The following is a 112,401-nucleotide window of genomic DNA, read 5'->3' as shown; positions in this document are numbered from 1 at the left end:
ACCTGCAGGACGCGGTGCTGCGCGAGCTCGGTGTGACCTCCACGGGACTCGCGCACACCGTGCCCTCGACCGAGGACTTCGCGGCGGCCGTGCGGTGCGGGCTGGGGTGGGGCGCGCTGCCCCTCGCACAGCTGGGGGAGCGGGGTGACCTGGGGGAGCGGGGTGACCTGGTCGAGGTGGCGCCGGGCCACGACGTGGTGGTCCCGCTCTACTGGCAGCGGTGGCGGATCGAGTCGGCCGTCCTGGACCGCGTCACCGAGTGGGTGCGTGCCGCCGCCGGCTGACCTTCCCCTGCCCCGCACTGCCTGCCTGCCCCGCCCTGCCTGCCCTGCCGGCGCTTCCCTCCCCGGATCGTGAGGGTTTCGTCCACGGATGGTGGACGAGACGCTCACGATCGCCAGAGGGCGGCCTCGATGATCCGGGCCACGCCGTCCTCGTCGTTGGCGGCGCAGCGATGCGTGGCGGCCTCGACCGCTGCGGCATGGGCGTTGGCCACGGCAAAGCTGCGCCCGGCCCAGCCGAGCATCGGCACATCGTTGGGCATGTCACCAAAGGTCCAGACCTCGGCCGAGGCCACGCCGTGCTCGGCGCACCAGCGTTGCAGGGCAGTGGCCTTGGTCACGCCGAGGGCAGTCATCTCGGCCAGCCCCGGCGCGCCGGAGTAGGCCAGGTGGACGTCCCCACCCACCAGCTCGCTCGCCCGCGCGACGAACTCCTCGGGCCCGAGCCGGGGGTGGCGGGCGATGAGCTTGCCCGGCAGCTCGTCCTCGAGCAGGTCCTCCAGGGCCGCCACCCGGCGGGCGTCGTCGACCACCGTCCCGTCCGGCGCCCGCAGGTCGCGCAGCGCCGGCTCGATGCCGAGACCCGAGCGCCCCTCGACGCCGAAGCCGATGCCCGGCAAGGCTCCTCGCAGGCGTGACACCACGTCCAGGGTGACGGGCGCCGGGATGGTCCGCTCCTCCACGACGGCGTCGACGTGCGCGTCGTAGACGAAGGCGCCGTTGCTGCACAGCACCACGCCGTGCGCACCCACCTGCTCGCGAAAGGCCTTCATCCACCGCGGTGGTCGTGCCGTCACGACGATCACCGTGCAGCCCGCCGCCTCAGCGGCGGCGATCGCGGACGCGGTGCGCGACGACAGCGTGCCGTCGGATCGCAGCAGGGTCCCGTCGAAGTCGGTGGCGAAGACGCGCGGGCAGTCCGGCATGAGGGCCACTCTCCCACGCGCGGCCCTCACAGGGAGGCCACAGAGACGACCAACGACGGGCATAGGGCGCAGCGGTGGAGTGGGGGCATCACACCGAGGAACGCACGAGATCAAGGAGCACGCGATGGGATTCAGCGCACTGGGTCGATCGAGGCTGGTGGCCACGCCGGCCGTGGCGGCGATGATGCTCGTCGCCGCGCCGGCCGCCGCCCAGGCCTCCGGAGCAACGCCCGGCCACCGTGCCGTCGACCGTCAGGTCACGGTCACGACGCAGGTGCCGGAGACGGCGCTGTTTGGCGGAGGGACCACCCGCCGCTTCACGGGGAGCGTCTCGAGCCTCGACGACATCCGCCGGGTGGTGTCGTGAACGCCGCCCGCCGCACCGGGGTGCGGCGCATCCGCCAGGCCACCGCGTCGCTGGCCGCCCTCACGGCCGCGGTCGCGGCGGCCGCGATCGGCCTGACGACCATCCCCGACACCGCAGCGAGTGCAGCCGGGGTGGCCGGCGCGAGCGCCGCGTCCACGACGAGCACCTCGTCCAGCGCCACGGACGATGCGTCCACCTCGTCCACCTCCTCCAGCACGGGCACCACCAGCCAGACCGACGGCCTGACGGCGGCCCAGGGCGCGCCGGCGGCGCACTCCACCGGCAGCTGACGGCATACCTCCCCTCCATCACGAAAGGCCCTGCCATGCAGATGATCTCCGCTCCCCGCGGACCCGCCCTCGAGTGGGCCCTGTGGTCCACCACGATGCGCCTCGTCACCTCCGAGGAGCGCGCCCTGCCCGCGGCCAAGCGGCTCGTGGACCATGAGCTGCAGGCGGTCGAGCTGGCGGCCAGCAGGTTCCGGCGCGACTCCGAGGTGTCGCGGCTGGCCCGGGCCGGCGGGCGGCCGGTCCGCGTGAGCCCCACCCTGCTCGCCCTCGCCGAGGCCGCCGTGGCCGCCGCCGTGGTGACGGACGGCGCCTGCGACCCGACGGTCGGGACCGCGCTGGACCGGCTCGGCTACGGGCAGGACCTGGAGGGGGCGGGCCGGGTCGTGCCCCTCGCGCGCGGCACGCTCCGCCTCGTCGAGCGGCCGGCTCCCGGCTGGCGGCGGATCGGCATCGACCGCGCGGCCGGCACCCTCACGGTGCCCGCCGACGTCACGCTCGACCTCGGCGCCACCGCCAAGGCGTGGGCGGCGGACCGCTGCGCGCGGGTCGTGGCCGACCAGCTCGGCACCGGTGCCCTGGTCAGCCTCGGCGGCGACGTCGCCACGGCCGGCCCCGCCCCGACCGGCGGGTGGGCCGTGTCCGTCCAGGACCTCCCCGACGATCCCGCGGCCCTGGTCGCCCTGCCCTCCGGCTGGGCCCTCGCCACCTCCAGCACGCGCAAGCGCCGCTGGCGGGTCGAGGGCCGCGAGCTGCAGCACATCCTCGACCCCGCGACGTCCCTGCCCGTCGTCCCGCACTGGTCCTCGGCCACGGTGGCCGCTCGCAGCTGCGTCCTCGCCAACGCCTGGTCGACCGCGGCCCTCGTCGTGGGGCCGCACGCGCCGGGGCTCCTCGCACGCGCCCAGGTGCAGGCCCGGCTGCTGGGCCTGCGTGGCGACCTGACCTTTGTCGGGGGCTGGCCCTCTGCGGCCGAGGGTGTGACCGAGCGCCAGGCGGGTGAGGTCGCGCGAGCCGCGAGGGCCGCGTCGTGAACGAGGCTCTCTGGGTCCTCGGCCGGGCCACCGGCGTCAGCACGCTCGTGATGCTCACGGTCGCCACGGCCCTCGGGGTCGTCATGAGCGGCGGCTTCCGGCATCGCGAGCTGCCGCGCTTCGCCCTCGCCGAGATCCACCGCCGGGCATCGCTGCTCGCGACCGGGCTGCTCGTCGTGCACGTCCTGTCGCTGTGGCTGGACGCCGAGGCCCAGCTCGACGCCGTGGACCTGCTCGTGCCCTTCCTCAACGCCCGCAACCCCCTGTGGTGGGGGCTCGGCACGCTCGCCCTCGACCTGCTGCTCATCGTGGTCGTGAGCAGCCTGCTCCGCAAGCGACTGCCCCATGCCGTATGGCGGGGCCTGCACCTGCTCGCCTACGCGTCGTGGCCGTTCGCGGTCCTGCACTCCGTGGGCGGCGGCACCGACTCCGCCACGTGGTGGGTGCGGCTCACGGCCATCACCTGCTGCGCGGTGGTCGGCGGAGCCGTCGGCTACCGCCTCGTGCGCCGCTCGGGCTCCCGCCTCGTGCACCGCTCGGGCTCCCGCCTCGGGCGCACCCTCCCGCCCACCGGCCGCCCCGTGAGCGCCAAGTCCGCTCCCGCGGCCAACCCCGCCCCCGCGGCCGCCACCACTACCGCCACTGTCCAGGAGTACCCGTCATGAGCACCAGGTCTCGCGGTTCGCAGTCGATCCGCACCGCCACCGCGGTCCTCGCCGGCACCGGCGTGGGCGTCGCGGCCGCCGTCACCGGCATCGTCACCGCGCAGGGCAGCACTGCCGCCCCTCCCGACCAGGCCCAGCCGTCCCAGCAGCAGCTCCAGCGCCAGCAGCTCCAGCCCCAAGGTGGGCTGCAGCAGCTGCCCGGCATACCGGGTCAGTCGCAGGACCAGCAGGATCAGCAGGATCAGCAGGATCAGCAGGGCAGCCAGGGAGGCTGGACCCAGCAGGACCAGCTGGGAGGGCAGGGGATCGGACCCGGCCAGGGACCGGCGATGGGACGCAGCTCCGGCAGCTGACGCCCCCGCGTTTCCCCCAAGAACGCCGAGTGGCCACATCCCGAACGTCGGGATGTGGCCACTCGGCGTGTGGGAGGGGTTGTTCAGGCGTCGTGGCGGGTCGAGCCGTTGGCGTCAAAGCTGCCGCCGGCCGCGGGGTTGCCGATGTGCTCGTAGGGCGTGGCGGCGTGCCCCTGGACGTTCAGCCGGGAGTGGGTCCGCGAGTACATGAAGTAGATCGCGAAGCCCAGCGCCATCCAGATCAGGAAGCGGATCCAGGTGTCGAGCGGGAGGTTGAGCATGAGGTAGAGGGAGACCAGGGCGGCGAGCCAAGGCAGCACCGGGGAGCCGGGCACCTTGAAGGACCGCTGCAGGTCGGGGCGCCGCTTGCGCAGGATCGGCACCGCGACCGAGACGAGGACGAACGCCGACAGAGTGCCGATGTTGACCATCTCCTCGAGCTTGCCGATCGGGGTGAGGGAGGCCACGAGGGCGACCAGCGTGCCGACGATCAAGGTGATGCGCACCGGGGTGCCGGTCCTGGGGTGGGTGCGGCCCAGCCACGGCGGCAGCAGCCAGTCGCGGGACATGGCGAAGACGACGCGCGTCGCGCCGATCATCAGGGTCATGACGACGGTGAACAGGCCGGCGACGGCGCCCGCCGAGATGAGGGTGGACGCCCAGCCCTGGCCGACGCTCTCGAAGGCCGCGGCCAGTGCGGCCTTGGGGTTGATCTTGTCGTAGTGCACCATGCCCGTGATGACGAGCGAGACCGCGATGTAGAGGATCGTGCAGATGATCAGCGAGGCGATGATGCCGATCGGCAGGTCGCGCTGCGGGTTGCGGGCCTCCTCGGCCGTGGTCGCCACGACGTCGAAGCCGATGTAGGCGAAGAACACGAGCGAGGCGCCGGCGAGGATGCCTCCCCAGCCGTAGGTCGTCGGGTTGAGGCCGAAGATGGTCTGCAGCAGCGGGGCGTGCATGATGCCGGCGTTGGACGCGGCCGGGGCGATCGCGTCGGGGATGAACGGGGTGTAGTTCTCCGTCTGGATGAAGCGCATCCCGGCGACGATGACGAACAGCACCACGAAGAGCTTGAGGGCGACGAAGATCAGGTTGACCCGCATCGACTCCTTGATGCCGTAGGCGATCAGCGCGGTGATGACCGCGACCAGCAGGAACGCAGGCAGGTCGAAGGCGGCCCCCGGCGACACCGACGCGGGGAAGGTGATGCCGAGGTGGCCGAGGAACACGACGAAGTACTGCGACCAGCCCTGGGCGACGACGGAGGCGCCGAGCATCATCTCGAGCAGGAGGTCCCAGCCGATGATCCAGGCGACCAGCTCGCCGAGGGTCGCGTAGGAGAAGGTGTAGGCCGAGCCGGACACCGGGACCGTGGACGCGAACTCGGCGTAGCACAGCGCCGCGAGGCCGCAGGCGAACGCCGCGATGACGAACGAGATGACGATGGCCGGGCCGGCGTACTGGGCGGCGGCGCGACCGGTGAGGGTGAAGATGCCGGCCCCGATGATGACCCCGATGCCGAAGACCGTGAGGTCGACCGCCGTCAGGTTCTTCTTGAGCTGGTACTCCTCCTCGACGGTCTCGGCGATGGACGCCTCGATCGATTTGGTGCGGAACAGGCTCATCTGGTCAACTCCTCGGGGGTGGGGCGCGGCACGCTGGGTGTGGCCGTGAAGGCCACTGCGCGCCATAGCGTGCACCCGCACGAGGGCCGCTGGGAAGGGCGCCAGCGTGGACCGTGACCGGATCGTGCCGCCCACCGTCCGCATACTGGTCAGTATGCCGTCGTCGCCGGTGAGGGCCAGGTGCGCCGGCGCAGGAGGGTGTGTGCCGCCGCCCCCTCGCTACGGCGGCACACCGGTTGCCACCCCATCACGGCAAGGGCCGTATTGCAATGCCTTCGCAACAGGGAAATGATGGCGTCATGCACATCCCCGACGGGTTCCTCGACGCTCCCACGTCCATCGGCACCGGCCTGCTGGCGGTGGGCGCCACCGCCCTGTCACTGCGCCAGGCGCGTCGCGAGCTCGGCGAGACCGGCCCCGTGCTCGCGGGGCTGGTGGCCTGCTTCATCTTCGCCGTGCAGATGGTCAACTTCCCCGTGGGGGCGGGCACGAGCGGCCACCTGCTCGGGGGAGCGCTCGCCGCGGTGCTCGTGGGTCCCTGGACCGGGGTGCTCGTCATGACGACGGTCCTGATGGTCCAGGCGCTCGTCTTCGCCGACGGCGGGCTGACCGCCCTCGGCGCCAACGTCACCGTCATGGGCGTGGTCGGCGTCGTCGTCGGATCGCTGGTCGTGCGCGGCGTCCTCGCCGTGCTGCCGCGTCGCCCCGCCTCGGTCGTGCCGGCCGCGGCGCTGGGGGGCCTGCTGTCCGTCCCGGCGGCGGCCCTCGCCTTCGTCGTGCTGTATGCCGTCGGCGGCACCGCCCCCATCCCGCTCGGCACCCTCACGACCGCGATGCTCGGCTGGCACCTGGTCATCGGCGTCGGCGAGGCCGTGATCACGGCGGCCGTCGTGTCCGCCGTCGTCGCCTCGCGCCCCGACCTCGTGCACGTCGCCCGCCACCTCGTGCCGGACCTCCAGCTGGTGGACCGGGACGGGCACCGCACGACCGTGCGGGCCGACGCACCCGTGGGTCGCGGCCGGGCCCGGGTCACCCCGGGCTTCGCCGGCGGGCTCCTCGCCACGTCCCTGCTGGTCGGCGGCGGGCTCAGCCTCCTCGCGAGCAGCCACCCCGACGGCCTGGAGTACGTCGGTGAGCGCCTCGGCTTCGGCGCGTCCGCGATGGACTCGGCCGCGGCCTCGTCGCCGCTCGCGGACTACTCCCTCTCGTTGCTGGGTCACGGCGCCGTCGCCGCGATCGCCGCCGGCGTCATCGGCGTCCTGCTCACCCTGGCGGTGGGCGTGCTCCTCTCGTCCCTGGCGGCCAGGGCCACCAGGGGCTCCCGGTCGTCGCGCGCCGTGGAACCCCACGCCTCCGGGGAGGCGGGCGACCACCGGCGCAGGCCGGCGGAGGTCGGGGCGACCCGTCGCGATGGCTGACGCGCCAAGGCTGCTCACGGAGCGCCCGCTCCTGGGGCACGAGCACGGCCACCAGCACGGTGGCGGCGCCCCCGAGGAGGGGCTCGTCATACCCCGCGACAGCGTCGTCCACCACCTGCCGCCGCAGGTCAAGCTGGTCTGCCTGCTGGCGTTCATGGTCGCCGTGGTCGCGGTGCCGACCGGCGCCTGGGTCCTGCTGGGGCTGGACGCGCTGCTGCTCGTCGCCGTCGTGGCGGCCTCCCGGCTGCCGTGGTCGCACGTGCTGCGGCGGCTCGCGGTCGAGGCGCCGTTCGTGGTCTTCGCCCTGGTGACGCCCTTCGTGGCGACGGGCCCCCGCGTCGAGGTGCTCGGCCTGTCCGTGTCGCAGCCGGGCCTGGTGGCGGCCGGCACCATGCTCGCCAAGGCCACCCTGGGCGTCCTCGCGGCCGTGGTCCTCGCCTCGAGCACGGCCCCCCGCGAGCTCGTCGCCGGGCTCGAGCGGCTGCGCCTGCCGGCAGCGTTCGTGGCCATCCTGACGTTCATGGTGCGCTACCTCGGCGTCATCACGGCCGACCTGCACCGCATGCGGGTGGCCCGCGAGTCTCGCGGCTTCACCGGAGGGCGGGCCGGGCACCTCGCCGCCGTCGCCGGCGGGGCGGGGGCGTTGTTCGTGCGGTCCTACGAGCGCGGCGAGCGGGTCCACCAGGCGATGCTGGCGCGGGGCTACACCGGGCGGCTCCCGGCGGCAGCGTCGTCGCGCCCCGCGTCCGCGGCCGAGTGGCTGACCGGCGCGGCCCTGCCCCTCGCCGCCGCCGTACTCTTGGCCGGATGGCACCTGCTCCCGTGACCCGACCACCCGCGCTCGACGTGCAGCGACTGGCCTTCGCCTACCCGGACGGGCGGCAGGTGCTCTACGGCGTGGACCTGCAGGTCGAGGCGGCCGAGCGGGTAGCCGTCCTCGGCCCCAACGGCGCCGGCAAGACCACCCTGCTCCTGCACCTCAACGGCATCCTCGGCTCCGTCAGCGGAGGCACCGGCGCCGGCAGCGTCGCCGTGGGGGGCATCCCGCTGCGGCGCGACACCCTCGGCGACGTGCGACGACGGGTCGGCATCGTCTTTCAGGACCCCGACGACCAGCTCTTCATGCCCACGGTCGGCGACGACGTGGCCTTCGGCCCGCACAACCTCGGCCTGCGCGGCCCCGCCCTCGACGAGCGCGTCCGCCGGTCCCTGGACCTGGTCGGGATGGGGGACGTCATCGACCGCCCGCCCCACCACCTGTCCTTCGGCCAGCGCCGCCGTGTGGCCGTGGCCACCGTGCTCGCCATGGAGCCCGACGTCCTCGTCCTCGACGAGCCGTCCTCCAACCTCGACCCCGCGAGCCGTCGGGAGCTCGCCGACATCCTCACCTCGCTCGACGTCGCGATCCTGATGGTCACCCACGACCTGCCCTACGCCCTGCAGCTGTGCCCGCGCGCCGTGCTGCTCGACGAGGGCCGCATCGTGGCCGACGGGCGCACCCGTGACCTGCTGGCCGACGACGGGCTGATGCGGGCGCACCGCCTCGAGCTGCCCTACGGCTTCGACCCCCTGTCGGTGCCCGGCGCCTGAGCCTCCGGCATACGGGCCTCGGGCATACGGGCCTCCGGCATACGGGCCGTCGCCAGGACGCAGGAGGAGGCCTCCCGCCATCGCTCGTGACACCCCCGAAGGGCCACGAGCCCCCTGATCGCAGGTGGGAGGCCTCCACGAGTGACGCTACCAACCCCGGTGGGGCTCGACCCAGACGTGTGCCGCCACACGGCACAGCCCGGCACTCAGGGTGGTGAACGGTCGCACACCGCGACCGGGTGACGCAGCTCCCGCACGGCGACGGGGGGCGGTGGCAACCGGCGCGCAGCATGGCCATACAGTGAAGCCACCCACGGCGGAAGGCTCCACCCATGCAGATCGGTGTCCCCCTCGAGACGCTCCCCGGCGAGACCCGCGTCGCCGCCACCCCCACCAGCGTCGCTCAGCTCGTCCGGCTCGGCTACGAGATCGTCGTCGAGTCCGGGGCCGGCGCGGCCGCCAGCCTGCCGGACGCTGCGTATGCCGACGCCGGCGCCACCGTCGTCGACCGCGAGACGGCCTGGGCCGCCGACATGATCTACAAGGTCAACCCGCCCGGCGAGGACGAGCTCCCGCTCCTGCGGGAGGGCGCGACCCTCGTCAGCCTCGTGCAGCCCGCCCTGCGACCCGAGCTGGTCGAGCGACTCGCGGCGCACCGCCTGACGGTCCTCGCGACCGACGCCGTGCCCCGCATCTCGCGGGCGCAGTCGCTGGACGTGCTGAGCTCGATGGCCAACATCGCGGGCTACCGCGCGGTGGTGGAGGCGGCGCACGAGTTCGGGCGCTTCTTCACCGGCCAGGTCACGGCCGCCGGCAAGGTCCCGCCCGCGACCGTGCTCGTCGCCGGCGCCGGGGTGGCCGGGTTGGCCGCCATCGGCACCGCGGGCGCCCTCGGCGCCGTGGTCAAGGCCACCGACGCCCGCCCCGAGGTCGCCGAGCAGGTCGAGTCGATGGGCGCTCAGTTCCTCGCCGTCGACGTCGAGCAGGAGGTGTCGACCGACGGCTACGCGCACGGCACGTCCGCGGCCTACGACCAGGCCGCCGCGCGGATGTACGCCGAGAACGTCCCCCAGGCCGACATCGTCATCACCACCGCCCTGATCCCGGGCCGACCCGCACCCCGGCTCATCACCGCGGCGATGGTCGCCGCGATGCGTCCCGGCTCCGTCATCGTCGACATGGCAGCGGCCACCGGCGGCAACGTCGAGGGCAGCGTCCCCGACCAGCGCGTCGTCACCGACAACGGCGTCGTCATCCTCGGCTACACCGACCTGCCCGCCCGCCTGCCCGGCCAGGCCTCACAGCTCTACGCGACCAACCTCGTCAACCTCACCACGCTCATCACCCCCGGCAAGGACGGCCAGGTCGTCCTCGACCTGGAGGACGTCGTGCAACGCGGCATGACTGTGGTGCTGCAGGGCGAGACGCTCTGGCCCCCACCACCGATCCAGGTGTCGGCGGCGCCCCCACCGGACGCCGCGGCCACCAGCGGGTCCGCCGTGGGCGGGGGTGCGACGGGCGCGGGCGCGACGGCTGCGGGCGGGGGTGCGAGGACCGCGCGCCCCGGCCCTGGGGTGACCGGCGCCGAGCCGGCGACCCCGCACGGCGGCGGGCGGCCGGCATACGGCCGGGGTCTGCTGCTCTCGCTCGGGGTGGTCGCGTTCCTGCTGCTGGCCGCGTTCTCGCCGTCCGCGTTCCTCGGCCACTTCATGGTGTTCATGCTGGCGTGCGTGGTCGGCTACTACGTGATCGGCAACGTCCACCACGCCCTGCACACCCCGCTGATGTCGGTGACCAACGCCATCAGCGGCATCATCATCGTCGGCGCGCTCGCCCAGCTCGGGCGCGGGCACCTCGCCGTCGACGTCCTCGCGTTCGCCGCCGTCCTGGTCGCCAGCATCAACATCTTCGGCGGCTTCACGGTGACCCAGCGCATGCTCGCGATGTTCCGGAAGGGCTGACCGCCGATGACCGCCGCCCTGTCCTACGCCGCCCAGATCGTCGCCGGCCTGCTGTTCATCCTGGCCCTCGCCGGGCTGTCCAAGCACGAGTCCGCCCGCCGGGGCAACGCCTTCGGCATCGTCGGGATGGCCCTGGCGCTGCTGGCCACGATCGCCCTGGTCGTCACCCTCAACGGCCTCGACGCCCTGCTCCTGCTGCTCGTGGCCATGATCGTCGGCGGCGCCATCGGCGTGCACCGCGCCCAGCGCGTCGAGATGACCGGCATGCCCGAGCTGATCGCGCTGCTCCACAGCTTCGTCGGTCTGGCGGCGGTGCTCGTGGGCCTCAACTCGTGGATCGAGGTGACCTCGAGCGGCGCCGGGCACCTCGACGTGCTCGAACGCATCCACAACGGCGAGGTCTTCCTCGGCATCTTCATCGGCGCGGTGACGCTGACCGGCTCGATCGTGGCCTTCCTCAAGCTGTCGGGCAGGACGAGGTCGGCGCCGCTGATGCTCCCTCACCGCAACGTCGTCAACCTCGCGGCGCTGGTGGTGTCGCTCGGGCTGATGGTGTGGTTCGTGCCGACGGGCAGCGGGATCCCCCTGGTGCTGATGACTGTGATCGCGCTCGCGCTCGGTTGGCACCTCGTCGCCTCGATCGGCGGCGGCGACATGCCCGTGGTCGTGTCGATGCTCAACAGCTACAGCGGATGGGCCGCCGCCGCAGCGGGATTCATGCTGAGCAATGACCTGCTGATCATCACCGGCGCGCTGGTCGGCTCGTCCGGCGCCTACCTGTCGTACATCATGTGCAAGGCCATGAATCGGTCCTTCCTGTCCGTCATCGCCGGCGGCTTCGGCTCGGACGGCGCGGTGACGGGGGAGGCGCGCGACTACGGCGAGCACCGCGAGACCTCAGCCGAGGAGGTGGCCGCGCTGCTGACGGAGGCCCGCTCGGTGGTCATCACCCCGGGCTACGGTATGGCGGTCGCGCAGGCGCAGCACGGCGTCGCCGACCTGGCCGCGCGGCTGCGCGAGCGCGGGGTGCAGGTGCGCTTCGGCATCCACCCGGTCGCCGGACGCCTCCCCGGGCACATGAACGTCCTGCTCGCCGAGGCCAAGGTCCCCTACGACATCGTCCTCGAGATGGACGAGATCAACGACGACCTGGCGTCCACCGATGTCGTGCTCGTGATCGGTGCCAACGACACGGTCAACCCCGCCGCCCTCGACGACCCGTCCAGCCCCATCGCCGGGATGCCGGTGCTCGAGGTGTGGCACGCGCACGACGTGATCGTGTTCAAGCGATCGATGTCGACGGGCTATGCCGGCGTCCAGAACCCTCTGTTCTTCAAGGACAACACCCGCATGCTGTTCGGCGACGCCAGGGAGCGCGTCGACGACATCCGGGGCGCCCTCTGACCTCACGCCCAGCGAGATCGATGCAGCCTCCTGGTCAGGGACCCGCATCCTGCTGCCATGCCCCCGAGATGCGACGTCCCCGCCGAGATCCTCGCGCGCGCTGCGGACCGTTCCGGTGTCGTCTCCCGACGTGAGCTCCTGGCGGCGGGCCTGACCCCACGGTCGTGGCACGCATGACGCGAGCCTGGCGACGTCTTCTCCCGGGGGTCTACTGCCTGGACCTCAGGCCCGAGGCGCCGGAGGACAGCATCTCGTTCGCCCAGCGGGCCCAGGCCGGCGTGGTGCTCGCGGGTGGTGGCGCGGTGGTCGGGGGCATGGCGGCGGCCTGTCTGCTGGGGTTGGTGGACGACCCACCCGCCGTCATCGACATCGTCCTGCCTCGACGGCGTCGGCCGGCTCCACAGCCCGGCTATCGGTTCGTGCGGGTGCGACCCGGGGTGTACGCGACCCCACTCCCGCGTGACCTGCCCACGCTGAGGATCGAGGACGTGGTGCTCGACCTCGCGGCCGCAGCCCCCCGGGACAGAGCGATCGGTCTCGTGGCCACGGCCTGCCAACGGCGCCTGACGCATCCTTGCCGCCTCGCCGATCGTCTCGCCGCGCGGACCCGGCACCCTCGACGCGCGCTCCTGCAGGGGCTCCTGGCGGACGTGGCGTCTGGGTCGACAAGCTACCTCGAGGTCGGATATCTGCGACGGGTGGAGCGAGCCCACCGTCTGCCCGCGTCAGTTCGTCAGGTCGTCGTGCCTGCGACCGGGCACCGCAGCGACGGCGCCTATCCGGACTCGCGAGTGCTGCTCGAGCTCGACGGCACGGCCTTCCACTCAGGGGCCCAGCGCCTGAGGGATGCCGAGCTGGACGCCGCCCACCTCGTCGAGGGGTGGACGACGATCCGGATCACCTATCCGATGGTGTTCGACCAGGCGTGCGCGACCGCTCGACGCGTGATGGCCGTGCATCGTGCTCGCGGCGGCCAGGGTGCGCTTGGGCGGTGCCCCGAGTGTCCTCCTGCGGGACCGGTGCAGGTTGCTGGTCAGATCTGACACCGGACCTGCACCGATGAGGGCAGGACGAGGGGGTGTGGGTCAGGAGAGGGGGTCGCCGCCGCTGCGATAGATACTGGTGCCGCTGTCGGGGCCGCGCTCCGGCTGGTTGTCGTAGCGCTCCGCGAAGCGCTCCCAGCTGCTGAGGAGCTCGCGCGCCTCGGCGTCCTGTGAGACGCGGGCGTCCACCACCGGCAGGTCGGCGGTGTCATGGCCGTCGCGCGGGCCACGGCCGGGCGCGCCGCGGCCGGCCCAGCCACGTCCATCCCGACCCCGCTCGTCGCGACCGCCGGCCCCACGCCCGGCGTCCCGCCCCGCCGCGCGGGCACGCTCCGCGTCCCGGCCCTGCTGCCAGTCCTCGTCCCAGCGGTCGCGGTCGCGGCGGGTCGGGGGTGCCACGCGCTGCATCCGCATCGGCCCGGGCTCGACCTGCACGACGTCGCGATAGAGGTCGTCCTCGTCGCGTTCGTCGGGCCAGGCGTGGGCCTCGTCGACGTCCTCGTCGACCGCGGTCACGCGCTCGCGGTCCTCGACGGCAAAGATCTCGGCGCACAGCGCGCGGTAGTTGTGGTCCGGGTTGGGCACGAAGCGGATCTCCGACAGCGCCTGCTGCTGGCCCGCCGACTCCATGACGAAGGTCCCCCAGCCGAAGATCCGACCCGCGATGGAGCGGTGGTAGCTCATGTCGGTGACCTTGCTGAGCGGCATCATCGCGACCTTCCGCACGATGAAGCCGTAGGTCAGCATCAGGCGCTTGTTGGTCGCCACCACCCACTGCTGGCGCCACTCGAAGACCATCCACACGGCCCGGGCGACGGCGGCGAACCACACCCACCACAGGACGTTGACGACGCCCCCGAGGCCAGCCGACACGTGGGTGTCGACCACGATCACGAGCACCAGGATCGCGACAGCGGTCAGGACGGGCTCGGCCACCACGACAGGGTGCTGGTGGATGGCCACGACCAGCTGCTCACCGTCGAGGACATATCGCCTGCGCACCGACGGCGGCAGGTGCGGCTCCTGCGAGGCGTCCATCGCGGGGCCCTCGGGTCACCTGTTGAGCAGCGCGTCGAAGAACCGGCCGAGGGCCTGGACCGCCTGCACCAGGATCTCCCAGACCGTGAGGACGATGTCGGCGGCGCGGTCGGGGGAGACGATGATCGCGTAGATGAGGAACGCGATCAGCAGCCACAGGAAGAACTTCTTGACCTTGGGGTTCACGGTGCGTGGCTCCTAGCTCGGGGGTGGCGCGGGGCACGGATCAGCGCCCAGTGAAGCAGCGGGCGTGCCTGCGGGGCATGGTGGCTCGCCGCAACGAGGGTTGAGGTTGGATAACGGGCGGCCACGGCGCGATCACGGCGCGATCGTGCCCACGGCCCGGGCGGCCGCGCCGCCGGCATAGGCCGGGCCGGCGGCATACGGCCCGGTCAGACGACGCCGTAGAGCCGGTCGCCGGCGTCGCCGAGGCCGGGCACGATGTAGCCCTGGTCGTTGAGGTGGTCGTCGATGGCGCCGACCACGAGGGTGACCGGGATGCCGATGTCCTTGACCGCCTCGCGGACCGTCTCGATGCCCTCCGGCGCGGCGATCAGGCAGACGGCGGTGATGTCGTCGGCGCCCAGGTCGCGCAGGAACTCGAAGGCCATGACCAGCGTGTGACCGGTCGCGAGCATCGGGTCGATGACGTAGACCTGGCGGCCGTGCAGCGAGTCGGGCAGGCGGTTGGCGTAGGCGCTGACCTCGAGCGTCTCCTCGTCGCGCACCATGCCGAGGAAGCCGACCTCGGCGCTCGGCAGCAGCCGCACCATGCCCTCGAGCATGCCGAGGCCGGCGCGCAGGATGGGGACGATGACGGGCTTGGGGTTGGCGAGCTTGATGCCCGTGGTCGGGCCCACGGGGGTCTCGATGTCGAAGGCCTCGGTGCGGACCTCCCGCGTCGCTTCGTACGCCAGCAGCGTCACGAGCTCCTCGGCCAGCCGGCGGAAGGTCGGGCTGTCCGTGCGCTTGTCGCGCAGGTAGGTGAGCTTGTGGTTGATGAGCGGGTGGTCGGCCACGTGAACCTGCATGGGGGAAACTTATCCCGTGACCGATCCCAGCGTCCCACCGGCGTCCCGGCCCGAGCCCGACGACGGCTTCCCCGTCGACCCGCGGTGGGCCGGGTGGATGGGCGAGGCGCTGGCGCTGGCGGTCGGCTGCGGGGAGGACGTGCCGGTCGGGGCCTGCCTGTATGACGAGAGCGGCGCCCTGGTCGGGCGGGGCCGCAACGAGCGCGAGCTGCGGCACGACCCCACCGCCCACGCCGAGGTGGAGGCGTTGCGCGACGCCGCCGAGACGCGGGGCTCGTGGCGGCTCGACGGCTGCACCCTCGTGGTGACCCTGGAGCCGTGCGTCATGTGCGCCGGCGCGATCGCGGCGAGCCGGGTCTCGCGGGTCGTGATGGGGGCCTGGGACGCCAAGGCGGGGGCCGTCGGGTCCGTGTGGGACATGCTGCGCGACCCGCGCGTCCTGCACCAGGTCGAGGTGGTGGGCGGCGTGCGGGAGCAGGAGTGTTCGCGCGTTCTGACCGATTTCTTCGCGCGGCGCCGCTCCGTGTAAAGTCTCCGGCGGTGGCGTGTCCGAGCGGCCGAAGGAGTACGCCTCGAAAGCGTATGAGGGTTAACGCCCTCCGTGGGTTCAAATCCCACCGCCACCGCCACAGATCCTCACCAGGACTCCACGAGGCCCCCGACCAGCTGGTCGGGGGCCTCGTCCTGCGCGGGCGGATGGGTGGGCCGCCGGTGGGTCGGGCGGCGCGTCACCCGGCCTTGGGGAAGGCCTCCGTGTCGACGTCCGCCGCAGCGGCTGCGCCATGGCGTGGGCCGTGCGCTCGTCGGCGGTCATGGGGGGCAGGTCGGAGACGGTGCGGTGGCCCAGCTTGACCATGGTCTCGTTGATGCGCTCGAGCGCCCCGTGCGGGCGAGTCGACTCTGACACGTGGGGACCTCCGTCTCGTTGCCAGGAATCCTGGCAGGGAGCCCAACAGTGACAGAGGCCACGTCGCGGGGGCCAGACCCCTTCCGCCTGGCAGAAGTCCTGGCGCGGGCGGGAGGGTGCGTGGGGGCGCGGGGAGTCGGCTCAGGCGGTGGTCGGCGGGTGCTCGGGTGGGGGCTGGGGGGCGCAGGCGGTCATGAGCACCACCAGCGGGACGATCAAGATGGTGCCCGCCGGGGGGATCGAGGTGCCCGAGTCGTTGGTGAGGAAGCCGACGATCCAGCAGAGCACGATCGCGGTGAAGCCGATGCGCAGCAGGGGGATCTGGCGCTCGAGGAGGGTCAGTGGCCGCCCGAGCGAGGAGAGAGGACGGCGCGCGGCCCACGCGGCGAGGAGCAGCAGGACGGGCACCCCGAGGTTGAGCCACTGGGAGGTCAGCATGGCCCAGTTGTTGACCACGGTGCTGCGGACGACCGTGCTGAGGTCGCCGGTCTCGATCAAGGTGGCGAGGAAGTCGCCGATGTGGCTGCGCTCGTAGCGCGGCCGCAGCATGTCGAGGGTCGCCATGACGAGCGCGGTGACCGCGCTGAGCATCGCGATCAGGGTCACGCCGCGCCAGGTGGTGCGCCGTCCCGAGGCCTTGAGCGCGAGGTAGCCGAAGCCCCAGACCAGCGCCAGGGAGCCGCCGGCCTCGTCCCCCAGGGCGTAGTGCCCGTCGACGGCGACCGTGACGATCCCGATCGCGGCGATCACCCTGGCCGCGCGACTGGGATCGCGGCGAGCAAGGCGGCCGGTGAGCAGCGAGGCGGCGAGCAGCGCGCCGCTCGCGGTGAGGGCGAAGCCCACGTTGCCGAGGCCGTGCAGCCGTCCGCCGTACACGGGCTGCAGGCCCATCATGGTCATGAGCTGCAGGTGGCCGCCGAGGACCAGGTCGACGGCGAGGACGACGGCGGTCGTGGCGGCCAGGAAGCCGGCCGGGCCGGCGCGGTGCCCGCGCCACGGCCCACGCAGCGCCACGGTGGCGAGCACCGCCGTCCACGCCAGGACGCTGAGCGTGAGGCCGAGGGTCGGGCGTGCCCACTGCCACCAGGGGACCAGCCCGACGAGGAAGGTCGACACCGGCACGGCGGCCACGGCTGCGGAGGTGACGCGCAGGGCTCGACCGGCGGCGGAGCGCCGGATCGTCTGGCCCCGGCGACGGTCGCGCTGCAGCACGCAGAGGATGACGACGATCACGGCGAGCGAGACCAGGACATAGGTCGTGAAGAACGGGCGGACGAGGTGGTGCTGCACGTCCAGGGCGCGCGCGGTGCCGGCGAGCTGCTCCCGCACGCCCGCGCCGGAGCTCCCGGGGAGGACGACGGGGATGCGCCCCTCGTAGCTCGTGCTCGGCAGCGCCGAGACCCGCGAGGTCACGAGAGCCGTGAGGTCGGTTGTGCGTAGGAGGCCGGGCTGGCGCGAGGAGGCCGAGGTGAGCCGGCCCTCCGGGATGCCGGGGCCGCGCACCAGGACCGCGCGCAGCGACTCGGGCGCCTGGTCGTCGGCGTGCCCGGTGACGACGAGGGTCGCGTCGCGCGGGAGCCGGTCGACGACCTGCGCCAGCCCGTCGTCGTCGACGCCGTCGAAGGAGACGAAGGTGATGGGGCAACGCCGCAGGTCCGCCCGGCGGGGGTCGGACTGGTAGGCCGCCACGGTGCCGTCCTCGCGCACCGCCCCGATGGCCGCTCCCGCCCCGGCCGCGGCGATGCACTGGCCGTGCTCCTGCAGCTGCCTGCCGAGCAGGCCGAGCTCGGCGGGCACGGGCTGGGCCAGCATCTCGGCCCGCCAGCGGGCGTGGTCGGGGAACCGCGCGGGTCCGCCCAGCTCGGCGAGGCCACCCGTCGGCACCGGTCGGGGGATGGGCGGGCAGGGCACGACGGGTCCGCTCGCGGGGGCCTCGGGCGTGGCGTCGTCCAGCGAGACGCGGAAGCCGGACGACAGCGTGGCCCAGACCGAGCCGGAGCAGCTGTGCCCGGCGACGGCGTGGGTGGCGATGTTGCCGATGGCCGCCCCCTCGGCCAGGCGGTCGAGCGTGGGGGTGCGGCGCTCGTCGACGTCGGCCCAGCGCAGGGTGGGCAGGGACACGACTACCAGCGGGCCCGGCTGGGCCACGGGCTCGGTGCGGGGGCGGAGCAGGGGAGCCAGGACGGTGACGAGGACGATCACCAGGATCCCGAAGGCCGTCAGGCGGAGGAAGGACCTGCGTGACGGCATCGCTCCAGGATAGGTGACCCGCCGTGGGGGTGCGCCCGGGGCACGATCCTGTGGTGGGGTGGTGCCATGACGAGCGTCGAGGGTCTGAGCACGTATGTCGACGGCGGGGTCGCCCGCCTCGTCCTGGACCGTCCCGCCAAGCGCAACGCGATGAGTCTGGCCATGTGGCAGGGCCTTCCGCAGGTGCTGGGAGCGCTGGCCCGGGACCGGGCGGTGCGCGTCGTGGTGGTCGTCGGCGCCGGGGAGCACTTCTGCGCAGGGGCCGACATCGGTGACCTGCTGACGGGTCAGGACCCGGCCGACCCGATGGCGCCGGTGCGCGAGGCGGACCTCGCGGCCCAGCGTGCCCTGCTCGACTTCCCCAGGCCGACGGTCGCCGCGGTGCGTGGCAGCTGCATCGGGGGTGGGCTGGAGATCGCCGCGTCGTGCGACCTGAGGGTGGCCGAGGAGGGTGCCAGGTTCGGCGTGACGCCCGCCCGGCTCGGCGTGGCCTACGCGCCCCTCGGCATACGGACCCTCCTGGACCTGGTCGGGCCGGCGACCACCCGGCGGCTGCTGCTGACCGCCGGCCTGGTCGACGCGGTCGAGGCCCACCGGCTCGGTCTGGTCGACGTGCTGACCGGGCCGGGTGGGCTGGACGACGCCGTCGCGGGGCTGACCGACGAGCTGTGCAGCCGCTCGCAGCTGACCATCGCGGCCGTCAAGGAGACGGTGCGGCTGCTGCTCGACGGGGAGGACCCCGAGCCGGCGGCGCGGGCGCGCTACCGCGAGGCGATCACCTCCGGGGAGCTGGCGGAGGGGGTGCTGGCGTTCAGCGAGCGGCGGGACCCGCAGTTCCCCTGGAACGCCGCCGACGCGTGAGCGGTTGGCCTGGACGGGTGAGCGGGGTGTCGCCATCCGGGTGTCTTGCTCTGGACCATCTCGCATACGCAGAGTGAGGTGAACTAACGTTCAGTGATCTCGTGGGGCTGATCCAGGGCTCCCGATCCCCAGAAGGACACCCCATGCAGACCCGTGCTCGCGTCGGCGTCGCCCTCACCGCCCTCGCCGCCCTGCTCGCCGGGGTGGGCGCACCCTCCACCGCCCACGCCCAGACCGCTCCCGCCCCCGCCGCCTCCGCCGTCTCCATCCAGACCGCCCTCCCCGCGCCGGTCTCTGCGTGGTCGGCGCCCGCGTCCGACGGCTCCCGCCCGGGATGGTCGACCCGCAACGCCTCGGTGCTGCGCGCGCCCGCCGCGGTGGTGGCCCCCGCGCTGGCGTCCGGGGCCTCCCGCCTGCGCGTGGTGACCACGCGTGTCGTCGGCGGCCAGCCGGTCGTCAGCACCGCGACGGTCCCCGCGGCCCAGGCCGTGGCGACGGTGGACCGCGCCCAGGACGCCCCTGGCGCCGTGGCCGTCTCGGTCGACACCCGCGCCCAGGCGACGGGCTACAACGACCCCATCCGACCCCAGCAGTGGTCCCTCAGCCGGCTCGGGGGCGAGACCTTCCACGGACGGGTGAGCACGGCGGGCGTCACGGTCGCGGTCGTGGACACCGGCGTCGACGGGGGCCACCCCGACCTGCGCGGCGTCCTCGTGCCCGGCGCGCAGTTCCTCGAGCCCTCCGCCGGGGGGACCGGCGGCACCGGGGCCACCGACCCAAACGGCCACGGCACCCACGTCGCGGGGATCATCGCCGCGGTGGCCGACAACCGGGTCGGCGTCGCCGGCATGGCGCCGGGCACGCGGATCATGCCCGTGCGGGTGCTTGACGGCCACGGCGAGGGCTGGACCTCCGACATCGCGCGTGGCGTCATCCACGCGGCCAACCACGGCGCCACGGTCATCAACCTCTCCCTCGGCAGCGACCAGCCCGACGTGACCCTGGACAAGGCGGTGCAGTATGCCGTGGCCAAGGGCGTCGTCGTCGTCGCGGCCGGCGGCAACGAGCGGCTCGCCGGCAACCGGGCGTCCTACCCCGCCGCCTACGCCAACGTGATCGGGGTCGCCGCCACCACGAGCAGCAGCCGGGCGGCCGCCTACTCCAACACCGGTCGCTACATCGACGTGGCCGCCCCCGGCGACGGGATCGTGTCGACCTACCCGACGCGTCTCATCCGGTCGGGCTACGCCCGGATGAGCGGCACCTCCATGGCGACGCCCCTCGTCGCCGCGACCGTCGCAGGGCTGCGGGCGGCCCGCCCCTCGCTCACGGTGGCGCAGGTCCAGTCGCTGCTGGCCAGCACGGCCACGGACCTCGGCGTCCGGGGCCGGGACGACACCTATGGGGCCGGGCTGGTGGACGCCAACCGGGCGCTGTGCACCCTCAGGGTCTGTCCCGCGGTGCTCACCTGGTCCGGGGTGAGCTCCTGGACCCCGGCCGCCGGGACGCCCGCGACCGGCGTCGTCACCGCCCGCACCGCGACCGGCGACGTGCTTGCCGGCGCGCCCGTCCGGGTCTGCTACGCCCCGGCCCACCTCGGCCGCACCACCTGCTCCGACCGGCGCAGCGACGCCGCGGGCCGGGTGGCGACGACCTTCACCGCCCGCAGCATCACGGGCGTCTCGGTGAACTACCTCGGCACCTCGGCAGCCACCGCGTCCACGACCCACGTCACCTACCAGACGCGGTCTGCGGTCACCACCCGGACCGGGCCCCGCTCCCTCGCCGTGTCGGTGGCACCGCGCCAGGCCACCGTCCTGCTGGATCGCTACGACGCCTACCGCGGGACCTGGACGCAGGTGCGGTCCGCCACCACGTCGGTGGCTGGGGCGGCGGCCTTCACCCGGCTCCCCGCCGGGACCTACCGCCTCCGGACGCCCCGCTCCAGCACGCTCGCGGCGATCGTGACCGGTGCCGTGTCCGTGCGCTGACCTCCCGGCCGCAACCGCGCCGGTATGCCGGGGCCCGGTGCCCGCCGGGGCTGCGGCATACGGCCTGGTGCTGGCGAGCCGCGGGGGCTCAGAGCTCGCGCAGGGGCTCGCCGACCGGGGTCCCCGGCGCGTCGAGGTTGAGCACCCGGGCGTGCAGGTGGGGACGCTGCTGCAGGGCCGCGCGCAGCGCCCGGTGCAGGCCGTCCTCGAGGTAGAGGGTGCCCTGCCAGGCCACCACGTGCGCGAACAGGTCACCGTAGAAGGTGGAGTCCTCGGCCAGCAGCTGATGCAGGTCGAGGGTCGCCCTCGTGGTCACCAGCTGGTCAAGGCGCACGAGGCTGGGGGCGATGCCCGCCCAGTCCCGCGTCGTCACCCTGCCGTGCGCCGGGTAGGGACGGTCCTCCCCGATGGCCTTGAAGATCACGCTGCGTAGCCTAGTCGGACCCTCTGACCGTCGGGGGATCGTTGCGTACCGTCCCGGCGCGCAACGTCCGGGCGACCGCCCCCGGCCACCGCTATGGTCGGTCGCGTGACCGACACGACCTCCCAGCTCGACCAGATCCGCAGCGGCTACGCCTTCGACGGGCCGGCTCTCGACCTCGGCGCCGCCGTCGTCGACGGCACCGCTCACCCCGACGTGCCGGTGCGGCTGCCGCTGGCGGTGATGAACCGCCACGGCCTCGTCGCGGGCGCCACCGGCACCGGCAAGACCAAGACGCTGCAGCTCATGGCCGAGCAGCTGTCCGCGAGCGGCGTCCCCGTCTTTCTCGCCGACATCAAGGGCGACCTGTCCGGCCTCGCGTCGCCCGGCACCAGCAACGAGCGGCTCGCGGCACGGGCCGCAGACGTGGGCCAGACCTGGGAGGCGAGCGGCTTCCCGACCCAGCTGCTCACCCTCGGGGGCCTCGGCAAGGGTGCCCCGATCCGCTCGACGATCACGAGCTTCGGCCCCACCCTGCTGTCGAAGGTGCTGGGGCTCAACGACACCCAGGAGTCCAGCCTCGGGCTGATCTTTCACTACGCCGACACCAAGGGTCTCCTGCTCGACGACCTCAAGGACCTCCGGGAGGTGATCACCCACCTCACGAGCGACGAGGGCAAGGCTGAGCTCAAGAGCATCGGCGGCCTGTCCAAGGCCACCGCCGGCGTCATCCTGCGCGAGCTCGTGACCTTCGACAACCAGGGCGCGGCCGCCTTCTTCGGGATGCCGGAGTTCGACACGGCCGACCTGCTGCAGGTCGGGTCCGACGGTCGCGGCGTCGTGTCCTGCCTTGAGCTCCCGGCCGTGCAGGACCGCCCCGCGCTGTTCTCGACCTTCCTCATGTGGCTGCTCGCCGACCTGTTCCACGACCTGCCCGAGGTCGGTGACGTCGACCGGCCCAAGCTGGTGTTCTTCTTCGACGAGGCGCACCTGCTCTTCGACGACGCGTCGGACGCCTTCCTCGACGCGATCGAGCAGACCGTGCGCCTCATCCGCTCCAAGGGCGTCGGCGTGTTCTTCGTGACGCAGTCCCCCAAGGACGTCCCCGCCGGCGTGCTGGGGCAGCTCGGCAACCGCGTGCAGCACGCGCTGCGGGCCTTCACCCCAGATGACGCCAAGGCGCTCAAGGCGGCGGTCTCGACCTACCCGCGCTCGGGCTACGACCTGCAGTCGCTGCTGACCCAGCTCGGCACCGGCGAGGCGGTCGTCACCGTCCTGTCCGAGAGCGGCGCGCCCACGCCTGTGGCCTGGACCCGGATGCGGGCCCCGCAGTCGCTGATGGCGCCGACCCCGGACGCCGAGCTGGACCGCCTGGTGGCGGCGTCGCCGCTGACGGCGCGCTACGCCACGGCCGAGGACCGCGAGTCGGCGTACGAGAAGCTGACGGCTGCCCAGCTGGCGGCGACCCCGGAGCGCGCCCCGCAGACGCCCGCTCCCGCCCCTGCCCCTGCCCCCGACAAGGGCGCGAAGCCCGAGAAGGACGAGCCCGGCCTGGTCGAGCAGGTCGTGCAGTCCTCGGCGTTCAAGTCGATGCTGCGCTCGGCCGGGACGCAGATCGGGCGCGAGATCACGCGCTCGCTGTTCGGGACGGCCCGCCGCCGCCGCTGACCTACCCCCGGTAGTCACATCCGCCGGGCTTGGTTCGCCAGGCGGATGTTCCTACCGGGGGCCGTCACATTCGCCTGGGTTGGTTCGCCAGGCGGATGTTCCTACCGGGGGCGGGCACATCAGCCGGGCTTGGTTCGGCTCGGCCCCGGCCCATCCCGGCCCATCCCGCCCATCCCCGGTCGCCAACTGCGGCCGTATGGCGGCTCGGTCGCCGCCATACCGTGACGTTCCGTGGGGGCGAGCGTTCGACATACCGCCGGGTAGGCCCCTGACCAGGGGATCTCTGCTGCACGTGGATCCATGGTCGTCAGGGTCCTCACAGAATTCGTCGCAGCACGTAGATTCCCGGCACCCGTTGCTCGACGGGTCGACGGCCCCCACCCCGCCCCCGCGGAGATCCGTCGACGAACCCCTGGAGGATCCATGTCACGTGCGCGCACCGCCGCCGTCCTGACCGCACCCCTCGCCCTGGCGCTCGCCGCCGCCCTCGTGCCGGCCACCTCGTCTCGGGCGCCAAGACCGTCAATGGCGTGAGCTACAACAGCCCCACCTGCAACAACAAGCCCGTGGCGGGCGCGGGTCGGGACGCCGCCGCCAAGGTGTGGTACTCCACCCTCACCAACGAGCTGACCTCCCGCTCCGGCTACGCCGACGCCCGTGAGGGCGCGATCCGCCAGGCCAAGGCCATCTATGGCAAGGGCTCGGCGCAGTGCTCGTCGATCGCGGCGGCCTTCGACGGGATCGCGGTGCCGGCCGGGACGCAGACCTGCGGCAACTGAGCCGGTGAACGCCCGGCGACGAGGCGGTGACGCTCGATTGTGAGCGGGACCGCCCCATCCGGTACATTGCTCGGCGGAGGATTCGCATAGTGGCCTAGTGCGCACGATTGGAAATCGTGTTGGGATAAAACCCTCGGGGGTTCAAATCCCCCATCCTCCGCCAGTCGACAGGCCCCGCACCGTTCGTCGGTGCGGGGCCTCGTCGCGTGCTGGGAGGGCTCCCGGGCTCGCCTCAGGCCGTGGGCTCGAGCTCGGCGTAGGTGGTGGAGCGCTGCCTCAGCGGTCGCCCGATCCCATCGACGATCTCCCGCAGCTCGGCGACCGTCTTGGCCGACCCGTGCTCGGACCCCGCCATCCGGCTGATGGTCTCCTCCATCAGGGTGCCGCCGAGGTCATCGGCGCCGCCGCGGAGCATGAGCCGGGTCCCGTCGACGCCGAGCTTGACCCAGGAGGTCTGGACGTGGCGGATGCGACCGTGCAGCAGGAGGCGGGCGACGGCGTGCACGGCGCGGTTGTCCCGCATCGTCGGCCCGGGTCGCGCGACCCCCGCGAGGTAGACCGGCGCGTTGGTGTGCACGAACGGCAGCGGCACGAACTCCGTGAACCCACCGGTGCGGTCCTGGATCCCGGCGAGCGTGCGAAGGTGGCCGACCCAGTGCCGGGGGTGATCGACGTGGCCGTACATCATCGTCGACGAGCTGGGGATGCCGAGGGCGTGGGCGGTCTCGACGATCTCGATCCACTGAGCGCTGGGCAGCTTGCCCTTGGTGAGGACCCACCGCACGTCGTCGTCGAGGATCTCGGCGGCGGTGCCGGGGATTGAGTCCAGCCCGGCCTCGCGGACCTCCTCCAGCCAGGCCCGGGGTGAGACGCCGGCCTTGGCGGACGCCGTCGCGATCTCCATGGGGGAGAAGGCGTGCACGTGCAGCTGCGGCTGCACGTCCTTGATGGCCCGCACGATCCGCGCGTAGTCCCCGGGTCGCAGGTCGGGGCTGATGCCGCCCTGCAGGCACACCTCCGTGGCGCCCAGCGCCACGGCCTCCGTGGCGCGGGAGGCGATCTCGTCCAGGGACAGGGTGAAGGCGTCGGCGTCGGTCTTGCGCTGGGCGAACGCGCAGAACCGGCACCCGACGTAGCAGACGTTGGTGAAGTTGATGTTGCGGTTGACGACGTAGGTGACCTCGTCCCCGACGGTCTCCCGCCGCAGGTCGTCGGCCAGCCGGGTGACGGCCTCGAGGTCGTCACCGTCGCTGGTCAGCAGCGCCAGGTAGTCCTCGTCGGACAGCCCCGCGGGGTCCGCCTCGGCGCGCGCCAGCGCCTGCCTCGCGTCGGAGGGGGTGCGGACGTGCAGGCCGTATGCCGCGCCCGCGCCACCACCATCCGCGTCGCCCGGCGCGCCACTCTCCGCGGCAGCGGCGCTCGTCGTCGCCCGCTCGGCCACGGCCGCCCAGTCGCCGTACACCTCGTCGAAGTCGCCGCGACGGTCCTCGCTGCGGCCCGTCGTGTCGATGGACGCGTGCAGGTCGACCCGGCCGCGGCTCCGCGCCAGCCCGCTGGTGTCGAACCCGCCGTCCGGCTCCTGCCATGCCCGGCCCTCGGGTCGCGCGTCCTCGCGCGCCAGGCCCGTGCCGGGGTCGGCCAGCGCGGCGACGTGGTCGTGCAGGCGCGGGTCGATCCACGCCTCGTCCCGGGTCAGCGCCCCCTGCACGAAGCGGGGATGGGCGGTGAGGCGCTCGCGCAGCTCGAGCCCGGCGGCGGCGGTGGTGTCGCGCAGCAGCGCGATCTCGGGCCAGGGGCGCTCGGGGTTGACGTGGTCCGGCGTGACGGGGGAGACCCCGCCCCAGTCGTCCACGCCCGCGGCCAGCAGGCGGGCGCCGTCGTCGAGGTCGCTGAGGTTGGGCGGGGCCTGCACGCTCGTGCCCGGTCCGAGCAGGATGCGGGTGACGGCGATCGTGGCGAGGTACTCCTCGAGCCCCACGTCCTGGGCCCCGCGCATGGCGGTGTCGTCCTTGGCGCGGAAGTTCTGGACGATCACCTCCTGCACGTGGTGGTACTCCCGGGCGAGGCGGCGGATCGCGAGGATCGACGCGACGCGGTCGGCCGGCGTCTCGCCGATGCCGACGAGGATCCCGGTGGTGAAGGGCACCCCGACCCGTCCCGCGTCCTCCAGCACGCGCAGGCGCACGGCCGGGTCCTTGTCGGGCGAGCCGAAGTGCGGTCCGCCCGGCTCGGTCAGCGCCGTCGAGGTGGACTCCAGCATCATCCCCATCGACGGGGCGACCGGCTTGAGGCGCTGCAGGTCGGACCAGCTCATGACGCCGGGGTTGAGGTGGGGGAGCAGCCCGGTGTCCTCCAGCACCCGGATCGCAGCGGCCCGGACATAGGCCAGGGTGTCGTCATACCCCTTGCTGTCCAACCACTCTCGTGCGGCCGGCCAGCGGTCCTCGGGGCGGTCGCCGAGGGTGAAAAGCGCCTCCTTGCAGCCCTGCGCCGCGCCCTGACGGGCGATCTCGACCACCTCGTCGAGGGAGAGGAAGGGCGCCTGCACCCGGCCCGGCGTCGTCGCGAAGGTGCAGTAGTGGCACCGGTCCCGGCACAGCCTGCTCAGGGGCACGAAGACCTTGCGGGAGTACGTGACGACGCCGGGGCGCCCGGCCTGGACCATGGCGGCGTCGCGCACCCGGCTCGCCGCTACGCACAGCGACTCCAGGTCGGCGCCGCGAGCCCCGAGCAGCACCTCCGCCTCGGCCGGGTCCAGCGCCTTGCCGTCCCGCGCCCGCGCCAGCGCTCGTCGCATCGCGTTGCTGGACCTGCCGTCGTCCGTCATGCCCACCACGCTACGTCGGGGTGCCGACAGACCCCATCCCGTGTCCGGGGGAGCAGCGCTCGCGAGCCGGGACTGGTCCGGGATTGGTTGAGCGGGCGGGGGCTGGACTAGCATGAGGGTCGGCCCCCCGCGTGGTGGTACCTCTCCCAACTCCCCCAGGGCAGGAATGCAGCAAGGGCAAGAGAGCTCTTCCAGGTGCGCGGGGGGTCTTCGTCTGCTCTCCCCGCCTGCCGTCCCCCCCGCCTGCCGTCCCCCCCGGGTGCGGACCAGCGCGTATGCCGGTCCGGCCGCCCCAGGCCGGCGTGACGGCATACCCCTTGTCAGAGGCGACGACTAGGGTCGTGGCCGTGAGCACAGCCCTCTACCGCCGCTACCGCCCCGAGACGTTCGCCGACGTCATCGGGCAGGAGCACGTGACCGAGCCCCTAATGCAGGCCCTGCGATCGGGGAGAGCCAGCCACGCCTACCTGTTCAGCGGTCCGCGAGGCTGCGGCAAGACGACCTCCGCCCGCATCCTCGCCCGTTGCCTCAACTGCGAGCAGGGTCCGACCGACACCCCCTGCGGCACGTGCGAGTCGTGCGTGGCCCTGGCGCGCGGTGGCGCGGGGTCGGTGGACGTGATCGAGATCGACGCGGCGAGCCACGGTGGTGTCGACGACGCCCGTGACCTGCGGGAGAAGGCGTCCTACGGCCCGGCCCGGTCGCGCTACAAGGTCTACATCATCGACGAGGCGCACATGGTGACGCCGCAGGGCTTCAACGCGTTGCTCAAGATCGTCGAGGAGCCGCCCGAGCACGTGAAGTTCGTCTTCGCGACCACCGAGCCGGACAAGGTGATCGGCACGATCCGATCGCGGACCCACCACTACCCCTTCCGGCTCGTGCCGCCCGCCCGGCTGACGGAGTACCTGCAGGAGCTGTGCGACGCCGAGGGCGTGCAGGTGGCGCAGGGGGTGCTGTCCTTCGTCGTGCGCGCGGGTGGTGGCTCGGTGCGTGACTCGCTGTCCGTGCTCGACCAGCTCATGGCGGGGGCCGGCGAGGAGGGGCTGACCTACGAGCGGGCGGCGGCGCTGCTCGGCTTCACCGAGGTGGAGCTGCTCGACGCGACGGTGGACGCGCTGGCCGCCGCCGACGGTGCCGCGGTGTTTCGCCAGATCGACAAGGTCATCGAGTCGGGCCAGGACCCGCGCCGCTTCCTGGAGGACCTGCTCGAACGGCTGCGCGACCTGATCATCGTCCTCGCCACGGACGAGGGCGCCGCCGCGGTCCTGCGAGGGGTGCCCGAGGACCAGCTCGAGCGGATGCGCTCTCAGGCGGCCGGCTTCGGGGCCGGCGCCCTGTCCCGCGCGGCCGACGTCGTCAACACCGGCCTCACCGAGATGACGGGGGCCACCTCCCCCCGCCTGCAGCTCGAGCTCATCTGCGCCCGGCTGCTGCTGCCCGGGGCCGCCGGCGAGCAGGGGTATGCCGCCCGCATCGACCGGCTCGAGCGCCGCATGGAGCTCGGCGCAGGCCACCCCACGTCCGCCGGGCCGGTCGCCGACCTGCGCGAGGTTCCCGGTGCGCGCCAGGGTGGTCTCACCGGCGCCGACGCCGCGCGGGCCGCCGCACGGCGTCCCCCCGAGGCCCCCGAGGCGTCGGCGCCCGCGGAGGCAGCGGTGGCCGCCGCGTCCCCCCCGTCGTCCCCCTCACCGTCGTCCACCACCGCGTCGTCCACCACCGCGTCGTCCACCACCCCGTCCCCGTCCCCTGTGGCCGAGCGGGGGGAGGAGGTGCGCCAGCAGGTCGCGGCGGACGCCTCCAGGGTCAGCGACGTGCCGATGCCCGCGCCGGCTGCCTCGGGGGACGTGCCCCGCAGCGCCGGCGTCTCGGCGCAGGAGCGTGAGGCGCTGCAGCAGAAGCAGGTGCGGGAGAGCCGTCCTGCGGCGGCGCAGCCGCAGCGCCCCCCGCAGTCCCCCGGCGGGGTCGACGCCGACATGCTGCGGCGCGCCTGGCCCGACGTGCTGGCCGCCGTCTTCAAGGACAAGCGCGTGACCTGGACGATGCTGTCCGAGCACGCCCAGATCATGGAGTTCGACGGCCGTCGCGTCGTGCTCGGCATCAACAACCCCGGTGTCGCGCAACGGTTCGCGACGAGCAAGGTGCACGCCGAGGTCGTGCGTCAGGCGCTGATCGACGTGATCGGCGTCGACGCCCAGGTCGAGGGGGTGCCGCTCGCGTCCCACGCGGCCGGTGGCCACGGTGCCGTCCCGCCCACACGCCCGCCGGCAGCCCCGCGGCAGTCCGATCCGTCAACCCCAACAACCCCGTCAACGCCGCCCGCTCCGGGCGCGTCGGCCCCAGGCTCCGCCCCTGACCCGTCCGCGTCGATGCGGGAGGCCATGGGCATGGGGGGAGCGCCCTCCCGCAGCACCGACGACGGCTCCGGTGGCTGGGCCGCCGGCGCGCCGGCGCCCGACTGGGCGGCGCCCAGCCAGCCGACGACGCCGTCCACCGCAGCGGAGCCCCGCACGGACCGGTCGTCGGAGGGACAGACCTCTGCGCCGGCAGGGGAAGCCGACGCGGTGAGGCGCGGTCAGGCCGAGACCTCCGACGGGCCCGGCGCGGCGTCGCACGCCGCGGACGGCCCACGCGACGAGGACGAGCCCGTGGATCCCGAGTCGGTGCCCGTGGACGAGGCGTCGTTGTCGCCCTACCAGCGGGCGATGCGTCGAGCGGCGGCGCAGGAGGGGCGCCAGGCCCAGGGGCGCCAGGTTCGCCGGGTCTCCGACGACGACGTCAGCACCGATGACGAGAGCGTGGACGGAGGTGCCGCCGGGCCGGCGGTCATCGCCAGCATCCTCGGCGGCAAGGTCATCGAGGATCGGAGCCCCTGACGGTGCCCACCGAGGCGGTGGGACCGGCATACGGACGCGGGGCGCGCCAGGGGACCTACCGCCACGTCAAGGACCGCTAGGCTCGCCCCGCACGCCCGTTCCGTCGACTGCGAGGGTCCATGTTCTACCGACTCGTCCACTCGGTGCTCAAGCCGGTGACCCACGCGATCTATCGGCCGCGCATCGAGGGCATGGACAACGTCCCCCGGCGCGGGCCGGTGATCCTGGCGAGCAACCACCTGTCGTTCATCGACAGCTTCGTGATCCCGCTGGCGGCTCCGCGCCAGGTCGCCTTCCTCGCCAAGGCGGAGTACTTCACGGGCACGGGCGTCGTGGGCGCGATCCGTCGCGAGATGTTCGAGGCCGTCGGTGCCATCCCGGTCGACCGCGACTCCTCCCGCGCCGCGCAGCAGTCGCTCGAGGCGCAGCTGGAGGTCCTGCGTCGCGGCGGCGCCACCGGCATCTATCCGGAGGGCACCCGATCGCGCGACGGCCGGCTCTACAAGGGCAAGACGGGAGCGGCCTGGCTCGCGCTGCAGGCGGGCTGCCCGATCGTGCCGGTCGGTCTGATCGGCACGCCCGACATCCAACCCGTCGGCGCGCGCTGGCCCCGGATCGCCAAGGTCACCGTGAGGTTCGGCACCCCCATCGAGGTGGCCGGGCGCTTCGACGGCATCCCCGCCGCCAAGGCCCGCCGCCAGGTCACGGACGAGGTGATGGCCGCGATCCACGAGCTGACCGGCCAGGAGCTCGCGGGCACGACCAACGACCGCTCCGCCCAGGCCTGAGGCGTCCGCTCCGGCCGGCGTCCGTGAGCTGGGAGCACACGTATGTCGGCGGGTGCGGTCAGTCGTGCGGTCAGCGGGAGGCGTTGAGCTCGTCGCGCCACCGCAGCCACGGCTCCACGTGCTCCATCGGGTAGTCCGGCCCGCTCACACCCATCGTGAACGTCGTCGCGCCCATCTCGAGCAGCGGCGTGCCCTCCACCTCCGGTGCCTCCGGCTGCCGCGCGTCGCGCCCGCGGCCGCCGACGCCGACCGACATCTCGATCTCGGCGGGGTCCCGCCCGACCGCGGCGCAGTGGTCCCGCAGCACCGAGGCCTTGTGCCCAAGCTCCTCGCCCGTCGCGAAGGTGTGCCAGATGTCGGCGTGCTGCGCCACGATCCGCAGTGTCTTGCGCTCGCCACCGCCGCCGATCAGCACGGGGATGTCGCGCGTGGGCTGCGGGTTGAGCGCGGCCCACCGGGCCTTGATGCGCGGCATCGACGCGGCGAGGTCGTCCAGGCGAGAGCCGGCGGTGCCGAACTCGTAGCCGTACGCGTCGTAGTCGCGCTCGAACCACCCCGACCCGATGCCGAGGATCAGCCGGCCGCCGCTGATGTGGTCGACTGTGCGGGCCATGTCGGCGAGCAGGTCGGGGTTGCGATAGCTGTTGCACGTGACCAGGGGCGCCAGCTGCACCCGGGTCGTCTGCTCGGCCCACGCGGCGAGCAGCGTCCAGCACTCGAAGTGCGCGCCGTCCGGGTCGCCGTTCAGCGGATAGAAGTGGTCCCAGTTGTAGACGATGTCCACGCCCAGGTCCTCGGCCCGACTGACGGCGTCGCGGAGCTGGGCGTAGGTGGCGTGCTGCGGCTGGAGCTGGAGCCCGATGCGGATGGGGCGCGAGGCGGCGGCGGTCGTCATACCGTCCACCATCCCCGACCCACCGCCGTCGCACCAGTCGACGTCCGCCCTGACCCGGACGCCCGGCACGACGGGGTTTGTCGGCGCCAGGGCATAGGCTCGCGGTTGTGTATGAAGGCGCTGTCCAAGACCTGATCGACGAGCTCGGGAGACTTCCCGGGGTCGGTCCCAAGAGTGCGCAGCGCATCGCGTTCCACATCCTGCAGGCCGATCAGGCCGATGTGAGCCGGCTCGTGGAGGCGCTCAACCAGGTCAAGGCCAAGGTGCGGTTCTGCGTGGTGTGCGGCAACGTCGCCGAGGCCGAGCAGTGCCGCATCTGCCAGGACCCGCGGCGTGACCCGGGCCTGATCTGCGTGGTCGAGGAGCCCAAGGACGTCGTGGCCATCGAGCGGACGCGCGAGTTCCGGGGTCGCTACCACGTGCTCGGCGGCGCGATCAGCCCGATCGACGGCATCGGCCCGGACGACCTGCGCATCACCGAGCTGATGGCCCGGCTCGGCAGCACCGAGATCACCGAGATCATCATCGCCACGGACCCCAACCTCGAGGGCGAGGCCACCGCGAGCTATCTCGCGCGCCTCCTCGGGCCGCTGGGGCTGCGGGTGAGCCGCCTCGCGAGCGGGCTGCCGGTGGGTGGAGACTTGGAGTACGCAGACGAAGTCACGCTCGGGAGGGCGTTCGAGGGCAGGAGGATGCTCAATGTCTGACCGGACGATCGCGGACGACCTGGCTGCGGTGGAGAGCCAGACCGCTGAGGACGTGCGCGCCTTCTGCGACATCGTGACCGACGTGGCCCGGGGCGACGCCCCCGACTCGGCCATCCCGTTCCTGCTGCTGGGTCTGTCACAGGTGCTCCTGACGGGCGCGCGCCTCGGGGCCATCCAGGACGTCGTCCTGGACGAGAAGTTCGAGCCCGACCCTGGTCCGGACGTCGACACGGACCCGGTCCGCGAGGGCCTGGCCCGGTTGTTCGAGGGCCTGGACGAGTATGCCGACGTCGTCGACCCCGTCACCTCGGGGGAGCTCACGGCAGGCTCCCTGTCCAACGACCTGGCCTCCATCGTCGTCGACCTGGTCCACGGCCTGCAGCACCACGAGGCAGGGCGGCCGGTCGAGGCGTTGTGGTGGTGGCAGTTCTCCTACCTGTCCTCCTGGGGCGACCGCGCCGCGTCAGCGCTGCGCGTCCTGCAGTCCGTGCTGTCCCACATCCGCCTGGATGCCGACCAGGAGACCGTGGCCGAGGCGCAGTTCGAGGCGCTGCACACCTGAGTCAGCGGGCAAAGGTCCGCTCGAGGTGGGCGACCGCCGCCGCGACCCCGTCCTCGGTGCGCACCTGGTCGCCGAGCCTGCGGGCGGCCCCGGCGTACCCGGGTGTCAGAGCCGCTCGTATGCCGTCCGCCAGCCGCTGCGCGGTGAGCTCTCGCCGCGCGACGGGCGCCGGCCCGCACCCGAGCTCGTGGACCCGCCGCCCCCAGTAGGGCTGGTCGCCCATGTGCGGCACGACCACCTGGGGCACCCCCGCGCGGAACGCCGCCCCGGTCGTGCCTGCCCCGCCGTGCCCGACCACGGCCGCCATACGCGGAAAGAGCAGATCGTGAGCGGCCCCCTCGATGGTGAGGACACCGTCGCCGGTGACGTGCAGGTCGGCGTTGCCCCGCAGCACGACCGCACGGACCCCGGCGGCCCGGCAGGCGTCGGCCACGAGCCGCGAGCTCCCGCGAGGATCAGGTGAGCTCATCGACCCGAAGCCGACGTAGACCGGTGGCGGACCGGCCTCGACGAAGGCGAGCAGCGCGGGGTCGGGCTCGCCGGGGTGACCGGGGTGACCGGGGTCGCCGGGGCCGCCGGGGTCGCGGGGGTCGCCGGGGTGGGCGGGCAGCGTCCACCAGCCGGTGACCTGCACCGGCATGGGCCAGTCCGGCGCCGGCGGCACCACGTGCGGGCTGACGGCCAGGAGCGTCGGCGTGCTCCGGATGTCCTCGCGCAGCTGCAACGGGCCGGGTCGACGCACGCCGAGGCGACGACGCAGCTCGGCGGCGATCGGGGCGACGACGGGCTGGACGGCCGTGGAGGTCAGCGCCCCCAGCACCCGGTTGAGGGCGCTGTGGCGACGGGGGAGGGCGGCATACACGTAGGACGACCCGAGCGAGGTCTGCAGCGCAGGCGCGAACAGCGCGATGGCGTGACCGATCCCGGTGGCGCGGGCGAGGGCCCAGCCCGCCTCGAAGGTGAGCGTGCTCGAGATCAGCACGTCGTGGTCCGGCACGGCACGCAGCAGGGTGGTGGAGACGACGTCGGCGGCCAGGGTGCTGACCTCGCGCATCATCCGCAGCTCGCCGACGACGGTGCGAGACGTGCCGCCGAGCCAGCGGCGGCCGAGGTCGGTGCGGGACAGCTCGGCGACCGACACGCCGAAGTCCGTGTAGCCGAGGCCCTGCTCGCGGATCCACGCCTCGAAGTCCAGGGTCGCGGCGACGGTCACCTCGTGACCGGCCGCGCGCAGCCCCAGCCCGAGCGCGACGAAGGGCTGGACGTCCCCGCGAGATCCCCAGGCGAGCAGCAGGTAGCGCACCCGTCGAAACTACCCGAGGCATCTCGGGATGCGGCGTCGGCCAGGCGCGGCGGCGGTGCTCGCTAGGCTGGCCCCGCCCCATCCCCGTCCCCGTCCCGAGAGGCGAGCCCGTGAGCCTGGTGGTCATGAAGTTCGGCGGTTCGTCCGTCGCGGACGCCGACAGCGTCAAGCGTGTCGCACGCCGGATCGTCGAGACGAAGAAGGCCGGCAACGACGTCTGCGTCGTGGTGAGCGCCATGGGTGACAGCACCGACGAGCTCATCGACCTGGCGACGCAGATCAGCCCGCTGCCCCCCCTGCGCGAGATGGACATGCTCCTCACGGCGGGCGAGCGGATCTCGATGGCGGTCATGGCGATGGCGATCGCCAACCTCGGCTACACGGCTCAGTCCTTCACGGGCAGCCAGGCCGGCATCATCACCGACGAGCAGCACGGCAAGGCGCGCATCCTCGACGTCACCCCCGGCCGCATCCGCGCCGCCATGGACGTCGGCCACATCGCGATCGTCGCCGGCTTCCAGGGGGTCTCGCAGGAGACCAAGAACATCACGACCCTCGGCCGCGGTGGCTCGGACACCACCGCGGTGGCCTTGGCGGCGGCGCTCGAGGCGGACGTCTGCGAGATCTACACCGACGTCGACGGCGTCTTCACCGCCGATCCCCGCATCGTCCCCACGGCCCGCAAGCTCGACCGCGTCTCCAGCGAGGAGATGCTCGAGCTGGCCGCCAACGGCGCCAAGATCCTCATGCTGCGCTGCGTCGAGTACGCCCGCCGCTACAACCTCCCGATCCACGTGCGGTCGTCCTTCTCCCACAAGGAGGGCACCCTCGTCATGGACCACCCCGAAGGAGCAGACGTGGAAGCATCCCTGATCTCCGGAGTCGCGCACGACCGCAGCGAGGCCAAGATCACGATCGTGGGCGTGCCGGACAACCCGGGCAAGGCCGCCGAGATCTTCGAGGCGCTGTCTCAGGCCGGCGTCAACATCGACATGATCGTGCAGAACGTCTCGGCCGTGGAGACCGGCCTGACGGACATCTCCTTCACCCTCCCCAAGACGGACGGCCCGCAGGCGGCCCAGTTCCTCGGCCGGGTCCAGGAGCGCGTCGGTTTCCGGTCGCTGCAGTATGACGACCAGATCGGCAAGCTCTCGCTCGTCGGCGCGGGCATGAAGTCCAACCCCGGGGTGTCGGCGACCTTCTTCAAGGCGCTGGCGGACTCGGGCATCAACATCGAGATGATCTCGACCTCCGAGATCCGCATCTCGGTCGTCACCCGCGACGACCAGCTCGACGACGCGGTGCGCGCCGTGCACACGGCGTTCGGGCTGGACAGCGCGTCCGGCGAGGCCGTCGTCTATGGCGGCACCGGGCGCTGAGAAGGAGACTGACATGAGCACTGGAGTCAACCTCGGCGTCGTCGGCGCCACCGGGCAGGTCGGCACCGTCGTCCTGCGGATCCTCGAGGAGCGCGACTTCCCGGTCGCCTCCCTGCGGCTGTTCGCGTCCGCGCGCTCGGCGGGCAGGACCCTGACCTACCGTGGGCAGGAGATCACGATCGAGGACGCCGCGACGGCCGACCCCAGCGGGCTGGACATCGCGATCTTCTCCGCCGGCGCGACCACCTCCAAGGCGCAGGCGCCGCGGTTCGCCGAGGCCGGGGTCGTCGTGGTCGACAACTCCTCCGGCTGGCGCAAGGACCCCGAGGTCCCGCTGGTCGTCTCCGAGGTCAACCCGGGCGCGATCACGGATCGCCCCAAGGGGATCATCGCCAACCCCAACTGCACGACGATGGCCGCGATGCCCGTGCTCAAGCCCCTCGCCGACGAGGCCGGACTCGAGCGGCTGGTCGTCTCGAGCTACCAGGCCGTGTCCGGCTCGGGGCTGGCCGGGGTCGAGGAGCTCGCCGGGCAGGTCCGCCGCGGCACCGACGCGGGCGAGGGCGCCATCGAGGGGCTGACCCACGACGGGTCCGCGGTCGACCTCGGCGAGCCCGCCAAGTACGTCGCGCCCATCGCCTACAACGTGCTCCCCATGGCCGGCTCGATCGTCGACGACGGCTCCCTCGAGACCGACGAGGAGCAGAAGCTCCGCAACGAGTCCCGCAAGATCCTCGACCTGCCCGAGCTGCGCGTCTCCGGCACGTGCGTGCGCGTGCCGGTCTTCAGCGGGCACTCGCTGTCGATCAACGCGGAGTTCGCCCGCCCCCTCTCGGTCGAGCGGGCCACCGAGCTGTTGGCGTCCGCGCCGGGCGTCGAGCTGCGCGACGTGCCGACACCCCTCGAGGCGGCGGGCGCCGACCCGTCATACGTCGGGCGCATCCGTCAGGACCAGTCGGTCGACGGCGGCAAGGGGTTGGTGCTCTTCATCAGCAACGACAACCTGCGCAAGGGCGCGGGGCTCAACGCCGTGCAGATCGCCGAGCTCGTGGCCGACGAGCTGGGGCTGCGCCCCGCCTGACCCGCACCCACCAAAAACCCGCAAGATCGTGAGGGTTTCGTCCAAGCAAGGTGGACGAAACCCTCACGATCTTTGTGTGTGGGTGGCGGGTGAGGGAGCGGCTCAGGGCACGGTGGCGATGATCTCCAGCGCCCGCAGCCGGGCGTCGAGCCCCTGGGTGGCGTTGGTGACCATGAGCTCGTCGGCCTGGGCGTGGTCGCGGAACTCCGCGAGGTAGCGCGCCACCTCGGCCCCGTCCCCGACCGCCGTCCAGCGCATCATGTGCTGCACCTGCTGCCCGAACGCCGTGCCCATCGCCTCGTCCACCTGCTCCTCGGTGAGCTCGGTGCCCCGCCGGCCGGCCATGGTGCGCAGCCGCTGGCGGCGCACCAGGCGGGCCTGCTCCTCCGCCGTGGCGGTGTCGTCCGCCGCGATCACGTTGAGCGCGGCGATGACATAGGGCTCGGCGAGCTGCTCGGAGGGCTGGAAGCGGTCGCGATAGACCTGCACGGCCTGCTCGAGCGCGTCCGGGGCGAAGTGGCTGGCGAAGGAGTAGGGCAGTCCGAGGGCCGCGGCGAGCTGCGCGCCGAACAGCGACGACCCGAGGATGTAGAGCGGGACCTGCGTCCCCCAGCCCGGGTAGGCGTGGATGCCCGGCACGAGCGTGTCCTGCGACAGGTAACCCTGCAGCTCCTGCACGTCCTGGGGGAAGTGGTCGGAGGCGCGCGGGTCGCGGCGCAGCGCACGCAGCGTCTCCTGATCGGTGCCCGGGGCGCGGCCGAGCCCGAGGTCGATGCGCCCGGGGTGCAGCTCGGCGAGCGTCCCGAACTGCTCGGCGATGACCAGCGGGGAGTGGTTGGGGAGCATGACACCGCCGGCGCCGACGCGGATCGTCGAGGTCGCCGACGCGACGTGACCGATCAGCACCGAGGTCGCCGCGGACGCGATGGTCCGCATGTTGTGGTGCTCGGCAAACCAGATGCGCTCGAACCGCCCGGTCTCCTCGGCCTTCTGCGCGAGGGCGACGCTCTCGAGGAGCGCGTCGCGCGTGCTTTGGGCGGGGGCGACGAACGCCAGGTCAAGGATCGACAGGGGAGTGGCCATGTGGGGGACAACAGGGCCGCGGCGGCGGGGATTCCCGGCCGTCCGGCCCACGAGACCGTATGCCGACGCGCCCGCCGCCACCCGGGGTGGCGGCGACGCGCGCCGGCTCAGCGCACGACGGGCGGCCCCACGTAGCGCGCCGCCGGGCGGTAGATCTTGGTCGTGGCCGCCTGCTCGAGGATGTGGGCGGTCCACCCGACGACCCGGCTGACGGCGAAGGTGGGCGTGAACATCGAGCGGGGGATGCCGCAGCGCTCCATCACGACGCCCGCGTAGTACTCGACGTTGGCGTAGAGCTCGCGCCCCGGCTTGAGCTCGGCGAGGGTGTCCTCGACGACCTGCTCGACGGCCACCGCCAGCTCGACGAGGGGCCCGCCGAGGCGCTGCGCCTCGGCCTTGAGCATCTCGGCCCGGGGGTCGTGCGTGGTGTAGACGGCGTGCCCGAACCCCATGATCCGGTCCCCGGCCGCGACGCGCTCGCGCACCCACCCGGGTGCCCGGTCGATGCTGCCGATCTGGTCGAGCGCCTCGAGGGCGCGGTCGGGTGCGCCGCCGTGCAACGGCCCGGAGAACGCGCCGAGCGCCGCGCACAGCGCCGACCCCACGTCGGCCCCCGAGGACGCGACGACCCGGGCGGCGAAGGTCGAGTTGTTGAAGCCGTGGTCGACCGTCGCGACGAGGTAGCGGTTGATGGCGCGCTCCACCTCGGGCGCCGGGCGCTCGCCGGTGATCATCCACAGCCAGTCCGCGGCCGCCGACAGCGTGGGGTCGGGGTCGACGGCGGGGAGCCCGGCGCCCCGGCGGTGCAGCGCCGCGAGGATCGTCGGCGTGGCGGCGGCCAGGCGCAGTGCCTCGGCCCGGACGACGGTGGGCGGGGCGGCATACGTGGGCGGTGAGCCCGTGGCGAGGTGGGAGAGGACGGTGCGCAGCTGCGCGAGGGGCGCGGCCGGGGTGCCGGTCGAGGCCTCGCGGTCAACGAGGTCGAGGGTCGCGTCGTCGAGGACCCGCAGCGGGGCGAGCTCCTCGGCGAAGGCGCGGGCCTCGTCGGGGGTCGGCAGCGCGCCGGTGAGCAGCAGGTGCCAGACGTCCTCGAGGGAGCAGCGCTCGACGAGGTCCAGCGCCGAGTGCTCGCGGTAGTGGTAGAAGCCCTCGGAGCCGCGCACGTCGCCGACGGCCGTGTCGGCGACGACGAGGCCCTTGAGCCCCGGTGGGACGGCGAGGTCGCATGTGGTGGTCATGGGATCACGGTCGGCCTGCTATCAATGTGTTGTCAACGTTGATCGCGTGCATGGTTGACGGTGTCAACGTCGCCTGATCGCCGCTCGGAGGTCGTATGCCGAACCGCCCCGTCCCGCGCCCCGCCCGCACGCGCGTGCCCGACCGAGAGCTGCTCACCACGGCGCAGGTCGCCCGCCTGCTGGGCGTCAAGACGCAGACCGTCTACGCCTACGTGAGCCGGGGGCAGCTGAGCCCGACCCACCGCGACGGGCGGCGGGCGAGCTACTTCGCGCCGGAGGAGGTGGAGGCGCTACAGCGGCGGTCGGGGTCGCTCGGGCGGGGGACCGGGCTGGCGGAGTCCGTGCGCACCACCATCACCCGGCTCGAGGGTGACCGGCTCGCCTACCGGGGGCGCGACGCGACCGTGCTCGCCGAGACGGCGTCGGTGGAGGAGGTCGCGGGCCTGCTGTGGGGTGGCGACGAGCCCGTCTCGGTGGTCGTGGAGGAGGACGCCCTGGCCGACGTCCGCGCAGGGCTGGTGGCCCTGCCCGAGGGGGCCCGCCTCGTCGAGCGGCTGCGCCTGGCGGTGCTGCTGCTGACCGCGCGCGACGCGCGCCGGCACGACCTCGACCCGTCGGCCGTGCGCGAGCGGGCCGGGCGCCTGATCGCCACCGCCACCGCCGCGCTCCTGCCCCGCGAGGCGTGGGGATCGGCATACGAGCGGTCCGACCAGGCGACGAGGTGGACGGCGGTCGTCGGCGGCGACCCCAGGGACGCGTCGCTGGTGGACCTCGTGCGCCGGGCGCTCGTGCTGCTGACCGACCACGACATGGCCGCCTCGACGACGGCGGTGCGGGTGAGCGCGAGCGTGCGCGCCGACCTCGGGTCCTGCCTGCTGGCGGGGCTGAGCGCGATGGACAGCCCGCTGCACGGCTCGGCGGGGGTGCGGGCCCGGCTGCTGCTCGAGGCGGCGGTCGCCGACCCGGCGGGGACCCTCGGACGGGTCCTCGCCGACCCCGGCCAGGCCGCGGGCTTCGGCCACCGCGTCTATCGCGACAGCGACCCCCGGGCCGAGCAGCTGCTGGGACGGCTGCGGGCCGGCGGGCTGGGGGAGCTGGAGGGGCCCACGTCGCTGCTCGAGGAGGGGTTGTGGGATCGGCACGGTCTGTTCCCCAACAGCGACTGGGCGCTCGCGGTGCTGACCCACCGTCACGCCCTGGCAGGCGACGCCTCCGAGGCGGTGTTCGCGGGGGCGCGGCTCGTGGGCTGGGTGGCGCACACGTTGGAGGAGTATGCCGAGGAGCCGCTGCGCTTCCGCCTGATGGGGGTGTACCAGGGACCGCGGGACCCGGCCTGATGTGTCCGTTCATGCCCGTCAGGTCGCGTTCGCTCGTGGTGTCGCGTCCGGTGCTGATGCGCTTGTGCCTGAAAATCTGCGTTCGGGGGACTTTTGCTATTGACCGGGCAGAAGTGGGGGCGCTTTACTGGTCTCACGGATCCTCGCCGTTGAGGGTCACCTGGGAAAGGATCGGCCGTGGCTAGTACCACCGGTACCTCGGGCGGCGCAGAGCGCGTGTCGGCCCGCGTGCACGTCCAGAAGTTCGGAACCTTCCTGTCCAACATGGTCATGCCCAACATCGGCGCGTTCATCGCGTGGGGCCTGATCACCGCCCTGTTCATCGAGAAGGGGTGGCTCAACTCCGGCGGCACCGGGGGTCTCGCGGCCAACAGCTGGGTGGCCCAGATCGGCGGCTGGGGCGACTTCAAGGACGGCGGCATCGTCGGTCCGATGATCACCTACCTGCTGCCCCTGCTCATCGGCTACACCGGCGGCAAGAACATCTACGACGTCCGCGGCGGCGTCGTCGGCGCGATCGCCACGATGGGCGTCATCGCCGGCACCGACATCCCGATGTTCATGGGCGCCATGATCATGGGCCCGCTCGGTGGCTGGACGATGAAGAAGATCGACGCCATCTGGGACGGCAAGATCAGGCCCGGCTTCGAGATGCTGGTCAACAACTTCTCGGCCGGCATCTGGGGCATGATCCTGGCCCTCGCCGGCTTCTTCGCCATGGGCCCGGTGGTCGAGGCCTTCAGCAAGGCCGCGAGCCAGGTGGTGCAGTTCCTCGTCAACCACGGGCTGCTGCCGCTCACCTCGATCCTCATCGAGCCCGCCAAGATCCTCTTCCTCAACAACGCCATCAACCACGGCATCCTCACCCCCCTCGGCACCAACGAGGCCGTCGACAAGGGCAAGTCGATCCTCTTCCTGCTCGAGGCCAACCCCGGCCCCGGCCTCGGCCTGCTTCTCGCCTTCGCGATCTTCGGCAAGGGTCTGGCCAAGGGTTCGGCTCCCGGCGCCGCGATCATCCACTTCCTCGGTGGCATCCACGAGATCTACTTCCCGTACGTCCTCATGAAGCCGAAGCTCATCGCGGCCGTGATCCTCGGCGGCATGTCCGGCGTCTTCACCAACGTGCTCTTCGGCTCGGGCCTGCGCGCCCCCGCCGCACCCGGGTCCATCATCGCCGTGCTGCTCCAGACCGCGAACGACAGCTACGTCGGCGTCATCCTCTCGGTGATCGTCGCGACGGCCGTGACCTTCGCCGTCGCCTCCCTGCTGCTCAAGACCGACCGTGCCGACGACGAGGGCGACCTGGCCGCCGCCACCGCGCAGATGGAGGCCAACAAGGGCAAGAAGTCCTCGGTCGCCTCGTCCCTCACCGGCGCAGCCGCCGGCGCGGGCGTCGCCACCGAGGGCCACAGCGGCTCGATCCACAAGATCGTCTTCGCCTGCGACGCCGGCATGGGGTCGTCCGCCATGGGCGCCTCGGTCCTGCGCCGCAAGGTCAAGGCGGCCGGCCACGACGACGTCACCGTCGTCAACAAGGCCATCTCCACCCTGTCCGACGAGTGGGACCTCGTGGTCACCCACCAGGACCTCACCGACCGCGCCCGTCAGCGGACCGGTTCGGCCGTCCACGTGTCCGTGGACAACTTCATGAACAGCCCGCGGTACGACGAGATCGTCGATCTCCTTGGTCGCACCAACGGCTCCGAGACCCCCGCGGCCGTCGTCACCCCCACCACGGTGGCCGCGGGCTCCACCTCAGGTGCCCGGGACGGTCACACCGTCACCGGTCACGACGACGCCCCCCAGGGTGGCGTGCTGCACCGCGACGGCATCGAGCTGTCGGGCCGCGCCCGGACGCGTGACGAGGCCATCGAGGAAGCCGGTCGCCTCCTGGTCGTCCAGGGCGCGGTGGACGACGCCTACGTCGCGTCGATGCACGAGCGCGAGCGCTCCGTATCGACCTACATGGGCAACCTGCTCGCGATCCCGCACGGCACCAACGAGGCCAAGTCCTCCATCCGTCGCACGGCCCTGTCGTTCGTGCGCTACGCCGACCCGGTGGACTGGAACGGCAGCGAGGTGAAGTTCGCGGTCGGCATCGCCGGCGCCGGCGACGACCACCTCACGCTGCTCGCCTCGCTCGCCCAGGTGTTCCTCGACGAGCAGCAGGTGGCGCGCCTCGAGGCGGCGACGTCGCCGGAGGAGGTGCAGGAGATCCTCTCCACCGTCCAGGCGCAGGCCTGACACAGCCCCTGAGGACCCGACCGAGGGACGAGGGAGGCCCGCAGGGGGCGTCGTGGCCAGGCCCGGCCGACAGGCCTGACACAGCCCCTGAGGACCCGACCGAGGGACGAGGGAGGCCCGCAGGGGGCGTCGTGGCCTGGCCCGACGACCCGCCTGACACCTCGCAGGGAGGACATCACGACCCAGGTGGGGTCGACGCGGAATGACGCGATGACCCCACCTGCCCCAAACCCCACGAGGGGTCGCTGAGCCCGGAGGCCGGCGGCCCCTCGTGGTATGTCCGGGAGCGGGTCGGTCCCGGGCCGGGGGGAGGGTGGGCCGCCGCACGGTCACCGGCCGCGGCACAGCCGGATGAACGCGCCCAGCTGGAGCAGCTGCTCGGGGGTGTGGGGGGTGAGCTCGGTGAGCACGCTCGACCGCACCAGCACGGCGAGCCACTGGGCCCGCGAGATGGCGACGTTGAGCCGGTTGCGGTCCAGCAGGAAGTCGGCGCCGCGCGGCAGGTCGGCCAGCGCGGAGGCGGTCATCGACATGATGGCTACCGGCGCTTCCTGACCCTGGAAGAGGTCCACGGTCCCGACGGGCACGTCGCCGAGCCCGGCCCGGTCGAGCGCCTCGCGTAGCAGCGCCACCTGCGCGTTGTAGGGCGCCATGACCACGAAGTCGTCCTGACCCAGAGGCAGCTCGTCACCGTCAGGCGTCTCCCGCCAGGGCATGCCGAGCAGACCCTGGACGATGTCGACGACGGCGTCGGCCTCCTCCGGGGAGGCCACCGAGTTGTCGTGGTGCTCGACCGTGACGACGCGCAGCCCGGGCTCGACGCCGCTCAGCGACCGGCCCAGGGTGACGGACTCCTCGGAGCGCAGACGTCCGGCGTAGGCCAGGTGCGAGATGGGCTCGCACACCGCCGGGTGCATCCGCCACGTGCGCTCGAGGAAGTACCCGAGCTCGGCGGGGAGGGTGTCGTGCCCGGCCGAGAGCCACCCGAGGGCGGACTCGTCGACGGGCTCGGGGTGGATGCCCTGGGACACCTGCGGGAGCTGCTGGGGGTCGCCGAGCAGCAGGAGCCGGGAGGTGCAGCGGGCTACGGCGAGGGTGTTGGCCAGGGAGTACTGGCCGGCCTCGTCGATGACCAGGACGTCCAGCTCGCCGTCGTCGACCGCGTTGAGGTTGCAGAAGTCCCACATCGTGCCGCCGACCACGCAGCCCCGTGATGCGGCTCGGTGCTCGTCGAGGAATCCCCGCACGGCACGCGCGTCCTTGAGCGCCGTCCAGGAGGGGTCCTCGTGCTTGGTCTTGGGCTTGCAGACGTCATCCGCGGGGACGCCGACCTTGACGACCTTGTCGAGGACGTTCTCGACGACCGCGTGCGACTGGGCGACCACGCCCACCCGCCAGCCCAGCCGGACCAGGTTGGTGATGACGTGCGAGGCGACATAGGTCTTGCCGGTCCCGGGCGGTCCCTGCACCGCGAGGTAGGACCCGTCGAGCCCCGTGACGGCGGCCGTGATGGCGCCCACCGCGTCACCGTCCACCACGGGCGGCAGGCGGTCCAGCCCGCTGAGCCGGGGCGGCCGGCGGCGCAGGACCTCGATGCCGGGGTGGGGCGGGAGCGCCGCGACCCCCCCGGCCGCGTCCACCCGTGACGCCAGGGTCAGCAGGGCGTCCTGGATGGCCTTGACCATGGGGCCGGGTCCGACGGTCAGGGCCGCGGGCAGGTCGTCGTGCTCGTGGGCGCCCTTGGCGAGGCGCTCCTCGATGGTCAGGCGCAGCCGCCCGCCGGGCACCACCTCGGCCTCGGTGACCGCGAGGGTGCTGGTGGCTCCCATGGCCTCCGGGCTGGGCGCCTCGATGCTCACGGGGACGGGAGAGGGATAGACGAGGAAGCCGCCTCCCTCGCCCTTGCCGAAGGACATGCCCGGCTCGTGCCGACCCACCGCCGACAGCACCCGGCGGACGCTGCGCCTGCCGGGCGGCTTGCCCCAGTCCTCGACGACCTCGACGCGGTCCAGGACGACAGCGTCCCGCGAGGCGGGCCAGTCGTCGAGCGAGGACTGCAGCCGGTCGAAGTGCGCCCACCAGAAGGGCTTGCCCTCGCGCCGGTGGTAGTCGACGGATGCCGCCACCATGGCGACCGCCTGGTCGTCGGCGTCGCGCTGGTCGGCGGGGCCCGCCAGCGCGAGGAGCCGCTGCACGACCGCCGCGCCGGGGCCGGCGTCGTCCCCGGACGTCGGGTCCTCTCCCTCGGGCCCCGCGTCGATCGCAGACCCTGTGGGGGCGCTCTCGCTTGCGATGGCGGACTCGGTCAGCCGGTCGAGCAGCCAGTCGCGCAGCCGCAGCGTCGACACACAGTCGTACTCGTTGTAGTCCGCGATGGCCTGCAGCAGCCGGTCCGCCTCCTCGACGTCCCCTCGGGCGCGGGCCTCGGACCAGCGGTGGTACTCCACGATGGAGTCCCCGGCGGTCGTGACGTCGCCGCCGCGCAGGTCGTCGCCCATGTAGAGGGGCTCGAGCTTCTTGATGGAGTAGGACGGCTGCGAGACGCGCAGGGACCGCTTCACCACGCTGTAGAGGTCGACCAGGACGCCCTGCCTCAGCAGATCGTCGACGACCTGCTCACCGACGCCGTGGCGCCCGGCGAGGCGCAGCAGCGCCGACCGCTCGTAGGCGGCGTAGTGGTAGATGTGCAGCCCCGGGTGCCGGGCCCGGCGCTGCTCGACGTAGGCGAGGAAGTCGATCAGTGCCTGTCGCTCCTCGGCGCGGTCGTGCGCCCAGAACGGCCGGAAGGTGCCGTCGGTCTCGACCACGCCGAAGAGGTACTCCAGGCCCTGGTCCCCGGCCTCGTCGCCCGCCCACATCGGGTCGCCCTCGAAGTCGAAGAAGATGTCCCCCTCGTCGGGTGCGGGGATGGCCCGGAGCGCCTCGGGTGTGTGGACGTCGAACTGCACGGCACCCGTCGACCCGTCGGGCGGGCACTGGCGCACCTGCAGCCTCGCCTGGGCACGCAGCTTGTCGAAGGTCGTCCGCGCCATCCCCTCCACCGGCTCCTCGCACGCGGCGAGCTGGTCGATGGTGACGATCCCGGCGGCGCGCAGCCTTTTGCGCTGCACCGCGCGGACCCCGGCGACCAGCCACACGTCGCGGGCCGCCGCCACCTCGGCGGCGCACACGTCGCAGGACCCGCAGGCCGTGATGCCGGGGGCGCCCCAGGCGATCGGCTCGGTGGCGGCCAGCCGGGCGGTGACCAGCGCCACGAGGTGGGAGCGGCGCTCGGCATACACCGCCTCGAGCTCGGCCACCGGATAGGTGGGCGAAGAGCGGTCACCCAGCACGAGCGTCACCCGGTCAGTCGGGTCGATGCCGCCGCGACGGAGCTGGTCGGCGTAGGCCGCGAGCTGCAGCAGCGCGGTCACCTTGGCGTGCCGGGCGAGCTTGGTGTCGTGCACCTCGTAGGCGGGATGCTCCGGCGTCCAGGAGTCGGCGCGCACGAGGAAGTCGGCGAAGCCGAGGAGCTCGCCGTCGTAGAGGCACCCCTGGTAGACCACGGGCACGCCCTCCCGCATCGCGGCGAAGGTCGCCTCGCGGGCGGCCCACAGCGCGACGGGGGTGGGGCGGGGGTGCTCGATCCGGCGCACGCCCTGCTCGCCGTGCAGGGCGAGCCACCGCTCGAGCTCCACCTGCTCGTGCGCGTCCCCCAAGGTCGCGAGCTGGTCCATCATCGCGTCCGGCGCGGCCTCGCTCCGGGGCAGGCGCCCCAGCAGCACGTCCAGCCCGCGCAGCAGCCCGAGCTCGCACGTGGACGCGCGAGACAGGTCCGTGGCGCTGATCACGACGCGTTCGCCGATCTGGTGCATGTCGACCCCCTTGGTCCGTTGCGAGGAACGTAGCAACGACCACCGACACACCCCCTCGGGCATGAACGTGGACGTGTCGTCGTTGACCCGTAGACACCCAGAACGGAAAGGACTGCTCATGTCCCGCATCGCCGTCATCGGCGGCCACGGCAAGGTCGCCCTGCTCCTCGCCCCCCTCCTCGTCGCCGACGGCCACGAGGTCACCTCGATCATCCGCAACCCCGAGCACGCCCCCGATGTGGAGGCGACCGGTGCCACCGCGCGCGTCGCCGACGTCGAGCAGCTCGACACGGACGGCATCGCCGACGTGCTCCGCGGGCACGACGCGGTCGTCTGGTCCGCCGGCGCCGGCGGGGGAGCGCCCGAGCGGACGTATGCCGTCGACCGCGACGCCGCGATCCGCTCGATGGATGCCGCTGCGCAGGCCGGGGTCCGGCGATACGTGATGGTCAGCTATCACGGTGCCGGCCAGGACCACGGCGTCGACCCCGACGATGCCTTCTACGCCTACGCGCAGGCCAAGGCCGACGCCGACACCTATCTCAAGCGCACCGACCTCGCGTGGACGATCCTCGGCCCCAGCCGGCTGTCCCAGGACCCGGGCAGCGGTCGCATCGCGACCCCCGGCGTCGAGGACGCGGCCGCGTCGCGCGCCAACGTCGCCGCCGTCGTCGTGGCGACCCTGGACCGGCCCGACCTGGCCGGGCGGACCATCGAGTTCAACGACGGCGACACCCCCATCGCGGAGGCGCTGGCCGACCTCGGCTGAGACCGAGCGAGATCGAACGGGATCGAGGCTCAATCCCGCCCAAGCAGTGCAAAACGCCGAGTTCCTGCCCGATATCGGGCAGGAACTTGTCGTATGACGTCCCTCCGCCTCACGATCATCCTGTGCACGACCCCGACATCGTGGATCGCGTCGCCGCCTCGACCGGCCTCTGCCGCTCCGAGGCCGAGCGCGTCGTCGACGACGTCGTCGCCTGGCACCGGGAGAGCGTCGAGGACTACGTCCGCCGCCGCCACGCCCACCTCAAGACCTACGGCACCCGCAACGCCGAGGCGTTCGCCATCATCGCGGACGAGCTGCGATCGCGGGTCGTCGCGGCGCCCGAGCTGTCCGAGCGACAGCTGCGGCGCATCATCTACGGCTGACCAGGAGATCACCCATGTGCGGCATCGTCGGATACATCGGATCCCAGCCCGCGGCACCCCTTCTCGTCGAGGGGCTGCAGCGGCTGGAGTACCGCGGCTACGACTCGGCCGGCCTCGCCGTGCTCGGGCGGACGGGAACCACGGTGGTGCGCACCGTCGGTCGCGTCCGCGGGCTCGAGGCTGCGCTGCCCAAGCGGCTCGCCGGCAAGGTCGGCATCGGCCACACCCGGTGGGCGACCCACGGACCCGCGGCCGAGCGCAACGCCCACCCGCACCGCAGCGAGGACGGACGGATCTCGGTGGTGCACAACGGGATCATCGACAACGCCACCGCGCTGCGCGCCCAGCTCACCTCTGCCGGGGTGGAGCTCGCCAGCGACACCGACACCGAGGTCCTCGCCCACCTCGTCGCCCGCTCCGGCGCCGACACCCTCGAGGGCGCCGTGCTGGAGGCACTCGACCGCATCACCGGCACCTATGCGCTCGCCGTGGTCGACGAGCGACACCCGGACCGGATCGTGGTGGCCCGCAACGGCTCTCCGCTGATCATCGGCGTGGGGGACGGCGAGATGTTCCTGGCCTCGGACGTGGCAGCCCTGGTCCGTCATACGACCTCCGTGGTGCACCTCGACGACGGCGAGCTGGCGACCATCACCGCCACGGGCTTTGGCACGTTCACGGCCGACGGCGAGGACACCGGGCGCACGCCCGTCGAGATCGCCGTCGCCGCAGAGGATCTCGAGCTGACCGGGCACGAGCACTACATGCGCAAGGAGATGCTCGAGCAGCCCGACAGCGCCGAGGCCGTCATCCGTGGCCGGCTCGACGAGCGTTTCGGCACGGCCCGGCTCGACGGCCTCAACCTCGCCCCGCGCGAGCTGCGCGGGTTCCGGCGCGTCAAGATCCTCGGATGCGGATCCGCCTACTACGTGGGGCAGCTCGGCGCCCAGCTGCTCGAGGAGCTGGCCCGGGTGCCCGCCGACGCTGAGGCCGCCTCCGAGTTCCGCTACCGCAACCCCGTGATCGAGCCGGACACCCTCTACGTCGTCGTGTCGCAGAGCGGCGAGACCGCCGACACGGCCTTCGCCGTGCAGGAGGTCAAGCGCAAGGGCGGCCAGGTCGTGGCCCTCGTCAACGTCGTCGGCTCGACCATCGCCCGCGAGGTCGACGGTGGCATCTACCTGCACGCCGGACCCGAGATCGCGGTCGCCTCGACCAAGGCGCTCACCAACATGGCCATGGCCTTCGCGATGCTGGCGCTGCTCATCGGGCGCGTGCACGACCTGTCGGTCGCGGACGGCAAGCGAATCATCGACGGGCTCAAGGCGATCCCCGCACAGATCCGCGAGATCCTCGGCCAGGAGGGCGAGATCGCCGAGCTCGCCCGCGAGATCGCCGGCTCTCAGAGCGCGTTCTACATCGGGCGCGTGCGCGGCTTCCCGGTCGCGCGCGAGGGTGCGCAGAAGCTCAAGGAGGTCAGCTACATCCACGCCGAGGCCTACCAGACCTCCGAGCTCAAGCACGCCCCGCTGGCTCTGATCGACGAGTCCATGCCCACCGTCGCGATCATCCCCGACGACGACCTCACCGACCGCAACGTGGCCGCGGCCGAGCAGGTGCTGGCGCGCAAGGGCCCGCTCGTCGCCATCACCCACCCCGGAGTCGACCTGTCCCACCTCGGGATCCGCTCGATCGTCGTGCCTCGCAGCGAGCCCGAGCTCGACCCGATCCTGCTGACCATCCCCACGCAGCTCATCGCCTACCACGCGGCCCTCGCGCTCGGCCACGACATCGACAAGCCGCGCAACCTGGCCAAGTCCGTCACCGTCGAGTGACGGCGCAGGGGCGTCTTGGCCGGCAACCCCCGTCGCGAGCTCCATCCGCCGTCTGCGGTGGCGGCCCCGGTCTCGTGCTGCAGCCCGAGGCCGGCGCCAGCGAGCAAGACGGTGGACAGGGCGCCAGACGCCGCGTCGTGGACGCCCACCTCCGAGCGGCCCGGCGCGCCAGGTAGCGTCGCCGCATGAGCTCGACCTCCCTCCTGATCCACGACGTGCGCCCGGTCGGCCTCGACAGGCCCGCCGGCAGGGGGGCGTCGCTGTCGCGAGGCGAGCCGGTCGAGCCTGTTGACGTCTTGGTGATCGACGGGGTGATCCGCGAGGTCGGCCCACGCCTGACGGGTCGCGCGGGCCGAGGCGTCGACGTGCTCGACGCCGGCGGCCGCTTCGGCATACCGGGCCTGTGGGACCAGCACGTCCACCTCGACCAGTGGGCGCTGCAGCAGGTGCGGCTCGACACGTCCCTCGCGACCGGACCGGGCGATGTCGTCGAGCTGGTGCGCCGGCGCGTCGCGGAGCTCGGGACGGCCGACCGGACCAGCGTGGTCCAGGGATGGGGACACCGCTCCTCGACCTGGGCGGAGCCGCGGACCGCGGCGGCGCTCGACGAGGTGAGCGGCGATCACCCCGTCGTCCTCATCAGCGGTGACGCCCATCACGGGTGGATGAACTCCCGTGCGCTGCAACGCCTCGGCTTCCCGGCCGGGCCGGGCGCGGGGGTGGTGGAGGAGGGGCCGTGGTTCGCGGCGTACGGGCGGCTGGGGACGACCTTCGGGCCCGACCCGCACCTCGGCGACGGCCTACGCACCGTGCTCCGCTCGGCCGCCGAGCTCGGCGTCGTCGGCGTCGTGGACTTCGAGTTCGGCGGGGCGCTGGGGTCGTGGCCGGGCCGCGTGGCCGCGGGACTGGACACGCTGAGGGTGCGGGCATCGACCTACGAGGACGGCCTGGCCGACGTGCTCGCCCGCGGTCTGCGCACCGGCGACCCGCTCGACCGGACCGGGCTGGTCACCATGGGGCAGCTCAAGCTCATCTCCGACGGCTCGCTCAACACCCGTACGGCACACTGCTGCTCGCCCTACCTCGACGGGACGGGCCGCGGCGCGCAGAACTACTCGGGCGAGCAGCTCGTCGAGCTCCTCGGCCGGGCGGCGCGGGCCGGTGTGGAGTGTGCGGTGCACGCCATCGGGGACGCGGCGGTGCGGATCGCGCTCGACGCCTTCACGGCCACGGGGGCGCGCGGTGCGATCGAGCACGCCCAGCTCGTGCGCTGGGAGGACGTGGCCCGGCTCGCGGCGCTGGGTCTGCGCGCCAGCGTCCAGCCCGCGCACCTGCTCGACGACCGCGACGTCAGCGACGGCTGCTGGGCCGACCGGACGGACCGGTGCTTCGTGCTGCGGTCGATGCTCGACGCCGGCGTCGAGCTCGCGCTCGGCTCCGACGCGCCCGTGTCCCCGCTCGACCCCTGGCTCGCGATGGCGGCGGCCGTCCACCGCTCCGGCGACGACCGCGCGCCCTGGCACCCGGAGCAGGCCATCACGGTGCGCGAGGCGCTCGCGGCGTCGGTCGACGGCCAGCGGCTCGCGCCCGGCTCGCGCGGCGACGTCGTCCTGCTCGACGCGGATCCCGTTGCCCTGGTCGGGGACTCGCGCGAGCTTGCAGACGGGCTGCGGCGGATGCGCGCCGGCGCCACGGTCGTCGCCGGTCGCGTGGTCCACGGCGCCTGAGCCGTATGCCGTCCCGCCCCGCACCGCCCCGCGCCCGCTCGCTGCCCGCCACGCCCAGCCCCCGACCCCCGGCGTGCACAACTGCTGCACTATGGGAGCCGGTGAGAGCGAATTCCGTTGGGGCACAAAGATCGGATGACGATGGGGAGGGGCATGTGCAGCAGTTCGTGACGGGGATGCCCGAGACCGGGCCCTGTGGATGACGCCCGCGGTGTCCGATCGAGCGGGGTCATGCTGGCCCGATGCGCACCGTTGCCAAGACGATCGCCGAGCTGGGTCATGTCGCCACGTGGGCCGAGCTGCAGCCCCACGTCACGCGCCGCGCCGTCACGACCGCGGTGTCGCGGGGCGAGGTCGAGCGCCTGAGCCGCGACCGCTACGCCACACCCGGACTTCACGCCGCGCGCCGTGAGGCGGAGCGACACCACGGCGTCGTGTCTCACCTCAGCGCCGCGGTCCATCACGGGTTCAAGGTGCGCACCCCGCCAGCCCGTCCGCAGGTCACGGTGCCGCGCACGCACCACGTGACCAAGGCGGACGACGACTGCTGCGAGGTCAGGCTTCGGCGCCTGGGCCCCGGTGACCACGCGCAGGGAGTCACCACACCCCTGCGGACGGTCGTGGACTGCGCACGTGACCTGGCGTTCGAGGACGCGTTGTGCGTGGCGGACTCCGCCCTGCGCTCGACCCAGGTCACCGCGGACGACCTGATCGCCGTGGCACGGCGCGCGCGAGGCCCGCGCGCCCGCGCGCTGAGGCGCGTGGCGCAGCACGCCCACGGCGGCTCGTCTGGCCCGATGGAGACGGTGCTGCGGGTCATCGCCCTGGGGTGCGACCTCGACCTGTCCCCCCAGCTGCAGATCGCGGATCACGGGCTGTTCGCGGTGGTCGACCTGGGAGACCCCGCCCTGCGGCTGGCGGTGGAGGCCGACTCGTTCGCCTGGCACGGCGATCGCCGCGCGTTGGATCGTGACTGTCGCCGCTACGACGAGCTCGTGGTCTGGGGGTGGACGGTGCTGCGGTTCAGCTGGGAGCAGGTCATGCTCGACCGCGACTTCGTCGAGTGGTGCCTCACGCACGTCGGCCGCGGGCGGGACGGGATCGCCCCGCCCGTCCCGCCGCGACCCACGCCGCGCCGCCGCCCCGCGTAACCAGCTGCTGCACTCTGGACCTGGGCTCACGCGAATGCCGTTGTCGCACAACACCCGTTTGTCGCAACCGCCTCCTATGTGCAGCAGTTGTGCACGCGGGCCACCCGCCAGCGCACGGCCGGCGCGCCGCCCGCGTCGGTCAGGCGGCGTTGTCGGGGTTCTGCGCCCACAGGTCCGGGCCGAAGACCTCGTAGCCGATGTCCTCGGGCGCGACGCCCTTGTCGATCAGGGTGCGTCGCACGGCCTGCATGAACGGCAGCGGCCCGCACATGAACACCTTGGCGCCTGAGGGGATCTCGGCGTCGGACAGGTCCATCAGGCCGGGGCGGGCGGGGTGGATGGTGGGGGCGGAGTCGGCGTCCTCCTCGTACCAGAACTGCCCCACCACGTCGTGCATGGCCTCGGCCTGCCCACGCATCGAGGTGTAGAGCGCCTGGTGCGCGTGCGAGCGGTCGGCGTGGAACACGCGGACCGAGCGGTGCGGCTGGCGCTGGGACAGGTCCTCGAGGATCGCGGCCATGGGGGTGATCCCGATCCCGGCCGACACCAGCACCAGCGGCGCGTCGGACTCCTCGAGCACCACGTCACCGGCGGGCTGGGAGATGTCGAGCACGGTGCCGACGACCGCGTTGTCGGCGAGCCAGTTGCTGACCTGGCCGTCCGGCACGCCGTCCGCGCCGTGCACCCGCTTGATGGTGAGGCGGAAGGCCTCGCGACCGGGCACGCCGGAGATGGTGTACTGACGTGGCTGGCGCTCGCCGCCCGGCAGGTCCACGCCGACGGCGACGTACTGACCCGTGTGGTGGGCGGGGAGCTCGCCCTCGACGGGCTTGATCACCAGGGAGAAGGACTCGGCCGTCTCGTCGGTGCGGTCGACGACGGTGTACTGGCGCCAGGGGTGCTCGGGGTCGGTGCCGCCGAGGGCGTAGAGCTTGCCCTCCTCGGCGATCAGCTGGCAGGCGAACAGCCAGTAGACCTCGTCCCAGGCTGCGGCGATCTCGGGGGTGACGGCGTCGCCGAGGACGTCGCCGATGGCCCACATGAGGTGGTGCCCGACGATCGTGTACTCATAGCTCTTGATGCCGAGCGAGACGTGCTTGTGGGCGATGCGCTGCATGATCGGCCTGAAGTCCGGGGCGTCCGGGTCGATCAGGTTGACGGCATAGGCCACGACCGACGCGGCCAGCGCCTTGGGCTGCTCGCCGATGGCCTGGTTGGCCTTGTTGAACACGCGCATCAGCTCGGGGTGCGCCGCGAACATGTGCGGGTAGAAGCGGCGCGTGATCTCCTCGGCGTGCTCGGCGACGACGCCGGCCGTGGCCTTGACGGTCTCGGTGGACTGCGGTGACAGCATGTGGGGTTCTCCTCGGGCCCCGGCGTCAGGCCGGGGAGTAATTACGGGATTTAGAGGAACAATGGCAGCGTAGCCCCTCTGCTTGGCAGGTGCCGCTCGGAGTGGGATCGTTCTGTCATGCGTCTGCCTCGGCCTCCTTCTCCGGCAACGGACTTCGTATGACGCACGCCCTGGCCCCCCGACTCGTTCCGCTCGGCGGCCCGCGCACCATGACCGTCCGCCGCACGCTGCCCCACCGCGACCGGACCCTGGTGGGGCCGTGGTGCTTCGTCGACCACTACGGGCCGGACGACGTGGGGGTGACCGGCGGGATGCTGCTGCCGCCACACCCGCACATCGGCCTCGCGACGGTGAGCTGGTTGTTCGACGGCGAGCTCGAGCACCGCGACAGCCTCGGCACCGAGGTCGTCGTCCGCCCCGGCGAGCTCAACCTCATGACCGCCGGCGACGGGATCGCCCACTCAGAGGTCTCCACCGCCGCCACGACGACCCTGCGCGGCGCTCAGCTGTGGCTGGCCCTGCCCGACGGATCCCGGGGCGTGGCACCACGGTTCGAGCATCACGCGCCGGCGGCCGAGGAGGACGAGCACGGCACGCTACGCGTGGCGATCGGATCCATCGAGGGCGTCACCTCGCCCGTTCGCGTCGAGTCGCCCACGGTGGCAGCGGAGCTCGTCGTCCGTCCCGAGACGGAGCGCGTCGTGCGGCTGGACCCGGCATACGAGCACGCGGTCCTCGTCGACTGCGGAGCGGTGGTCGTGGACGGTCAGGTCGTCGCTCCCGGGAGCCTGCTGCTGCTCGACGCGGGACGTGCGAGCCTCCGCGCGCGGGCGGGCGCCCACGGTGCCCGCCTGCTGCTGATCGGCGGGGAGCCGCTCGACGAATCCCTCGTCATGTGGTGGAATTTCGTCGGGGGCAGCGACGAGGAGGTGCGAGCAGCGCGCGCCGACTGGATGACGGCGATCGGCGCGGACGACGATGGCGGCCGTCCTGAGCGGTTCGGTCCGGTGCCGGGATGGCCGGCCACGTCCGTCCTGCCCGCCCCCACCCTGCCGGCAGCGCCCATGCGCCCGCGCCCACCCCGGCGGTCATGAGCTCCACGAAGGACCCCTGGGACGGCCACCCGGACATCGTGCGCCTCCTCGGTGCGCCACCGTCCCGCTGGGCCGACGCGGTCGGGCGGGTGCTCGACCCGAGCTGGCAGACGCTCGTGCTCGCGCTGGTGGTCTCGTTGCGCCACAGCCCCGATGTCGCGAGCGGGCTGGGGTGGGCGGTGGCCGCCACCACCTTCTGCGTGGTCGTGCCGTATGCCGTCCTGGCCGCCCTCGTCGGTCGCGGGCACGTCACGGACCGTCAGGTGGTGATCCGTGAGCAGCGCCGGATCCCGCTTTTCGCGGCGCTCGCCTCGGTGGTCGTGGGGCTGGTGACGCTCGCCCTCGTCGGTGCGCCCCGCCCGCTGGTCGCCCTGGTCGCGACGGTCCTGGTGGGCCTGCTCGTCCTCGGCGGCGTGTCGCGGTGGCACAAGGCGTCCTTCCACGCCGCCGTGACCACCGTGTCCGTGGCGGTGCTCACGCGTGAGCTCGGCCCGGGGTTCCTGCTGGTGGGGGTCCCCGTGCTGGCGCTCGCCGCGTGGGCGCGGGTGCGCGCGGGGCGGCACAGCCGTGCGCAGGTGGTGGTGGGTCTGCTGGTCGGCATCCTGGTGACCGCCCTGATCGACCACACGGCGACCTGACCCGGCTCAGACCTCGTCGATCGAGGCGCCCTCGGTGACCAGCTGCTCCGCCCGCTTGTAGTCGTCGTCCGCCTCGTAGGTCAGCGCCCCGACGACGACCCCGTCCTGGGCATACCAGACGGTGAGCCCGCCCGGCCGCTCGACGACCCTGACCTCGTCGAAGCCGTCGCCCCACGCCACGTGCTTGAGGGTGCGGTCGCCGATCTCGGACCAGAAGCCGGGCACCGCGGTCCAGGACTCGTCTGCACCTGCGGCGTTGCGCCCCGCGATCTCGCCCATGGTCAGCGCGTCGCCCCAGTGCTCGACGTGCAGCGGACGGCCGGCAGCGGCGTTGTGGGCGCGGGTCACGTCGCCCGCCGCCCAGACGCCGTCGACCGAGGTGCGGAGCCGGTCGTCGACCACCACGCGCCCCTCGTGCGTCGAGATCCCCGTCCCCGCAAGGTAGTCCGTCGACGGGGCCACACCGAGCGCGGCGAGCACGAGGTCGGGGGAGCGCGTCGTGCCGTCGGACAGGTGCACCTCGCGCGGCGCCCGCACGCTCGTGACCTCCCCGCCGGTGACCAGCGCGACACCCTCCTCGGCCAGCCAGTCCGTGAGCAGCTGCGACGCCCGGTCACCGAGCCGCGCCACCTGCGGCGCCTGCTCGGTCGTGACGACCGTGACGTCGATGCCGCGCCGAGCCAGCGAGACGGCCGCCTCGCAGCCGATGAACCCCGACCCGATCACCACCGCCGAGTGCGCGTGGCTCGCCGCCTCCACCAGGCGCTCGGCGTCGGCGAGGCTGCGCAGCAGGTGCACGTCGGCGTCCGGCTCGGCGGTGGGCAGCGGCGTCGGGGTGGCCCCCGAGGCGAGCACCAGTGCGGCATACGGGATCTCACGGCCCCCGGCATGGACCACCCGGGCGTCGGGGTCGATGCGATTCACGCGGGTGCGGAGCTCGACGGTGATCCCGGCGAGCTCAGGGTCGGCGCCGTCGATGGCGACCGGCTCGGGTGCGAGCTCGCCGCGCAGGACGTCCTTGCTCAGCGGGGGACGCTGGTATGGCGGATGCTCGTCCGCCGTCAGGATCGTCACCGGCCCGGGGCCACCCGCATCGCTATAGGCCTGGGCGGCGCTCACCCCCGCAGGCCCCGATCCGACGACGACCAGTCCGTGGCTCATGGCGGCTCCGCTCCTCGGTGCGTGCGGTCGTGGTGCGCGATCTGCGTTCTCGGGCGCATACCCCGGAGCGCGTCCACCATGCCGTGCAAGTCCGGCGACAAAGCGGGCCCTCCGAGGAGGGCCGTTGAGCCAAGATCCCGACAGGGATCCGGCGGGGTGTGACCATGGTTCACGATCGGAGTCTGAGTTGCCGCCACTGATGCCATCGTCATTTCACATCAACCGAGCCCGTCTCACGGCGTCGCCGCTGCCCGACACTGTCACGGGGCCGAGCAGAGCCGCCTTCGCGCGCCCACAGAAGTAGCGATAGCTCGCCGAGGAGATCAGGCTGTTCGTGCAACGAGGACAGGCTCTGACCCGCGTCGCCGCGGATCAGAGCCTGTCCCTCAACTGGTCGGGGTGACAGGATTTGAACCTGCGACCTCGTCGTCCCGAACGACGCGCGCTACCAAGCTGCGCCACACCCCGTGTTGACTGACCGAGGATAGCCGACGAACGCCCCCGGACACGAATCGATCAGGGAGCGTCGCCGCCCGCCCGGCTCGGCGACCTGATCACCCCAGCGCACACTCCCGCTCTCAGCCCCGCGCGCGCAGCGTCATCAGGGTGGCCTCCGGACGGCACGCGAACCTCACGGGCGCGAACGGCGAGGTCCCGAGACCCGCCGACACGTGCAGCCACGCGGCGTCGTCGGGCGCCTCGGACGACGGCGCGTTGTCGCAGGCCGGCCACCAGCGCGACAGTCCCTTGACCCGCTCGCGCCCCAGGTCGCAGTTGGTCACGAGCGCGCCGTAGAACGGGACGCACACCTGCCCGCCGTGCGTGTGACCGGCGATCACCAGGCCGGCGCCGTCGCGCGTGAAGGCGTCCAGCGTGCGCAGGTACGGCGCGTGCGCCACCCCGATCGTCAGGGCGGCGTCGGGGTCGGCGGGCCCCGCGACCTCGTCATACCGGTCCCGGTCGATGTGCGGGTCGTCGACGCCGACGAACTCGAGGTCGAGGCCCTCGACGCTCAGGTGGCCGCGCCGGTTGTCGAGGTCGAGCCAGCCGGCGTTCTCGAAGCCGCGCACGAGGTCCTGCGTCGGCAGCTTCGTGCGGTCGCCCTCGACGCGCGCGTGGTCGGACGTGAAGTAGCGGAAGGGGTTCTTGGCGACCGGCGCGAGGTAGTCGTTGGACCCCAGCACGAACACCCCCGGCCGCTCCAGCAGCGGACCCATGGCGTTCAGCACCGCGGGCACGGCCTGCAGGTGCGCGAGGTTGTCGCCGGTGTTGACCACCAGGTCCGGCTCGAGCGCGTCCAGTGAGCGCACCCACTCGATCTTGCGGCGCTGCGAGGGCACCAGGTGCAGGTCGGAGACGTGCAGGACGCGCAGGGGGGCGAAGCCGCGCGGCAGGACGGGCGCCGTGACCCGCCGCAGCGTGAAGGCGTTGCGCTCGACCGACGAGGCATACGCGAGGGTGGCGGCTCCGGCCGCGGTGGCTCCGGCAAGGGTGCGGGCAAGAGTGTTCATCACGGCCATGCTCCCAGACATCCAGCCCGTATGACGGCCCGACGTCATAGTCGGGTGACCGCGCGGTGGCGGGGGAGGACACTGGTGGGCATGAGCACTCTGAAGCAGACCCTCCAGCACGACCTGACCGAGGCGATGCGCGCCCGCGACCAGGTCCGCACCGCGACGCTGCGCATGGCGCTGACCGCCGTGACGACCGCCGAGGTGGCGGGGGAGCACCACGAGCTGACCGACGCGGACGTCCTCAAGGTCCTCACCAAGGAGGCCGAGAAGCGGACGGACGCGGTCGAGGCCTACCAGGCGGCGGGGCGGCCCGAGCTCGCGGAGGCGGAGGAGGCCGAGCGCGCGGTGCTCGAGGGCTATCTGCCGGCGCAGCTGGACGACGCCGCGATCGAGGCGCTGGTCGCCGAGGCCGTGAGCGAGACGGGCGCGACGGGGATGGGGCAGATGGGCCAGGTCATGAAGGCCGCTCAGGCCAAGGCCGCCGGCCAGGCCGAGGGTGGCCGGATCGCCGCCGCGGTGAAGCGAGCTCTGGCCTCCTGACGTCACAGATCGACCGGCCTTCGTCCCATTGGCCTGGGGGACGAAGGCCGGTCGATGTGACGACCGGGGGTAGGTCAGGGTGTGGGGGGTGCGGCGCGGTTGCTGGCGGGGGCCCGCGGCGTGCCCCGGACCCCGGTCGAGATCCGCAGCGTGACGGTGCTGCCCTTGGGGGCGCGGTCGGTCGGCCGGGTGCGGGCGACCGTGCCGCGCGGGTAGCCGCTGGCGACGCGCCCGCCGACGGTGACCCGGAAGCCCGCGCCCTCGATCGCGGTCGTGGCCTCGTCGACCGCCATGCCCCGGACGTCCGGGATGTCGACGGTGCGGCCGTCGTCCGCGGGCTGGGCCGCCTGGCCGAACGGCACGACCGGCTTGCCGTCGTGCGCCGCCCGCATGATGCCCTGCCAGATCGGGCCGGGGATCAGGTAGCCCATGGCCTTGGCGTAGTAGCGGGACGAGCCGTCGACGGAGTGCAGGCGCATGCTGCGCCAGGACCCGTTGTTCTGGTCCGGGGTGCCGGCCCACACGGCGGTGGCGTACTGCGGGGTGGCGCCGACGAACCAGGTCTCGTTGTCGGCGTCGGTGCCGGTCTTGCCGATGGACGGGCGGCCGATCTGCACCGGTCGGCCCGTGCCCTCGGTCATCACGCTCTGAAAGATCCCCGCCGCCTGGTTGGCGATGCTCTCGTCCAGCACGCGCCGGCACCCGGGCAGCTTGAGGTCGACCTTGTTGCCGTCGCTGTCCGTGACCGACTCGAGGGGGGTGTTGGGGCAGGAGATCCCGCGGTTGGCGACGATGGCGTACATCTGGGCCATCGTCTCGGGGCTGGCGTCCTCGCCGAGCAGCAGGGTGGGGGGGTAGGTGCTGAGGGGCTTGCCATCGGGGGAGCCGTCCTCGGCGGCGCGGCGCGAGTTGTGCATCCCCATGGCGAGGGCCGTGTTGCGGATGTTGCACGTGCCGATGTCGGCGGCCAGCGCGACGAAGGCGGTGTTGATCGAGTTGCGCGTGGCGATCCCGATGTCCGCGCCGGGCGGCGGGTCGTCACCCTCGGCGTTGCCGGGCTTCCAGGGCGCGCCGGCGCCGGTGGTGCAGCCGCTCTGGAAGTCGCGGGGGTACCAGGGGGTGCCGGGCGGGCGGATGTCCGGGATGACGTAGCCCTCGCCCTTGCCCTGCTTGAGCGCCTCGATCACCGCGAAGAGCTTCATCGTCGAGCCGACGCTGAACCCGCCCGAGGCGCCGTAGCGGAAGTCCGCCCCCCAGTTGACCTGGGTCTTGCCCGGCTCGGGCTTGCCGGTCGGGCTGTAGCCCGTCGACTGGACCATCGCGCGGATCTTGCCGGTGTTGGACTCGATCGTGGTGGCGGCCGACCCGAAGGTCGGGTAGTCCTGCGGCGAGATGATGCGGCCCATCGACTCGGCCGCCCGCTCCTGCAGGTCGGGGTCGATCGTCGTCACGATGCGGTAGCCGCCGCGGCGGATCCGGCCCTCACGCTCGTTGGGCTGGGTGCCGAACGCCGGCAGGGTCTTGAGGTAGTTGACGACGTAGTTGCACCAGTACGGGTAGGTCGAGGCGGCGCAGCTGTTCTTGGGCGGGTCGGCCCTGACGACGCCGAGGGGAGTGGCCTTGGCGGCCCCCAGCTGGGCCGCGTCGATGTAGCCGTAGCGGTGCATGGCCTCGAGCACGACGTTGCGGCGCGCGAGGGCCGCCTTGGGGTTGTGCACCGGGTCGTTGGCGCCGGGCTGCTGCACGACTCCGGCCAGGGTCGCGGCCTGGGGGATCGTCAGCTTGGCCGCCGTGGTCCTGAAGTAGTGCCGCGCAGCGGCCTCCACGCCATACGCCTGGTCCCCGAAGTAGACCAGGTTGAGGTAGTTCTGGAGGATCTGCTCCTTGGTGAGCTCCTTCTCGACCTGCGCGGCGTACTTGAGCTCCTGCAGCTTGCGCGACGCGGTCACCGCCTTCGCGGCCTTGGCCGCCTTGGTGTCCCCCCGGTCCAGGGCCGCCTTCTCGAGCGTGACCTTGACGTACTGCTGCGTGAGGGTGGACGCGCCACGCGCCGTCCCGCCCACGAGCGCGCCTGCCACGGCCGAGCCGATGCCCTCGAGGTCGACGCCGCCGTGCTCGTAGAAGCGGTGGTCCTCGATGGAGACCTGGGCCTTCTGCATCCAGGGCGAGATCGCGCGCAGCGGCACCACGATGCGGTTCTCGCTGTAGAGCGTCGCGATGACGGTCTTGCCGTCCGAGGCCAGCAGCTCCGACTGCTGCTGAGGCACCACGGAGGTGAACTCTGTGGGAAGAGCTTCGTAGACCTCCGTGCCCGACTTGACGACGGTGCCCATCACCGCCGTGGCTGGGATCAGCAGACCCGCCCCGAGGAAACCGCCGACCACCGAGACGGCGAGGAAGGCCGCCAACAGGCTCATCACGGTGGGGATGGCACTGAGTCGTCCCTGCTTCATGGGCCCAGCGTACTTTTTTTGGCGCGACCCGTAACCCACCGCCGGGGGGCGCGTTTACAGCGCAGAAGGCACCAACCGCGACACCGATGACTAGTCCCTATGATCGACCGTAAACCCCCCGGACGAGCCATGTGTCGCAATCGACGAACACCTACCCTTACGGGTGAAGACTGGGAGGCATTCGACATGACTGCACTGACTGCGCGCTCCGGGGAGCGTGCCGGCCAGCAGTGGATCCAGGAGTGGGCACCGCTCGGCAACTGCGTGACGCAGGACCCCGACGCGTTGTTCGTCCAGGGGGCAGCCCAGCAGCAGGCCAAGCAGATCTGCGTGGGGTGCCCGGTCATCGCCGAGTGCCTGGCCGACGCGCTGGACCACCGCACCGAGTTCGGGGTGTGGGGCGGTATGACGGAGCGCGAGCGCCGGGCCCTGCTCAAGCGTCGCCCGGAGGTGCAGTCGTGGCGCCCCGTCCTCGAGGCCATGCTGCAGCGCAGCAACCCCAACAAGGTCGCCTGACCCCCGCTCGCCCGCTCAGCCGCTCACCCCGAGAGACGCCGCCACCCGCCGCAGCCCGGCGAGGTCGTGCACGTCCGTCGCCTCCGCGGCCGCCACGCTGATCAGCAGCTCGGGACGGCTCGCCCGCAGCTCCGCCAGCACCTGCGCGTGCCGCTCCGCCACCCGGTCCGACGCCGCCCCCACCCGCAGCAGCGCCCCTGCTGCCCGGGCCGCCCGAGCATCCTGACCCCCTCCCGTCAGCCGCTCGGCGGCCCCCTCAGCCCCTCGTGCGCCCAGCGTCCCCGTCGCCGGGCGCACGAGCCGGTTGAGGACCAGCGCCGCGGCGGGCATCCCCTCGGACCGCAACCGCCGCAGGAAGTAGTCGGCCTCGCGCAGCGCCGTCATCTCCGGCGTCGCCACGACCACGAACGCCGTGCCCGGCTCTGAGAGCCGGGCGTAGGTCTGCTCGGCGCGCTCGCGGAAGCCCCCGAAGGTCGAGTCCAGCGCCGCCACGAAGGTCTGCACGTCCCCCAGCAGCTGGGTCCCCAGCACCTTGGACAGCACGCCTGACACGAGCGCCATCCCGCCGCCGAGTGCCCGCACGCCGACCCGTCCCCCGAGACGCGCGGGGGCGGTGAGGAGCCGGACCAGCCGCCCGTCGAGGAAGGACCCGAGTCGCTCCGGGGCGTCCAGGAAGTCCAGCGCCGACCGGCTCGGGGGCGTATCGACGACGATCAGGTCCCACGTGCCGTCCCGCTCGGCCTGGGTGCGGAGCTGGCCGAGCTTCTCCATCGCCATGTACTCCTGCGTGCCCGCGAACGAGCTCGATACCGACTGGTAGAAGGGGTTGGCCAGGATCTGCTCGGCGGCCTCCGGGGTCGCGTGCGCCACGACGACCTCGTCGAAGGTCCGCTTCATGTCCAGCATCATCGCGTCGAGGCGACCGCCCGCGGCCTCGTCGATCCCCGACACGGTGCGGGGGCGGTCGTCCAGCTCGGACAGCCCCAGCGACTGGGCGAGCCGGCGCGCCGGGTCGATGGTGAGCACGACCACCCGGCGCCCGGCCTCGGCGGCGTGCAGGGCGAGGGCCGCGGACGTCGTGGTCTTGCCCACGCCCCCCGAGCCGCAGCAGAGCACCACGCGGGTGCCCGGGTCCCGGACCAGGGCGCCGAGGTCCGAGGCCGTATGCCGGGCGCCGGGGCGGGGCGGGGCCGTCATACGAGCGCTCCGACCTGCGAGGCGAGCGCGGCCGCGAGCCGCGGGAGGGTGCGCGGACCGATGCCCTCGAGCGTCGGCAGCAGCACGGTCGGGAGCCCGACGGCGTCGAGGACCTCCTGCTGCTCGCCCTCGACCAGCAGCCGCTCGGCGTGGCCGCGCGCGTGCGCGAGGAGGCGGCGGGCGGTGTCGTCGGGTTCGGGGACCTGCAGCGCCCGCAGCTCCTCGGCGATGGCCGCCACGTCGACGTCGCCGTCGACGGCCGCGTGGAAGGCGTCGAGGTCGTCCTCGGCGAGCCCGTCGTCGCGCACCTGGTTGACCACGAGCAGACCGGTGCGCAGACCCGCCCCCCGCAGCTCGCCGACCGCCTCCACGGTCTCGGTCACGGGCATCTCCTCCAGCACCGTCACGAGGTGGACCACGGTCTGGTCCGAGTGGACGACCGCCGTGACCGCGTCGGCCTGCGCCTTGATCGGCCCCACCCGCGCCAGGTCGGCGACCTCGGCGTTGGCCTGCAGGAAGCGCACCACGCGACCGGTCGGCGGCGCGTCCACCACGACCACGTCATAGCTCTCGGGCGTGCCGCGGCGCCGCTGGTGACGCGGGGTGCGGCGGGTGGCCTCGTAGAGCTTGCCCATCACCAGCACGTCGCCCAGGCCGGGCGCGATGCTGGTCGCCAGGTCGACGGCACCCACCTGGTCCAGCACCGCCCCGGCGGGACCGAGGTGGTAGTGGACGCGGAGGTACTCCATCAACGAGGCCCGCGCGTCCACCGCCAGCGCGTGCAGCTCGCCGCCCGCCGGCGTGACCTGGACCAGCCGCTCGTGGTCGTCCAGCGGGCTGCATCCCAGCACCGGGGCCAGTGACTGACGCTGCTCCACCTCGGCCAGCAGCACCCGGCGACCCGACTCGGCCAGCGCCGTCGCCATCGCCGCCGCCACCGTCGTCTTGCCGGTGCCCCCCTTGCCGGTGACCACGTGCAGCCGCGCCTCGCGCCAGGTGTCTGACCAGGGCTCGGGGGCGGGCGCGGTCGGCATACGGCTGATGCTAGTGCCGTGACCCCCGCGGCGGTCGCTAGAGTGCGGGCATGACCACCTGGGAGTACGCCACCGTGCCGCTGATCGTCCACGCCACCAAGCAGATCCTCGACCAGTGGGGCCAGGACGGGTGGGAGCTCGTCACCGTGCTGCAGTCGGGCGAGGGCAACCTCGTCGCCTACCTCAAGCGCCCCAAGGCCTGACGGGGGCATGGCATGAGTGCCGTCGAGGACCGTCTCGCCGAGCTCGGGCTCAGCGTCCCCGAGGTCGCGGCCCCGGTCGCGGCGTACGTCCCTGCGCTGCAGGACGGGCGCCGCATCCACACCTCCGGGCAGCTGCCGATGGTGCAGGGCTCGCTCGCCGAGACCGGCAAGGTCGGCGAGGGCGACGGGCTCGTCAGCCCCACGCGCGCCAAGGAGCTCGCGCAGGTGTGCGCCCTCAACGCCATCGCCGCCGTGAAGTCGGTCGTGGGCGACCTCGACCGGGTCGCCCAGGTCGTCAAGGTGGTCGGGTTCGTCGCGAGCGACCCCACCTTCACCGGCCAGCCGGGCGTCCTCAACGGTGCGAGCGAGCTGCTCGGGCACGCCTTCGGCGACCGCGGGGTGCACGCGCGCTCCGCGGTCGGGGTGGCCGTGCTGCCGCTGGACGCGCCGGTCGAGGTCGAGATCACCGTCGCCCTCGCCGACGACTGAGCTCCGTGATGGGCGGCGAGCACGGAGTCGAGCAGGGGGTCGTACGCGACTTCCCCGCCGGCGGGCTCGGGTCGCGCGCCCGCGCGTGGCTCGACGGCGACGCCGAGGTGCGCCGTCACCAGGAGCCTCGGTATGCCGCCACGGTGCAGCTGGTCCGCGACGCGGCCGTGAGCTGGGTGGCAGACGACGAGACATCGTGCGGTGTCGAGGTATTCATGCTGCGCCGCGTCGCCTCGATGGCCTTCGCGCCCCGCATGATGGTCTTTCCCGGCGGCGGGGTGGACCCGCGCGACGCCGACCCGGCCCTGGTCGCCGACCACTGGGCCGGGCCCTCGCCCGCAGCCTGGGCGCAGCGGATGGCGTGCTCCGAGGACGTCGCGCAGCAGCTCGTGGTGGCCGCGGTGCGCGAGGTCTTCGAGGAGTGCGGGGTGCTGCTGGCCGGGCCCGATGCGGACTCGATGGTCGCGGACGTGCGCGACGCCGACTGGCACGCCGACCGGGTCGCGCTCGAGGCCCGAGAGCTGTCCTTCACCGAGCTGCTGCGGCGCCGCGGGCTGGTCCTGCGGTCCGACCTGCTGTCCTACCGCGCGCACTGGGTGACACCGGAGTTCGAGCCGCGGCGCTATGACACGGCGTTCTTCGCCGCGCTGCTGCCGGTCGGGCAGGTCCCGGACGACGCGACCTCCGAGGCCGACGCGGCGGGGTGGTGGCGCCCCACGGACGTGCTCGCCGGCGCGGCCGACGGGTCCGTGCTGATGCTGCCCCCGACGATCGTCGCGCTCGAGCAGCTGGCCGTCGCGTCGTCGTCGGCGTCGTTCGTCGCGGAGACGCCCGAGGTGTGGTCGATCTCATCGGACCTGGTCGAGGACGAGCAGGGCCGCATCTGGATGCGGGCGCGCGTGCCCGACACCGGGGCCGTCCCGTGACCGCCCCCGGCGCCCGTCTCGTGCAGCCGCCCCCGACCGCCACGCCGTGGCTCGGCGGCGTCGTCACCGAGCGGGCGACCTGCGTGCTCGCGCCCAACCCCGGCCCGATGACGCTCGACGGCACCAACACGTGGGTCCTGTCCGAGCCGGGCGGCGAGGCGGTCGCGGTCGTCGACCCGGGCCCGCTCGACGAGCAGCACCTGCGTGCCGTGGTCGCGCTCGTGGAGGAGCGCGGCGCCCGCGTGACCCGCACCTTGCTGACCCACGCCCACGCCGACCACGCCGAGGGGGCGGGGCGCTTTGCCGAGCTCACGCGCACGCGGGTGCAGGCGATCGGGGACGGTCACGACGACCTGCACGAGGGCTCGGTGCTGCACGTCGGTGAGCTCGAGGTGGCCGTCCTGGCCACGCCGGGCCACACGTCCGACTCCGTGTCCTTCGTGCTGCCCGCGGACAACACCGTGCTGACCGGCGACACCGTGCTGGGCCGCGGAACGACGGTGGTGGCGCACCCCGACGGCGTGCTCGCCGACTACCTCGCCTCGCTGCGGCGCCTCCGGTCGCTCACCGGCAGCGGCGCCGTCACACGGATCCTCCCCGGGCACGGGCCGACGGTCGACGCCGCCGACGAGGCGGTCGCGTACTACCTGCAGCACCGCGCCGACCGGCTCGATCAGGTGCGCGCCGCCCTCGCCGACGGGGACGCGACGGCTGACGAGGTGGTCGAGCGGGTGTATGCCGACGTGCCCCGCGAGGTCTGGCCGGCGGCCCGGCTCAGCGTCCTCGCCCAGCTCGCCTACCTGCGCGACTGAGGACGCCGCGAGGCGGCGGGCCCGGCATACGGCCTGGTGGCCGCTCGCTCAGCGAGCGCGACGATAGAGGCGCTCGATGTCCAGGAGCACGACCGCGCGGGCCTCGAGGCGGATCCACCCGCGGCTGGCGAAGTCGGCGAGGGACTTGTTGACCGTCTCGCGGGAAGCGCCGACGAGCTGGGCCAGCTCCTCCTGGGTGAGGTCGTGGGCGACGAGGACGCCGTCCTCGGACGGGCGACCGAAGCGGCGGGACAGGTCGACGAGGGCCTTGGCCACGCGGCCGGGCACGTCGGTGAAGACCATGTCGGCGAGCGACTCGTTGGTGCGGCGCAGGCGACGCGCGAGCGCGGCGAGCAGGGTCAGCGAGACCTCCGGGCGAGCGGTGAGCCAGCTGCGCAGACTGTCGTGGCCGAGCCCGACGAGAGAGGTCTCCGCCACGGCGGTGGCGGTCAGGGTGCGCGGGCCGGGGTCGAACAGCGACAGCTCGCCGAACATCTCGGCGGGCCCGAGCACCGCGAAGAGGTTCTCGCGCCCGTCGCCGCTGGTGCGACCGAGCTTGATCTTGCCGTCGACGATGATGTAGAGGGCATCGCCCTGGGCGCCCTCGTGGAACAGCACCTCTCCCCGCTCGAGGTGCACGGGGCTCATGGAGGTCTGCAGCGTGCTGGCTGCCTCGTCGTCGAGCGCCGCGAAGAGCGGGGACCTTCTCACCACGTCGTTGTCCACGTCAGCCATTGTGCCATCACGGACGTGGAGGGGCGGGACCGACCGCGCGAGTAGCCTGATCGGGTGTCCACCCTCGACCCCGCCTCGCGTCCGACGCCCACCGGTGAATCGCCGCTTGCGCTCACGCGCCGTGCCCGCCGGACCTATCGCGTCCTGCACGACACCTACCCCTACGCCATCGCCGAGCTCGACTTCACGACGCCGCTCGAGCTGCTGGTCGCGACGGTGCTGTCGGCGCAGACCACCGACGTGGGGGTCAACAAGGTCACCCCGGCCCTCTTCGCGCGCTACCCGGACGCGGCCGCCTACGCCGCGGCGGACCGCACCGAGCTGGAGGAGCTGATCCGTCCGACCGGCTTCTACCGCGCCAAGACCGACGCCCTGATCAAGCTCGGGACGGCCCTCGTCGAGCGGTATGACGGGCAGGTCCCGGGCCGCCTCAAGGACCTCGTCACGCTCCCCGGCGTGGGGCGCAAGACCGCCAACGTCGTCCTCGGCAACGCGTTCGGCGTCCCGGGGATCACGGTGGACACGCACTTCGGGAGGCTGGCCCGTCGCCTCGGCTGGACCGCCGAGGACGACCCGGTCAAGGTCGAGCACGAGGTGGGAGCCCTCATCCCGCGCAAGGACTGGACGATGCTCTCGCACGTCCTGATCTACCACGGCCGCCGCCTCTGCCATGCCCGCAAGCCGGCGTGCGGCGTGTGTCCCGTGGCGACCCTCTGTCCGGCGTACGGAGAGGGCGAGACCGACCCGGCCAAGGCCCGCAGGCTCGCCAAGTTCGAGCTCGCGCCCGGCGCGCCCTGGCCGCAGCGCCTGGGCGAGGCCCCGAGCGGGCTGGCGGCCCGGTGGGCCGAGGAGGGCGTATGACGCCAGCCCGACCCCAGTGGCTGGACACCCTGGTCGACCGTCTGGGCACGACGCCGGCGCACTACTACTCGCGCTTCCTGCCGCCGCAGGAGGGGGCCGGTCGCCGGGCGGGGGTGCTCGTCCTGGTCGGCCCCCGCGACGGTGACGGCACCGACCACGAGATCCTGCTGACCGAGCGGGCTCACGGCATGCGCTCGCACGCCGGGCAGGTGGCCTTCCCCGGAGGGTCGGTCGACCCCGGGGACCGCGACGTGGTCGACGCGGCGCTGCGCGAGGCCCACGAGGAGGTCGGGCTCGACCGGACCTCGGTGGAGGTGCTGGCCACGGTGCCAGAGCTCTACATGCCGCACCGGGACTTCGGGGTGACCCCCGTCGTCGGGTGGTGGCGCGAGCCGCACCCGTTGACCGCGGGCGACCCGCGCGAGGTCGCCTCGGTGCTGCGGGCCCCGGTCTCCGAGCTCGTCGACCCTGCCAACCGCTTCACCGTCACCCACCCCAACGGCTACCGCGGGCCGGCCTTCGAGGTCGACGGGCTGCTGGTGTGGGGCTTCACCGCAGGGATCCTCAGCAAGCTGCTGGACCTCGCGGGCCTCGCCGAGCCCTGGGACGTGTCGCGCCTCGAGGAACTTCCGGAGCAGATGTGGCGCTGATCGGGTCATGAGCCCAGTCGTCCTGGACGTGATCCTGCTCGTCGCCCTCGGCCTGCACGCCGCCGCGGGCTGGCGTCGCGGCCTGGTCATGTCCGCCTTCGCGACCGCGGGGCTCGTGGCCGGCGCCGTCCTCGGCCTGCGCGCCCTGCCGCCGCTGCTCCAGAACGTCCAGGCGCTGCGTGACTCGCTCCTGCTGCGCGCCGCCGTCCTCGCGCTCGGCGTCCTGCTGCTCGCGGTGATCGGCGAGGCCCTGCTCGGACGCGTCGGTGCCCACCTGCGGTCCCGCAACCGCCTGCGCCCCACCCAGCTGCTCGACGCCGCCACCGGGGCCGTCGCCTCGGTGCTGGTCCTGGCATCGATCTACTGGTTCGTCGGCGACACCCTGCGCGCGGCGGCCCCCGGCAGCGTCGCCCGCACCGTCGCCGGGTCGCGGGTGCTGCGCTCCGTCGACGCGGTGATGCCCGCCCAGGTCGGGAGAGCCTTCGCGGACTTCCGGTCGCAGGTGGAGGCCAGCGAGTTCCCCCGCGTCTTCGAGGGGATGGGGGCCGAGCCCATCACGCCCGCCGCCCCGCCGGACCCGCGCGTCGCCCGGACGGCCGGCGTCGTCGCGGCCCGCGACTCGATCGTCAAGGTCGTCGGGGACGCGCCCGCCTGCCGCCGCGAGCAGGACGGCAGCGGCTGGGTCATGTCGCCCCAGCGCGTCGTCACCAACGCCCACGTGGTCGCCGGCACCGATCGGGTGCGCGTGCAGGTCGGTGGCCAGGGACACTCGTATGCCGCCACCGTCGTCTCGTTCGACCCCCGCCTGGACGTGGCGGTGCTTCACGTCCCCGAGCTGCAGGCCCGGCCGCTGCAGGTGGCCGACACGCTGCGCGCCGAGGCCGACGCGGTGGTGGCCGGCTTCCCCGGCGGCGGGCCGTACCGCCTCGGCGCGGCCCGCGTGCGCACGGTCGTGTCGGCGCGGGGCGAGGACATCTACGGCAGCGCGGGGGCCGTGCGCCAGGTCTACTCGCTGTACGCCACCGTCCGCCCCGGCAACTCCGGCGGGCCGCTGCTCACGACCGACGGCCGCGTGGCCGGGACGGTCTTTGCCCAGTCGGTCGACGACCCGAGCACGGGCTATGCCCTGACCAGCGCGGCCACCCGACCCATCCTCGCCGAGGCCGCCACCGACACCTCGCCCGCCGCCACGGGCTCCTGCTCCGCCGCGTGACGTCCCCCCGACCCCGGGCCACCGTTCGTGAGCCGGGGGCTCAGCGCGGCAGCGCGGCGAGCCAGGGCAGGAGCAGCGCGTCCACCCGCTCGGGGGCCTCCTCCGCCACGAAGTGGCCCGTGCCGGGGAGCAGGTGCGCGTCGAGGCCGGCTGCGACATACCGCGCGGATCCGCCCATCGTCTCCGGGAGGACGGCCCTGTCCGCGGCGCCGTGCAGGTGCAGCACCGGGACGCGGACGGGGCGCCGGAGCGCGGCAGCCCACTGCCGCCCCGAGACCCACAGCTGGGAGCGCGCCATCCAGCGGTAGTACTCGGCGGCGGAGTGGGCGACGAAGGGCAGAGCCATCTGCTCGGCATACCGGGTGGTGATGTCGACGTCCAGCCAGGACGCGCCCGGCGCGGACCACTCGGTGAGGATCCGCGCGACGTAGCCCGAGGCGGGGTCCCCGAGGCGGCGCTCCGGGACGAACGGCCGCTGCAGCCCGGCGAAGGTCCGCCCCGCCTGGATCTGCGTCGGCAGGGTCAGCGACGCGGTCCTCAGGGCGAGCGGGTGCGGCGCCCCGAGGGCGACCACCGCTCGGGTCGCGGCGGGCTGCAGCGAGGGCATCGACCACGCGATCCAGGCGCCGAGCCCCTGGCCCATCACCACGGCCGAGCGCTCACCGAGGGAGCGGACGACGCTGGCCGCGTCCGCGGCGGAGGTGAAGGTGTCGTAGCCGACGGGCGGCTTGTCGGACGCGCCGAACCCTCGCAGGTCCAGGGCGGCCACCCGGTAGCCGGCCTCGCTGAGCGAGGTCAGCTGGTGCCGCCACGCCCACCAGAACTGCGGGAAGTCGTGCAGCAGCAGCACGAGCGGACCGTCCCCGGCCTCGGCGACGTGGAACCTGGCGCCGTTGGCGGACACGAAGCGGTGCCGCCAGGGGCCCGGGACCAGGGTGCTGGCGGCGTCACGCATGGTGCCGTCGTTCATCGTGCCCATCCTGGCAAATGAGCACGTGGCAGCACCAACGGCTCGCTGGCCACCCTCGGGGGCCGGGCGGACGACGGCAGGGCCCCCTCCCACTCGGGAGGGGGCCCTGCGCGAGCTCGTGCGGTGCGGCTCAGGCGCGCGTGGCGCCCGACTCCGTGCCCGCCGTGCCCGCCGTGTCGGCCGTGCCCGTCGTCGCGTAGGTCGCGGTGGCCTCGCGAGAGGTGGTGGCGCTGTGGGACGCGGCGCGCTGGTCGGCGACCGCGGGCCGGGAGGTGTTGGGCTTGAGGGCCTCCACCGTCTCCTGCGCGTTGCGGATCGTCCGCTCGGGCTTGACGTTGACCTTGCTCAGGGCCTTCTTGCCGATCATGGCGAGGATGCCGGCGACGACCAGCAGCACGACCGCGACGATCAGGAAGGACAGCCACGGGGCGAGGCCGAGCGCGACCAGGCCGTACGCGACGGCGATGAGCAGCAGGATCAGGGCCAGGAAGGCGAGCACGCCCGCGCCGGCGAACATGCCGATGCCCTTGCCGGCCTTGGCGACGTCGGTCTTGACCTCGGCCTTGGCGAGCTGGATCTCGTTGCGCATGATGCTCGACACGTCCTGCGTCGCGTCCGCGACCAGCTGGCCGATGGTGCGTGCAGTGGTGTCGCTGCCGTAGTTGCGCGCCTCGCGGTCGCGCTCGGCGCGGCGAGCCTCGTGCTCCTGCTCAGTGTGGGACGTGGACATGGGGGCGACTCCTCGCGGACGGTGGGACCGAGATCCCTGGGCAGGGGTTCGGTCGTGTCATTCACACATTCACCCGAAACCATACCCACATCGGGCGCGCGGACGGGTGAGGTTGCATGATGCGGACGAGGTCAGGCGAGCAGGCAGGCGACCAGCACGGCGCCGCTGAACCCGATCTCCACCAGCCCCACCTGCAGCGGCGTGATCGACCGGCCACGCAGCGGCCCGAGCACCGGCATCGCCCAGGCGCGGACGGCGGCGAGGGCGAGCACCGCGGTGGCCAGGACCAGCGCGGTCGGCGAGACACCTGCGGTGAGTGCCCGTATGCCGCCCAGCGCCGCCGCCAGGAGCGCCACCGTCATCGCCGCGTGATAGGTGACGGAGGCGACGAACCAGCGCCGGTCACCGCGCTCGCGGATCATCGTCTTGACATAGACGACCGTCCCGAAGAAGTAGGCCAGCTGCAGCAGCGTGACGAACGCCGGCACCCGCACCTCCTCGGGCCGGTGCGTGACGGCGTCGGCGACGGCAGCGACCGCCCCGAGCGGGGGGCGCGACGGCAGGCCGGCGCTCCACAGGACGGGGGTGATCAGGCACGCGGCGGCGACGGTGACCAGGCCGCTGAGGGTGGCCCGGTCGCGGCGGCGCGCGGCGAGGACCAGGGCCACCGCGAGAAGCGGGGCAGCCACGACGAGCCACCCGGCCAGCCCGGGCCCCAGCGCGAGCACGGCGAGCCCGAGCAGGCAGCAGGCGACGGCATACGCGCGGACGGGGGGCCAGTAGCGGGGCTTGCGGCGGGCCTTGAGCCACAAGGTGACGGCGTTGAGCAGGAAGTAGCCCACGACCGTGATGGCGAGGACGGGCAGCGCCACCCAGCGCCAGCCGTGGTCCCGCACGAGCAGGACGGTGCCGGTCACGGCGGGCACGACGAGCATGGCCCAGGCGCCGTGCTGCTGGGGCACCCAGCCGGGAGGACGCTTGCGGCCGCGGGTCATGGCTGGGTGCGGCGGCCCTCGTCGAGCCGGCGCGTGCCGTCGGTGGTGTCCTCGCCGGGGGTGTGGACACCGTCGTGCTCGTAGACGTCCGGGACGCCGTCGAGGTCGAGGTCCTCGGCCTCGCGCTCTGCCACCCGGGCGTAGTGCCGGTTGCGGCTGCGCAGGACGACCGACGCGAGCACGGCCGCCAGCAGGGAGCCCAGCAGGACGGCCATCTTGACGTGGTCGTCGCGGTCCGAGCCCGCGCCGTACGCCAGCTCGCCGACCAGCAGAGACACGGTGAACCCGATGCCGGCCAGCAGGGACAGCCCCGCGATGTCGGCCCACGCGAGGTCGCTGTCGAGCTCCGCCCGCGTGAAGCGCGCCAGCAGCCAGGTCGCGCCGAGGATCCCGATGAACTTGCCCAGCACCAGACCGGCGACGACGCCCTGCGCCGCCGGGTCGGTCACGGCCTGGCCGAAACCGCCACCCACGACGGTCACGCCGGCGGCGAAGAATGCGAACAACGGCACCGCCACGCCGGCCGAGACCGGGCGCACCACGTGCTCCAGCCGGTGGCCGACGTCGACGGGGGTGACCAGGCCGAGCAGGACGCCGGCGACGGTGGCGTGGACGCCGGACGCGTGGACCAGACCCCAGGTGAGCAGGGCCAGCGGGATCAGCAGCCACGGCGAGGTCCAGCCCCTCCGCGTCGCGACGGCGAAGGCCGCCAGCGGGACGAGGGCCCCGAGCAGGGCGAGCGCCTGCAGCGACTCGGTGTAGGCCACGGCGATGATCGTGATGGCGATGAGGTCGTCGACGACGGCCAGCGTCAGCAGGAAGGACCGCAGCGCCGACGGCAGGTGGGTGCCGATGACGGCGAGCACGGCGAGGGCGAAGGCGATGTCGGTGGCGGTGGGGATCGCCCAGCCGCGCAGGACGTCGCCGTCCGCGCCGCCGATCATCCCGACGCCGAGGAAGATCAGGGCGGGCAGCACCACCCCGGCGCAGGCGGCCGCCACGGGGACGGTGGCCTTGCGGAGGTCGGACAGGTCGCCACGCGTGAACTCGTGCTTGAGCTCGATGCCGGCGACGAAGAAGAAGATCGCGAGCAGACCGTCGGCCGCCCAGTGGCCGACCGAGAGGTCGAGGTGCAGCGCCGACGGACCGACGTGCAGGTCGCGGAGCGCGGCATAGGACTCCCGCCAGGGCGTGTTGGCCCAGACGAGCGCCGCGAGGGCGGCGAGGAGCAGGAGGGCGCCGCCGACGGTCTCGGTGCGCAGCGCGGCGGTGATGCGCTGGGTCTCGTGCCAGCTGCCGCGGGCGAGGACTCGGGTGCTGCCGGTGGCGCGGGGGCGTGGGGAGTTCGCTGGCATGATGCCTTTCGCGGACGACGTGGGGACGCGGACGAGGGGTCGAGAGGGACGACGCCGACCAGACTTCCCGGCACACCGACGTCCATCCTACCGCGCAGCGCGCCGCGGCAGAGCCCCCGGCCACCGGTGCCCGAGCACCCGGTGGCAGGATCGGGAAGGCCCGGTGAACACCTTGCCGCCAGCGCCCGCCCGGCCCCGAGCGGCCCGCCGAGGCCCTGACGATGGAGGCATGACGTACGGCGACGGTCCTGGCCCCCTGGCGCTCGCCCACCGCGGCGGTGCGCAGCTCGCCCCCGAGAACACCCTGGCGGCCTTCGAGCGCTCGGTGGCGCTCGGGGTGCGCTATCTCGAGTCCGACGTGCGTCTCACCGCCGACGGGCACCTCGTCTGCTTCCACGACGAGACGCTCGACCGGGTCACCGACGGCACCGGCCCGGTGGCGGCCCGCACCGTGGCCGAGGTTCGCCGCCTCCGGGTGTGCGGGCAGGAGCCGGTGCCCACCCTGGTGGAGGCGCTCGAGGCTTTCCCCGACGCGTGCTTCTCGATCGACCTCAAGGACGAGTCCGCGCTCGAGCCGCTGGTGCAGGTCCTGCGGATCCGCCGCTACCGCGAGCGGGTGTGCGTCGCCGGAGCGTGGGACGGCTGGTTGCGCCGGGTCCGCGAGGGCGCCCCGGGCGTCGCGACCTCCCTCGGCTGGCGCTCCCTGACGACGCTGATCGCCTGCTCGCGCGCGGGGGTGCCGGTGCCGCGGTGGATCGGTTCTGCCCCGTTCGCGCACGTGCCGATCCAGCTGGGCCGGGTCCCGATCTTCGTCGAGGAGGTCGTGCACCTCGCCCACTCCGTGGGGGTGCGGGTCGTCACGTGGACCTGCAACGACCCGGTCGCCATAGACCGGTTGCTGTCCCTCGGTGTCGACGGCGTCATCTCGGACCGGCCGGACCTGCTGCGCGAGGTGCTGGTCGCGCGGGGCGACTGGGTGCCCATGCCGGGCGCGACCGGCACGGTGCGCGCGTCGGACGAGCGCCGATCGGGGCTGTCGGGCAACCTGTGACAGGCCCGCTGCGTCCCCCGAGGTGACCGAGGAGCCCACGTCACGCTGACCCGCCGCCGCGCGACCGCCCTGGCGGTGGCCGGGGCGGTCGCGCGTCGTCGGTCATGCTGCGCTAAGACGTCGAGACGGACGCCGTGGAGCGGGTGCCCGGTCCACCCACGGTCCTCGTCCCCGCCCTCCGCGCCGGCTCAGGGTGGGTCAGCGCTGGGACATGCCCTGCTTGATGAAGTCCATCACCGAGGCGTCCGTCAGGGTCGTCGCGTCACCGATCTCTCGGCCCTCGGCGACGTCCTTGAGCAGACGCCGCATGATCTTGCCGGAGCGGGTCTTGGGCAGCTCGGAGACGATCATCACCGACTTGGGCTTGGCGATCGGGCTGATCTCCTTGGCGACGTGCGAGCGCAGCTCCTCGACCGTGGAGTCGCTCTGCTCCGCGCCCTCGCGCAGGATGACGAACGCGCACACGGCCTGCCCCGTCGTGTCGTCCGCCGCGCCGACCACGGCGGCCTCGGCGACCGACGGGTGCGACACCAGGGCCGACTCGATCTCGGCGGTCGACAGCCGGTGCCCGGACACGTTCATGACGTCGTCGACCCGCCCGAGCAGCCAGATGTTGCCCTTGTCGTCGTACTTCGCGCCGTCCCCGGCGAAGTAGTACTTGTCGCCGAACCGGCTCCAGTAGGTGTCCTTGTAGCGCTCCGGGTCGCCCCAGAGGCCGCGCAGCATCGACGGCCAGGGCTTGGTGAGCACGAGGTAGCCGACCTTCTCGGCCTCGGTGAACGGCTCGCCGGCGTCATCGAGGATCTCGGCGCTGATGCCGGGGATCGGCCGCTGCGCGGAGCCCGGCTCGAGCGACGTGACGCCCGGCAGCGGGCTGATCATGATCGCGCCGGTCTCGGTCTGCCACCAGGTGTCGACGATCGGGCAGCGGTCGCCGCCGATGTTCTTGCGGTACCAGAGCCACGCCTCGGGGTTGATGGGCTCACCCACCGAGCCGAGGACCCGCAGCGAGGACAGGTCGTACTTCGCCGGGATCTCGGCGCCCCACTTCATGCAGGTGCGGATCGCCGTGGGGGCGGTGTAGAGGATCGTGACGCCGTACTTCTGGATGATCTCCCACCAGCGACCCTGGTGCGGGTGGTCGGGGGTGCCCTCGTAGACGACCTGGGTCGCGCCGTTGGCCAGCGGGCCGTAGACGAGGTAGGAGTGACCGGTGACCCAACCGATGTCGGCAGTGCACCAGTAGACGTCGGACTCCGGGTGGACGTCGTGGACGACGGCGTTGGTGTAGGCCGCCTGGGTCAGGTAGCCGCCCGAGGTGTGCAGGATGCCCTTGGGCTTCCCGGTCGTGCCGGAGGTGTAGAGGATGTAGAGCGGGTGCTCGGCAGGCATGGGCTGCGCCTCGTGCCGGTCGCTCTGCCGGTCGACGAGGTCGTGCCACCACACGTCCTTGTCGGACCAGTCGACGTCGCCTCCGGTGCGGCGCACGACGAGCACGTGCTCGACGGGCGAGTCCTCGCCCGAGACGGCCTGGTCGACGGCGGCCTTGAGCGGGGCCACCTTGCCCTTGCGGTGCTGGCCGTCGGCGGTGATGACCACGCGGGCCTCGGCGTCGGCGACGCGGGAGCGGATCGCGTCGGCCGAGAACCCCCCGAACACCACCGAGTGCGGCGCCCCGAGGCGGGCGCAGGCCAGCATCGACACGATCGCCTCGGGGATCATCGGCAGGTAGATCGCCACCCGGTCGCCGGTCGCGACGCCCAGCTCGGTGAGCGCGTTGGCCGCCTGGCACACGCGGCGCTGCAGCTCGGCATACGTGATCGTCTGGGTGTCACCCTCGGCACCCTCGAAGTGGATGGCGACCCGCTCGCCGTGGCCGGCCTCGACGTGCCGGTCCACGCAGTTGTGGGCGACGTTGAGCTCGCCGTCGGCGAACCACCGCGCGAACGGCGCGTTGCTCCAGTCGAGCACCTCGGTGAAGTCCTTGCTCCACGTGACGTACCGGCGCGCCTGGTCGGCCCAGAAGCCCTCGGGGTCGGCGTCCGCCTGGGCGAACAGCTCGGCCTGCCCGACCGCCTGCTCCGTGAAGGCGGGGTCCGGCGGGAACTCCTGCGTGGTGTGGTCGGACACGGTCGGCTCCTCCTCGAGTCGGGACGGTTGCTCCCAGCCAACCTCATATCGCCCGCCGGTGCCAGGTCACCGGCCGGCGATGCGACGGTCGTCGTCGGGTGGTCGGTGGCCGTCGCCGGGCGGTCGACCGGCCGTATGCCGCAGCAGCGCCGCACGAGGGGCCGCCGTCATACGGGCATGATGGGGCAGAGTGCCGGCAGAGCGCGCGTCGACGACAGGAGCAGCCCATGACCGAGCCGACCCCGCTGGCGGCGCCCGAGCCCGTCGCCGAGGTGACGCCGCAGCAGGCCGCCGCGGCCGTGGCCGTCGAACCCGCCGTGGCGGAGGCGCTGCGCCGCAACGCCGCGGGCTTCGTGCAGCAGCTGCTCACCCTGGACGTGCACTCGCCCGCGATCGACCAGCGGGTGCGGGACATCACGACGATGGGCGACGCCGAGGTCAAGGCGTCCTCGCAGCTGTCCTCGCGCATGCTCGACCGGCGCGCCCGCTCGGGCTCGGTGGGGGTGCGTGGTCCGGAGCAGGTGGCGGGGGAGCAGCTCGTGCGCCTCCGCCAGGAGGTCGAGGCGCTGGACCCCGCCGACCTGGACAAGCCGGCGCGCAAGCTCCTCGGGCTGGTGCCGATGGGGGACCGGGTCGCGGACTACGTCGAGCGCTACTACGCGAGCCAGGACCGCATCAACATGCTCATCCTGTCGCTGCGCACCCAGCAGGACGAGCTGCGCAAGGACAACGCGGCGGTGGCGGGCGAGCGGGCCAACCTGTGGCGGCTGATGGGTCAGCTCCAGGAGTACTCCGTGCTCGCCGGTGCCATCGACGAGGAGCTCGGGCGCGTGCTGCCGGGGCTCGAGGCGTCCGACCCCGCCCGCGCCCGGGTCCTGCGGGACCAGGTGCAGCATGCCGCGCGCCAGAAGCACCAGGACCTGCTGACCCACCTCGCGGTGTGCACGCAGGGCTACCTCGCGCTGGACCTGGTCCGGTCCAACAACGAGCTGCTCGTGCAGGGCATCGACCGGGCGGCGACCACGACCCTGGCGGCCCTGCGGACCGCCGTGGTCGTCTCGGGGGCGGTCTCGGGGCAGCGGCGCACCGTCGAGGGGGTGCAGGACACGGACCGTCGGTCTGCGGAGATGCTCGACGACTCGGCCCGGACCATGCGCTCGACGGCTGGTTCCGGCTCGCCGGACGCCATCGCCCGCCTCAAGAGCGCCTTCGGCGAGGTCTACGCCGCCCTCGACGAGGCCGACGCGGCCCGCACCCGGGGCGAGGCCGCGGAGGACGAGACGCGCAGCGCCCTGGACCAGCGGCGACCGTGACTAGGCTGGGGTCGTGGCTGGCAACGCTCTGACGCGCTACCTCGCGTCCACCAAGAACATCGTCGGATCCGTGCTCGGGCTCGGCGCAGCCGCCGTCACGGTGCCGACGCACCTGGCCGGTGACTGGTGGCCCGCCGCCGTCGTCGGGCTGTATGCCGTCGGCGCGGCCGTCGCCCCCGGCGCTCGGGGACGGGGAGGTCTCGCCACCGGCACCCAGGCCACGCAGGCGCTGATCGTCGACCTGCGCACCGACCTGCAGCGGCTCGTCGACCAGACCGACCGGTCCGCCAACCGGCTCCCCGAGGAGGGCTACCTCGCGTTCCACCGCGTCGTGGCCGTGCTGCGCGACATCCTGCAGCGTGCCGAGCAGCTCGCCACCTCGCCGGACGACCTGCACGTGGTGCAGCGGACGGTGCGCGACTACCTGCCGACCTCGTTGCAGGCCTATCTCAACCTGCCGGCCAGCTATGCCCGCGAGGCAGACGGCGGCGAGGGTCGCACGCCGGCGGAGGAGCTGACCCACCAGATGCAGGTGCTGGAGCAGCGACTGGGCTCGGTGCAGAGCGCCATCTATGCGGGCGACGCGCAGACCCTGACCGACCAGGGCCGCTTCCTGGAGGAGAAGTTCCACCACGACGGACCTACCGGGGGTAGGGGCATCAGCCTGGGGGACTAAGGCCGGTCGATCTGACTACCGGGGGTAGGTTCAGGCGGCTGGCGATCCCCACAACGACAGCGCGCGCCGCTCGGCCCGCGCCACCCGGCCACCGCCGACCAGAGCCAGCACGAACGCCACCAGCGCCGCTCCGCACGGCACCAGGAAGGCCCGTGAGGCGTCGAGCGTCTCGACCGCCGACCCTCCGGCGAAGGAGCCCGCGGACACCCCGAGGAGCAGGCCGGTCATCACGATGGTCATCCCCTCGTTGATCTGCGACGGCGGCACGAGCCGCTGGGCGAGCATCGTCGAGGTGATCAGCGTGGGGGCGATCGAGCCGCCCGCGACGAGCGCGACCAGCGCGAAGGTCCACACGTGGTCGACCAGCAGCACCGGCAGCAGCAGCACGAACATCGCCGCCGTGCCCCAGCGCAGGCGCCTGGCGATGGCCCCGGTGATGGGCAGGGCGCCATACACGAGCGACCCGACCAGCGAGCCGCCGGCGAACATCCCGAGCGCGACCCCGCCGAAGGACTTGGCGTCGTGCGCCTCCGCGAACGCCAGCGTCACGATGTCCATCGACCCGAAGATCGCGCCGGTCAGCGCCAGCGTCACGGCGAGCAGCAGCAGGCCGGGCGCCCGCCAGGCGCGGCCCGCGTGGTGCTCGTGCACCTCGTGGATCGGTGGCTCGGTGGAGGTCTGGAGGGTGAGGCCGACGACGCCGACGGCATACAGCACGAGCGCGACGAGCAGGCCCGCCTCGGGAAAGACCAGCGTGGCGAGCGCGCCGCCGAGGGCGGGCCCGAGCATGAAGCAGGACTCCTCGGCGACCTGCTCGAAGGAGTTGGCCGCGTGCAGCGAGCGGGGGTCGCCGCCGAGCAGGTGCGCCCACCGGGCCCGGACCAGGGTGCCGACCTGCGGCATCACGGCGTTGCCGAGGTTGGCGAGCACCAGCAGCCAGACGGGTGCGTCGAGGCGGGTGGCGACGAGCAGTATGCCGAGCGCCCCGACCGACACGAGGCCGAGGGGCAGGGCGACCCGCCGCTGGCCGTGGCGGTCGATGAGACGGCCGATGGAGGGGCCCGCGAGGGCCATGCCGACGAGGCCGACCGAGGAGATGGCCCCCGCGAGGCCGTAGGACCCGCGGCGGGTGGAGAGCATGGCGATGATGCTGACGCCCATCATCGCGGCGCCGAAGCGCGCGAGGTAGGCGGTCAGCATGAAGCGGCGCGCCCCGGGGATCCGGAAGAGGACCCCGTAGGCGGAGGTGAACGACGACAGAGGGCTACCCGATCCCGAGATGACGGAGGAGGGCGGCAGCGGCGGCGCCCAGGATGACGACAACGATGAAGGGTAGTCGCAACGCGAGGGCCACGGCAGCCACGGCGAGGGAGCCCAGGCGGGCGTCGACGACGATCGCGCGGCCGGTCACGAAGGTGTTGGCGGCGACCAGGGCCGCCAGCAGGCCGACGGTCATGGTCGCGGCGATCCGGGCGACGAGGGGGTGCTCGAGGTGGTGGCTGGGCACGAGATAGCCGGACAGCTTGGTGAGGTAGCAGACGAGGGCTGCGAGCAGGACGGCGGCGGTGAGGCTCATGCGGGCTCTCCCTGCGCCCCCGCGCGGCGCCGGGTGGCCAGGGCGATGACCAGCGCGACGGCTGCGGCCAGGATGATCGGCAGCCCGGAGGGCAGCGCGGGGGTCGCGAGGACCGTGGCGAGGGCGCAGACGACCGCCACGGCGCGGCCGTCGCGGTGCCGCAGGCGGGGCCACAGCAGGCCGAGGAAGCCCGCCACCGCGGCCCCGTCCAGCCCGTAGGTCCCGGGGTCGCCGATGGCGTCGCCGAGCAGGGCCCCGACGAGGGTGAAGCAGTTCCACAGGACGTAGATGCCGAGCCCGGCGGCCCAGAAGCCTCGCCTGGTCTCGTCGGCGTCGCCCTCCTGGGCGACGGCCGTGGCGGTGGACTCGTCGATGGTGACGTGCGCCTGCAGGGGGCGCAGCGGCCACGGAGGCTTGAGCAGGGCATTCATCTGTATGCCGTACAGCGCGTTGCGGACACCCAGCAGCGCGGCGGTCGACAGCGCCGTCACGGTCGAGCCGCCCGCACCGACGACGCCGATGAACCCGAACTGCGACCCGCCGGTGAACATCAGCAGCGACAGCGCGCAGGTCTGCCAGACGCTGAGCCCCGCGCCCACCCCCAGCGCGCCGAAGGACAGGCCGTAGAGCCCGGTCGCCGCCGCGATGGACAGACCCATGCGCACGGCGGGCGTCATGGCGGGCATGGCGGGCATGGCGGCACCCTCGCACACAGGCGCCGGCCCGGGTGCACGCGACCGTGTCGTGGGATGACAGCGGCGGCTGTTGACCGTAGTGTCAAGGTGGTTGACAGGTGCGGCCCGGGTGTGCCCCGTCCGCGGACAGGAGGAGGTGCCGTGACGGACGCCGACGAGACCTCCTTCGCGAGCCGGTTGCGGCGTGCCCGGCTCGAGGCCGGCATGTCCCAGGGCGAGCTCGCCGGGCAGGACCTGTCGATCAGCTATGTGTCCCACCTCGAGGCGGGCCGTCGCGAGCCGACGCCCCGGCTCACGTCGTTGTTCGAGCGGCGGCTGGACCTGCCCCGCGGCTACCTGGCGGGTGGGTCCTGGGGGCAGGGACGGCACGACGAGGAGGTGCCCGAGGTGTCCACGGCAGACCTGGCAGCCCTCGCGTCCCGGGTCGGGCGGATGCGCTCGGGATCGCCGGCGGAGGACCTGGCGCCCGAGGCGCGCCGGGCCGCCGAGCTGGCTCTCGGCCACGACCGTCCCGAGATGTGGTGGGCCATGACGATCATCGAGGTCAGGGCACTGATGCGGACGGGCGACTACGCCGCGGCGGCGGAGGCGGCGACGTCGCTCACGGAGCACCCCTGGGTCCAGTCGCAGCCCTCCCTGGCGGCGGAGGCGCACACGCTGGCCAGCAAGACGAGCCGCCGGGCGGCCGACCGCACCGCGGCCACGCACCACGCCCACCGGGCGCTCGAGGCGAGCGCCGACGTCGGGGACCCGGCCCTGCGGGCTGAGGCCGTGATCGCGGCGCTGGCCACGCACGTGCTGCCCGGTGACGGCCTGGTCGTCGAGCTCGAGACGCTGCACCACCGGCTCGCGGGCACCCACCTCGGGGGCCTGGTCGCGTGGACCATCGGCACGCACGCCTTCGAGGGCGGCGACGTGCGCGGCGGGTTGCGGTGGCACCAGCTCGCCGCGACCGAGATCAACCCGGACGTCGACCACCGTGACTGGGCTCGCTTCGTCGGGGCGACGTGCTGGATGAGGGTGAGCCGTCGGGTGGACGACGACGTGCCCGAGCTGATCACCCTGGCGCGCCAGCACCTGAGCTGGCTGGGCTGCACGGACGAGCTGGCGGACCTCGCGCGGACCGAGGCGCAGTGGCACGAGCAGCACGGCCGTCTGTCCGAAGCGCGCCGGGTGCTGGACGACGCGCTGCGCCTCCCCGGGCTGGCGGGGCTGGCCCGGGGGCGGCTGCGCCTGGACCGCGCTCGTGTCCTGCAGACCGCGGATGACCCCGAGGAGGTGGCGCTCGAGGCCCTGTCCGCAGCCAGGGACCTGACCTTGGCGGGGGACGCCGAGGGGGCGAGGGCGGCCTGGCAGCTGTATGACGAGGTCTCCACCCCCTGAGCTGTACCGTGCGACCTATGCGTCTCATCCTCGTCCGCCACGGCCAGACCACGTCCAACGTCGCGGGCCTGCTGGACACCGCGCGTCCCGGGGCGGACCTCACCGACCGGGGCCGCGAGCAGGCGCAGGCCGTGGTCCCGGCGCTCGCGCACGAGCCCGTGGACGCGATCTACGTCTCCAGCCTGATGCGCACCCATCAGACCGCTGCGCCGCTCGCGGCCGCTCGCGGCCTCACGCCGATCCAGCTGGACGACCTGCGCGAGATCGCCGCGGGTGACATCGAGATGCGGGGGGACCGCGAGGCGGTGCGCACCTACCTCGAGGTGCTCTATGCCTGGGCACGGGGCGACCTCGACGCCGCGATGCCGGGCGCGGAGTCGGGCCACGAGGTCCTCGGCAGGTTCGACGCGGCGGTGAAGGAGGTGGCGGACTCCGGCGCCGAGTGCCCCGTCGTGGTCAGCCACGGCGCCGTGCTGCGGCTCTGGACCGCGATGCGGTGCGCCAACCTGACAGGGGAGTTCCTCGCCGACCGGCTCATCAGCAACACCGGCATCATCGTGCTCGAGGGCGGGCCTGACCTCGGCTGGACCTGCCTGACCTGGGAGGGTGACCCGGCGGGGGGCGAGCAGCCCGGCGACGAGGCCCACGACGGTCCCACCGCGTGACCCCCGTCGGAGCGCCGTGCCGGAACGCCCGTCTGCGGCGGGGCGTCATACGAGGTATGACGACGCCCACCCGCCCTGCCGCTGCCGCCGTCGGCACGGCGATCCTCTTGCTCGTCCTCGCCGCCTGCGGCTCCGGCACGGCCTCGCCCCCGGCGACAAGCACCCCCACCAGCACGACCAGCCCGTCCAGCACGACCAGCACCAGCACCCCCGCCAGCCCGGGAGGCACCATGACCTCGCCCCTCGTCCCCACGACCGACGTCTCGGACCACGGCAAGCCCACCCCGACGCTCAGGGTCACCGGCGTGGTGACCGAGGGCGTCGAGCCCCGCTGCCTGGTCCTGACCGACCAGGGCACCGGCGAGACCTACCAGCCCATGGGCGGCGGGCTCGCGGTCGGCGACCGGGTGACCGTCGAGGGGCACGAGGCCAAGGGTGTCGCGACGACCTGCATGCAGGGCAAGCCCCTCCGGATCACCCGGGTGGTCAGCCGCGAGGGCTGACCACCCGGGTGGACGCGCTCGGCCCGCCGCCTCAGCTGCCGGCGACGGCGCCCGCGAGCCTCTCGAGGGACTCCTCGAGGTCGTGCTGCGGGACGAGCGGGAAGTGGATCTTTTGCAGGAGCTGCGTGTCCGTGACCTTGCTCCAGTCGTAGGTCAGGGTCACGAGGGTGCTGTCCTGGCCCTGCGGCTCGAGCTCCCACACCCACTCCCAGCCCTTGGGCTCGGTGCCGGCGGGGGCGGTCTGCCAGGCCACGAGCTTGTTGTCGACGTAGCCCGTGACGTGGTTGTCGGTCTGGTAGTCGCCGCCCATGTGGTCGCCGTGCATGTTCATCGTGAACACCTGGCCGTTGGCGGTGATGCGGTCGGCCTTGGAGTCGCTGCGCACGAAGCCGGAGCCGTCGATCTCGGCGTGGCGAGACGGCAGCGTCAGGACGTCGAAGAGGTCCTTGGCCGACGCGTCGATGGTCCGCTGGACGGTGATCTTCTTGTCATCGGTCATGGGGTCCCCTTACCCACGGGGGTGGTCGACATACGCCAGGTGCCGCGAGTCCGGCGCCCAGCCGTTGACGTTGGTGGCGCCCTGCCCGCCGAAGATGTCGGCGAGCACCCGGACCGGCAGGGCGGGTGTGCCCACGCGGTGGTCGGCCAGGTCGAGGAGCCGCATCTGCGCGGGCAGGTTGGGCGGGTGCTGCTCGACCCCGGGCTCGTAGGCGAGGTAGGCGAGCCACCTCCCGTCCGGCGAGGGGTGCGGGAACCAGCTGACCCGCTCGTCGTACGTGATCTGCTCGAGGTCGCTCCCGTCGGGGCGCATGCGGTACACCTGGGAGTGGCCGGGTCGGGTCGCTCGCAGCTCGCTGTTGAACCACACCCGGTCGTCGTGCCCCTCGCCGGGCCCGCCCGGCCCGAGCTCGACGCCGTCGCAGGCGGTGGTGTCGGTGAGCCGGGTCAGCTCGCCTCGGTCCAGGTCCAGCAGCCCGACATTGGTCCGTATGACGTCTCCGCTGCCCAGCCGGCCGCTCAGCACCGTCAGCGCGAGCACGCGGCCGTCCCGGCTCTGGCCGTGCAGGTAGTAGCGAAGCGGCTCCTCGCCAGACTCTGGCGTGAGGCGTCGCGGCTCGCCGCCCTGCCAGGGCACGCGATAGACGTGACCGTCCGCCGTGAGCAGGTGGTGGCGTCCGTCGGGAGAGACGAGGTGGTCGTTGTTGGCGTCGTGGATCGAGCCGGGGTCGACCTCGGTGAGCGGTCCCGCGGCGTGGAGCGAGCGGGTCAGCGGCAGCGTGCGCAGACGGCCGGCCGCGTTGAGGACCAGGTGCCGCCCGTCCGGGGCGAAGCTCGGTGCCTCGAGGACGAGCTCGTCGCTCTCGAGCAGGACGCTGCGGGTGTCCTCGACGACGTCGTGGAGCCAGACGACGCTGCGCTGGCCGGGCAGGAGCGATCTGCCGAAGGGCGGAGCCACAACCACCAAAGTTCCCCTTTGATTGACAGACGATGACGAGTTGGACACGGAATGGTCACGCCGTCAGCAAGGCCCTCCCGTGGCCGCCGGAGCGCAGGACAATCGTCTCGTCACACCCGCCACTGTGGCACCACCGACCGTTCCGCGCACGCGCCGCCGGGCCGGTCCCGAGAGACTCCGGGGGGTCAACGGCATGCACCAGCTGACCGATGCAGAGCGGATGCGTCGCCGTCGTCGCCGTCGCGTCACGGCCTTCGTGACCTTCCCCGCCGTGCTGATCGCCACCGCCGGCGTGGGCAGCGCCGCCGGCATGGGGTGGCTGGACGGCCCGCAGAAGGTCGCCTGCCAGCCCACCGTGGTCCCCGCGCCCGCGCGCGCGTCCTTCGTCATCAACGTCCTCAACGCCTCCGGCCGGTCGGGCGTCGCCGGCCCCGTCCACGTCGAGCTGGCCAAGCGTGGGTTCAGGGCCGGTCGGCTGGGCAACGACACCGAGCTGCGGGCGGTCACCCCGGCGGGGGAGATCCGTTACGGCCGCAGGGGGTACGACCAGGCCCTGCTCGTCCAGCAGCAGGTCCCCGGGGCTCGCATGGTCGAGCTGACGGAGCGCTTCGACACCTCCGTGGACGTCGTGGTCGGCACGGAGTTCAAGGGTCTCGCGCCCCGCCCCCCGCGTCCGCCGGCCCGTCCCGGGCAGTTCACCCTCAACGTCTACAACACGACCTACTACGAGAATCTCGCCACCAACACCATGAGCGAGATGGTCGCGCGCGGCTTCAAGCAGGGCGGCGTCTCCGCCGACCCGCAGAAGTCGTGGGTCACCGAGGTCGCGGTCATCCGCTACGGCGAGAACGGCGACCTGAACGCCAAGCTCGTGCAGCAGCACGTGCCCGGCAGCACCCTGCTGCGGGACGACCGCGCGGACGCCACGGTCGACCTGCTGCTCGGCATGAAGTGGAAGGGCCTCACCCCGAAGGACCAGGTCCCGCCCGTCCCCCCGGAGCCGCCCAAGGTCATCCCGACCGTCTCGCGGCCCTGCGCGAGCTGAGCACGAGCCGCACCGCCAGCACGACCAGCGCGACGAGCGCGACGGCGAGCAGCACGTGCAGGTCCGTGACCCGCTCCTGCCAGGCCTGCACGCTCGACTGCCAGGCCAGCTGCGTGCCGCTGTCCGTGAGGGCCGGCAGCAGGGTCGTGCCGTCGCTGAGCACGAAGGTCAGGCCGATCAGCACGAAGACGCCGCCGGCGAGCAGGCTCGTCGTGTGCGTGCGCACCGGCCCGAGCGCGACCGGGCGGCCCCGCAGCCAGCGCCGGTCACGCAGCCCCGCCCGGTCCCACAGCAGCGCGAGGACGGCCAGGGGGATCGTCATACCGGCGGCATAGGTGGTCATGAGCGCGGCGCCGTATGCCGGGGAACCGCCCGTCATCGACAGGGTGAGGATCGACCCGAGCAACGGCCCCGAGCAGAATCCCGACAGGCCGTAGAGCGCGCCGAGCGCCACGACCGACACGGCGGAGGAGGCCGGCCCGAGGTGGAGGCGGCCCTTGGCGCGCTGGGCCGCCCCGAGCTCGAAGCCGCCGCCCAGGGCCATGAGCAGCCCGAGGGCGATGACGACCAGGCCACCCACCCGGGTCGCGGTCGTGCGGTGGACGGTGAGCAGGCTGCCCACCGCGCCGACGCCCGCCCCGAGGGGCGCGAGGACGAGCACCAGCCCGAGGTAGAACGCGGCCACGCGGCGCAGCAGCACCAGCGGGCGCTCGAAGGCAAGGGCGAAGAACGACGGCAGCAGCAACGCTGAGCACGGGCTGACCAGCGAGAGGAGCCCTCCGAGCAGGGCGCCCAGCAGGCCGACGTCCGTCACGGGCGCGGCTCAGCCCTGCGTCGCGGCGGCCGCGGCCCGGTCGATGACCTGTGTGAACACCTCGGCCGGCTGTGCGCCCACCACCGGGGTGCCGTTGATCACGAAGACCGGCGTGCTCGTGGCGCCCAGCTGCCGGGCGACCTGGGTCTCGCGCCCGACGGCCTCCTCGACGGCGGAGGACGTCATGGCCTTGTGGAAGGCCGGGAGGTCGCGCACCCCCGCGGCCGTGGCGAAGCCGACGAGCCTGTCGTCGGTGAGGTCGGTGTGCCCGGAGCCGGGGGAGGCGGCGAACAGCGCGTGGTGGAACTCCCAGAACTTCCCCTGCGCGCCCGCCGCCCGGGCGGCCTGCGCGGCCCGCTGGGACTTCTCGCCAAAGATCACGAGGTCGTGCCACTCGATGCGCAGGACTCCGGCGTCGACGTACTTCTTGACCAGCGCGGGCTGGGTCTCGAGCGCGAACGTCGCGCAGAAGGGGCAGGCGTAGTCGGCGTACTCCACCATCACGACCGGCGCGTCGACCCGGCCGAGCGCCATCGGGTCGCCCGGCAGCCGGCGGGCGGTGTCCTTGACCGTGCCGCGGGTGCTGGCCGCGGCCGAGGGCGCACCGGACGACGGTGCGGGTGTCGTCGCGGACGGACGCATCAGGAGCATCCCGATGATGACGACGGCCACCGCGAGCAGCACGGCGAGCACCGTGACCTCGCGGCTGCGCGTGGACTCGCTGGACATGGGTGGAGCCTCCCCGGTCGATGGCAGTCCACAGGATAGGCGGTGGCACCGACAAGCCCTCGGCCGGGGCTCACGGGCGCACGGGCGGTCGGGCGGGCGCGGGCGGTCGGGCGGGGCCAGGCAGTGGCGTCCGTCATACCGGTCTGTCCGCCCTCGCTGCTAGCGTCCGCGTCATGCGCAACGCCAAGGACTTCTTCACCCCCCTCGCCGTGGGTGCCCCGGCCCCCCTGCGGGAGATCCCGGCCCGACCGTCGCGGGCGATCCACTTCTTCGACCCGAGCAACGCCAAGATGGCGGCCAAGATCCCGGCGATGGCGGGCCAGGTCGACGTCCTGCTCGGCAACCTCGAGGACGCCGTCAAGGCGGACAACAAGGAGGCTGCGCGGCAGGGGCTCGTCGACATCGGCAGGGCGACCGACTTCGGGCCGACCCAGCTCTGGACACGGCTCAACGCGCTGGACTCGCCGTGGTTCCTCGACGACGTCACCACCCTCGTCGCCGAGATCGGTGACAAGCTCGACGTGGTCATGGTCCCCAAGGTGCAGGGCGCCGAGGACATCCACTACGTCGACCGCCTCCTGGCCCAGCTCGAGGCCAAGGCCGGGCTGCAGCGACCGATCCTCGTCCACGCGATCCTCGAGACCGCGCGCGGCATGGCCAACGTCGAGGAGATCTGCGGCGCCTCCCCGCGCATGCAGGGCATCTCGCTCGGCCCGGCCGACCTCGCCGCGGACCGCCGGATGAAGACGACGCGCGTCGGCGGCGGCCACCCGGGCTACCTCGTGCGCCAGGACCCGCCGCGCGGCGCCGACGGCACCTCCCAGATCGACGCCGACCGCAGCACCTACCAGCAGGACCTGTGGCACTACACGATCGCCCGCATGGTCGACGCCTGCGCGATGCACGGGATCTACGCCTACTACGGGCCGTTCGGGGACATCACCGACGTCGTGGCCTGCGAGGACCAGTTCCGCAACGCCTTCCTGCTCGGCTGCGTCGGCACCTGGACCCTGCACCCCAAGCAGATCGAGATCGCCAAGCGCGTCTTCAGCCCGTCCGTCGAGGACATCGCCCACGCCTACCAGGTCAAGGAGGCGATGGGCGACGGCACCGGCGCCGTCATGGTCGACGGCAAGATGGAGGACGACGCCTCGCTCAAGCAGTGCCTGGTCATGGTCGAGCTCGCCGAGCAGCTCGCCGCGATCGACCCCGACCTCAGGAGCGCGTATGCCGAGGCCCGCGCCGCCTCCACCGCCATCGACGCGCCCGATGCGCAGGAGAAGTGAATCATCGTGGCTGACAACGCCTTCCGCCCCCGCCGGTCGGTCCTCTACATGCCCTCCTCCAATGCCCGCGCGCTGGACAAGGCCAAGACCCTGCCGTGCGACGCGCTGATCCTGGACCTCGAGGATGCCGTAGCGCCCGACGCCAAGGAGGCCGCGCGCGAGGCCGCGTGCGACGCGGCGCGGTCGGGGGAGTACGGCCGTCGCGAGCTCACCATCCGCATCAACGGCATCGGCACGCCGTGGCACGACGAGGACCTGCGCGCCGTCGCCGCGGCCGGGCCCGACGCGATCGTCGTGCCCAAGGTCGGATCCGCGGACGAGGTGCGCTCGCTCGTGGGCGCCATGGAGGCCGCCGGGGCCCCCGCGCGGACCACGCTGTGGGCCATGGTCGAGACCCCGGGCGCGATACTGCGCGTCGAGGAGATCGCCTCGGCGTCCGAGCGGCTCAGCGTGCTGGTCATGGGCACCAACGACCTGGTCAAGGAGCTGTATGCCGAGCACGTGCCCGGCCGTCAGCCGCTGCTGGCCGGGCTCGGGCTCGCGCTGCTCGGCGCCCGCGCCGCGGGCAAGGTGATCCTGGACGGCGTCTACAACGACGTGAAGGACACCGAGGGCTTCCTGGCGGAGTGCACCCAGGGTCGGCAGCTGGGCTTCGACGGCAAGACCCTGGTCCACCCCGGGCAGGTCGCGGGCGCCAACGAGGCCTTCGCCCCGTCAGAGCAGGCCGTCGAGGAAGCCCGCGGCATCCTGCAGGCGTGGGAGGACGGCAAGGGCTCGGGCGTCGTCACCTACAACGGCAAGATGATCGAGAACCTCCACGTCGAGTCAGCAAGGCGGGTGCTGACCATGCACGAGGCGGTCACCGCGCTCGAGGCGGACGCCAGCTAGCCCGCCGAGGTGCTGCCGGGGTGTGCTCGTGACAGGCTGTCACCATGGCCGTGTTCGAGGAGCTGGACCTGCCGATGCCCGACGGGGTGTGCGACGCGTACCTCGCCCGCCCGGCCGAGGAGGGACCGCACCCGCCGGTGCTGATGATCATGGACGCCATCGGGCTGCGGCCGCGCCTGCGCGAGATGGCCGAACGCCTGGCGGACGACGGCTATGTCGTGCTCGCCCCCAACGTCTACTACCGCGCGGGGCGGCAGCCGTTGCTCGACCCCTCGCTGCTGGCCGCCGAGCGGGGTGAGGAGCGGCATACGGCCATCACCGGTTTGCTGGCGAGCCTGACCCCTGACCGGTGGCGGGCCGACGGCCCGACCTACCTCGAGCACTGTCGGGCGCGCGACGACGTGGCCGACGACGACGTGCGCGTCGTGGGCTACTGCATGGGGGGAGGCCTGGCGCTGCGGCTGGCGGCGCAGTGCCCCGACGACGTGGCGGCGATCTGCGGCTTCCACGCCGGACGCCTCGTGACCGACGGCCCCGACAGCCCGCACCACGTCCTGCCCGACGTGGAGGCGCGGATCTACTTCGGGTTCGCCGACGAGGACCCCAGCATGACGAGCGCGCAGATCGAGCGCCTGCGGCTGGCCGCCGAGGAGGCCGACTGCGACTACGAGGGCGAGATCTATGCCGGCGCCAGGCACGGGTTCACGATGAGTGACCTGCCTGCGTATGACGAGCGCGCCACCGCGCGGCACTGGGAGGCGCTGCTGCAGGTCTTCGACGAGGCCTGAACCGTCACCCGACGGCTCGTCCGAGCGCTGCCTCGGCCAGGCTTTCAGGGGCGAAAGACCTTGCCGGGATTCATGATTCCGTGCGGGTCGAGCGCCGCCTTGATCGCCCGGTGCAGGTCCACGACCGGCTCGCCGAGCTCGGCGTGCAGCCCGTCCCGCTTCAGGGTGCCCACGCCGTGCTCGCCGGAGATGGTGCCGCCGAGCTCGAGGCAGGCCGCGATGATCTCGCCGAACGCCCGGTGCGCCCGGCCGAGCTGCTCGGTGTTGCCGGGCTCGGTCACGAGCAGCGGGTGCAGGTTGCCGTCGCCGGCGTGGGCGGCGTTGGCGATCGTGGTGCCGTGGCGGCGGCCGATCTCCTGGATGCGCTCCAGCATCGGCACGACCTGGTCCTTGGGCACGCACACGTCCTCGGTGAGGATCGTGCCGAGCCGCTCGGCGGCGGGGTAGGCGAGCCGGCGCGCGGCGAAGAGCAGCTCCCCCTCCTCGGCGTCCTCGGCCACGGCGGCGTCGACCGCCCCGGCGACCCGGAACACCTCGGCCATCGTCTCCGCCTCCGCGTCGCCGCGCTCGCCGGGGGTGTCGATGCGGCCGAGCAGCATGGTGTCCGCCTCGGTCGTCAGCCCCATATGCTTCCAGTCGTCGACGGCCTGCAGCAGGGTGCGGTCCATGAGCTCCAGCAACGACGGCGTCAGCCCGGCCTCCGCCGCGGCGGTGACCGCGCGTCCCGCCGACAGCAGGTCGGGGAAGAACCCCGCGACCGTCCGCTCCGGCTCCCGGGCCGGCCGCAGCCGCACGGTGACCTCGGTGATGATGCCGAGCGTGCCCTCCGACCCGGTCAGCAGCCCGACGACGTCGTAGCCCACGACCCCCTTGGCGGTGCGCCGCCCCACGCGCACGACCTCACCGGTGCCCGTCACGACCTCCAGGGCCAGGACGTAGTCCCTGGTCACGCCGTACTTGACGCAGCACATGCCGCCGGCGTTGGTCGCGACGTTGCCGCCGATGGTGGACCAGGGGGCGCTGCCCGGGTCCGGCGGGTACCACAGGCCGTGCTCGGCCGCGGCGGCGCGCAGCTGGTCGTTGATGACGCCGGGCTGGACCACGGCGAGCCGGTCCAGCGTGTTGACCTCCAGGACCTGGTCCATCCGCTCCAGGCTGAGCACGACCCAGCCCGCCTCGGCGTTGGCGGCGCCCGAGAGCCCGGTGCCGGCGCCGCGCGCGACGATCGGGGTGCCGTGCTGCAGGCAGGCGCGCACGGTCGCCTGCACCTCGTCCGTCGACCGGGCGCGCACCACGGCGGACGGAGCACCCCACGCGCCCCACTCGGCCTGGTCGCGGGCGTAGGCGACCATCGCGTCAGGGTCGGTGATCACATCGTCCGCCGGGAGGCACGCGAGCAGGGTCGCCGCGATGTCGCTCATAGGTCAGACCATAGCCACTCCCGGGGCATGGGCGCGTATGCCGAGACACTGGCCACCGCCTCGTGCCCCGCCCCGTTCGGTGGGACTCAGGGGACGACGGCGGTGCAGGCGTCGAGCGCCGGCTGGCCCCCCAGGTGGGCGTCGAGGACCGTGCTGTCCGTGGCCGGTCGACCAGGCGACGCAGGAGGTCAGTCCTCCCACTCCACGAGCACCTGGCCGCCCTGGACGGCGTCGCCCACGGCCACGTCGACCGCGGCGATCCGGCCGTCCTTGGGGGCCGTGACCTCGGTCTCCATCTTCATGGCCTCCAGGACGAGCAGGGTCTCGCCCTCCTTGACCTCCTGCCCCGCCTCGACGAGCACCTTGACGACCGTGCCCGCGATGTTGGCGGTGAGGGCGTTGGACGCGCTGGCCGGGGCCTTCGCGCTGGTGGGGGCCACGCCGTGGGCGGACATGCTGCCCACGAGGACGGCCCCCAGGCTCGGGCGGGGCTCCTCCTCCACCTCGACGTCGACGTCGTAGACCGATCCGTTGACGGTCACCTTCAGCTTCATGTCAGTCCTTCGGTTGCGTCGGCGGTCAGCGCACGCCGTGCTGGATCGAGTGCGAGTGGTGGATGTCGGCGCGGCCCTGGGACGCCCACGCCGAGCCGCGACGCAGGTGGACCTGCTTGACGGTGGCGCGCTTGCCCAGGTAGGCCGCGACGGCCGCCGAGATCGCGAGGAGCACCTCGGGCGTGACCTCGTCGTCCCGGGCGGAGACCTTGGCCTCCAACGCCTCGAGACGAGCGGTGAGGTCGGCGACCAGAGCCTGCAGCTCGGCGACGGTGGGTTCGCTCATGATGTGTCCTTCCGTGACAGTCGGTCGATCAGAGCGGGATCAGGCCGTGCTTCTTGGCCGGACGCATGTCGCGCTTGCCGGCGAGCATCTCCAGCGACCGCGCGATGTGACGACGCGTGTCCGCCGGCTCGATGATGTCGTCGACGAGGCCGCGGGCGGCGGAGACGTACGGCGTCGAGAACGCGTCGCGGTAGAGCTGGACCAGCTCGGCCCGCTTGGCGTCGGGGTCCTCCGCGTCCGCGATCTCCTTGCGGAAGACCACGCCTGCGGCGCCCTCGGCACCCATGACCGCGATCTCGGCCGTGGGCCAGGCGAACACGCGGTCCGCGCCCAGGTCCTTGGAGCACATCGCGAGGTAGGCGCCGCCATACGCCTTGCGCAGCACCACGGTGATCTTGGGGACCGTCGCGGAGGAGTAGGCGAAGAGCATCTTGGCGCCGTGGCGGATGATGCCGCCGTACTCCTGCTGGACGCCGGGCAGGAAGCCCGGCACGTCGACCAGGGTGACCAGCGGGATGTTGAAGGCGTTGCAGAAGCGCACGAACCGCGCGCCCTTGTCGGAGGAGTCGATGTCCAGGACACCGCTCATCACGCTGGGCTGGTTGGCGATGACGCCGACCGTGCGCCCGGTGATCCGGGCGAAGCCCACGACGATGTTGGGCGCGAAGCCCGCGTGCACCTCGAGGAAGTCGGCGCCGTCCACGATCGAGCCGATGACGTCGCGGACGTCATACCCCTTCTTGGGGTCCTCGGGGATGACGGTGGTGAGCGCCTCGTCGGGCTCGACGTCCTCGAACCCGTCGACCAGCGGCGGCTCCTCGGTGTTGTTGCTCGGCAGGAAGCTCAGGAGCTTCTGCGCGATCAGCACCGCCTGCTCGTCGTCCTCGGCCATGAAGTGGGTGACGCCGGAGCGCGCCATGTGCGCCGCCGGACCGCCCAGCTCCTCGGCCGTGACCTGCTCGCCGGTGACCTGCCTGATCACGTCGGGGCCGGTGATGAACATCCGGGAGCTCTTGGTCTGGATGATGAAGTCCGTGAGGGCGGGAGAGTATGCCGCCCCGCCGGCGCACGGCCCGGCGATGATCGAGACCTGCGGGACGACACCGGACAGCGCGACGTTCTGGAAGAAGACCTTGCCGTAGCCGGACAGCGAGTCGATGCCCTCCTGGACGCGGGCGCCGCCCGAGTCGTTGATGAAGACGAACGGCGTGCCGTTCTCGAGGGCCGCGTGCAGGGTCTTGGCGACCTTGGTGGAGTGCATCTCGCCCGCGGAGCCGCCGGCGACGCTGAAGTCCTGGCTGGCGACGTGCACCGGGCGGCCGAAGACCGTGCCGGTGCCGGTCACCACGCCGTCCGCCGGCATGACGGCCTTGTCCATCCCGAAGAGCGTGGTGCGGTGCTCGGCGAACAGGCCCATCTCCTCGAAGGAGCCGGGGTCGACCAGGTCGGCGACGCGCTCGCGGGCGGTCTTCTTGCCGGCCTCGTGCTGCTTGGCGTGGCGCTTCTCGCCGCCGCCGGCCTCGACCGCCGCGCGGCGCTCGCGGAGCTCTGCGATGCGGTCGGCCATCGTCCTGGGTGTCTGGGGTGCCTTGCTCATGGTGAGGTTCCTTCTCCTGCCGTCAGGCCGGCTTCACGGCGACGGAGTGCTTCTTGCCGTCGATGGTGATCTCGTACGTGATCGGGCCGCGGACCGGGCCGGTCTTGCTGTCACCCATCGCGGCGGCGGCCTTCTCGGCCTCCAGCTCGGCCGGGTCCTTGCCGACGTTCTTGGGTCCCTCGGCGCGGGTGCCGAAGAAGCCGTGCGCCACCTTGGGGAACATCGCGTAGGTGAGGACGTCCTCGTCGGAGCCGTCGAAACCGTCGAGCTGGGCGGCCTCGTCGTGCAGCGAGTCCCACTCGTCCTCGATGAGGTCGGCTGGCCGCACGTCGATCGGCTCCTTGCCGGTCTGCTGCCTGGCCTTGTCCACGACCTCCTTGTCGAGCTCGCCCATGACCGAGCCGTAGTAGCCGAGCATCAGGTCCGCGAACTCCGCGGTGAGCACCTTGTAGCGGCCCATCAGCACGTTGAAGACGGCCTGCGTGCCGACGATCTGGCTGGACGGGGTGACCAGGGGCGGGTAGCCGGCGTCCTTGCGCACGCGCGGCACCTCCTCGAGCACCTCCTTGAGCTTGTCGCCCGCTCCCTGCTGCTTGAGCTGGGACTCCATGTTGGAGATCATGCCGCCCGGGATCTGGCTGTCGAAGATGTCGGTCTCGACGTTGAACGACGACATGAACTGCGTGTAGCGGGGCCGGATCTCGGCGAAGTGGTCCTTGATCCGGCCGAGCCGCACCTTGTCCAGGTCGGCGATGAAGCCGGTGCCCTCGAGCATCTCCTGCAGCGACTCGGTCGGGTTGTGGCCCGGGCCGAGCGACAGCGAGGAGATCGCGGTGTCGACGACGTCCGCGCCACCCTCGATGGCCTTCATCAGGGACACCAGCGTCACGCCGGTGGTCGCGTGGCAGTGGACGTTGACCTGCATGTCCGGCATCTCGGCCTTGATCGCCCGGACCAGGTCGAAGGCCGGCTGCGGCTTGAGCAACGCCGCCATGTCCTTGATCGCGATGGAGTCGACGCCGACGTCGCGCAGCTCGCGCGCCTGCTGGAGGTAGACGTCGACGTCGTGCAGCGGGCTCGTGGTGTAGCAGATGGTGCCCTGCGCGTGCTTGCCGGCCTTCTTGACCGCCGCGATGGCGCGCTCGACGTTGCGGGTGTCGTTGAGGGCGTCGAACGTGCGGAAGACGTCCATGCCGTTCTCGGCGGCCTTCTCCACGAAGTGGTCCACGACGTCGTCGCCGTAGTGCCGGTAGCCGAGCAGGTTCTGCCCCCGCAGGAGCATCTGCAGGCGGGAGTTGGGCAGGAGCTTGCGGAAGGTCCGCAGCCGCTCCCACGGGTCCTCGTTGAGGAACCGGATGCACGCGTCGAAGGTCGCGCCGCCCCAGCACTCCACGGACCAGTAGCCCGCCTGGTCGATGTCCTCGCAGGCACCAACCATGTCCTCCAGGGCCATGCGGGTCGCCATCAGACTCTGGTGCGCGTCCCTCAGGGCCAGCTCCGTCACGCCGATCTGTCGCTGCTGTGTGTCCACGTCTGCAATCCTGCCGCACGGGCTGCGGCGCGGCATCAGCGGGGTGGGGCTTAGCGGGGCCCTCAGGTCGTCTCGGCGGCGGTCATGACCCGGTCCCGGCCGGCGGCCTTGGCGGCATACATCGCTCGATCCGCCCGACGCAGCAGGTCCCGCGGTGTCTCCCCGCCGGAGGTGCTGGCGACGCCGGCGCTCACCGTCAGGTGCAGGGGGATCCCCACGAGCTGCAGCCAGTCCACCGACGCGATCCGGGAGCGCAGGCGCTCCGCCAGGACCGTGGCCGCGTCGAGGTCCGTGCCCGGCTGCAGCACCGCCAGCTCCTCACCGCCGTAGCGTGCCGCCACGTCGGAGACCCGCACCTCCGTCTGCAGCATCCGGCCGAGGGCGTGGAGCACCTGGTCGCCGACCACGTGGCCGTAGGTGTCGTTGATCCGCTTGAAGTGGTCGAGGTCGAGCAGGATCAGGCTGACCGGGTGCTCGGGGTCCGCGGCCCGCACGTCGACACGCAACCGGTCGTTGAGCAGCCGGCGGTTGTGCAGGCCGGTGAGGTCGTCACGGATCGAGATCTCCTGCACCATCCGGTGCTCGGACTTGAGCTCGCTGAACTCCGCCTCGAGGCGCTGCTGCCGCTCCCGCGCACGCGCCGCGTCCCGCTCGACCATCTGCACCCGGTGCAGGACGACCAGGGCCGAGGCGCGGCGGCGGGCCATGTCGTCCTCGTGAGCATCCTTGAGCTCCAGGTGCGACCGGAGCGTCCAGTAGGCCGACTCGTGGTCACGGCGGGCGGCATAGGCCTCGGACAGGATGTCGGTGAGGGCCAGCGTCTGGCGGTCCGTCAGAGCGGCACCCGTCAGGAGCGGCTCGAGCAGGTGCACCGCCTCGTCGGGCCGCCCCAGCGCCGTCCACGCCCGCGCGACCTCGATCGTCACGTCGATCCGCACGGGCTGACGGGCCGTCTCGATCCGGTGCAGGGCGTCGGCCAGGAGCGCCTCGGCGTGCAGGGGATGCCCGAGGTGGGCCGATCCGTAGGCCTCGAGGGCCACGGCGTGGGCCACGACGTCGTTGGTGTGGGCGCGGGCAGCGTGGTGCTGCGCCCGTCGCGCCTCGACGGTGGCCTCCAGCAGGCGTTGCTGGTCGACCAGGGCGTGCGCGATGTCGAGGTGGGCGTAGGCCTGCCCCTCCGCGTCGTCGATGCTCTCGAAGATCGCCAGGGCGCGCCGGAAGTCCCGCACCGGGTCGACCACGTCGACCCGGTCGAGGGCTGCGTTGAGCAGGCACTGGGCGACGAGCTGCTCGTCCCCGGCCTGCCGCGCGATGCTGACCGCCTGGTTGAAGAAGCCGACCGCGTGGGCGGGCTCGCCGATCTCGGCGCTGACGTTGCCCAGCACCAGCTGGAGCCGGCCGAGCCAGACGTCCTCCAAGGAGGTGAGCGTCACGAGCCCCTCGTTGGCGAGGGTGAGGGCCTGCTCGTAGTCCTGGACCCCGAAGCAGCAGGCCGCCTGCACGACCCGCGCCCGGGCCTCGAGCAGGTGGTCGTCGACGGAGACCGCGTGGCGGGCGGCCTGGTCGGCGAGGGCCGACGCGGTCTCCTGGTCCCGGTGGCGCGCGTGCCAGGCACGCTCGACCATGGCGCCGTGATCGATGGCCGGCACGCCCCCCGGCAGGGGCAGGCAAGGCTCGGTGGGCACCGGCCTCACCTCCGTCTCCGACCCTCGGCCGCGTACTTCCTCGGCGTACTTCCTCGGCGCACGCATCATGACAAAGCGCGACCGCCCCCGCCATGGTCCGACGCGCACCGAGCGTGAAATCCGGCCGGTGCTACCGTGAGGATCCCGACCAGGACCTCGCCGAGGAGCTCCCGCCATGACCGTGCCTGATCCCGTGGTCCTGGTCGCCTGCGACAAGTTCAAGGGGTCGTTGGTCGCCACGGAGGTCGCGCAACGGGTGGCCGTGGGGGTCCGGCGGGCCCTGCCCGACGCCACCGTGCGCAGCCTCCTCGTGGCCGACGGCGGGGACGGCACCATCGAGGCGGCCCTCGGCGCCGGCTACGAGGCGCGCACCACCACCACGTCGGGGCCGACGGGTCGACCGCTCCAGGCCCGGTACGCCGTGCTGGGGGCCACCGCCGTCGTCGAGCTCGCCGAGACCTGCGGCATCGTGCACCTGCCCGACCGTCGCCTCGAGCCGCTCACCTCGACGAGCCGCGGGGTCGGCGAGGCGGTGCGGGCGGCCCTGGACGAGGGCTGCGCCGAGATCGTCCTCGGGATCGGGGGATCGGCCAGCACCGACGGCGGCACGGGGATGCTCTCCGCCCTCGGCGCCCGCTTCCTCGACGCCTCGGGCCACGAGATCCCCGACGGCGCAGGCGGACTCGCCACCCTCGACCGCGTCGACCTGTCCGGCCTGCACCCGGCCCTGGCCGGCGCCCGCGTCGTCGTGGCGTGCGACGTCAACAACCCGCTGCTGGGCGACCGGGGCGCGGCCGCCGTCTTCGGTCCGCAGAAGGGGGTCACCGAGCAGCTCCGTCCCCAGGTCGACGCCGGCCTGGAGCGGCTGGCCGACCTGCTCGCGGAGGCGACCGGCCGGGACACCCGCGACGAGCCGGGGGCCGGCGCGGCCGGCGGCGTCGGGTATGCCGCCTTGCAGGTCCTCGACGCCGAGATGCGGCCTGGTGTCGAGCTGGTCCTCGACCTCGTGGGCTTCGCCGAGCAGGTCGACGGCGCGGACCTCGTCATCACCGGTGAGGGTTCGCTGGACGAGCAGTCGCTGATGGGCAAGACGCCGGTCGGGGTCGCCGAGGCGGCGGCCCGCGCGGGCGTGCCGGTCGTGGCGGTCTGCGGGCGCTCGCTGCTCGCCGGGGGCCAGGCGGAGGCGGCGGGCGTCCGCCGCGTCTATGCCCTCACCGACATCGAGCCGGACCTCGCGCGGTGCATGAGCGCGGCGGGACCCCTGCTGGAGGAGCTGGCCGCTGCGGTGGCCCGCGACCTGGCGGACGGGCGTCTCTGACGCTGCCGCCCGGCCTGGCTGTGCGCTTTGTGCGCCCGGGGTCAGACCTTGGTGACCGGGGTGACCGGAGGCTTGCCGGCCAGGACGTCGAGGACGTTCTGCGCCGCGAGCTCGGCCATCGCCGTGCGCGGCTCGACCGTCGCCGAGCCCAGGTGGGGGAGCAGCACCACGTCGTCGCGGTCGAGCAGGCCCTCGTGGACGGTCGGCTCCGCCTCGAAGACGTCGAGGCCGGCGCCCGCGATCTCGCCCGCCTCGAGGGCTGCCACCAGGGCGGCCTCGTCGACGATCGGTCCACGCGCCGAGTTGACGAGGTAGGCGGACGTCTTCATCCGCTCGAGCGCGTCCGCGTCGATGAGGTGGTGGGTCGAGTCCGTCAGCGGGCAGTGCAACGAGACCACGTCCGAGCACGACAGCAGCTCGTCCAGCTCGACCTTGCGCGCACCGCGCTCCCCGGCCACGTCCGCCGTGGTCTCCGTCAGCACCTTGGGGGTGTTGGTGGCGACGACGCCGCGGCGCTCGCAGGCGTGGACGTCGATGTTGTCGTAGCCCACCGCGACGTTGGCGACGACCTTGAGCTGGTCGCCGCACGCGTCGAGGAACTCGTCGTCGACGATGACGACCTTGCTCACGCGCTCTCGATCCAATCCTTGAGCTTGCCGAGGCCCTCGCGGATGCGGTGCTCGTCGATGCCGGAGTAGGCGAAGCGGATGTAGTCGCGGTCCTCGCCCGGCTGGCGGCGACCGAAGTGGTTGCGCGTGCAGAAGGACACGCCCGTCGCGTGCAGGGCCTGCGTCGCGAAGTCGTCGACATCCGTCGCACCCACCCGGCGCACCGCCTCCGTCACGTCCGGGAAGAGGTAGAAGGTCGACTCCGGGGTCGCCACGTCCACGCCGGGGATCTGGTTGATCATCGCGCACGCCGCGTCGCGGCGACCGCGCAGCACGTCGAGCATGTCGGCGACGGGCTGCTGGTCGCCGGTGAGGGCGGCGATGCCGGCGTACTGCACGAAGTGCGTGGTGCAGGACTCGTTGTTGGTGTTCATGGTGGAGAAGACCTTGGCCACCTCGACCGGCGCGATGCCGGCGCCCAGACGCCAGCCGGTCATCGCGAACTTCTTGGAGAAGGTGTAGAGGATGACCGTGCGGTCCTTCATGCCGTCGATCGAGGAGATCGAGTGCGACTGTCCGGAGTAGCGCGTCTCGAAGTACGCCTCGTCCGACAGCACCCACAGGTCGTGCTCCTGTGCGAGCTGCGCGATCGCCTCGCGCTCCTCCTGCGTGGACTCCGCGGAGATCGGGTTTTGCAGGTCGTTGTAGATGATCGCCCTGGTCCGGGGAGTGATCAGCGAGCGCACCTGCTCCAGGTCGATCGCGAAGCCCCGCTCGGTCGGCAGGTAGCGATAGGCCCTGGCCACGCCGCCGAGGTACTCGATCTGCGACTCGTAGATCGGGAACCCCGGGTTGGGGTAGAGGACCTCGTCGCCCTCGTCCATCACGGCCTGCAGGAACTTGGTGATCACCGGCTTGCCGCCTGGCTGGATGGCGACGTTGTCGGCCGTGTATGCCGTGCCGCGCAGCCGGTTGATGTCATCGGCCATGGCCTCCCGCAGCTGCGGGATCCCTGGGCCGGGGCAGTAGCCGGTCCTGCCGTCGGCGATCGCGGCGTTCATGGCCTCGGTGATGTGCGCCGGGGTGGCCAGGTCGATGTCGCCGAGGTGGAAGGGGTAGATCGTGTTGCCCTTGGCCCCCCAGGCGGCCGCCGCGGCGGAGACCGCGAAGGCCGTCTCCGTGCCCAGGCGGGAAAGTCGTCGTGCCAGCGCCATTGCTGAATCTCCCTACGAGTGGTGTGTCGTCAATGACGTGGGTCGGCCCGGGTGCGGGACCGTCCTGCTCGCACTGTAGCGACCCGACGGCCGGACCCCACATCCCGGCTGCCACGGACCCGTCAGGGGAGGCGGCGCACCGTCAGGATCTGCTCCGCCCGGCCCACCGGGCCGTGCTCGTCGTAGAGGTCTGAGGAGGTGAGCCCGAGACCGGTCTCGCCGAAGGTGACCTCGGTGTCGAAGCCCAGCCAGCCGAGCGTCGGCGTGCGGAACAGGTGGACCGTGAGGTCGACGTTGGGGAACATCCACTCGCCCGGGTGCTGCCGCACCGCGACGCCGTTGGCGGTGTCGACCAGGCCCAGCATCCGCGCCACGCCGGAGGTCTCCTCGCCGCTGACGAGGTCCAGGTCGGTGCTGATCCACACGCGGCCGCGGCCGGGCTCGCCCCCGTCCACGGACCGGAAGCTCAGCGACCCGATGAACCCGCCGCCCCAGACGCCCTCGTAGCTGCGCACCTCGACCTCGTCGTGGTGGGGCAGTCCCGCGTGGAAGCCCCCGGCGACCTCGCTGGTGTCCTGGGTGACGAGCCGCCACGCGGTGGCCCGCACGACGGCCTTGCTCCCGGCATGCAGGGTCGCCTCGACGAGCTCGATGGTCCGCCCCGGACGCACCGTCTCGCACCGCACCTCGACCTCGGAGGCGGGGATCACCCCGAGGATCTCGTAGGTGATCCGCGCCAGTTGCATGTCCTCGCGCGGCGCGTGCCGGTCGATGGCGTGCGCGAGCAGACCGGCCACGGGCCCCATGTGCTGCTCCCAGGGGTTCCAGGCGCCCTGGGCGTGCAGGGTGGGCCGGTAGCGGCCGTCGCCGAGGGCGAGGTAGTAGGCGGGGGTGGTGGAGTCCAGGAGCGCAGGGTCGGGTCGGGCGGGGTCGGCCCGGTCGGGTCGGGCGGGGTCGGCCCGGTCGGGTCGGGCGGGTTGCGCTGACGTCATGCGCCCACGCTAGACGGGCGACAGGGCCTCTGACAGCCTGTGGCCATGTCCGAGACCGAGCCCCGCCGCCGCGCCCCCGAGGGGTTGTCCATCCGCCCCGAGGACACGCGCGACCACGCGGCCGTGCGGGACCTCGTGGCGCGGGCGTTCGTCGAGGAGCCCACCGTCGCGGACCTGGTCAGCCTGCTGCGCCACGACGCCGCGGGCGAGGAGGGGCACTCCTACGTCGCCGAGATCGGTGGCGAGGTGGTGGGGCACGTCATGATGACACGGGCCTGGGTGGACGCCCTCCCCCGGCTGGTCCGCGTGCTGGTCCTGTCGCCGCTGTCGGTGGCGCCGGAGTGGCAGCCCCGCGGCATCGGAGGGTCGCTGGTCGATTACGCCCTCGCGGAGGCCGGCGGTGGCGACCACCCCCTGGTCTTCCTCGAGGGATCCCCGCTCTACTACACGAGGTTCGGCTTCCAGCGCGCCTCGCGGCTGGGGTTCGTCGCACCGTCCCGGCGCATCCCGGACCCGGCCTTCCAGGTCGTGACGCTGCCCGCCTACGAGGTGTGGATGACCGGTTCCCTGGTCTACCCCGACGTGTTCTGGCGGCTCGACGCCGTGGGGCTGCGCGGCGAGCAGCTGGAGGAGGCCGGCGCCGCCATGGGGGAGGGCGCGGAGGCCGCGCCGGGCCAGCGCAGCCCACGCGGCCGCGGCGCACGCGACCCGGTTGGGTAGGGTCGCGGCATGAGCACCCGCAACCTCCTGCGCCGCGAGGCGCAGCACCGGTCCGAGCACCTGCGGATCGCGACCTACGAGGTCGAGCTGGACCTGTCGGGCGCCGACGACCTCGCGCAGCCGACCTTTCCCACCCGCACCACTGTGACCTTCACGTCCACGACGCCGGAGACCTTCCTGGACTTCCTCGGGCCGGTCGTGCGCCGGGTCGAGGTCAACGGGACGGACGTCGAGGTGGAGCACGACGGCAACCGGGTGCAGCTGCGGGGCCTGCTCGTCGGTGGGGACGGCGTCGGCGGGGACAATGTCGTCACGGTGGAGGGCGAGAGCGCCTACTCGCGGTCCGGGGAGGGGCTGCACCGCTACCGGGACCCCGTGGACGACGAGGTCTACCTCTACACGCACTTCGAGCCGACGGACTCCCGCCGCGTCTTCGCCGGCTTCGACCAGCCAGACCTCAAGGGGCGGTTCACCGTCGTGCTGACGGGCCGCGCCGACTGGGAGCTGCTCGCGAACCAGCCTGTGGTGTCCCGGGACTCGGCCGGCACCCGGGCAGACGGGGTCGAGCTGGTGCGGCAGGTGCACGCGCCGACCCCGCCGTTGTCGACCTACATCACCTGCGTGGCCGCCGGCCGCTACCACCGGGTCGACGACGTATGGCGCGGCGGCGGCCGCGACGGGTCGTCGCTGGAGGTGCCGCTGGCCGCCCTATGCCGACGTTCCCTGGTGGGGTCCTTCGACGGCGAGCGGATCCTCGACACGACCCGGCGGGGGCTGGACTTCTTCCACGAGCACTACGACTTCCCCTATCCCTGGGGCAAGTACGACTCGGTCTTCGTCCCGGAGTACAACCTCGGCGCGATGGAGAACCCCGGGCTGGTGACCTTCCGGGACGCGGGCTACGTCTTTCAGTCCGCGGCGACCCGGTCGCAGCACGAGACCCGGTCCAACACGATCCTGCACGAGATGGCGCACATGTGGTTCGGCGACCTCGTGACCCCGCGCTGGTGGGACGACCTGTGGCTCAAGGAGTCCTTCGCGGACTACATGGGCACCGAGGCCAACGCGCGCGCAACGGAGTTCACCGACGCATGGACGCCCTTCTGCGCACGGCGCAAGGCCTGGGCCTACCTGCAGGACCAGCTCCCGACGACACACCCGGTCGTTGCGGACATCCCCGACGTCGAGGCCGCCAAGCAGAACTTCGACGGGATCACCTACGCCAAGGGCGCGTCCGTGCTCAAGCAGCTCGTGGCCTACGTCGGCAAGGAGGCCTTCTTCGCTGGCGCACGGTCCTACTTCCGGGACCACGCCTACTCCTCGGCCGGGCTCGTGGACCTGCTCGCCGCCCTGGAGGCGGCCTCGGGCCGCGACCTCGGCGGGTGGAGCCGGCTGTGGCTGCGGACGGCGGGGATCGGCACGCTGACGCCGCAGTACGTGGAGCGCGACGGGGTCGTCGAGCGGCTGGTGCTGCGGCAGGAGGCGGTGGACGCGATGACGGGGGAGCCGGTGACGCGCCCCCACCGCCTCGTCGTGGGTCTGTATGCCCTGCAGGGTGACTCGCTGCAGCGCACCTCGCGGATCGAGCTCGACCTGGTCACCGACGAGCACGAGGTGACCGAGGCGGTCGGCCTGCCGGTGCCGGACCTGGTCGTGGTCAACGACGACGACCTCACCTATGCCAAGGTGCGGCTCGACGACCGGTCGCTCGCCACCGTGCGCGGGCACCTGAGCTCGATCTCGTCGTCGCTCACCCGCGCCGTGCTCTGGTCGGCGCTGTGGAACTCCTGCCGCGACGGCGAGCTGCCCGCCGAGGACTACGTGCGGCTGGTGCTCGACCACGGGCCCCGCGAGGAGGACGTGGCACTGCTCGCCACCGTGACCGCCAACGCCCAGACGGCGGTCGAGGCCTATGCCCCTCCCGCCTCCCGCCCCTCGACCCGTGAGGCCTTCCTCGACGGGGTGGTGCGCGAGCTCGAGGCGGCCGAGCCGGGGTCCGGCGCCCAGCTGGTGTGGGCGCGGGTGCTCGCCTCGGGGTCGGCCACCAGCCCCCGCCATGCCGACCACGTGCGGTCGCTGCTCGAGGGCCACGTCGAGATCGAGGGCCTGGCCCTGGACCCCGAGCTCCGCTGGGCCTTCCTGCAGTCGCTGGCCGCCCAGGACCGGGTCGCGCCGAGCCAGCTGGACGCCGAGATGCAGCAGGACCGCACGTCGCTGGCGCCGGTGCGGCACCGGGCGGCGCTCGCGTCATACCCCCGGGCCGAGATCAAGCGCGAGGCCTTCCGCACCGTCGTCGAGGACACCGGCCTGACCAACGACCTGGTCACGGCGTGGACCACGGGCTACGCCCAGCCGGGTCACGCCTCGCTGACGGCCGACCTCGTCCCCGCGTACTTCGCTGCGCTGGAAGGCATCTGGGACTCCCGCAGTCAGGAGCTCGCCTCGCGCGCGGTGCTCGGGCTGTTTCCTCGCGGCGTCGACCTCGACCCCGGCCAGGAGCCCGAGGCGCACCCCGTCCCGGTCGCGGCGCAGGCGTGGCTCGACGAGCACCCGTCGGCGCCGGGCGGGTTGCGGCGCCTCGTCATCGAGCAGCGCGACCACGTGCTGCGCGCGCTGCGCGCCCAGACCTGCCGGGGGTAGGCCCGGTAGGTTCGAGGCATGACGCCCATCACCGGGGAGACCTACCGGATCTCCGTCCTCACGCCGCACCTGGTCCGGCTCGAGCAGTCCCCCGGCGGGCGGTTCGAGGACCGGCCCACCCAGGTCGTGCTGCACCGCGACCTGGGTGACGTCGAGGCCGAGGTCACACGCACGACCCGGGGCATCGAGGTGGTCACCGACGGCTTCCACCTCAGCTATGACGAGCGGCCGTTCAGCCCAGAGGGGCTGTCTCTGCAGGTGCGCGGGGGGGTGTCCAGCTACCACTCAGTATGGCGCTACGGCGAGCCCTTCGAGACGCTCGGGGGCACGGCGCGCACCCTGGACAAGGCCGACGGCGAGATCCCGTTGGAGCCAGGAGTGTTGTCCCGCAACGGTTTCGCCGTCCTGGACGACTCCCGTTCGCTCGTGCAGGTCCCGCGCGACGACCAGGTCGGGCTGGAGCCCCGACCAGCCGACACCCTCGACCTCTACGTCTTCGCCCACGGCCGCGACTACCGCGCGGCGCTGCGCGACTACTACGCCCTCACCGGCCCCACGCCGCTGGTCCCCCGGTACGCCCTCGGCAACTGGTGGAGCCGCTACCACCGCTACTCCGACGACGAGTACCGTCGTCTGGTCGAGAGGTTCGCTGCGGAGCGGCTGCCCTTCTCGGTCGCCGTGCTCGACATGGACTGGCACATCACGGATCCCGATCCTCGGTTCGGGAGTGGCTGGACGGGCTACACCTTCGACCCGGAGCTGTTCCCCGACCCGGCAGGCTTCCTCGCCTGGCTGCACGACCGGGGGATGCGGGTCACGCTCAACGACCACCCGGCGGACGGGGTGCGGGCCTTCGAGGAGGCCTACCCACGCATGGCCAAGGCCTTGGGCGTGGACCCGGCGACGGAGGCCCCGCTGACCTTCGACGTCACCGACGACCGTTATCTCGCGGCGTTCTTCGAGCACGTGGCGCACCCGCTCGAGCGCCTCGGCGTCGACTTCTGGTGGATCGACTGGCAGTCCGGGCCCTACTCCCGCCTCCCCGGCCTGGACCCGCTGTGGGCGCTCAACGACCGCCACTTCCGCGAGCTCGCCTCGACGGGGACCCGGCCGATGATCTTCAGCCGCTACGCGGGGCCGGGGTCGCACCGCTACCCGGTGGGATTCTCCGGCGACACGGTGATCTCGTGGGCGTCGCTGGCCTTCCAGCCCGCCTTCACCGCGACGGCGTCCAACATCGGCTACGGCTGGTGGAGCCACGACGTCGGCGGCCACATGTGGGGCGTCAAGGACGACGAGCTGGCCGTCCGCTGGCTGCAGCTCGGCGTCATGTCGCCCATCACCCGCCTGCACAGCGCCGCCAACCCGTTCAACGGCAAGGAGCCGTGGCGCCACGGCCCGCTCGCCGAGCGAGTCATGGGGGAGTGGTTGCGGTTTCGTCACCGCCTCGTGCCCTACCTCTACACGATGGCCGAGCGCGCCACGGCGCAGGGCAGGCCCCTCGTGGAGCCGCTCTACCACGAGCACCCCTGGCGCGAGGAGGCCTACGAGGCGCGCACCACCTACCTGTTCGGCTCCGAGCTGCTCGTCGCACCGATCACCGAGCCCGGCGACGCGCGGTGCGGGCTGGGGCGCGTCGTGACCTGGCTGCCGCCCGGCGACTGGTGGGACGTCGCCACGGGCTGGCGGTATGCCGGCGACCGCCGCCTCCTCGCCTACCGCGACCTGTCGACGATCCCCGTGCTGGCGCGGGCGGGAGCCATCCTGCCGCTGGCCGTGGACGGCGGCGAGGACTTCTCCGTCGACGAGGCTAACGACGTCGAGATTCGTTGCTACGCAGGCGCAGACGGCGCATTCACGCTCTACGAGGACGACGGCGCCCCCGAGGCGGCGCTGCGGGCCGCGCGCACACCGATCCACCTCGACTGGGCGGCCCGTACGGCCGTGGTCGGACCCACCGAGGGCGCGACCGACGTCGTGCCCGCCTCGCGCACCTGGCGGCTCGCGGTCGTGGGGGTGCCCGCGGGCACGCGCCTCGCGATCACGGTGGACGGGGTCCCGGTGGAGGCCGAGACGGTGACCGACGAGGGACGGCATACGGTCGTCGCCGTCGTCACGGAGGTGACTCCCGACCAGCGCGTCGAGGCCCGGATCCTCGGTGCAGATCGGCTGGCCGACAACGACGTCCACGCCGCGACCTATGCCGTTCTCGACGCCGCGCAGGTGGAGTTCGAGACCAAGTCCGCTGCGCTGCAGGTGATCACGTCAGGCGCGGCGCCGGCGCACTTCGTCTCGCAGCTCATGGCCCTCCCGCTGGACGAGGCGCTCCTCGGGCGCCTGGTCGAGCTGGTGACGGCCTCGTGAGCGTGAGGTTGGGCGGCACGAGCGGAGGGAGGGTGCCGTGCGACGCGTGACGACGAGCCTCGCGGGGGCGGTGGCGACGGTCCTCACCCTGGGGACGGCGGCCGGGTGCACCACCGACACCCCGGGCCCGCAGGACGTGGCCCGGCGGTATGCCGAGGGTCTGGCCCGCCTCGACCTGGCCGGCGTGCCCCTCGACGGCGCGGACGCCGCCACCGCGACGACCCGCCTGACCGCCCTGACCAGACCCCTCGCCACCGCCAAGCCGCAGGTCAGCGTCCGGCAGGCCGGCCCCGACGAGGGGGACTCCACGACCGCCCGCCTCGCGGTGACCTGGCCCGGGACGGGGGCCGAGCCCTGGACCTACGAGACGACCCTGCCGCTGGTCAGGCGGGACGGCGCCTGGCGCGCCCGGTGGAGCCCGGCGACGGTCGTCCCGGGGGCGGTCGACGGCGACACCCTTCGCGTGCAGCGCCTCCCGGCCGAGCGGGGGCGCATCCTGGGGGCCGGCGGCACCGCCATCGTCCAGCCGCGCCCGGTGCGCCGGATCGGCGTGGACAAGGCGCGGGTCACCCCCGAGCAGGCGCTCGCGGCGGCGCCCAAGGTCGCGGCCTTCGCCGGGCTCGGCGACGTCGCCGCCTACACCGAGCGGGTCCGGGCGGCCGGTCCCCGGGCCTTCGTCGAGGCGATCGTGCTCCGCCAGGGTGACCCCACCCTGGCTCGGCTGGACGCCCTGACGGCCTCGGCACCCGGGGTGGGCGTCGTGGACGCGGAGCTCCCGCTGGCCCCTACCCGCACGTTCGCCACGCCGATCCTCGGCACCGTGGGCGAGGCCACCGCCGAGATCGTCGAGCGGTCCCAGGGGGCGATCGTGGCCGGGGACGTGGTCGGCCTCTCCGGCCTGCAGCAGGCGCAGGACGCGACGCTGCGCGGCACGCCGGGGCTCGCGGTCTCGCTCGTGCATGCCGGCACCGCCACCCCCGTCCACAGCACGCAGCCCGTCGCGGGCCGGGACGTCACGACGACGCTCGACGTGGCCCGGCAGACCCGCGCCGAGCAGCTGCTGGCCCAGGTCGCACCCGCCAGCGCGATCGTGGCGATCAAGCCCTCCACCGGCGAGGTCGTGGCGGCGGCGAGCGGCCCCGGAGGACAGGGCTACTCGACCGCCACGCTCGGGAGGTACGCCCCGGGGTCGACGTTCAAGGTCGTCAGCGCGCTCGCGCTGCTGCGCGCCGGCCTGACCCCCACCACCACCGTCCCGTGCACCCCCACCGTCACCGTCGACGGCAAGCCCTTCGAGAACTACGACGCCTACCCCGCCGACGGCCTCGGCCAGGTGCCCCTCTCGACCGCCTTCGCGAAGTCCTGCAACACCGCCTTCGTCGCCTCGCGCGACAAGGCCGCCGGGGACGCGCTGCCGCAGGCCGCCGCCTCGCTCGGGCTGACCGCGACCCCGTCCGCCGGCGTGCCCGCCTACCTCGGCGGGGTGCCGGCGCCGGGCAACCAGGTCGAGGCCGCCGCCGAGATGATCGGCCAGGGCGAGATCACGGCGAGCCCGCTCGGGATGGCCACCGTGGTCGCCGGCGTGGTCAAGGGCGGACCGGTGACCCCGCGGATCGTCATACCCACCAACGAGACCGGCGCCACGACGCCCCCCAGCCCGCCGGCCCAGCCCGTCACCCCCACCGAGGCGGCCACCCTGCGCGCCCTCATGCGCGGCGTCGTCACGGGCGGCAGCGGCGAGGCGCTCGCGGACCTGCCCGGCGAGGTCATCGCCAAGACGGGCACCGCGGAGTTCGGCACCACGAGCCCACCCAGGCTGCACGCCTGGATGGTCGCGGCCCGGGGCGACCTCGCGGTGGCGGTCTTCGTCGACGAGGGGGAGGGCGGGTCGCGCACGGCCGGGCCCATCCTCGAGGCCTACCTGAAGGGATGAGGAGTCATGAGCACGCACACCCGCACCACCTCGGCCCCCGCCTCCTCCCCGTGGGCGCTGTATGACGGCCTCACGGCGCTGGTGCCTCGCGGCATCACCGTCACGACCTGCGTGGTGTCACGCTGGGCGCTGGTCGAGACCGACGCCGACGGGGCCGGCCTGTCGAGCGTGCCCGCCGACGGACGGGACGACCCGCACGGGCCGCAGGACGTGGTCGGCCAGGACCTCGCCGACGTGGCCGCGCTCGTGCGCTCGTGGGACCGCCGCCTCGCCGCGATCGGGCTCGCCGCGATCAACGCCTGGTGCAACACCCAGGAGCGGCTCGAGGCGCACGCCGGTGACGTGATCGACTGGGACGCCTCGGCGTTCGAGCGCGCCGACCAGCTCGTCGAGGGGCGGCGGGTCGCTGTGGTGGGACGCTTCCGCCACCTCGACCAGCTCGCCTCCCGCTGCGACCTCACGGTCCTCGAGCGCCAGCCGCAGGGCGACGACCTGCCCGACGCGGCAGCGGAGTTCGTGCTGCCCGAGGTCGACCACGCGTTCCTCACCAGCATGACCCTGGCCACCAAGACGCTGCCGCGCCTGCTCGAGCTGAGCCGCGACGCCCGCACCACCCTCGTCGGGCCGAGCACGCCGCTCGCGCCGGAGGTGTTCGCCGGCCGGGTCGACGAGATCAGCGGGTCGCTCGTCTACGACGCCCCGTGGTGCCGCCGTGCGCTGATGCAGGGCCAGGGCATGGCCTCGATGCGGGGTGCGCTGACGCTGTTCAACCTCCGCGTGCGCGCCTGACCCTGCCCCCACGGAGGGGCCGCTCAGGGGCAGCGGACGACCTGTCCGGCATACGCCAGCCCGCCACCGAAGCCGAAGAGCAGGATCGGCGCACCGCTCGGCACCCGGCCGCTGCGCACCAGCTTGGACAGGGCCAGGGGCACGCTCGCCGCCGAGGTGTTGCCCGACTCGACCACGTCGGTCGACACGACCGCGTCGACCGCGCCGATCCTGGCCGCGAGCGGCTCGATGATCCGCAGGTTGGCCTGGTGCAGGACGATCGCGCCGAGCTCGCTCGGTGCGATGCCGGCGCGGTCGCAGATCTGACGGGCGATGGCTGGCAACTCCGTCGTCGTCCAGCGAAAGACGGCCTGGCCCTGCTGGCTGAACCCGTCGGGAAGCTCCTTGATCACCACGGCGTCGCCCATGTCGGGCACCGACCCCCACACGACCGGGCTCACGCGGGGCTCCGGGGACGCCTCGACCACCACGGCGCCGGCGCCGTCACCCACGAGGATGCAGGTCGTGCGGTCGCTCCAGTCGATGAAGTCGGTGAACTTGTCGACGCCGACGACGACGGCGCGGGTCGCGCTGCCGGTGGCGATGGCCTGGTCCGCGAGCGCCAGGGCGTGGCAGAAGCCCGAGCAGACGGCGTTGACGTCCATGACGGCGGGGGTGGTCCCGAGCCCCAGCCGGCGCGCCACCTGCGCGGCGGTGCTCGGGGAGCGGTCGTGGTTGGTGCAGGTCGCGACGATGACGAGGTCGATGCCGGCCGGGTCGATCCCCTTGTCCTGCAAGGCATCTCGCGCCGCATTGGTGGCCATGTCGGCGACCGTCTCGTCCGGGGCGGCCACGCGGCGCTGGGCGATGCCGACCCGGCGGGTGATCCACTCGTCGCTGGTGTCGACCAGGCGGGACAGCTCCTCGTTGTCCAGGATGCGCTCGGGCTGGTAGTGGCCCACAGACACGATGCTCGAACCGGACACGGGTGGGCTCCTCGGGCAACGGTGGACGGGTGCGTCGGTCCGCCCCAGCATGCGCGTTACCCGGGGGTACGCAGAATCGGCGTCGTCCTGCGGGAGGTCGACGGATCGTGGCGAGGCGCCGGCCCTGAGGTCTTACCCCCTGTGGCGTAACGGGCGGGGGCGTCATACGCTCGCGAGGCGACCAACGTCGGTCGCACGCCATCTCTGGGAGGAACCGTGCACAAGCACACACGAACCGGTCGGGGCAGACCGGTCATCGTCTCGGCGGCTGCCGCAGCCGTCGCCTTCGGCCCCCTGACCATCGCCGGCGCACCGGCGGTCGCCGCGGGCCAGGGCTCCGCCGAGCTCTACATCGTCCAGGTGCAGGGCGCACCGCTCGCCACCTACACCGGCGGGGTCGAGGGGATCCCCGCCACCAAGCCCGGCAAGGGCAAGAAGGTCAAGGTCAGGTCCAGCGCCGGACAGCGCTACGCCCAGCACCTCAAGGCCGACCACACCGACACGCTCGAGGCCGCGGGGGTTCCGGCCTCGGCGAAGACACGCGACTACACCACCTCCTTCAACGGCATGGCCGTGCGTCTCACGCCCGCTCAGGCGGCCAAGCTCGAGAAGTCCGGCGACGTCGTGCGCGTGTGGAAGAACGAGATCCGCACCGCGGACACCAACACCACGCCGCAGTTCCTGGGCCTGGACGGTCCGAACGGCGTGTGGCAGAAGCAGTTCGGCGGCAACGCCAACTCCGGCTCCGGGATGATCATCGGCGTCATCGACTCCGGCATCTGGCCCGAGAACCCGTCCTTCGCGCCGCTCGCCGACCCGACCGACCAGTGGCGCATCGACCAGAACTGGAACGGCGTCTGCGACGGCGGCACCGGCCCCGACAAGGTCACCTGCAACAACAAGCTGATCGGCGCGCGTGCCTACTACAGCGCCTCCACGGTCGAGCCCTTCGAGTTCAAGACGCCGCGCGGCTACAACGACCACGGCACCCACACGGCCGGCACCGCCGCCGGCAACTACGGGGTCCCCGCCTCGATCAACGGCATCTCCGTCGGCACGATCTCCGGTATGGCGCCCGCCGCCCGCATCGCGGCGTACAAGGCGCTGTGGGCGACCCCCGACGGCCGCGCGAGCGGCGCGACCGTCGACCTCGTCGCGGCGATCGACCAGGCCGTCGCGGACGGCGTCGACGTCATCAACTACTCGGTGTCGGGCTCGAGCGTCTACTCCGTGACCCCGGACGAGGTGGCCTTCTTCAACGCCGCCGACGCGGGCGTCTTCGTCTCCGCCTCGGCCGGCAACTCCGGCGACACCGTGGGCGAGTCGTCGGTCGCGCACAACTCACCGTGGGAGATGACGGTGGCCGCCAGCACGGCCCCCAAGGCCGTCAGCAAGAAGCTCACG

At 72.9% G+C, this 112,401-nt stretch carries 100 protein-coding genes, 3 tRNA genes and 1 other RNA gene (2 of these 104 cut by a window edge); 61 read left to right on the top strand and 43 right to left on the bottom strand.

Annotation, left to right across the window (positions count from 1 at the left end):
- Positions 1-284: the final stretch of an ArgP/LysG family DNA-binding transcriptional regulator gene (locus tag GGG17_RS11765; protein ID WP_154593890.1), read on the top strand. The gene continues 574 nt to the left of window position 1, outside the view; only the last 284 of its 858 coding nucleotides appear in the window; its start codon lies beyond the left edge, outside the window; it ends in the stop codon at positions 282-284.
- A 104-nt stretch (positions 285-388) separates the two neighbouring features.
- On the opposite strand, the gene GGG17_RS11760 is transcribed toward GGG17_RS11765, so the two are convergent.
- Complete coding sequence (locus GGG17_RS11760; RefSeq protein ID WP_154593889.1) at positions 389-1,207, bottom strand: HAD family hydrolase; 819 nt, start codon at positions 1,205-1,207, stop codon at positions 389-391.
- A 124-nt stretch (positions 1,208-1,331) separates the two neighbouring features.
- Between GGG17_RS11760 and GGG17_RS11755 the strand changes: the two genes are divergently transcribed.
- The 5 genes from GGG17_RS11755 to GGG17_RS11735 are packed head-to-tail and all read left to right on the top strand — an operon-like array spanning position 1,332 to position 3,913.
- Positions 1,332-1,574: a hypothetical protein gene (locus GGG17_RS11755; protein WP_154593888.1), complete on the top strand. Its 243-nt coding sequence runs from the start codon at positions 1,332-1,334 to the stop codon at positions 1,572-1,574.
- Positions 1,571-1,864, top strand: coding sequence for a hypothetical protein (locus tag GGG17_RS11750; protein ID WP_154593887.1), 294 nt, complete (start codon positions 1,571-1,573; stop codon positions 1,862-1,864). The genes GGG17_RS11755 and GGG17_RS11750 overlap by 4 nt, the downstream gene beginning before the upstream one ends.
- A 35-nt stretch (positions 1,865-1,899) precedes the next feature.
- A complete protein-coding gene (locus tag GGG17_RS11745; protein WP_154593886.1) occupies positions 1,900-2,895 on the top strand; it encodes an FAD:protein FMN transferase in 996 nt (331 codons plus the stop codon).
- On the top strand, positions 2,892-3,560 hold the full coding sequence (locus GGG17_RS11740; RefSeq protein WP_154593885.1) for a ferric reductase-like transmembrane domain-containing protein: 669 nt from the start codon (positions 2,892-2,894) through the stop codon (positions 3,558-3,560). Before GGG17_RS11745 ends, GGG17_RS11740 begins: the two co-directional genes overlap by 4 nt.
- Positions 3,557-3,913 (top strand): hypothetical protein, encoded by a 357-nt coding sequence (locus GGG17_RS11735; protein ID WP_154593884.1) that lies wholly within the window; start codon positions 3,557-3,559, stop codon positions 3,911-3,913. The genes GGG17_RS11740 and GGG17_RS11735 overlap by 4 nt, the downstream gene beginning before the upstream one ends.
- A gap of 83 nt (positions 3,914-3,996) precedes the next feature.
- Here the strand turns inward: GGG17_RS11735 and GGG17_RS11730 are convergent, their stop codons facing one another.
- The gene (locus GGG17_RS11730) at positions 3,997-5,541 is read right to left on the bottom strand and encodes an amino acid permease (protein ID WP_154593883.1); all 1,545 of its coding nucleotides are present in this window, start codon (positions 5,539-5,541) and stop codon (positions 3,997-3,999) included.
- 299 nt (positions 5,542-5,840) lie between these two features.
- On the opposite strand from GGG17_RS11730, the gene GGG17_RS11725 reads away from it, so the two are divergent.
- The 6 genes from GGG17_RS11725 to GGG17_RS11700 all read left to right on the top strand — a co-directional run bounded on the left by GGG17_RS11725 (position 5,841) and on the right by GGG17_RS11700 (position 12,957).
- Complete coding sequence (locus GGG17_RS11725) at positions 5,841-6,959, top strand: energy-coupling factor ABC transporter permease (RefSeq protein ID WP_154593882.1); 1,119 nt, start codon at positions 5,841-5,843, stop codon at positions 6,957-6,959.
- The gene (gene cbiQ / locus GGG17_RS11720; protein WP_154593881.1) at positions 6,952-7,785 is read left to right on the top strand and encodes a cobalt ECF transporter T component CbiQ; all 834 of its coding nucleotides are present in this window, start codon (positions 6,952-6,954) and stop codon (positions 7,783-7,785) included. Before GGG17_RS11725 ends, cbiQ begins: the two co-directional genes overlap by 8 nt.
- Positions 7,767-8,549 (top strand): energy-coupling factor ABC transporter ATP-binding protein, encoded by a 783-nt coding sequence (locus GGG17_RS11715; protein WP_154593880.1) that lies wholly within the window; start codon positions 7,767-7,769, stop codon positions 8,547-8,549. The genes cbiQ and GGG17_RS11715 overlap by 19 nt, the downstream gene beginning before the upstream one ends.
- A 332-nt stretch (positions 8,550-8,881) precedes the next feature.
- Entirely contained in the window at positions 8,882-10,510 is a 1,629-nt protein-coding gene (locus tag GGG17_RS11710; RefSeq protein WP_154593879.1) for a Re/Si-specific NAD(P)(+) transhydrogenase subunit alpha, read from the top strand.
- A 6-nt stretch (positions 10,511-10,516) separates the two neighbouring features.
- A complete protein-coding gene (gene pntB / locus GGG17_RS11705; protein WP_154593878.1) occupies positions 10,517-11,914 on the top strand; it encodes a Re/Si-specific NAD(P)(+) transhydrogenase subunit beta in 1,398 nt (465 codons plus the stop codon).
- 173 nt (positions 11,915-12,087) lie between these two features.
- A complete protein-coding gene (locus tag GGG17_RS11700) occupies positions 12,088-12,957 on the top strand; it encodes a putative endonuclease domain-containing protein (protein WP_154593877.1) in 870 nt (289 codons plus the stop codon).
- A gap of 42 nt (positions 12,958-12,999) precedes the next feature.
- Here the strand turns inward: GGG17_RS11700 and GGG17_RS16570 are convergent, their stop codons facing one another.
- The 3 genes from GGG17_RS16570 to upp form a co-directional block, all read right to left on the bottom strand.
- Positions 13,000-13,995 (bottom strand): PH domain-containing protein, encoded by a 996-nt coding sequence (locus tag GGG17_RS16570; RefSeq protein WP_230082910.1) that lies wholly within the window; start codon positions 13,993-13,995, stop codon positions 13,000-13,002.
- 15 nt (positions 13,996-14,010) lie between these two features.
- Positions 14,011-14,181, bottom strand: coding sequence for a hypothetical protein (locus GGG17_RS11690; protein ID WP_154593876.1), 171 nt, complete (start codon positions 14,179-14,181; stop codon positions 14,011-14,013).
- Positions 14,182-14,387: 206 nt separating this feature from the next.
- Positions 14,388-15,026 carry a uracil phosphoribosyltransferase gene (gene upp, locus GGG17_RS11685; protein WP_154593875.1) on the bottom strand — a complete coding sequence of 213 codons (639 nt, stop codon included), beginning with the start codon at positions 15,024-15,026 and terminating at the stop codon, positions 14,388-14,390.
- Positions 15,027-15,123: 97 nt separating this feature from the next.
- Between upp and GGG17_RS11680 the strand changes: the two genes are divergently transcribed.
- Together GGG17_RS11680 and GGG17_RS11675 are read left to right on the top strand one after the other, a co-directional pair.
- Positions 15,124-15,555, top strand: coding sequence for a nucleoside deaminase (locus tag GGG17_RS11680; protein WP_154593969.1), 432 nt, complete (start codon positions 15,124-15,126; stop codon positions 15,553-15,555).
- Between the two features lie 10 nt (positions 15,556-15,565).
- Positions 15,566-15,655, top strand: a tRNA-Ser gene (locus GGG17_RS11675).
- A gap of 419 nt (positions 15,656-16,074) precedes the next feature.
- Here GGG17_RS11675 and GGG17_RS11670 read toward each other — a convergent pair.
- Positions 16,075-18,183 (bottom strand): hypothetical protein, encoded by a 2,109-nt coding sequence (locus tag GGG17_RS11670; protein ID WP_154593874.1) that lies wholly within the window; start codon positions 18,181-18,183, stop codon positions 16,075-16,077.
- Positions 18,184-18,249: 66 nt separating this feature from the next.
- Between GGG17_RS11670 and GGG17_RS11665 the strand changes: the two genes are divergently transcribed.
- Both GGG17_RS11665 and GGG17_RS11660 read left to right on the top strand, forming a co-directional pair.
- Entirely contained in the window at positions 18,250-19,044 is a 795-nt protein-coding gene (locus GGG17_RS11665; RefSeq protein WP_154593873.1) for an enoyl-CoA hydratase/isomerase family protein, read from the top strand.
- A gap of 143 nt (positions 19,045-19,187) precedes the next feature.
- Positions 19,188-21,035 carry a S8 family serine peptidase gene (locus tag GGG17_RS11660; protein ID WP_154593872.1) on the top strand — a complete coding sequence of 616 codons (1,848 nt, stop codon included), beginning with the start codon at positions 19,188-19,190 and terminating at the stop codon, positions 21,033-21,035.
- Positions 21,036-21,123: 88 nt separating this feature from the next.
- Here GGG17_RS11660 and GGG17_RS11655 read toward each other — a convergent pair whose 3' ends face one another.
- Entirely contained in the window at positions 21,124-21,459 is a 336-nt protein-coding gene (locus GGG17_RS11655) for a type II toxin-antitoxin system VapB family antitoxin (protein ID WP_311966635.1), read from the bottom strand.
- 93 nt (positions 21,460-21,552) lie between these two features.
- On the opposite strand from GGG17_RS11655, the gene GGG17_RS11650 reads away from it, so the two are divergent.
- The 3 genes from GGG17_RS11650 (at position 21,553) to GGG17_RS11640 (ending at position 24,066) form a co-directional block, all read left to right on the top strand.
- The gene (locus GGG17_RS11650) at positions 21,553-23,124 is read left to right on the top strand and encodes a helicase HerA-like domain-containing protein (protein WP_154593871.1); all 1,572 of its coding nucleotides are present in this window, start codon (positions 21,553-21,555) and stop codon (positions 23,122-23,124) included.
- 530 nt (positions 23,125-23,654) lie between these two features.
- Positions 23,655-23,903, top strand: a complete 249-nt coding sequence (locus GGG17_RS16565; protein ID WP_311966633.1) for a M4 family metallopeptidase — start codon at positions 23,655-23,657, stop codon at positions 23,901-23,903.
- Positions 23,904-23,978: 75 nt separating this feature from the next.
- Positions 23,979-24,066, top strand: a tRNA-Ser gene (locus GGG17_RS11640).
- Positions 24,067-24,135: 69 nt separating this feature from the next.
- Here GGG17_RS11640 and GGG17_RS11635 read toward each other — a convergent pair.
- The gene (locus tag GGG17_RS11635) at positions 24,136-26,730 is read right to left on the bottom strand and encodes a bifunctional FO biosynthesis protein CofGH (RefSeq protein WP_154593870.1); all 2,595 of its coding nucleotides are present in this window, start codon (positions 26,728-26,730) and stop codon (positions 24,136-24,138) included.
- Positions 26,731-26,848: 118 nt separating this feature from the next.
- Between GGG17_RS11635 and ffs the strand changes: the two genes are divergently transcribed.
- The 3 genes from ffs to GGG17_RS11620 all read left to right on the top strand — a co-directional run bounded on the left by ffs (position 26,849) and on the right by GGG17_RS11620 (position 30,394).
- An RNA gene (ffs, locus tag GGG17_RS11630) (signal recognition particle sRNA small type) lies at positions 26,849-26,945 on the top strand.
- A 132-nt stretch (positions 26,946-27,077) separates the two neighbouring features.
- Positions 27,078-29,606, top strand: a complete 2,529-nt coding sequence (locus tag GGG17_RS11625; protein ID WP_311966632.1) for a DNA polymerase III subunit gamma and tau — start codon at positions 27,078-27,080, stop codon at positions 29,604-29,606.
- 119 nt (positions 29,607-29,725) lie between these two features.
- Complete coding sequence (locus GGG17_RS11620; protein WP_154593868.1) at positions 29,726-30,394, top strand: lysophospholipid acyltransferase family protein; 669 nt, start codon at positions 29,726-29,728, stop codon at positions 30,392-30,394.
- 70 nt (positions 30,395-30,464) lie between these two features.
- On the opposite strand, the gene GGG17_RS11615 is transcribed toward GGG17_RS11620, so the two are convergent.
- Positions 30,465-31,289 carry an LLM class F420-dependent oxidoreductase gene (locus GGG17_RS11615; protein ID WP_154593867.1) on the bottom strand — a complete coding sequence of 275 codons (825 nt, stop codon included), beginning with the start codon at positions 31,287-31,289 and terminating at the stop codon, positions 30,465-30,467.
- 107 nt (positions 31,290-31,396) lie between these two features.
- On the opposite strand from GGG17_RS11615, the gene recR reads away from it, so the two are divergent.
- Both recR and GGG17_RS11605 read left to right on the top strand, forming a co-directional pair.
- On the top strand, positions 31,397-31,996 hold the full coding sequence (gene recR, locus GGG17_RS11610; protein ID WP_288797342.1) for a recombination mediator RecR: 600 nt from the start codon (positions 31,397-31,399) through the stop codon (positions 31,994-31,996).
- A complete protein-coding gene (locus GGG17_RS11605; protein WP_154593865.1) occupies positions 31,989-32,558 on the top strand; it encodes a DUF5063 domain-containing protein in 570 nt (189 codons plus the stop codon). Before recR ends, GGG17_RS11605 begins: the two co-directional genes overlap by 8 nt.
- 1 nt (position 32,559) lies before the next feature.
- On the opposite strand, the gene GGG17_RS11600 is transcribed toward GGG17_RS11605, so the two are convergent.
- The gene (locus GGG17_RS11600; RefSeq protein WP_154593864.1) at positions 32,560-33,861 is read right to left on the bottom strand and encodes a glycosyltransferase; all 1,302 of its coding nucleotides are present in this window, start codon (positions 33,859-33,861) and stop codon (positions 32,560-32,562) included.
- 110 nt (positions 33,862-33,971) lie between these two features.
- Here GGG17_RS11600 and GGG17_RS11595 point away from each other — a divergent pair, with 110 nt between their 5' ends.
- Both GGG17_RS11595 and GGG17_RS11590 read left to right on the top strand, forming a co-directional pair.
- A complete protein-coding gene (locus GGG17_RS11595; protein WP_288797345.1) occupies positions 33,972-35,240 on the top strand; it encodes an aspartate kinase in 1,269 nt (422 codons plus the stop codon).
- A gap of 13 nt (positions 35,241-35,253) precedes the next feature.
- Positions 35,254-36,321: an aspartate-semialdehyde dehydrogenase gene (locus tag GGG17_RS11590; RefSeq protein WP_154593863.1), complete on the top strand. Its 1,068-nt coding sequence runs from the start codon at positions 35,254-35,256 to the stop codon at positions 36,319-36,321.
- 102 nt (positions 36,322-36,423) lie between these two features.
- Here the strand turns inward: GGG17_RS11590 and GGG17_RS11585 are convergent, their stop codons facing one another.
- Positions 36,424-37,404, bottom strand: coding sequence for an LLM class flavin-dependent oxidoreductase (locus GGG17_RS11585; RefSeq protein ID WP_154593862.1), 981 nt, complete (start codon positions 37,402-37,404; stop codon positions 36,424-36,426).
- Between the two features lie 107 nt (positions 37,405-37,511).
- On the bottom strand, positions 37,512-38,642 hold the full coding sequence (locus GGG17_RS11580; RefSeq protein WP_154593861.1) for a citrate/2-methylcitrate synthase: 1,131 nt from the start codon (positions 38,640-38,642) through the stop codon (positions 37,512-37,514).
- A gap of 95 nt (positions 38,643-38,737) precedes the next feature.
- On the opposite strand from GGG17_RS11580, the gene GGG17_RS11575 reads away from it, so the two are divergent.
- Positions 38,738-39,979: a citrate synthase gene (locus GGG17_RS11575; RefSeq protein WP_154593860.1), complete on the top strand. Its 1,242-nt coding sequence runs from the start codon at positions 38,738-38,740 to the stop codon at positions 39,977-39,979.
- 264 nt (positions 39,980-40,243) lie between these two features.
- A complete protein-coding gene (locus GGG17_RS11570; RefSeq protein WP_154593967.1) occupies positions 40,244-42,223 on the top strand; it encodes a PTS mannitol transporter subunit IICBA in 1,980 nt (659 codons plus the stop codon).
- 329 nt (positions 42,224-42,552) lie between these two features.
- On the opposite strand, the gene GGG17_RS11565 is transcribed toward GGG17_RS11570, so the two are convergent.
- Positions 42,553-46,077, bottom strand: coding sequence for a TM0106 family RecB-like putative nuclease (locus GGG17_RS11565; protein WP_154593859.1), 3,525 nt, complete (start codon positions 46,075-46,077; stop codon positions 42,553-42,555).
- 118 nt (positions 46,078-46,195) lie between these two features.
- Here GGG17_RS11565 and GGG17_RS11560 point away from each other — a divergent pair, with 118 nt between their 5' ends.
- From GGG17_RS11560 to GGG17_RS11540, 5 genes are all read left to right on the top strand, one after another.
- Positions 46,196-46,846, top strand: coding sequence for an NAD(P)H-binding protein (locus GGG17_RS11560; RefSeq protein ID WP_154593858.1), 651 nt, complete (start codon positions 46,196-46,198; stop codon positions 46,844-46,846).
- 122 nt (positions 46,847-46,968) lie between these two features.
- Positions 46,969-47,229, top strand: a complete 261-nt coding sequence (locus GGG17_RS11555; protein ID WP_230082909.1) for a hypothetical protein — start codon at positions 46,969-46,971, stop codon at positions 47,227-47,229.
- A gap of 14 nt (positions 47,230-47,243) precedes the next feature.
- A complete protein-coding gene (glmS, locus tag GGG17_RS11550) occupies positions 47,244-49,064 on the top strand; it encodes a glutamine--fructose-6-phosphate transaminase (isomerizing) (protein ID WP_154593856.1) in 1,821 nt (606 codons plus the stop codon).
- Positions 49,065-49,249: 185 nt separating this feature from the next.
- A complete protein-coding gene (locus GGG17_RS11545; protein ID WP_154593855.1) occupies positions 49,250-50,791 on the top strand; it encodes an amidohydrolase in 1,542 nt (513 codons plus the stop codon).
- Positions 50,792-51,033: 242 nt separating this feature from the next.
- Positions 51,034-51,942: a DUF559 domain-containing protein gene (locus tag GGG17_RS11540; RefSeq protein WP_154593854.1), complete on the top strand. Its 909-nt coding sequence runs from the start codon at positions 51,034-51,036 to the stop codon at positions 51,940-51,942.
- Positions 51,943-52,081: 139 nt separating this feature from the next.
- On the opposite strand, the gene GGG17_RS11535 is transcribed toward GGG17_RS11540, so the two are convergent.
- The gene (locus tag GGG17_RS11535) at positions 52,082-53,296 is read right to left on the bottom strand and encodes a globin domain-containing protein (RefSeq protein ID WP_154593853.1); all 1,215 of its coding nucleotides are present in this window, start codon (positions 53,294-53,296) and stop codon (positions 52,082-52,084) included.
- A gap of 158 nt (positions 53,297-53,454) precedes the next feature.
- Here GGG17_RS11535 and GGG17_RS11530 point away from each other — a divergent pair, with 158 nt between their 5' ends.
- Both GGG17_RS11530 and GGG17_RS11525 read left to right on the top strand, forming a co-directional pair.
- Positions 53,455-54,390, top strand: a complete 936-nt coding sequence (locus GGG17_RS11530; RefSeq protein ID WP_154593852.1) for a pirin family protein — start codon at positions 53,455-53,457, stop codon at positions 54,388-54,390.
- Positions 54,387-55,028, top strand: coding sequence for a phosphatase PAP2 family protein (locus tag GGG17_RS11525; protein ID WP_154593851.1), 642 nt, complete (start codon positions 54,387-54,389; stop codon positions 55,026-55,028). Before GGG17_RS11530 ends, GGG17_RS11525 begins: the two co-directional genes overlap by 4 nt.
- A 6-nt stretch (positions 55,029-55,034) precedes the next feature.
- Here the strand turns inward: GGG17_RS11525 and GGG17_RS11520 are convergent, their stop codons facing one another.
- The 3 genes from GGG17_RS11520 to GGG17_RS11510 all read right to left on the bottom strand — a co-directional run bounded on the left by GGG17_RS11520 (position 55,035) and on the right by GGG17_RS11510 (position 57,700).
- Positions 55,035-56,189, bottom strand: coding sequence for an NAD(P)/FAD-dependent oxidoreductase (locus tag GGG17_RS11520; RefSeq protein ID WP_154593850.1), 1,155 nt, complete (start codon positions 56,187-56,189; stop codon positions 55,035-55,037).
- 391 nt (positions 56,190-56,580) lie between these two features.
- Positions 56,581-56,657: transfer RNA gene (locus GGG17_RS11515), tRNA-Pro, on the bottom strand.
- Between the two features lie 110 nt (positions 56,658-56,767).
- Positions 56,768-57,700, bottom strand: a complete 933-nt coding sequence (locus GGG17_RS11510) for a metallophosphoesterase (protein WP_154593849.1) — start codon at positions 57,698-57,700, stop codon at positions 56,768-56,770.
- A 90-nt stretch (positions 57,701-57,790) separates the two neighbouring features.
- On the opposite strand from GGG17_RS11510, the gene GGG17_RS11505 reads away from it, so the two are divergent.
- Positions 57,791-58,243 (top strand): GatB/YqeY domain-containing protein, encoded by a 453-nt coding sequence (locus tag GGG17_RS11505; protein WP_154593848.1) that lies wholly within the window; start codon positions 57,791-57,793, stop codon positions 58,241-58,243.
- Between the two features lie 74 nt (positions 58,244-58,317).
- On the opposite strand, the gene GGG17_RS11500 is transcribed toward GGG17_RS11505, so the two are convergent.
- Positions 58,318-60,696 (bottom strand): transglycosylase domain-containing protein, encoded by a 2,379-nt coding sequence (locus GGG17_RS11500; RefSeq protein ID WP_154593847.1) that lies wholly within the window; start codon positions 60,694-60,696, stop codon positions 58,318-58,320.
- A gap of 186 nt (positions 60,697-60,882) precedes the next feature.
- On the opposite strand from GGG17_RS11500, the gene GGG17_RS11495 reads away from it, so the two are divergent.
- Positions 60,883-61,212 carry a WhiB family transcriptional regulator gene (locus GGG17_RS11495; RefSeq protein ID WP_154593846.1) on the top strand — a complete coding sequence of 110 codons (330 nt, stop codon included), beginning with the start codon at positions 60,883-60,885 and terminating at the stop codon, positions 61,210-61,212.
- A gap of 15 nt (positions 61,213-61,227) precedes the next feature.
- Here the strand turns inward: GGG17_RS11495 and bagB are convergent, their stop codons facing one another.
- Both bagB and GGG17_RS11485 read right to left on the bottom strand, forming a co-directional pair.
- Positions 61,228-62,409, bottom strand: coding sequence for an ArsA family ATPase (gene bagB, locus GGG17_RS11490; protein ID WP_154593845.1), 1,182 nt, complete (start codon positions 62,407-62,409; stop codon positions 61,228-61,230).
- Positions 62,406-63,443, bottom strand: coding sequence for an ArsA-related P-loop ATPase (locus tag GGG17_RS11485; RefSeq protein ID WP_154593844.1), 1,038 nt, complete (start codon positions 63,441-63,443; stop codon positions 62,406-62,408). The genes bagB and GGG17_RS11485 overlap by 4 nt, the downstream gene beginning before the upstream one ends.
- Positions 63,444-63,493: 50 nt before the next feature.
- Between GGG17_RS11485 and sp36 the strand changes: the two genes are divergently transcribed.
- The 4 genes from sp36 to GGG17_RS11465 are packed head-to-tail and all read left to right on the top strand — an operon-like array spanning position 63,494 to position 65,873.
- Positions 63,494-63,646 carry a Sp36 family protein gene (sp36, locus tag GGG17_RS11480; protein WP_154593843.1) on the top strand — a complete coding sequence of 51 codons (153 nt, stop codon included), beginning with the start codon at positions 63,494-63,496 and terminating at the stop codon, positions 63,644-63,646.
- A gap of 12 nt (positions 63,647-63,658) precedes the next feature.
- The gene (locus GGG17_RS11475) at positions 63,659-64,135 is read left to right on the top strand and encodes a RidA family protein (protein WP_154593842.1); all 477 of its coding nucleotides are present in this window, start codon (positions 63,659-63,661) and stop codon (positions 64,133-64,135) included.
- A gap of 8 nt (positions 64,136-64,143) precedes the next feature.
- Positions 64,144-65,061: an NUDIX hydrolase gene (locus GGG17_RS11470; RefSeq protein WP_154593841.1), complete on the top strand. Its 918-nt coding sequence runs from the start codon at positions 64,144-64,146 to the stop codon at positions 65,059-65,061.
- Positions 65,058-65,873 (top strand): MBL fold metallo-hydrolase, encoded by an 816-nt coding sequence (locus GGG17_RS11465; RefSeq protein WP_375804518.1) that lies wholly within the window; start codon positions 65,058-65,060, stop codon positions 65,871-65,873. The genes GGG17_RS11470 and GGG17_RS11465 overlap by 4 nt, the downstream gene beginning before the upstream one ends.
- A gap of 48 nt (positions 65,874-65,921) precedes the next feature.
- Here the strand turns inward: GGG17_RS11465 and GGG17_RS11460 are convergent, their stop codons facing one another.
- Entirely contained in the window at positions 65,922-66,599 is a 678-nt protein-coding gene (locus GGG17_RS11460) for a Crp/Fnr family transcriptional regulator (protein ID WP_446471669.1), read from the bottom strand.
- Between the two features lie 63 nt (positions 66,600-66,662).
- Between GGG17_RS11460 and nth the strand changes: the two genes are divergently transcribed.
- Genes nth through GGG17_RS11445 form a run of 3 tightly spaced genes read left to right on the top strand, consistent with a single transcriptional unit; the run spans position 66,663 to position 69,332 of the window.
- Entirely contained in the window at positions 66,663-67,469 is an 807-nt protein-coding gene (gene nth / locus GGG17_RS11455; RefSeq protein ID WP_288797365.1) for an endonuclease III, read from the top strand.
- The gene (locus tag GGG17_RS11450) at positions 67,466-68,119 is read left to right on the top strand and encodes an NUDIX hydrolase (RefSeq protein ID WP_154593839.1); all 654 of its coding nucleotides are present in this window, start codon (positions 67,466-67,468) and stop codon (positions 68,117-68,119) included. Before nth ends, GGG17_RS11450 begins: the two co-directional genes overlap by 4 nt.
- 7 nt (positions 68,120-68,126) lie before the next feature.
- Positions 68,127-69,332 carry a MarP family serine protease gene (locus tag GGG17_RS11445; protein ID WP_154593838.1) on the top strand — a complete coding sequence of 402 codons (1,206 nt, stop codon included), beginning with the start codon at positions 68,127-68,129 and terminating at the stop codon, positions 69,330-69,332.
- A 40-nt stretch (positions 69,333-69,372) separates the two neighbouring features.
- Here GGG17_RS11445 and GGG17_RS11440 read toward each other — a convergent pair whose 3' ends face one another.
- The 4 genes from GGG17_RS11440 to nhaA all read right to left on the bottom strand — a co-directional run bounded on the left by GGG17_RS11440 (position 69,373) and on the right by nhaA (position 73,382).
- Entirely contained in the window at positions 69,373-70,302 is a 930-nt protein-coding gene (locus tag GGG17_RS11440) for an alpha/beta fold hydrolase (protein WP_230082908.1), read from the bottom strand.
- A gap of 130 nt (positions 70,303-70,432) precedes the next feature.
- Positions 70,433-71,032, bottom strand: a complete 600-nt coding sequence (locus tag GGG17_RS11435) for a phage holin family protein (protein WP_154593837.1) — start codon at positions 71,030-71,032, stop codon at positions 70,433-70,435.
- 131 nt (positions 71,033-71,163) lie between these two features.
- Positions 71,164-72,027 (bottom strand): YwiC-like family protein, encoded by an 864-nt coding sequence (locus GGG17_RS11430; protein ID WP_154593836.1) that lies wholly within the window; start codon positions 72,025-72,027, stop codon positions 71,164-71,166.
- Complete coding sequence (nhaA, locus tag GGG17_RS11425; protein WP_154593835.1) at positions 72,024-73,382, bottom strand: Na+/H+ antiporter NhaA; 1,359 nt, start codon at positions 73,380-73,382, stop codon at positions 72,024-72,026. Before nhaA ends, GGG17_RS11430 begins: the two co-directional genes overlap by 4 nt.
- Before the next feature lie 229 nt (positions 73,383-73,611).
- Between nhaA and GGG17_RS11420 the strand changes: the two genes are divergently transcribed.
- Positions 73,612-74,433, top strand: a complete 822-nt coding sequence (locus GGG17_RS11420; RefSeq protein ID WP_154593834.1) for a glycerophosphodiester phosphodiesterase family protein — start codon at positions 73,612-73,614, stop codon at positions 74,431-74,433.
- A 198-nt stretch (positions 74,434-74,631) separates the two neighbouring features.
- On the opposite strand, the gene acs is transcribed toward GGG17_RS11420, so the two are convergent.
- Positions 74,632-76,563, bottom strand: coding sequence for an acetate--CoA ligase (acs, locus tag GGG17_RS11415; protein ID WP_311966631.1), 1,932 nt, complete (start codon positions 76,561-76,563; stop codon positions 74,632-74,634).
- A 227-nt stretch (positions 76,564-76,790) separates the two neighbouring features.
- Here acs and GGG17_RS11410 point away from each other — a divergent pair, with 227 nt between their 5' ends.
- The gene (locus GGG17_RS11410; RefSeq protein WP_154593833.1) at positions 76,791-77,876 is read left to right on the top strand and encodes a toxic anion resistance protein; all 1,086 of its coding nucleotides are present in this window, start codon (positions 76,791-76,793) and stop codon (positions 77,874-77,876) included.
- A 13-nt stretch (positions 77,877-77,889) separates the two neighbouring features.
- On the top strand, positions 77,890-78,552 hold the full coding sequence (locus GGG17_RS11405; protein ID WP_154593832.1) for a hypothetical protein: 663 nt from the start codon (positions 77,890-77,892) through the stop codon (positions 78,550-78,552).
- Positions 78,553-78,582: 30 nt separating this feature from the next.
- Here GGG17_RS11405 and GGG17_RS11400 read toward each other — a convergent pair whose 3' ends face one another.
- The 3 genes from GGG17_RS11400 to GGG17_RS11390 are packed head-to-tail and all read right to left on the bottom strand — an operon-like array spanning position 78,583 to position 80,823.
- The gene (locus GGG17_RS11400; RefSeq protein WP_154593831.1) at positions 78,583-79,875 is read right to left on the bottom strand and encodes an MFS transporter; all 1,293 of its coding nucleotides are present in this window, start codon (positions 79,873-79,875) and stop codon (positions 78,583-78,585) included.
- On the bottom strand, positions 79,817-80,128 hold the full coding sequence (locus GGG17_RS11395) for an AzlD domain-containing protein (protein ID WP_154593830.1): 312 nt from the start codon (positions 80,126-80,128) through the stop codon (positions 79,817-79,819). Before GGG17_RS11395 ends, GGG17_RS11400 begins: the two co-directional genes overlap by 59 nt.
- On the bottom strand, positions 80,125-80,823 hold the full coding sequence (locus GGG17_RS11390; protein ID WP_230082907.1) for an AzlC family ABC transporter permease: 699 nt from the start codon (positions 80,821-80,823) through the stop codon (positions 80,125-80,127). The genes GGG17_RS11395 and GGG17_RS11390 overlap by 4 nt, the downstream gene beginning before the upstream one ends.
- A 141-nt stretch (positions 80,824-80,964) precedes the next feature.
- Between GGG17_RS11390 and GGG17_RS11385 the strand changes: the two genes are divergently transcribed.
- From GGG17_RS11385 to GGG17_RS11375, 3 genes are read left to right on the top strand one after another with little or no spacing between them, the layout of a single operon-like run.
- Complete coding sequence (locus tag GGG17_RS11385) at positions 80,965-82,206, top strand: helix-turn-helix domain-containing protein (protein WP_195849218.1); 1,242 nt, start codon at positions 80,965-80,967, stop codon at positions 82,204-82,206.
- Positions 82,207-82,223: 17 nt separating this feature from the next.
- Positions 82,224-82,871 carry a histidine phosphatase family protein gene (locus GGG17_RS11380; protein WP_154593828.1) on the top strand — a complete coding sequence of 216 codons (648 nt, stop codon included), beginning with the start codon at positions 82,224-82,226 and terminating at the stop codon, positions 82,869-82,871.
- A 56-nt stretch (positions 82,872-82,927) separates the two neighbouring features.
- A complete protein-coding gene (locus tag GGG17_RS11375; protein WP_154593827.1) occupies positions 82,928-83,374 on the top strand; it encodes a hypothetical protein in 447 nt (148 codons plus the stop codon).
- A gap of 31 nt (positions 83,375-83,405) precedes the next feature.
- On the opposite strand, the gene GGG17_RS11370 is transcribed toward GGG17_RS11375, so the two are convergent.
- Both GGG17_RS11370 and GGG17_RS11365 read right to left on the bottom strand, forming a co-directional pair.
- Positions 83,406-83,873: an SRPBCC family protein gene (locus tag GGG17_RS11370; protein WP_154593826.1), complete on the bottom strand. Its 468-nt coding sequence runs from the start codon at positions 83,871-83,873 to the stop codon at positions 83,406-83,408.
- A 9-nt stretch (positions 83,874-83,882) separates the two neighbouring features.
- Complete coding sequence (locus GGG17_RS11365) at positions 83,883-84,836, bottom strand: TolB-like translocation protein (protein ID WP_195849217.1); 954 nt, start codon at positions 84,834-84,836, stop codon at positions 83,883-83,885.
- 187 nt (positions 84,837-85,023) lie between these two features.
- Here GGG17_RS11365 and GGG17_RS11360 point away from each other — a divergent pair, with 187 nt between their 5' ends.
- A complete protein-coding gene (locus GGG17_RS11360) occupies positions 85,024-85,875 on the top strand; it encodes a LytR C-terminal domain-containing protein (protein ID WP_154593824.1) in 852 nt (283 codons plus the stop codon).
- Here GGG17_RS11360 and GGG17_RS11355 read toward each other — a convergent pair.
- Both GGG17_RS11355 and GGG17_RS11350 read right to left on the bottom strand, forming a co-directional pair.
- Positions 85,841-86,689: a cytochrome c biogenesis CcdA family protein gene (locus GGG17_RS11355; protein WP_311966630.1), complete on the bottom strand. Its 849-nt coding sequence runs from the start codon at positions 86,687-86,689 to the stop codon at positions 85,841-85,843. The two genes, GGG17_RS11360 and GGG17_RS11355, sit on opposite strands and share 35 nt — an antisense overlap.
- A 9-nt stretch (positions 86,690-86,698) precedes the next feature.
- On the bottom strand, positions 86,699-87,418 hold the full coding sequence (locus GGG17_RS11350; RefSeq protein ID WP_154593823.1) for a DsbA family protein: 720 nt from the start codon (positions 87,416-87,418) through the stop codon (positions 86,699-86,701).
- Between the two features lie 173 nt (positions 87,419-87,591).
- Between GGG17_RS11350 and GGG17_RS11345 the strand changes: the two genes are divergently transcribed.
- The 3 genes from GGG17_RS11345 to GGG17_RS11335 are packed head-to-tail and all read left to right on the top strand — an operon-like array spanning position 87,592 to position 90,380.
- Positions 87,592-88,704, top strand: a complete 1,113-nt coding sequence (locus GGG17_RS11345; RefSeq protein ID WP_154593822.1) for an HpcH/HpaI aldolase/citrate lyase family protein — start codon at positions 87,592-87,594, stop codon at positions 88,702-88,704.
- Positions 88,705-89,592: an HpcH/HpaI aldolase/citrate lyase family protein gene (locus GGG17_RS11340; protein ID WP_375804519.1), complete on the top strand. Its 888-nt coding sequence runs from the start codon at positions 88,705-88,707 to the stop codon at positions 89,590-89,592.
- A gap of 44 nt (positions 89,593-89,636) precedes the next feature.
- Positions 89,637-90,380, top strand: coding sequence for a dienelactone hydrolase family protein (locus GGG17_RS11335; protein WP_154593821.1), 744 nt, complete (start codon positions 89,637-89,639; stop codon positions 90,378-90,380).
- Positions 90,381-90,424: 44 nt separating this feature from the next.
- Here the strand turns inward: GGG17_RS11335 and GGG17_RS11330 are convergent, their stop codons facing one another.
- The 6 genes from GGG17_RS11330 to GGG17_RS17200 all read right to left on the bottom strand — a co-directional run bounded on the left by GGG17_RS11330 (position 90,425) and on the right by GGG17_RS17200 (position 97,454).
- Positions 90,425-91,801: an FAD-binding oxidoreductase gene (locus GGG17_RS11330; RefSeq protein WP_154593820.1), complete on the bottom strand. Its 1,377-nt coding sequence runs from the start codon at positions 91,799-91,801 to the stop codon at positions 90,425-90,427.
- 188 nt (positions 91,802-91,989) lie between these two features.
- The gene (locus GGG17_RS11325) at positions 91,990-92,355 is read right to left on the bottom strand and encodes a biotin/lipoyl-containing protein (protein ID WP_154593819.1); all 366 of its coding nucleotides are present in this window, start codon (positions 92,353-92,355) and stop codon (positions 91,990-91,992) included.
- A 25-nt stretch (positions 92,356-92,380) separates the two neighbouring features.
- The gene (locus GGG17_RS11320) at positions 92,381-92,641 is read right to left on the bottom strand and encodes a hypothetical protein (RefSeq protein WP_154593818.1); all 261 of its coding nucleotides are present in this window, start codon (positions 92,639-92,641) and stop codon (positions 92,381-92,383) included.
- A gap of 28 nt (positions 92,642-92,669) precedes the next feature.
- Entirely contained in the window at positions 92,670-94,238 is a 1,569-nt protein-coding gene (locus GGG17_RS11315; protein WP_154593817.1) for an acyl-CoA carboxylase subunit beta, read from the bottom strand.
- Between the two features lie 22 nt (positions 94,239-94,260).
- Entirely contained in the window at positions 94,261-95,769 is a 1,509-nt protein-coding gene (locus GGG17_RS11310; protein ID WP_311966628.1) for a methylmalonyl-CoA carboxytransferase subunit 5S, read from the bottom strand.
- A 62-nt stretch (positions 95,770-95,831) separates the two neighbouring features.
- Entirely contained in the window at positions 95,832-97,454 is a 1,623-nt protein-coding gene (locus tag GGG17_RS17200; protein ID WP_154593815.1) for a GGDEF domain-containing protein, read from the bottom strand.
- A gap of 175 nt (positions 97,455-97,629) precedes the next feature.
- Between GGG17_RS17200 and GGG17_RS11300 the strand changes: the two genes are divergently transcribed.
- Positions 97,630-98,772 carry a glycerate kinase gene (locus GGG17_RS11300; protein WP_154593814.1) on the top strand — a complete coding sequence of 381 codons (1,143 nt, stop codon included), beginning with the start codon at positions 97,630-97,632 and terminating at the stop codon, positions 98,770-98,772.
- A 41-nt stretch (positions 98,773-98,813) separates the two neighbouring features.
- On the opposite strand, the gene GGG17_RS11295 is transcribed toward GGG17_RS11300, so the two are convergent.
- From GGG17_RS11295 to GGG17_RS11285, 3 genes are all read right to left on the bottom strand, one after another.
- Positions 98,814-99,401 (bottom strand): NAD(P)-dependent oxidoreductase, encoded by a 588-nt coding sequence (locus GGG17_RS11295; protein ID WP_311966627.1) that lies wholly within the window; start codon positions 99,399-99,401, stop codon positions 98,814-98,816.
- A complete protein-coding gene (locus tag GGG17_RS11290) occupies positions 99,398-100,594 on the bottom strand; it encodes a pyridoxal phosphate-dependent aminotransferase (RefSeq protein WP_154593812.1) in 1,197 nt (398 codons plus the stop codon). The genes GGG17_RS11295 and GGG17_RS11290 overlap by 4 nt, the downstream gene beginning before the upstream one ends.
- A 122-nt stretch (positions 100,595-100,716) precedes the next feature.
- Positions 100,717-101,586 carry a thioesterase family protein gene (locus GGG17_RS11285; RefSeq protein WP_154593811.1) on the bottom strand — a complete coding sequence of 290 codons (870 nt, stop codon included), beginning with the start codon at positions 101,584-101,586 and terminating at the stop codon, positions 100,717-100,719.
- Positions 101,587-101,631: 45 nt separating this feature from the next.
- Here GGG17_RS11285 and GGG17_RS11280 point away from each other — a divergent pair, with 45 nt between their 5' ends.
- Genes GGG17_RS11280 through GGG17_RS11260 form a run of 5 tightly spaced genes read left to right on the top strand, consistent with a single transcriptional unit; the run spans position 101,632 to position 110,032 of the window.
- Complete coding sequence (locus tag GGG17_RS11280; protein WP_154593810.1) at positions 101,632-102,306, top strand: GNAT family N-acetyltransferase; 675 nt, start codon at positions 101,632-101,634, stop codon at positions 102,304-102,306.
- Positions 102,307-102,315: 9 nt separating this feature from the next.
- Positions 102,316-104,946, top strand: a complete 2,631-nt coding sequence (pepN, locus tag GGG17_RS11275; protein ID WP_154593809.1) for an aminopeptidase N — start codon at positions 102,316-102,318, stop codon at positions 104,944-104,946.
- Between the two features lie 18 nt (positions 104,947-104,964).
- Complete coding sequence (locus GGG17_RS11270) at positions 104,965-107,310, top strand: glycoside hydrolase family 31 protein (protein ID WP_154593808.1); 2,346 nt, start codon at positions 104,965-104,967, stop codon at positions 107,308-107,310.
- 46 nt (positions 107,311-107,356) lie between these two features.
- The gene (locus GGG17_RS11265) at positions 107,357-109,243 is read left to right on the top strand and encodes a penicillin-binding transpeptidase domain-containing protein (protein WP_311966626.1); all 1,887 of its coding nucleotides are present in this window, start codon (positions 107,357-107,359) and stop codon (positions 109,241-109,243) included.
- Between the two features lie 6 nt (positions 109,244-109,249).
- Positions 109,250-110,032 carry a Rossmann-like domain-containing protein gene (locus GGG17_RS11260; RefSeq protein WP_154593807.1) on the top strand — a complete coding sequence of 261 codons (783 nt, stop codon included), beginning with the start codon at positions 109,250-109,252 and terminating at the stop codon, positions 110,030-110,032.
- A 23-nt stretch (positions 110,033-110,055) separates the two neighbouring features.
- Here GGG17_RS11260 and GGG17_RS11255 read toward each other — a convergent pair whose 3' ends face one another.
- Positions 110,056-110,997 carry a beta-ketoacyl-ACP synthase III gene (locus GGG17_RS11255; RefSeq protein WP_311966625.1) on the bottom strand — a complete coding sequence of 314 codons (942 nt, stop codon included), beginning with the start codon at positions 110,995-110,997 and terminating at the stop codon, positions 110,056-110,058.
- Between the two features lie 216 nt (positions 110,998-111,213).
- Between GGG17_RS11255 and GGG17_RS11250 the strand changes: the two genes are divergently transcribed.
- On the top strand, positions 111,214-112,401 hold the beginning of the coding sequence (locus tag GGG17_RS11250; RefSeq protein ID WP_311966624.1) for a S8 family peptidase. It continues 1,812 nt past the right edge of the window; only the first 1,188 of its 3,000 coding nucleotides appear in the window; it begins with the start codon at positions 111,214-111,216; its stop codon lies off the right edge, out of view.

The organism is Arsenicicoccus cauae (genome assembly GCF_009707125.1).
GTDB classification, from domain to species: Bacteria; Actinomycetota; Actinomycetes; order Actinomycetales; family Dermatophilaceae; genus Arsenicicoccus; species Arsenicicoccus cauae.
The sequence above is the reverse complement of the archived record's forward strand: the minus strand, read 5'-3'. Positions and strand labels throughout refer to the sequence as shown.

Coding starts and splice junctions, on each gene's coding strand:
- GGG17_RS11760 (WP_154593889.1), bottom strand. CDS start 1,207: ATGCCGGACTGCCCGCGCGTCTTCGCCACCGACTTCGACGGGACCCTG.
- GGG17_RS11755 (WP_154593888.1), top strand. CDS start 1,332: ATGGGATTCAGCGCACTGGGTCGATCGAGGCTGGTGGCCACGCCGGCC.
- GGG17_RS11745 (WP_154593886.1), top strand. CDS start 1,900: ATGCAGATGATCTCCGCTCCCCGCGGACCCGCCCTCGAGTGGGCCCTG.
- GGG17_RS11735 (WP_154593884.1), top strand. CDS start 3,557: ATGAGCACCAGGTCTCGCGGTTCGCAGTCGATCCGCACCGCCACCGCG.
- GGG17_RS11730 (WP_154593883.1), bottom strand. CDS start 5,541: ATGAGCCTGTTCCGCACCAAATCGATCGAGGCGTCCATCGCCGAGACC.
- GGG17_RS11725 (WP_154593882.1), top strand. CDS start 5,841: ATGCACATCCCCGACGGGTTCCTCGACGCTCCCACGTCCATCGGCACC.
- cbiQ (WP_154593881.1), top strand. CDS start 6,952: ATGGCTGACGCGCCAAGGCTGCTCACGGAGCGCCCGCTCCTGGGGCAC.
- GGG17_RS11715 (WP_154593880.1), top strand. CDS start 7,767: ATGGCACCTGCTCCCGTGACCCGACCACCCGCGCTCGACGTGCAGCGA.
- GGG17_RS11710 (WP_154593879.1), top strand. CDS start 8,882: ATGCAGATCGGTGTCCCCCTCGAGACGCTCCCCGGCGAGACCCGCGTC.
- pntB (WP_154593878.1), top strand. CDS start 10,517: ATGACCGCCGCCCTGTCCTACGCCGCCCAGATCGTCGCCGGCCTGCTG.
- GGG17_RS11700 (WP_154593877.1), top strand. CDS start 12,088: ATGACGCGAGCCTGGCGACGTCTTCTCCCGGGGGTCTACTGCCTGGAC.
- GGG17_RS16570 (WP_230082910.1), bottom strand. CDS start 13,995: ATGGACGCCTCGCAGGAGCCGCACCTGCCGCCGTCGGTGCGCAGGCGA.
- upp (WP_154593875.1), bottom strand. CDS start 15,026: ATGCAGGTTCACGTGGCCGACCACCCGCTCATCAACCACAAGCTCACC.
- GGG17_RS11680 (WP_154593969.1), top strand. CDS start 15,124: ATGGGCGAGGCGCTGGCGCTGGCGGTCGGCTGCGGGGAGGACGTGCCG.
- GGG17_RS11670 (WP_154593874.1), bottom strand. CDS start 18,183: ATGCCGTCACGCAGGTCCTTCCTCCGCCTGACGGCCTTCGGGATCCTG.
- GGG17_RS11665 (WP_154593873.1), top strand. CDS start 18,250: ATGACGAGCGTCGAGGGTCTGAGCACGTATGTCGACGGCGGGGTCGCC.
- GGG17_RS11660 (WP_154593872.1), top strand. CDS start 19,188: ATGCAGACCCGTGCTCGCGTCGGCGTCGCCCTCACCGCCCTCGCCGCC.
- GGG17_RS11650 (WP_154593871.1), top strand. CDS start 21,553: ATGGTCGGTCGCGTGACCGACACGACCTCCCAGCTCGACCAGATCCGC.
- GGG17_RS11635 (WP_154593870.1), bottom strand. CDS start 26,730: ATGACGGACGACGGCAGGTCCAGCAACGCGATGCGACGAGCGCTGGCG.
- GGG17_RS11620 (WP_154593868.1), top strand. CDS start 29,726: ATGTTCTACCGACTCGTCCACTCGGTGCTCAAGCCGGTGACCCACGCG.
- GGG17_RS11615 (WP_154593867.1), bottom strand. CDS start 31,289: ATGACGACCGCCGCCGCCTCGCGCCCCATCCGCATCGGGCTCCAGCTC.
- GGG17_RS11605 (WP_154593865.1), top strand. CDS start 31,989: ATGTCTGACCGGACGATCGCGGACGACCTGGCTGCGGTGGAGAGCCAG.
- GGG17_RS11590 (WP_154593863.1), top strand. CDS start 35,254: ATGAGCACTGGAGTCAACCTCGGCGTCGTCGGCGCCACCGGGCAGGTC.
- GGG17_RS11585 (WP_154593862.1), bottom strand. CDS start 37,404: ATGGCCACTCCCCTGTCGATCCTTGACCTGGCGTTCGTCGCCCCCGCC.
- GGG17_RS11580 (WP_154593861.1), bottom strand. CDS start 38,642: ATGACCACCACATGCGACCTCGCCGTCCCACCGGGGCTCAAGGGCCTC.
- GGG17_RS11575 (WP_154593860.1), top strand. CDS start 38,738: ATGCCGAACCGCCCCGTCCCGCGCCCCGCCCGCACGCGCGTGCCCGAC.
- GGG17_RS11570 (WP_154593967.1), top strand. CDS start 40,244: ATGGTCATGCCCAACATCGGCGCGTTCATCGCGTGGGGCCTGATCACC.
- GGG17_RS11565 (WP_154593859.1), bottom strand. CDS start 46,077: ATGCACCAGATCGGCGAACGCGTCGTGATCAGCGCCACGGACCTGTCT.
- GGG17_RS11560 (WP_154593858.1), top strand. CDS start 46,196: ATGTCCCGCATCGCCGTCATCGGCGGCCACGGCAAGGTCGCCCTGCTC.
- glmS (WP_154593856.1), top strand. CDS start 47,244: ATGTGCGGCATCGTCGGATACATCGGATCCCAGCCCGCGGCACCCCTT.
- GGG17_RS11545 (WP_154593855.1), top strand. CDS start 49,250: ATGAGCTCGACCTCCCTCCTGATCCACGACGTGCGCCCGGTCGGCCTC.
- GGG17_RS11540 (WP_154593854.1), top strand. CDS start 51,034: ATGCGCACCGTTGCCAAGACGATCGCCGAGCTGGGTCATGTCGCCACG.
- GGG17_RS11535 (WP_154593853.1), bottom strand. CDS start 53,296: ATGCTGTCACCGCAGTCCACCGAGACCGTCAAGGCCACGGCCGGCGTC.
- GGG17_RS11530 (WP_154593852.1), top strand. CDS start 53,455: ATGACGCACGCCCTGGCCCCCCGACTCGTTCCGCTCGGCGGCCCGCGC.
- GGG17_RS11525 (WP_154593851.1), top strand. CDS start 54,387: ATGAGCTCCACGAAGGACCCCTGGGACGGCCACCCGGACATCGTGCGC.
- GGG17_RS11520 (WP_154593850.1), bottom strand. CDS start 56,189: ATGAGCCACGGACTGGTCGTCGTCGGATCGGGGCCTGCGGGGGTGAGC.
- GGG17_RS11510 (WP_154593849.1), bottom strand. CDS start 57,700: ATGAACACTCTTGCCCGCACCCTTGCCGGAGCCACCGCGGCCGGAGCC.
- GGG17_RS11505 (WP_154593848.1), top strand. CDS start 57,791: ATGAGCACTCTGAAGCAGACCCTCCAGCACGACCTGACCGAGGCGATG.
- GGG17_RS11500 (WP_154593847.1), bottom strand. CDS start 60,696: ATGAAGCAGGGACGACTCAGTGCCATCCCCACCGTGATGAGCCTGTTG.
- GGG17_RS11495 (WP_154593846.1), top strand. CDS start 60,883: ATGACTGCACTGACTGCGCGCTCCGGGGAGCGTGCCGGCCAGCAGTGG.
- bagB (WP_154593845.1), bottom strand. CDS start 62,409: ATGACGGCCCCGCCCCGCCCCGGCGCCCGGCATACGGCCTCGGACCTC.
- GGG17_RS11485 (WP_154593844.1), bottom strand. CDS start 63,443: ATGCCGACCGCGCCCGCCCCCGAGCCCTGGTCAGACACCTGGCGCGAG.
- sp36 (WP_154593843.1), top strand. CDS start 63,494: ATGACCACCTGGGAGTACGCCACCGTGCCGCTGATCGTCCACGCCACC.
- GGG17_RS11475 (WP_154593842.1), top strand. CDS start 63,659: ATGAGTGCCGTCGAGGACCGTCTCGCCGAGCTCGGGCTCAGCGTCCCC.
- GGG17_RS11470 (WP_154593841.1), top strand. CDS start 64,144: ATGGGCGGCGAGCACGGAGTCGAGCAGGGGGTCGTACGCGACTTCCCC.
- GGG17_RS11450 (WP_154593839.1), top strand. CDS start 67,466: ATGACGCCAGCCCGACCCCAGTGGCTGGACACCCTGGTCGACCGTCTG.
- GGG17_RS11445 (WP_154593838.1), top strand. CDS start 68,127: ATGAGCCCAGTCGTCCTGGACGTGATCCTGCTCGTCGCCCTCGGCCTG.
- GGG17_RS11440 (WP_230082908.1), bottom strand. CDS start 70,302: ATGAACGACGGCACCATGCGTGACGCCGCCAGCACCCTGGTCCCGGGC.
- GGG17_RS11435 (WP_154593837.1), bottom strand. CDS start 71,032: ATGTCCACGTCCCACACTGAGCAGGAGCACGAGGCTCGCCGCGCCGAG.
- GGG17_RS11430 (WP_154593836.1), bottom strand. CDS start 72,027: ATGACCCGCGGCCGCAAGCGTCCTCCCGGCTGGGTGCCCCAGCAGCAC.
- nhaA (WP_154593835.1), bottom strand. CDS start 73,382: ATGCCAGCGAACTCCCCACGCCCCCGCGCCACCGGCAGCACCCGAGTC.
- GGG17_RS11420 (WP_154593834.1), top strand. CDS start 73,612: ATGACGTACGGCGACGGTCCTGGCCCCCTGGCGCTCGCCCACCGCGGC.
- GGG17_RS11410 (WP_154593833.1), top strand. CDS start 76,791: ATGACCGAGCCGACCCCGCTGGCGGCGCCCGAGCCCGTCGCCGAGGTG.
- GGG17_RS11395 (WP_154593830.1), bottom strand. CDS start 80,128: ATGAGCCTCACCGCCGCCGTCCTGCTCGCAGCCCTCGTCTGCTACCTC.
- GGG17_RS11390 (WP_230082907.1), bottom strand. CDS start 80,823: ATGCCCGCCATGCCCGCCATGACGCCCGCCGTGCGCATGGGTCTGTCC.
- GGG17_RS11380 (WP_154593828.1), top strand. CDS start 82,224: ATGCGTCTCATCCTCGTCCGCCACGGCCAGACCACGTCCAACGTCGCG.
- GGG17_RS11375 (WP_154593827.1), top strand. CDS start 82,928: ATGACGACGCCCACCCGCCCTGCCGCTGCCGCCGTCGGCACGGCGATC.
- GGG17_RS11370 (WP_154593826.1), bottom strand. CDS start 83,873: ATGACCGATGACAAGAAGATCACCGTCCAGCGGACCATCGACGCGTCG.
- GGG17_RS11360 (WP_154593824.1), top strand. CDS start 85,024: ATGCACCAGCTGACCGATGCAGAGCGGATGCGTCGCCGTCGTCGCCGT.
- GGG17_RS11350 (WP_154593823.1), bottom strand. CDS start 87,418: ATGTCCAGCGAGTCCACGCGCAGCCGCGAGGTCACGGTGCTCGCCGTG.
- GGG17_RS11345 (WP_154593822.1), top strand. CDS start 87,592: ATGCGCAACGCCAAGGACTTCTTCACCCCCCTCGCCGTGGGTGCCCCG.
- GGG17_RS11335 (WP_154593821.1), top strand. CDS start 89,637: ATGGCCGTGTTCGAGGAGCTGGACCTGCCGATGCCCGACGGGGTGTGC.
- GGG17_RS11330 (WP_154593820.1), bottom strand. CDS start 91,801: ATGAGCGACATCGCGGCGACCCTGCTCGCGTGCCTCCCGGCGGACGAT.
- GGG17_RS11325 (WP_154593819.1), bottom strand. CDS start 92,355: ATGAAGCTGAAGGTGACCGTCAACGGATCGGTCTACGACGTCGACGTC.
- GGG17_RS11320 (WP_154593818.1), bottom strand. CDS start 92,641: ATGAGCGAACCCACCGTCGCCGAGCTGCAGGCTCTGGTCGCCGACCTC.
- GGG17_RS11315 (WP_154593817.1), bottom strand. CDS start 94,238: ATGAGCAAGGCACCCCAGACACCCAGGACGATGGCCGACCGCATCGCA.
- GGG17_RS11300 (WP_154593814.1), top strand. CDS start 97,630: ATGACCGTGCCTGATCCCGTGGTCCTGGTCGCCTGCGACAAGTTCAAG.
- GGG17_RS11290 (WP_154593812.1), bottom strand. CDS start 100,594: ATGGCGCTGGCACGACGACTTTCCCGCCTGGGCACGGAGACGGCCTTC.
- GGG17_RS11285 (WP_154593811.1), bottom strand. CDS start 101,586: ATGACGTCAGCGCAACCCGCCCGACCCGACCGGGCCGACCCCGCCCGA.
- GGG17_RS11280 (WP_154593810.1), top strand. CDS start 101,632: ATGTCCGAGACCGAGCCCCGCCGCCGCGCCCCCGAGGGGTTGTCCATC.
- pepN (WP_154593809.1), top strand. CDS start 102,316: ATGAGCACCCGCAACCTCCTGCGCCGCGAGGCGCAGCACCGGTCCGAG.
- GGG17_RS11270 (WP_154593808.1), top strand. CDS start 104,965: ATGACGCCCATCACCGGGGAGACCTACCGGATCTCCGTCCTCACGCCG.
- GGG17_RS11260 (WP_154593807.1), top strand. CDS start 109,250: ATGAGCACGCACACCCGCACCACCTCGGCCCCCGCCTCCTCCCCGTGG.